The sequence below is a fragment of the Streptomyces sp. NPDC031225 genome (assembly GCF_055570355.1).
The window spans coordinates 55,827-166,268 of the sequence record NZ_JBVIHJ010000017.1 but is presented as its reverse complement, the minus strand read 5'-3'; the positions used below and the strand labels follow the sequence as shown (position 1 = coordinate 166,268).

Genomic DNA, 110,442 nt, shown 5'->3' with positions numbered 1-110,442 from the left:
TGGCCGTCGCCGGGCACGGGCTGCGCCACGTCATCGAGGCGCATCGCCTCGCTCGGCTCGCCGTTCTCGTGCACTTGCCATGCCTGCATGGGGGGCCTCCACAGGACTGCGTCGTCATGCCGGGGTCTGACCGGGATCCCCCGCATACTAAGCGGTCGCTTGCCGATCAGGGAACAGCTCCCGAGTGAACAGTCACCCTCGTCACGTGTTCCGCACGCCCGCGTCACGCCTTGCGAGGCCGCGCCCGTACATGCATCCGCTCGCCCTGCGGCCCGAAGAGGCTCAGGAACTCCGCCGGCCCCTCCCCCGTCGATCCGAACCAGTGCGGCACCCGGGTGTCGAACTCCGCCGCCTCCCCCGCCGCCATCACCACGTCGTGGTCCCCCAGTACCACCCGCAGCCGCCCCGCCAGCACGTACAGCCACTCGTAGCCCTCATGGGTGCGCAGCTCCGGCTCCTCCTCTCGCTGCGGCACCAGCACCTTGAATGCCTGGAGTCCACCGGGCTGCCGCGTCAGCGGCCAGAAGGTGCGCCCGTGGCGTTCGAGCGGGGCGGTCCGCACCCGGGGATCGCCCACCGGCGGGGCGCCGACCAGTTCGTCCAGCGGCACCTGATGGGCCTGCGCGATCGGCAGCAGCAGCTCCAGACTCGGTTTGCGCAGGCCGGACTCCAGACGGGACAGGGTGCTCACGGAGATCCCGGTCGTCTCGGACAGCGCCGCGAGCGTCACCTCCCGGTCCTTCCGCAGCCGCCTGAGCCTCGGTCCCACTTCGGCGAGAACGTCATCGGTAGTCATGAGAGATATTGCAGAATCGGCAAAGAAGTTTGTCAATCCCGCACCGGCGGAGCAACCGTGTCGGTATGACCGAGACATACGAACACGAAGTGATCGTCATCGGTGGCGGAGCCGCCGGACTGTCCGCCGCACTGGTCCTGGGCCGCGCCAGGCGCCGGACCCTGGTCGTCGACGCGGGCGAACCGCGCAACGCGCCCGCCGCGCACATGCAGGGCTTCCTCACCCGCGACGGCATGCCACCCGCCGAGTTCCTGGCGATCGGCCGCGAGGAGATCAAGGCGTACGGCGTCGAACTGGTCGAGGACCGGGTGGTCGAGGTCACCGAGGGCTTCACCGTGACCCTGGCGGGCGGACGGGTGCTGCGGGCCCGGCGCCTCGTCGTCGCGACCGGCCTCAAGGACGAGCTCCCCGACGTGCCCGGCGTCGCCGAGCGCTTCGGCAAGGACGTCCTGCACTGCCCGTACTGCCACGGCTGGGAGGTCCGCGACCAGGCCTTCGGGGTGCTCGCGACGACCCCGCTCAGCGTGCACCAGGCGCTGATGGTCTCCCAGTGGTCGAAGGACGTGACCCTCTTCCTGCACACCGTCCCCGAGTCCGACCTCTCGGACGACGACCTGCGGAGGCTGGCCGCGGCGGGCGTCGAGGTGGTGCCGGGTGCGGTGGCCGGACTGGCGATCGAGGGCGACCGACTGACCGGTGTACGCCTGGCCGACGGCACCGTGCACACACGCGAGGTGCTGTTCGTCGCGCCCCGCGCGGTACCGCAGACCGGGCTGCTGGAGAGGCTCGGCGCCGAGTTCACGGAGACCCCGTTCGGCTCCTACCCCGTGGTCGACCCGACCGGGCTCACCTCCGTGCCGGGCGTCTGGGCGGTGGGCAACGCGATGGGCTTCGGCGAGCAGGTGATCAACGCGGCGGCAGGCGGCTACCGGGCAGGAGCGACGATCAACGGGGAGCTCCTGATGACCGACCTGGACGCAACTCCCCAGGGGCGCGGGGCTGCATCGATGTGCGGCTCCGCCGCGCGGGCGCGACCAGCCACAACGCACCCGCAGCCAAAACGCGACCCTGTAGGCACCATGCAACGATGACTACATGCTGTTCGCGAGACTGGCACAGGTGTCCCGGGAAGTCGCCGCGACCTCGGCGCGCTCGAAGAAGACCGCCCTGCTCGCCGAGCTGTTCCGCGAGGCCGACCCGGACGACGTACCGATCGTCATCCCGTACCTCGCGGGACGGCTCCCGCAGGGCCGGCTCGGCGTCGGCTGGAAACTGCTGAGCCGCCCGGTCGCCCCCGCCGCCGAACCGACCCTGACCGTGCGCGAGGTGGACGCCCTGCTGAGCACGCTCGGCAAGGTCGCGGGCGCCGGCTCGCAGGCCGAACGGTCCCGGCTGGTCGGGGAGTTGATGGGCGCGGCCACGGAGGACGAGCAGCGGTTCCTGCTGGGGCTGATCAGCGGCGAGGTACGGCAGGGCGCGCTGGACGCGGTCGCCACCGAGGGGCTCGCCCAGGCCACCGGCGCGCCTCCCGCGGACGTACGCCGTGCCGTGATGCTCGCGGGCTCCCTCCAGACGGTGGCCGAGGCCCTGCTCACCGACGGCCCGCCCGCCCTGGACCGCTTCCGCCTCACCGTGGGCCGCCCGGTCCTGCCGATGCTGGCGCACAGTGCCTCTTCGGTGGCCGAGGCGGTCGAGAAGCTCGGCATGTGCGTGGTCGAGGAGAAGCTGGACGGTATCCGTGTCCAGGTCCACCGCGACGGCGACGTCGTACGGCTGTACACCCGCACGCTCGACGACATCACCGACCGGTTGCCGGAACTGACGGCGGCGGCAAGGCAGTTGCGAGGCGACCGGTTCATCCTGGACGGCGAGGTCATCGCCTTCGACGAGCAGGGACGACCCCGCTCCTTCCAGGAGACCGCGGGCCGGGTCGGCTCCCGTGTGGACGTGTCGACGGCCGCCGCGGCGGTGCCCGTCTCCCCCGTCTTCTTCGACGCCCTCTCCGTCGACGACCGCGATCTCCTCGACCTGCCCTTCACCGAACGGCACGCGGAGCTCGCCCGTCTGGTGCCCGAGCCGATGCGGGTGCGGCGGGCACTGGTGTCGGGTCCGCAGGACGTGCGGGACGCGGAGGACTTCCTGGCCGGGACCCTTGAGCGCGGCCACGAGGGCGTCGTGGTGAAGTCTCTCGACGCCCCCTACAGCGCGGGCCGGCGCGGCGCCTCCTGGCTGAAGGTCAAGCCCGTGCACACCCTCGACCTGGTGGTGCTGGCCGCCGAGTGGGGCCACGGACGGCGTACCGGCAAACTCTCCAACCTCCACCTCGGCGCCCGCACCGCCGACGGCGGTTTCGCCATGCTCGGCAAGACCTTCAAGGGCATGACCGACGCGATGCTCACCTGGCAGACCGAGCGGCTCCAGGAGCTGGCCGTCGACAGCGGCGGCTATGTGGTGACCGTACGTCCCGAACTCGTCGTCGAGATCGCCTACGACGGCCTCCAGAGGTCGACCCGCTATCCGGCCGGCGTCACGCTCCGCTTTGCGCGCGTGGTCCGCTACCGGGAGGACAAGCGGCCGGAGGAGGCCGACACGGTGGAGACGCTGCTGGCCGCACATCCCGAGGTGAAGCCGTGAAGACGAGCGCGGGACTGCTGTTGTTCCGGCACACCGACGACGGTCTGGAGGTGTTGCTGGGCCATATGGGAGGGCCGTTCTTCGCGCGTCGGGACGCCGGGGCGTGGAGCGTGCCGAAGGGCGAGTACGAGTCCGGCTCGGAGTCGGCCCGGGACGCGGCCCGCCGGGAGTTCCAGGAGGAGCTCGGGCTGGCGCCGCCCGACGGGGAGGCCGTACCCCTGGGCGAGGTGCGGCAGACGAACGGCAAGGTCGTCACGGTGTGGGCGATCGAGGCGGACCTCGACCCGGCGACGGTGGTACCGGGGACGTTTCGCATGGAGTGGCCGCCGAAGTCGGGACAGACACGGGAGTTCCCGGAGCTGGACCGCGTCGAGTGGTTCGGCCTCGACCGGGCCCGGACCGTGATCGTCACGGCGCAGGCCGCGTTTCTCGACCGGCTGGCTGAGCACTCGGCCTGACGTCCACGCGTTGCGGTCGCCCGCGGCGCGCGGGAAGGTCGAAGCACACTCAGCTCTTCAGGAGGTCGGTCATGCCCATCGCGACGGTGAACCCGGCGAACGGCGAGACGCTCAAGACGTACCAGGCCATGGACGAGGAGGAGATCGAGCGCAGGCTCCAGCTCGCCCAGGCCACGTTCCGCACCTACCGGGCGACGCCGTTCGCCGAGCGCGCCCGACTCCTGAACCGGGCCGCCGAACTCCTCGACGACGACGGGCAGGACATCGCCCGGGTCATGACCACCGAGATGGGCAAGCCGGTCAAGCAGGCCCGCGCCGAGGCCGCCAAGTGCGCCAAGGCGATGCGCTGGTACGCCGAGCACGCGGAGTCGCTGCTCGCCGACGAGGAGCCCTCGGAGACCGACGTCAAGGACTCCGGGGCGTCCCGCGCCCTGGTCCGCTACCGGCCACTGGGCCCCGTGCTCGCGGTGATGCCGTGGAACTTCCCGCTGTGGCAGGTGGTGCGGTTCGCCGCGCCCGCCCTGATGGCCGGAAACGTCGGCCTGCTCAAGCACGCCTCCAACGTGCCACAGACCGCCCTGTTCCTGGAGGACCTCTTCCACCGGGCCGGCTACTCCGAGGGCTGTTTCCAGACCCTGCTCGTCGGATCGGGCGCCATCGACGACATCCTGCGCGACGAACGCGTCAAGGCGGCCACGCTCACCGGCAGTGAGCCCGCGGGGCGGGCGGTCGCCTCCACCGCCGGGGACATGGTCAAGAAGACGGTCCTCGAACTGGGTGGCAGCGACCCGTACATCGTGATGCCGTCCGCGGACGTCGACCGGGCCGCGCGGATCGCGGTGACCGCGCGGGTGCAGAACAACGGGCAGTCCTGCATCGCCGCCAAGCGGTTCATCGTGCACACCGACGTCTACGACCGCTTCGCCGAACGGTTCGTCGAGGGCATGAAGGCCCTCAGGGTCGGCGACCCGCTGGAGGAGGACACCGAGGTCGGGCCGCTCGCCAGCGAGCAGGGGCGGGACGACCTGGAGGAACTGGTCGACGACGCCAGGCGCAGCGGGGCGAGCGTGCTGTGCGGGGGCGAGCGGCCCGACGGCCCCGGCTGGTTCTACCCGCCGACGGTCATCGCCGACGTCACCCGCGAGATGCGCGTCCACCGCGAGGAGACCTTCGGACCGGTGGCCACCCTGTACCGGGCGGCCGACCTCGACGAGGCCGTGCTGATCGCCAACGACTCGCCGTTCGGGCTGAGTTCCAACGTGTGGACGCGGGACGAGGCCGAGGTCGACCGGTTCGTACGGGATCTGGAGGCGGGCGGGGTGTTCGTCAACGGGATGACGGCCTCGCATCCGGCGTTCCCGTTCGGCGGGGTCAAGCGGTCCGGGTACGGGCGTGAGCTGTCCGGGCACGGAATCAGGGAGTTCTGCAACATCACGACGGTTTGGCACGGAGCGTGACGCCTGCGCGGCTACGATCCCCGGTGTGAACCGCGAAGTGACTCTCCCTCTGATCGTCGACGACCGCGGAACCCTGCAGGTGGCTGCCGCCGATGTGAGCAAGCTGCTGCGCAGTCTCGGCGGACGCTGGCTGCACCTGGTCGAGGCCGGGGCCGACGGGCTGGACGAGGACACGGTCGTCGCTCTGACGATCGAGCTGGCGAAGCTGGCCGACCGGATTGACGTGGCGTGCATTGCGCACAGTAGCGGTGGGGCGCCGTAGGGGTTGCTGATCGACGCCGGCTGCGGGCCGTCAGTGGCTGGTCGCGCCCACGCGGCGGAGCCGCACATCGATACTGCCCCGCGCCCCTTCGGGGTGCTTCCGTGATCGCACGTTCGGAGTAATCCCGCGCGAAGTCGCCGTTCCCTCGGGTGATTGTGGTCTGGACCAGTCTCTGAGGTGAAGGCAGGCGGTTCATGGCGACTTTGTGCAGACCCTCGGTGTCCGTCCCGGAGTACGTGATCACGATGGAGGACACGCTGGAGCTGGCGCGTTCCCTGCACGCCGATCACCCTCAACTGCCGCTGGCGCTGCGGTTGATCGAGAACACCGGGGTCCGCACCCGGCACATCGTGCAGCCCGTCGAGGAGACGCTGAGGCATCCCGGGTTCGAGGAGCGCAACAAGGTCTATGTGACGGAGGCGAAGGCGCGGGTGCCCGCGGTGGTGCAGCGGGCCCTGGACGACGCGGAGCTCCTGACCTCCGACATCGATGTGATCGTCTACGTGTCGTGCACGGGCTTCATGATGCCCTCGCTGACGGCGTGGCTGATCAACGAGATGGACTTCGAGAGCACCACCCGGCAGCTCCCCATAGCCCAGCTGGGCTGCGCGGCCGGCGGTGCCGCGATCAACCGGGCGCACGACTTCTGCACGGCCTACCCCGGGGCCAACGCCCTGGTCGTGGCCTGCGAGTTCTGCTCCCTGTGCTACCAGCCGGGCGACCTCGGCATCGGCAACCTGCTGTCCAACGGCCTGTTCGGCGACGGAATCGCCGCCGCCGTGGTGCGCGGCCGGGGCGGCGAGGGCATCGAGCTGGAGCGCAACGGCTCGTACCTGATCCCCAAGACCGAGGAGTGGATCATGTACGACGTCCGGGCTACCGGCTTCCACTTCCAACTGGACAAGCGGGTGCCGGCCACCATGGAGCCACTGGCCCCGGCGCTCCAGGACCTCGCGGGTCTGCACGGCTGGGACGCGGCCGACCTGGACTTCTACATAATCCACGCGGGCGGTCCCCGCATACTCGACGACCTCAGCAGGTTCCTCCAGGTCGACCCGCACGCCTTCCGGTTCAGCCGGGCCACGCTCACCGAGTACGGGAACATCGCCAGCGCCGTCGTACTGGACGCGCTGCGGCGGCTGTTCGAGGAGGGCGGGCCGCGCGACCGGGCGCGCGGACTGCTGGCCGGGTTCGGACCCGGCATCACCGCGGAAATGTCCCTGGGCCGCTGGCAGCGCCCCGACGAGACGGCGTGAAGATGACCGACGAGACGATCACCGAGTTCCTGCCCCCCGTCCGGCACTGGCCGGCGCTCGAACTGAACGGCGTCGACTTCGACCCGGTGCTGACCGAGCTGATGCGTGAGGGCCCCGTCACCCGCATCCAACTGCCCAACGGCGAGGGCTGGGCCTGGCTGGTCACCCGGTACGAGGACGTGCGGACGGTGACCAACGACCCGCGCTTCAGCCGTGAGGCCGTCATGGACCAGCCGGTCACCCGGCTCGCGCCGCACTTCATCCCGCAGCGCGGCGCGGTCGGTTTCCTCGACCCGCCGGACCACACCCGGCTGCGCCGCTCGGTGGCCGCCGCGTTCACCGCGAAGGGCGTGGAGCGGGTCCGGGAGAGGTCCCGGCGGATGCTGGACGAACTGGTCGACGAACTGGTGCAGGACGGCCCGCCGGCGGACCTCACGGCCACCGTCCTGAGCCCCTTCCCCATCGCGGTGATCTGCGAGCTGATGGGTGTCCCGGCCGCCGACCGGCGGGGTATGCACATCTGGACCCAGCTGATCCTGTCGTCCTCGCATGGCGCGAAGGCCAGCGAGAGGGCCAAGAGCGAGATGGGCGCCTACTTCGCCGACCTCATCGGGCTCAGGGAGGGCGGCTCCGGCGAGGACGTGGCCTCCCTGCTCGGCACCGCCGTGGGCCGCGGCGAGGTGACGCTCGACGAGGCCGTCGGACTCGCGGTGCTGCTGCAGATCGGCGGCGAGGCGGTGACGAACAACAGCGGCCAGATGTTCTACCTGCTGCTGACCCGCCCCGGCCTGGCCGAACAGCTGCGCGCCGAGCCGGAGATCCGCCCGCGGGCCATCGACGAGCTGCTGCGCTACATCCCGCACCGCAACGCGGTCGGCCTGTCCCGGATCGCCCTGGAGGACGTGGGGATCGCGGGCGTACGGATCCGTGCGGGCGACCCGGTCTACGTGTCGTATCTCTCCGCGAACCGGGACCCCGACGTGTTCCCGTACCCGGAGACGATCGACTTCGCCCGCAGCCCCAACCCGCATGTGTCCTTCGGCTTCGGACCGCACTTCTGCCCCGGCGCGATGCTGGCCCGGCTGGAGTCCGGACTGCTGGTCGACGCGCTGCTCGACCGGCTGCCGGGCCTGAGGCTGGCGGTGCCGCCCGAGCAGGTCCCGTTCAGGAAGGGCGCGTTGATCCGCGGACCCGAGGCCCTCCCGGTGACGTGGTGACGGCTCCCGACGGGCTCCTGGTCCCCCCGGGGCACGGCAGGGTCGTACAGACGCCTGCGCAGCACGTGACCTTCAAGGTGACCGGTTCGCACTCCCGCACGGCGTCCACGTTCGAGGTGATCGTCCCGCCCGGCTTCGACGTGGGAGCCCATGTGCACACCCGCAGCGAGGAGTTGTTCTACGTCCTCGAAGGCGAACTGGACGTCCTGGCCTTCGAGCCGCGGGTGCGCACCCCCGACAACTGGCAACGCTGGCAGTCGGGTTCGGGCAAGCGCGTGGTACGCGCCACGCCGGGAACGGTGATCGTCGTGCCCCCGGGCTGCCCGCACGCCTTCGCCAACCCGACGGACACCCCGGCGAAGATCTTCTTCCAGGCGAGCCCGCCGCCGGATCACGAGCGGTACTTCGAGGAGTTGCTGGAGATCCTGGGGGGCGGGGGCCCGCCGGACCATACGGCAATCGAGGCGCTTCGGAGCCGCTACGACATCGAGCAACTCACACCTCTGAAGCACAGGTGAGTTGACCCACCAGGGACGTGGGGCTGTATCGATGTGCGGCTCCGCCGCGTGGGCGCGACCAGCCCCCACCCGCCCGCAGCCGCGCCGGCTACCGAATGGACATCCCCGAAAGCGTCCGAGCAATCACCAGGCGCTGGATCTCGCTCGTGCCCTCGAAGATCGTGTAGATCGCCGCGTCCCGGTGCATGCGCTCCACCGGGTACTCCCGCGTGTAGCCGTTGCCGCCCAGGATCTGCACCGCCTGTGCGGTGACCGTCTTGGCGGTCTCGCTCGCGAACAGCTTCGACATCGAGCCCTCGGCCGCGGTGAACTGCTTGCCGTTGACCGCCATCCAGGAGGCACGCCAGACCAGGAGCCGGGCGGCGTCGATGGACGTCCGCATGTCGGCGAGCTGGAAGGCCACACCCTGGTTGTCGATGATCGGGCGCCCGAACTGCTCACGCGTCTTCGCGTAGTCCAGGGCCACCTCGTAGGCGGCACGAGCGGTACCCACGGCCATGGCGCCCACCGCAGGCCGCGACGCCTCGAACGTGGCCATCGCCGCGTTCTTCACGCGCTCGCCGTTGCCGGCCTTGGCGCGCTCCCGGGCCCGCGCCAGGCGCTGGTCCAGCTTCTCCTTGCCACCGAGCAGGCAGTGGCCGGGGACGCGCACGTCCTCCAGGACGACCTCGGCGGTGTGCGAGGCGCGGATGCCGTGCTTCTTGAACTTCTGCCCCTGGGACAGGCCCGGTGTGTTCGGCGGCACGATGAAGGACGCGTGACCCTTGGAGCCGATCTCCGGGTCGACGACCGCGACGACGACGTGGACGTTGGCGATGCCGCCGTTGGTCGCCCAGGTCTTGGTGCCGTTGAGCACCCACTCGTCCTTGGCCTCGTCGTACACCGCACGCGTGCGCATGGAGGCCACGTCGGAACCGGCGTCCGGCTCGGAGGAGCAGAAGGCGGCGACCTTGACATCGTTGGCGTCGCCGTACATCTGGGGGATCCAGGTGCCGATCTGCTCCTCGGTTCCGTTGGCGAGAACGCCGACAGCGGCGAGACCGGTGCCTACGATCGACAGGGCGATGCCCGCGTCGCCCCAGAACAGCTCCTCCATCGCCATCGGGATACCGAGCCCGGTGGGGTCGAAGTACTGCTGGGCGTAGAAGTCGAGGGAGTAGATGCCTACCTTCGCGGCCTCCTGGATGACCGGCCAGGGAGTCTCCTCGCGCTCGTCCCATTCGGCGGCCGCGGGGCGGATGACGTCGGCGGCGAAGCCGTGCAGCCAGTCCCGGACCTCCTTCTGTTCGTCGTTGAGCTCCATGGTGAACTCGGCCATGTCCCCTCCAGCGGCGGTACATATACATGTTACTAGCGGTAACGCGAGTCTGTTACCCGCGGGTAGGAAAAGTCAACTGCCGATGCCAGTCAGCAGCCTGTTCGATGCCAATCGCCTGTCAGGTGTTAGTTTGCGCAGGCGTTACCGATTCAGCACGGGTGGGGAGAGCTCATGGACACCACACAGCGGACCGATCAGCAGCGGTCCGCCGACCGCCGCCGGCGCGAACTGCTGGAGGCCGCGGACAGAGTGGTGCTGCGCGACGGGCCGCAGGCCTCTATGAACGCGATCGCCGCCGAAGCAGGCATCACCAAGCCGATCCTGTACCGGCACTTCGGTGACAAGGGGGGACTCTACGCCGCCCTCGCCATGCGGCACACCGACGCTCTCCTGGCTTCGCTCCGGGCGGCGTTGGACGCTCCCGCGGAGCGGCGTGAGCGGGTCGAGGCGACCCTGGACACGTACTTGGCCGCGATCGAGGCCCGCCCCCAGGTGTACCGGTTCCTGATGCACCCCTCCGAGGGGAGCCAGGTCGGGGACCAGGGGTTCGATGTCGGCCAGCATTCCGCGCCGTTGTTGCGCAGGATGGGTGAAGAGTTGGGGCAGGTCATCGAGGAGCGGCTGGACCTCGGACCCGGGAGCCAGCTGCTGGCCCGGGTGTGGGGCCACGGGATCGTCGGGATGATGTACGCGGCCGGTGACTGGTGGCTGGGGGAACGGCCGTGCCCCCGCGCCGAATTGGTACGGAACATGGCGGATCTGCTGTGGGGGCGGCTCGCTGCGGTGGGGGACAAGGTGGGGGGGCCGGGGTTCTGACGGTTGCATGTCGGATGCGGCCCGGTGGGGACTCGTCGCGCCCACGCGGCGGAGCCGCATATCGATACAGCCCCGCGCCCCTAGGGTGATCAGCTGTCCCGGCGCCAGGAAGATCTGGTCACTTCTCGCATGAGTTTGCGCTTGCGCCAACCTTTCAAGTGGTCCGCGTAGACCCTGCCCTCCAGGTGGTCCATCTCGTGCTGCAGGCACCTGGCGAAGAAGCCCGTGCCGTGGATCGTCACGGGCTCGCCCGTCGCCGTGAAGCCCTCCACCACCGCGTGGTCGTGGCGTTCCGTCCCCGCCTCCAGGCCCGGCAGGGACAGGCAGCCCTCCGGGCCCCGCAGGACGATGCCGTCCGTCTCCACCAGGCGGGGGTTGACCACATGGCCGACGTGGCGGACGTCCTCGTCGTCCGGGCAGTCGTAGACGAACACGCGCAGCGGCACGCCGATCTGGTTCGCCGCGAGGCCCACGCCCTCGGCCGCGTACATCGTCGCGAACAAGTCCTCCACGAGCGCCGCCAGTTCCGGTCCGAAGTCGGACACGGCCCCGCAGGGTTCGTGCAGGACGCTGCCGCCGAGCAGGGTGAGGGGCCGGACTCGGCCATGGGTGCCCGGAATGGAGCCGTTTCGCATGGCCGCAAGGGTACGGCGATTCGGGAGTGCCTACGGATCTCGATAGGCTGAGGTCCACACCACGTGGCCGGAGGCAGAGTCGCGGCGCGTACGCAAGGAGGATCGAGATCTGATGACAGCCAACTCGGACCCGCTCTCGCCGCGGGCCAAGCTCGCCGTGACGGCGGGCAAGGCCGTCGCTGCGGCATCCCGAGCCGCGGGTCGCGGCAGCGGTTCGGTCATCGGCGGCAAGGTGGCCCTCAAACTCGACCCCGACCTCCTCGCGCGGCTCGCCCAGCACCTGGACGTCGTCCTCGTCTCGGCGACCAACGGAAAGACCACCACCACCCGGCTCATCGCCGAGGCACTGGGCGCCGCCGGACCCGTCGTCTCCAACGCGCTCGGCGCCAACATGCCCGCCGGCATCACCTCCGCCCTCGCGGGCGGCTCGGACGCCCGGTACGGCGTGATCGAGGTCGACGAGAAGTACCTCGCGGGCGTGGCCCGCGACACCGACCCCAAGTGCATCGCCCTGCTGAACCTCTCCCGCGACCAGCTCGACCGCGCCGCCGAGACCCGCATGCTCGCGGAGAACTGGCGCGAGGGGCTGGCGGGCAGCAAGGCCGTCGTGGTAGCCAACGCCGACGACCCGCTCGTCGTGTGGGCCGCCTCCTCCTCCCCCAACGTCATCTGGGTCGCCGCCGGACAGATGTGGAAGGACGACGCCTGGTCCTGCCCGTCCTGCGGCGGCGTGATGCAGCGGCCCGGCGACGACTGGTTCTGCGGTGAATGCGGGTTCCGGCGCCCCACACCGAGCTGGGCGCTCTCCGGCGACCACGTCCTCGACCCGCACGGGTCCGCCTGGCCCATCCACCTCCAGCTGCCCGGCCGCGCCAACAAGGCCAACGCCGCCTCCTCCGCCGCCGTCGCCGCCGTCTTCGGCGTGCCGCCCCAGGTCGCCCTGGAACGCATGTACCAGGTACAGGCCGTCGCCGGGCGCTACGACGTCGTCCAGTTCCAGCAGCGCGACCTGCGCCTGCTGCTCGCGAAGAACCCGGCAGGCTGGCTCGAAACGTTCAGCCTGATCGACCCGCCGCCGACCCCGGTGATCCTCTCCGTCAACGCCCGCGGCGCCGACGGCACCGACACCTCCTGGCTGTGGGACGTCGACTACACCCGGCTGACCGGCCACCCGATCTGCGTGGTCGGCGACCGCAAGCTCGACCTCGCGGTCCGCCTGGAGGTCGCGAACCAGAACTTCCAGGTCTGCGACAACCTCGACCAGGCCGTGTCGATGAGCCCGCCCGGCCGCATCGAGGTCATCGCGAACTACACCGCCTTCCAGGACCTGCGCCGCCGCGTCGGCAACTGAGACACAGGGGACTTTTGTGAGCGACAACCAACTGCGGATCGTCTGGATCTACCCCGACCTGCTCAGCACCTACGGCGACCAGGGCAACGTCCTGGTCGTCGAGCGCCGGGCCCGTCAGCGCGGCCTCGACGTGGCCCGCCTGGACGTGCGCAGCGACCAGCCGATCCCGACCTCCGGCGACATCTACCTGATCGGCGGCGGCGAGGACCGGCCCCAGCGGCTCGCGGCCGAGCGGCTGCGCAGGGACGGCGGTCTGCACCGGGCCGTCGGCAACGGCGCGATCGTCTTCTCCGTCTGCGCCGGCTACCAGATCCTCGGCCACGAGTTCATCAACGACCTCGGCCAGCGCGAGCCCGGCCTCGGCCTGCTCGACGTGGTCTCCACGCGCGGCGAGGGCGCGCGGTGCGTCGGCGACGTGCTCGGCGACATCGACCCGCGCCTCGGCCTGCCGCCGCTGACCGGCTTCGAGAACCACCAGGGCATCACCCACCTCGGCCCCACCGCCCGCCCGCTCGCCAACGTCCGCCTGGGCAACGGCAACGGCACCGGGGACGGCACGGAGGGGGCGTACAACGACACGGTCTTCGGTACGTACATGCACGGACCGGTCCTCGCGCGCAATCCGCTCATCGCCGACCTGCTGCTGAAGCTGGCGCTCGACGTGAACGCCCTGCCGCCGACCGACGACCGCTGGTACGAGGCCCTGCGCAGCGAGCGCATCGCATCCGCGCAGCAGCCTGCCTGACCTGCGACGACACCAGCTGTTCAGCTCGGCGCAAACGGCCCGTCTGTCGACGGGTCCGCACAGGTGAGCGGACCCGTCCAGCAGGCGGACGCACGCTACGGCCCCGCCCCCTCGTGCCGCTACTCTGGCGGGGTTCGAGCCGGACGACGTGGTCCGGATCCGACCCACGTCGACTCGGTGAGAAGGTTGTTCGGGCTATGCGTATTGGTGTCCTCACGTCCGGCGGCGACTGCCCCGGCCTGAACGCCGTCATCCGGTCCGTCGTCCACCGGGCCGTCGCCGACCACGGCGACGAGGTCATCGGTTTCCGGGACGGCTGGAAAGGCCTCCTGGAGTGCGACTACCTCAAGCTCGACCTCGACGCCGTCGGCGGCATCCTCGCCCGCGGCGGCACGATCCTCGGTTCCTCCCGGGTGCAGCCCTCCCATCTGCGGGACGGCGTGGAGCGGGCGAAGGGGCATGTCGAGGAGCTCGGGCTCGACGCGATCATCCCGATCGGCGGTGAGGGCACGCTCAAGGCGGCCCGGCTGATGTCCGACGCCGGTCTGCCGATCGTGGGTGTGCCGAAGACCATCGACAACGACATCGCGGTCACCGATGTCACCTTCGGTTTCGACACCGCGGTCGGTGTCGCCACCGAGGCGCTCGACCGGCTCAAGACCACCGCCGAGTCCCACCAGCGGGTCCTCGTCGTCGAGGTCATGGGGCGGCACACCGGGTGGATAGCGCTGCACTCCGGCATGGCGGCCGGCGCGCACGCCATCGTCGTACCGGAACGCCCCTTCGACATCGAGGAGTTGGCGCGGCGGGTCGGGGAGCGGTTCGAGGCGGGCAAGCGGTTCGCCATCGTCGTGGTGGCCGAGGGTGCCAAGCCCGCGGCCGGGTCCATGGCGTTCGACGAGGGCGCCAAGGACATCTACGGGCACGAGCGGTTCGCCGGGATCGCCAACCTGCTGTCCATCGAGCTGGAGCAGCGGCTGGGGAAGGAAGCCCGGCCCGTCATCCTGGGGCATGTGCAGCGAGGGGGCACGCCGACCGCGTACGACCGCGTGCTCGCCACCCGGTTCGGCTGGCATGCGGTGGAGGCCGTGCACCGCGGGGAGTTCGGGCACATGACCGCGCTCCGGGGCACGGACATCGTGATGGTGCCGCTCGCGGAGGCGGTCGAGACGCTGAAGACGGTGCCGGAGGACCGGTACGCGGAAGCGGAGTGCGTGCTTTAGCCGTCCCGCGGGTGCGGGTCCGTTGTGGCTTGTCGCGCCCACGCGGCGGAGCCGCAGATCGACACAGCCCCGCGCCCCTATAAGAGGTGGGTCCACTTGCCCCCGGTGACAGCGGTCGCCGGGGGCGGTTCTAGTCTGGGACGGCAGGAAACGCACAACCCCCCACGAATCAGGAGCCGCCGGCATGGATCACAGCGGGCACGGCATGACCATGGATCTGCCGCCGTTCACGCTGGGGCGGGGCCTTCAGTGGTCCACTGACCCGTTCTTCCTGGTCGCCTGTCTGCTCGGACTCGGTCTGTACGTGTGGGGCGTGGTGCGGCTGCGGCGGCGCGGGGACACGTGGTCCGCGGGGCGGACCGTCTCCTACGTCGCCGGTGTGCTGTCCATCGGGCTGATGATGTGCACCGGGCTGAACGACTACGGCATGGTCATGTTCAGCGTGCACATGGTGCAGCACATGGTGATCAGCATGCTGTCGCCGATCCTCATCCTGCTCGGGGCCCCGGTCACCCTCGCCCTGCGGGCACTGCCCGTCGCGGGTAAGGGGCGCAGGGGGCTGCGTGAGCTGCTGCTCGCGCTGCTGCACAGCCGGTACATGCGGATCATCACGCATCCGGCGTTCACGATTCCGCTGTTCATCGCGAGCCTGTACGGGCTGTACTTCACGCCCGTGTTCGACTTCCTGATGGGGTCGAAGACCGGGCACGTCGCGATGATGGTGCACTTCCTCGCCGTCGGTGTCGTGTTCTTCTGGCCGATCATCGGCGTCGACCCCGGGCCGCAGCGGCCGGGCTATCTGATGCGGATGCTGGAGCTGTTCGCGGGGATGCCGTTCCACGCGTTCTTCGGCATCGCGCTGATGATGGCGTCCGAGCCCATGGTGGAGACCTTCAAGAACCCGCCGGCCTCGCTCGGTATCGACGCGCTCTCCGACCAGAACTACGCGGGCGGTATCGCCTGGGCGTTCAGCGAGGTTCCCTCCGTACTGGTACTGATCGCGCTGCTCTTCCAGTGGTATGGCTCCGAACAGCGGCAGGCCAAGCGCTCGGACCGGGCCGCCGACCGGGACGGTGACAAGGAACTCGAGGCCTACAACGCATATTTGGCCTCATTGAACGCACAGGGTCGTTAACGGCTTCGCCTTTCTGGAGCATTCAGTAGCATGAAGCGCGTTGGGGAAACCGCCGGGGGGAGCGGTGATGACACTTCGCGCATTTATGCACAGGATCGCCTTACTGGCGATATTCACGCTGCTGGTGAGCGGCTGCGACCATGCCGCTCCGATGACGGCGGTCAAGGCGGTCGCCGCCCATGTGCCGTCGCTCGCGCCGTTCTTCGACGAGAACAGCGGCCTGGGCCAGGACGCCGCCGTGCGGTCGCGGCCCGTGCAGGGAAGTCTCCAGCAGGGAGACACACCCGGGCTCTACGGTGGCAGCAAACAGCCGACCGTCTGTGACGTCGCAAAACTCGAACGATTTCTCACCGATCCCAGGAATCACACGAAGGCACAGGCGTGGGCCCGCGTGCTGAACATCGGCACCGACGGGATTCCGGACTATCTGGACCGACTCACACCGGTTCTGCTGCGTCACGACACTCTCGTCGAGAACCACGACTACAAGAAGGAAAAGGCCGTCCCGTACAACTCCCTGCTTCAGGCGGGAATCGCGATTCTCGTCGACGAACAGGGACTTCCGGCTGTGAAGTGTTCGTGCGGAAATCCACTGCGCCCCTTCGAGGGTGACACCAGCCGGATTTCCGTCCGGTTCGAGGACGGCAACAAGAAGTGGGCGGGATACGAGCGGGACGCGGTGGTCGCCGTGAAGCCCGCTCCACGGAAAGTGGAACGGATCGCTCTCGTCGACATAGGGGAACCCGCCCGCGGCATCATCCGGCCGGCCGGCACGACTGGTGAGAAGGACACCACCTTCGACACGAAGAAGCCGCGAGCGGTGCCGGACCTCGCCGGGACGACCTTCGCGCGTGCCCGTCGGGAGCTGATCGACGCCGGGCTGGCGGCCGGGTACGCCGGGCGGGCAGTGCCGCCCGACAGCGCGAAGGTCACGGCGACCGATCCGCCCGCGGGGGCGGAACTGCCGTTCGGGCGGTACGTGATGCTGACCATGACCGGGGGCGGCACGAACCCCTCCGGCAGGACGCACGGGCCGACGACCACTCCCCCGCCGCCGTCCTCCGGGACGAAGACACCGCCCACCGGCACCCCGCCGCCGTCAGGCTCATCCGGCTCGTCCGGGGCGCCGGGATCGTCGGGAGCCGGCGGCAAGCCCGGCAAGTCCTCCTCGGCGCCTCCGTCCTCGTCGAGCGGCAAGCCCGGGAAGCCGTCGTCGCCGCCCTCGTCGAGTACGGCTACGGCCTCGCCGTCCCCCGAGAAGTCCAGCGGCCCGCCGAGCCCGCCGCCCTCCACGAGGTCGTCTCCGGCCGGCAATCCGCACCCCAGCAGCGCACCACCGCCACCACCGCCGCCCTCGACGCCACCGCCGTCGACGACCAGCGCCCCCGTCACCAGCGCACCGGCGAGCGGCGATCCCACGACCACCCGGCCCGCCACCAGCGCGCCCGCCAACGACGGGCCGAGCAGCACCGTCGCCACGTAGCGCCCCGCAGAACCGGAGAGTCACCGGATGCCTTCAGGATCACCGACGTCGGGAGTGGGCCGGGTCATCGCCGGCCGGTATCTGCTGCTGAACCCGCTCGGCAGCGGCGGCATGGGCCATGTGTGGCTCGCCCACGACCAGAGACTCGCCTGTGAGGTCGCGCTCAAGGAGATCGTGTTCCGTGACCCGGTCGAGGCCGCCGACGAGCGGGAGGCCCGGGTGGCCCGGGCCCGCGCCGAGGCCCGGCACGCGGCCGGGCTGCGCGGCCACCCGCACGTGGTGACCGTGCACGACGTGCTGGAGCACGACGGACTGCCGTGGATCGTCATGGAGTACGTGGCCGAGGCCATGGACCTGCGCGACCTGGTCGACGCGCACGGCCCGCTCGCCCCGGCCGAGTGCGCCCGCATCGGCCTGGCCGTGCTGGACGCGCTGACCGCCGGGCACCAGCGGGGCGTGATGCACCGGGACGTGAAGCCGGCGAACATCCTGCTCGCACCGGACCGCTCGGGATCGCCGTACGGGCGCGTCCTGCTCGCCGACTACGGCATCTCCGTGCAGCCGGATGCCGGGGAGACCCGGTACACCCTGGCGTCGGTGCTGGTGGGCACCTCGGGCTTTCTGGCGCCGGAGCGTGCCACGGGCGGGGCACCCACCCCGGCCGCGGACCTGTTCTCGCTGGGCTGCACGCTCTACCACGCGGTGGAGGGCGTGGGCCCCTTCGAGCGCGAGTCGCACCTCGCCGAGGTCACCGCGGTCGTCATGGACGAGCCGCGTCCGGCCGTGCGCGCCGGTGCGCTGGGTCCCGTGCTCGGGGCGCTGCTCGCGAAGGACCCGGACCGGCGGCTGTCGGCGGCGGAGACGGAGGCCGCGCTGTCGGAGATCGTGATACCGCAGGCCGAGCCGTACGCCCGGACGCAGACCGACCTCGGTTCCCAGCCGCCCTGGGCGGCGGTGCGGGTGCCGCCGCCCGCACCGCCGGTGAACGGGCACCGGCCCCCCACCGGGGCCACGCCCTTCGTACCCCCGCCCCAGCAGGGCGGACGTCGGCGGCGGGAGCGCTCACACGCCCTGCGGGCCCTGCTCGCCTGCGGACTCGGGCTCCTGCTGGCCCTGGGCGGTGTGTGGTACGCCATGGCCGACCGGTCGCCGGACAGCGGCGGCCCGGGCGGGACCGTGAGCGCCCGGCAGCCGTACGGCGAGGACGTCGGGCTGTCGAAGCCGTTGCGGGACGGCGACTGTGTCATCGCCGACTGGCCGGGTTCGGAGCGTTTCCGGGGGACGCCTCGGCTGAAGCCGGACCCCACCTGCGCCACGGCCCCGGACGGCCAGGTCACGGGGTTCGCGGCGGCGGCCTCGGCAGCGGAGGCGCGGCGGACGGGGGCGGTGAAGTGCGAGGAGCGGACGCGGGAGATCCGGGAGCGGCTCGCGGACGTCCGTAGCCAGGCCGTCGTGCCGACCGACGGGGGCTTCGAGGCCGCGGGCCGGCGCACCGCCTGTCTGGTGCTGGGCGCGAGCGGGCCGCTGTACGGGCCGATCGGCTCGCATCGCGCACTGGGCTCGGCGTTCGCGGACACGGCGACCATGCAGCGGCGCGACTGCCTGGACGTGCGCACCAACCGGGACGCACGGCTGGTGTCCTGCGCGGGCTCCTACGACGAGCAGGTGCTCGGATTCACCCGACTGGCCCCGGACGTCACGCTGCCCGAGGCACGGACCGAATCGGACACGGCGTGCGCGCGGGACGTGCCGCCGGGCGACTACGGCTTCGATCCGTCCGTCTACACGGCGGGCTCCTGGACCAGTGAGGGTCCCTGGAAGAACGGCACTCATTTTGTCGTGTGCACCGTCCGCAGGCAGAACGGGGGCACCATGGAGGGAGACGAATCCTGAGGAGGGTGTCGCGATGCCCGGTACCGGTTCGACGGACGGCTCGACCAGAACGATGGGGGTGCTCACCGTCGGCGGACTCGTCGCGGTGACGGCCTACACGGTGGCACTCGGCAGCAACGGCTGGCTGTGGTTCGGCTGGGTCGTGCTGGGCCTGATCACCCTCGGGATGGTCGCCACGCGCAGCACCTGAACCAACAGCACCGAACCCGCAGCACCTGACCCTGCAGCACCTCGGACTCAGCCGTCGCCGAGACGGCCCGCCGAGTGCACGCCCGGCTGGTACTTGGGCACCCGGGCGGTGATTTTCATGCCCGCGCCCATGGCGGTCTCGATGACGAGGCCGTAGGAGTCCCCGTACACCTGGCGGAGCCGGTCGTCGACGTTGGACAGTCCGATGCCCCCCGAGGGGCTGACCTCGCCGGCGAGGATACGGCGGAGCAGGACCGGGTCCATTCCGGCGCCGTCGTCCTCGATGACGACGAGGGCTTCGGCGCCGGCGTCCTGGGCGGTGATCTGGAGGTGGCACTTGTCGGCCTTGCCCTCCAGGCCGTGCTTGATGGCGTTCTCCACCAGGGGCTGCAGACACAGGAACGGCAGCGCCACCGGCAGCACCTCGGGGGCGATCTGCAGGGTGACGGAGAGGCGGTCGCCGAAGCGTGCCCGCACCAGCGCCAAGTAGTGGTCGATGGCGTGGAGTTCGTCGGCGAGGGTGGTGAAGTCGCCGTGCCTGCGGAACGAGTAGCGGGTGAAGTCGGCGAACTCCAGGAGCAGTTCGCGGGCGCGCTCGGGGTCGGTGCGGACGAAACTGGCGATCACCGCGAGCGAGTTGAAGATGAAGTGCGGGGAGATCTGGGCCCGAAGTGCCTTGATCTCGGCCTCGATCAGCCGGGTGCGGGACTGGTCCAGATCGGCCAACTCCAGTTGGACGCTGACCCAGCGGGCGACCTCTCCGGCGGCGCGGACCAGGACGGCCGACTCACGGGGCGCGCAGGCGACCAGGGCGCCGTGGACGCGGTCGTCGACGGTGAGCGGGGCCACGACGGCCCAGCGGACCGGGCAGTCCGGGGTGTCGCAGGTCAGCGGGAAGGCCTCGCCGCGGCCGGTCTCCAGCGGTGCGGCGAGGCGTTCCATGATCTCGGTGCGGTGGTGGCCGCCCACGCCGTCCCAGACCAGGACCTGTTTCTGGTCGCTGAGGCAGAGCGCGTCGGTGCCGAGCAGGGAGCGCAGCCGGCGGGCCGACTTGCGGGCGGTCTCCTCCGTCAGCCCGGCCCGCAGCGGGGGTGCGGCCAGGGAGGCGGTGTGCAGGGTCTCGAAGGTGGCGTGTTCGACGGGGGTGCCGAGGCCGCCCAGGTTCTGCGGGCGGGCCGTGCGACGGCCGAGCCAGAAGCCGGTGGCCAGCAGCGGGAGGATCGCCACGCACAGGCCCGCGAGGAATCCGCTCACGCCTTCACCTCCGTCCGCAGTTCCTCCGGCAGATGGAAGCGGGCCAGGATCGCGGCCGTGCCCGCCGGTACCCGGCTCGTGGTGGCCAGGGACACCAGCACCATGGTGAGGAAGCCGAGCGGTACCGACCAGAGGGCGGGCCAGGCGAGCAGGGCGTGCAGGGGGCCGGTGGCCGGGAACCCGGCCATGGTCGCGGCCACGGCGACGAACGCGGAGCCGCCGCCGACGAGCATGCCCGCGGCGGCGCCGGGCGGGGTCAGCCGCCACCACCAGATGCCGAGCACGAGCAGCGGGCAGAAGGAGGAGGCGGAGACCGCGAAGGCCAGGCCCACGGCGTCGGCGACCGGGAGACCGCCGACCAGGACGCTCGCGGCGAGCGGCACGCACATCGCGAGCGCGGTGCCGAGTCTGAAGTGCCGTACCCCGCGCGTCGGCAGGACGTCCTGGGTGAGCACGCCCGCCACGGCCAGCGTCAGTCCGGAGGCCGTGGACAGGAACGCGGCGAAGGCGCCGCCCGCCACCAGCGCGCCCAGCAGGTCGCCGCCGAGGCCGCCGATCATCCGCTCGGGGAGCAGCAGGACGGCAGCGTCGGCGTCACCGGTGAGGGTGAGTTCGGGGGTGTAGAGGCGGCCGAGGGCGCCGTAGACGGGTGGCAGGAGGTAGAAGCAGCCGATCAGGCCGAGGACGGCGACGGTGGTGCGGCGGGCGGCGACACCGTGCGGGCTGGTGTAGAAGCGGACGACGACGTGCGGCAGGCCCATGGTGCCGAGGAAGGTGGCGAGGATCAGTCCGTACGTGGCGTACAGGGGCCGTTCCTCGCGGCCCGCGGCGAGGGAGGTCGACATGCCGTCGCTGGTGCCGCGGTCGGCGGCGGGGACGGTGGTGCCCTCGGCGAAGGTGAGGCGGGTGTCCTTGGCGATGTGGTGGGTCCCGGCGGGGAGTCGGAGCTCTTGGTCCTCGTGCGGGAGGCCGTCGACGGTGCCGCTGACCGTGACGGTCAGGGGGCTCTCCAGCTTGAGGTCGAGGCCGGAGTCGACGCGCACGACGCGCTGTTCGCGGAAGGTGGCCGGTTCGTCGAAGGCGTGGCTGGGGGCGCCGTCGCCCTGCCACGCCAGGATCAGGAAGAGGGCGGGGACCAGGAGGGCGGTGAGTTTGAGCCAGTACTGGAAGGCCTGCACGAAGGTGATGCTGCGCATGCCGCCCGCGGCGACGGTGGCGACCACGACCACCGCGACGATCACTCCGCCGAGCCACTGGGGCGCCCCGGTCAGCACGGTCAACGTCAGTCCGGCGCCCTGGAGTTGGGGCAGCAGATAGAGCCAGCCGACGCCGACGACGAAGGCGCCCGCGAGCCGGCGCACGGCCTGGGAGGCGAGCCGGGCCTCGGCGAAGTCGGGGAGGGTGTAGGCGCCGGAGCGGCGCAGCGGGGCGGCGACGAACAGGAGCAGGACGAGGTAGCCCGCCGTGTAGCCGACCGGGTACCAGAGCATGTCCGGGCCCTGGACGAGGACCAGGCCCGCGATGCCCAGGAAGGAGGCGGCGGAGAGGTATTCGCCGCTGATGGCGGCCGCGTTGAGGCGGGGGCCGACGGTGCGGGAGGCGACGTAGAAGTCGGAGGTGGTGCGGGAGATGCGCAGGCCGAAGGCGCCGACGAGGACCGTGGCCACGACCACCAGGGCGACGGCGGGCACCGAGTAGCTGGGGTTCATCGGTCCTCGACCAGGCGCACGAAGTCCCGTTCGTTGCGTTCGGCGCGGCGCACGTACCAGCGGGCCAGCAGGACGAGTGGGGCGTAGAGGCAGAAGCCGAGGACGGCCCATTCGAGGCGGTGGGCGTCCGGCATCGCCGCGAAGAGCAGCGGCAGCGGGCCGACGAGCAGTCCCAGGAAGGCGAACGCCGCGAGGCCGGCGCGCAGTTGGGTGCGCATCAGGGTGCGGACGTAGGTGTGGCCGAGGGTGGTCTGTTCGTCGATCTCGGTGCGCGGCCGGTAGTAGCCGGAGGCGGGGCGGCTGCGGCGGGGCGGGCCGGTGACGACGACGCGCCGCTCCACGGGGTCCTGGTGCGGCACGGTCAGGGCCTCCTCATCAGCAGGTCCCGCAGCTCGCGCGTGTGGCGGCGGCTGACCTGGAGTTCCTCGCCGCCGACGAGGACGCTCACCGTGCCCGCGTCCAGGCGGAGTTCGCCGATGTGGCGCAGGGCGACCAGGTGGCGGCGGTGGATGCGGACGAAGCCGCGGGAGCGCCAGCGCTCCTCCAGGGTGGACAGCGGGATGCGTACGAGGTGGCTGCCCCGGTCGGTGTGCAGCCTGGCGTAGTCGCCCTGGGCCTCGACGTGAGTGATGTCGTCGACGGCGACGAACCGGGTCACCCCGCCGAGTTCCACGGGTATGTGGTCGGGGTCGGGTTCGTGCACGGGGATGCGGGGCGCGCTGCCGAGGCGTTCGGCAGCGCGGCGGACGGCCTCCGCCAGACGTTCCTTGCGGACCGGTTTGAGGACGTAGTCGACGGCCTTGAGGTCGAAGGCCTGGACGGCGAAGTCCTCGTGGGCGGTGACGAACACGACGAGCGGCGGCTTGGCGAAGCCGGTCAGCAGCCGGGCGAGGTCGAGGCCGTCGAGGCCGGGCATGTTGATGTCGAGGAAGACCACGTCGATCGCCTCGGGCCCGTGCGGTCCCGACTCCAGGGCGCGGTTGATGCGGCGCAGCGCCTCGGTGGCGTCCCCGGCGCCCTCCACGCTGCCGATCCGGGGGTCGGCGCTCAGGAGGTAGAGCAGTTCCTCCAGCGAGGGGCGTTCGTCGTCGACAGCCAGGGCGCGCAGCATGAACCCGGAGTGTAGGAGTAATTCGTACGACTGGACATGTGCAAAGGCGCGGACGTCCCCGCTGGATACAGTGCCGACATGAACAGCAGGCCCACGCCGTTCGACGAGCTCGACCGGAAGATCGTCACCGCGCTGATGGCGAACGCCAGGACCAGTTTCGCCGAGATCGGCGCCGCGGTCGGGCTGTCCGCCACGGCGGTGAAGCGGCGGGTGGACCGGATGCGGGACACGGGGGTGATCACCGGGTTCACGGCCACGGTGGAGCCGTGGGCGCTGGGCTGGCGCACCGAGGCGTACGTCGAGGTGTACTGCGAGGGCGCGGCCCCGCCGCGGCGGCTCGCGGAGGTGGTGCGCAACCATCCGGAGATCACCGCGGCGATGACGGTGACCGGGGGCGCGGACGCGCTGCTGCATGTGCGGGCGCGGGACGTGGAGCACTTCGAGGAGGTGCTGGAACGCATCCGGGTCGAGCCCTTCATCCGGAAGACGATCAGTGTGATGGTGCTGTCCCATCTGCTCCCGGAAAGCCCCGAGGCGGGCGCGAGTCAGCCCGCGCCTGACGCGTAGTCGGCAAACGCAGCAGACCTGCGTTTTCCCGGCCGAACACGCAGCGTTCCTGCGCAGACACGCAAGCCATGTTGCTTGTCGGGCATGCCGGTCACTTCCTACCGTGGTGTCAACCCTCAGTAGACACCGCAGGAAGCGGAGGAACCCCTCTGTGTCCGACTCCCGTGTGCAGCGCCAACGGCGTTTCCTGGTCTGCGAACCCAGACACTTCGCCGTGCAGTACGCGATCAACCCGTGGATGCATCCCGACACCCATGTCGACGTGGATCTCGCTCACGAGCAGTGGCGGACGCTGATCCGTGCCTACGAGAACCACGGTCACACCATCGATGCCGTGGAGCCGGTCCCCGGTCTCCCGGACATGGTCTTCGCCGCGAACTCGGCGGTCGTCGTCGGCGGCCGCGTCTTCGGCTCCCTCTTCCACGCGCCCGAGCGGCGCCCCGAGTCCACGCACTACGACCTGTGGTTCAAGACTGCGGGCTACGACGTCCACCGTCCCGTGGCGGTCTGCGAGGGCGAGGGCGACCTCGTCTGGACGGGCCGGTACGTCCTGGCCGGAACCGGGTTCCGGACGACTCGCGAGGCTCACCGCGAGGTGCAGGAGTTCTTCGGCCACCCGGTGATCAGCCTGACGCTGGTGGACCCGCACTTCTACCACCTGGACACCGCGCTGTTCGTCATCGACGACTCCGCCGAGGGCAACAACATCGTGTACTACCCGGAGGCCTTTTCGCCGGGCAGTCGCGAGGTACTCGCACGGCTGTACCCGGACGCGGTGCTCGCGACCCGTGACGACGCCATGGCGTTCGGCCTGAACTCCGTGTCCGACGGCCGGCACGTCTTCATCGCCCCGCAGGCCGAGGCCCTCGCCGTGCGCCTCGACGACCACGGCTACGTCCCCGTCCCCGTCGACCTGTCCGAGCTCCACAAGGCCGGCGGCGGCATCAAGTGCTGCACCCAGGAGATCCGCTCATGACCGCACCCGTAAGCACGCGTTCCTCCGCCGATCTCATCAGCGCCGAGGAGCCGGTCCTCGCGCACAACTACCACCCGCTGCCCGTGGTCGTCGCCCGTGCCGAGGGCACCTGGGTCGAGGACGTGGAGGGCCGCCGGTACCTGGACATGCTGGCTGGGTACTCCGCCCTCAACTTCGGCCACCGCCACCCGGCCCTGATCGAGGCGGCCCACCGGCAGCTGGACCGCCTGACACTCACCTCACGGGCCTTCCACAACGACCGGCTCGCCGAGTTCGCGGAGCGCCTGGCCCAGCTGACGGGGCTGGACATGGTGCTGCCGATGAACACCGGCGCGGAGGCGGTGGAGAGCGGCATCAAGGTGGCCCGCAAGTGGGCGTACGAGGTGAAGGGCGTCCCCGCCGACCAGGCCACGATCGTGGTCGCTGCGGAGAACTTCCACGGCCGTACGACGACCATCGTGTCGTTCTCCACGGACGAGACGGCGAGGGCGGGCTTCGGCCCCTTCACGCCGGGCTTCCGGGTGGTCCCGTACAACGACCTCGCGGCGCTGGAGGCGGCGGTCGACGAGACGACGGCCGCGGTGCTCCTTGAGCCGATCCAGGGCGAGGCGGGCGTGGTCATCCCCGACGACGGCTACCTGGCCGGGGTGCGGGAGCTGACCCGCCGCAAGGGCTGCCTCTTCGTCGCGGACGAGATCCAGTCGGGCCTCGGCCGCACGGGCCGCACGCTGGCCGTCGAGCACGAAGGGGTCGTCCCCGACGTCCTGCTCCTGGGCAAGGCGCTGGGCGGCGGCATCGTCCCGGTCTCAGCGGTGGTCGCCCGCCGTGACGTCCTCGCCGTACTGCGCCCGGGCGAACACGGCTCGACCTTCGGCGGCAACCCGCTGGCGGCGGCGGTGGGCACGGCGGTGGTCGAGCTGCTGGAGACGGGCGAGTTCCAGCGCAGGGCGGCCGAGCTGGGGTCGGTCCTGCGGGACGGCCTGGCCGGCCTGGTCGGCAAGGGCGTCGTCGGCTTCCGCGCCCGGGGTCTGTGGGCGGGCATCGACGTCGACCCGGCGATCGGCACGGGCCGCGAGATCAGCGAGCTGTTGATGCGCGAGGGAATCCTCGTCAAGGACACCCACGGTTCGACGATCAGGCTGGCGCCTCCGCTGACGATCACGGCGGAGGAACTCGGTTCGGCACTGGGAGTGCTGGCAGAGGTACTGCGCCGGTAACCACCCGGGGGCGCGGGGAACTGCGCGGTCAACCCACCACGCGCCTGCGCCCGCCACCCCACCGTTCCGCTCCTCCCCGTAGGCGCACTCCCGACGTACCGGGTGAAGATGATGCGAAGAGGTGATAGACCACTCTCAGCGACAGAGAGGTCGTCCGTGGGCGCACAGGAGGAGCACGACACCGCGCGGCACCGGTTCGACGTGGCCGATGCCGCTCCCCTGCTGCTCGACGCCCACGGGACGGTGACGGGGTGGACCAGGGACGCCGAGCGGCTGCTGGACTACCCCGCCCCCGAGGCCGTGGGACAGAACGTCGCGGACCTGCTCACCCCCGAGGACGCCCGCCGGCTGCCGGAGATCACCGCGCGGTGCCGGGCCGACGGGAGTTGGGCGGGGCTGCTGACCGCCCTGGACAGACGGGGCGGGCCGGTCCGGGTCATGGTGCGGATCACGGTGGCCGACGACTGCGACGGCTCCACCCGCTGGCTGGTGCTGCTCTCCGAGATGGCGCAGGCTCCCGGCTGGGACATGAGCCGCCCGGTGCTGGAACAGATGGTCAGCCGCTCACCGATCGGTATCGCGATCGTGGACACGGACCTGCGCTGTGTGTGGTCCAACCCGGCCCTGGAGCAGTTCGGCAGCGCCCCGGCCCCGCAGCGGCTGGGACTGCGGTTCGCGGAGATCCAGCCGGGTCTGGACGCCGAGGCGATCGAGGCGCAGATGCGGCGGGTGCTGGAGACCGGTGAGCCGATCGTGGAGTACGAGCACGTCGGCCGGGTCCGTTCCGCCCCGCACCGGGAGACCGCGCACACGATGTCGTTCACCCGGATCGACGACGACCGGGGCCACCCGATGGGCGTGTACTACACGGTCGTCGACATCACCGAGCGGCACCGGGCCCGGCAGCGCCTCGCCCTGCTCGACCGGGCCGGCGAGTACATCGGCCGCAGCCTGGACATCCGGAGCACCGCGCAGGAGCTGGCCGACGTGGCCGTACCGGCGCTGGCCGACTACATCACCGTGGACCTGCTGGAGTCGGTGCTGCGGGGAGCTGAACCCACCGCGCAGGTGCCGCTGCTGCGGGCCGGGCAGCAGTCGGTGAACGAGGGTGTCCCGGAGGCCGTCGTCGAGGTCGGCGAGGTCGCCGCCTACCGGCCCGGCTCACCCCCGCTGCGCTGTCTGGCCTCGGGCACCCCCTGGCGGGAGGGGCGCCTGGATCCGCTGGCCGCGGAGTGGGCCACCGACATTCCCGGCGGACGGCAGGCCACCTTCCTGGAGCTGGGCCTGCACAGCGTGATGATCGTGCCGCTGCGCGCCCGGGGGGTCACACTCGGCGTCACGACGTTCTTCCGGCGGCACCGGCAGGAACCCTTCGACGAGGACGACCTGAACCTCGCCGAGGACCTGGTCTCGCGGGCGGCCGTCTGTGTGGACAACGCCCGGCGCTACACCCGCGAGCGGGAGGCCGCGCTCGTCCTGCAGCGCAGCCTGCTGCCCCACCGGCTGCCCGAGCAGGACGCCGTGGAGGTGACCGCCTGCTACCGGCCCGCCGACGAGCTGACCGGCCTCGGCGGTGACTGGTACGACCTGATCCCGCTCTCCGGGGCGCGGGTCGCCCTGGTGGTGGGCGAGGTGCCCGGGCACGGCATCGGTGCCGCCGCCGCCATGGGCCGGCTGCGGACCGCTGTGCGGACGCTGGCGGCCCTGGAGCTGCCTCCGGAGGAGGTGCTGGGGCATCTCGACGACCTGGTCGCCCGTGCGGCGCGCGAGGAGGGCCCGGACGCGGCCTCGGCGGGGTCCGGGGAGGACACCGACAGCGCGCAGGCGGTGGGCTCCGGCTGTGTGTACGTCGTCTACGACCCGGTCGACGGACAGTGCGCGATGGCCTCCGCCGGGCATCCCGCGCCCGCCGTGATCCTGCCCGACGGCACGGTCGCCTTCGTGGACCTCCCGCAGGGCCCGGCGCTCGGTGTCGGAGGCCCGCCCTTCGAGTCGGTCGAGCTCGTCCTGGCGCCGGGCAGCACGCTCGCCCTGCACACCGACGGTCTCCTCGCCCGCGGCGAGGAGTGGGCCGCGGACACGGGCCGGGACCGGCTGCGCGAGGCACTGGAGCGCCCGGCGCCCTCGCTCGACCTGCGCTGCCGGGCCGTCGTCGACGCGCTGTCCCCGGACCGGCCGCACGACGACGTGGCCCTGCTGATGGCCCGCACCCGGCTGCTGGGACCCGGGCAGGTCGCGGACTGGGACGTACCCGTCGACCCGTCCCTGGTCGCCGAGGCCCGCAAGACGGCGTCACGGCAGCTGGCGGAGTGGGGCCTGGAGGAGTTCGCGTTCACGACGGAGCTGATCGTCAGCGAACTGGTCACCAACGCCATCCGGCACGCCGTCGGCCCGGTCAGGCTCCGGCTGATCCGGGAGCGGTCGCTGCTCTGCGAGGTGTTCGACAGCGGCGCCACGGCTCCCCATCTGCGGCACCCGCGCACCACCGACGAGGGCGGCCGGGGTCTGCTGCTGGTCTCGCAGTTCGCGCAGCGCTGGGGCACCCGGTTCGTACCCGAGGGAAAGGTCATCTGGGCCGAGCAGTCGCTCCAGGAGCCGGCCGACTGACGGCCGGGCCCGCAGGCGTACGCGCGAATCACCCCTGCAATCCCCTCATACCGTGGGAAAATGGTGTGATCCCGGCGGTGAGGCGGCAGTCATGTCCGACAGACCCAGCGACACCGACTATGCGGCCGTGTTCCAGGCACTGCCCGGCATGGTCGCGCTGCTCACTCCCGACCTGGTGTACGCGGACGCCAACGAGGAGTTCCTGCGCACGGCCGGGCGCCGCCGCGAGGAGGTCGTGGGCCACTATCTCTTCGACGTCTTCCCGGACAACCCGAACGACCCCGCCGCGTCCGGCGTGCGCAATCTGGCCGCCTCCCTGCGCCGGGTCCTGGAGACCGGTGAGCGCGACTCCATGGCCCTGCAGCGGTACGACGTTGAGGTGCCCGGCCGGCCGGGGGCGTGGGAGGAGCGCTACTGGAGCCCGTGCAACGCGCCCGTGTTCGGCCCGGACGGCACGGTCGAGCTGCTGGTGCTCCGGGTCGAGGAGGTGACCGAGCTGATCCGGGCGCGGGGCGGGCAGGACGGCGACCGGTCGCGGGTCCTGGAGGCCGAGCTGTACACCCGCGCCCGCGAACTCCAGGAGGTCAACGAGCGGCTGCGCCGGGCCCACGCCCGCGACCGCGAGGTCGCGCTCGCTCTCCAGGAGGCCATGCTGCCCGCGAGCCGGCAGGCGGTGCACCGGGCCGCCGTCCGCTACCGGCCCGCGGTCGGCGCGCTGAACGTGTGCGGGGACTGGTACGACCTGGTCGACCTGGTCGGCGGCCATCGCGTCGGCGTCTCCGTCGGCGACGTGGTGGGCCACGGGCTCGCCGCCGCCGGGGTGATGGGCCAGCTGCGCAGCGCCCTGAGCGCCGCCTCCCGGGTGGCCGAGGGCCCGGCGCAGGCTCTGGACGTGCTGGGCCGGTACGCCCATGTGGTCGACGGAGCCGAGTCGGCGACCGCGGTGACCACCTTCATCGACCTCGACCACCGCACCATCACCTACAGCAGTGCCGGGCATCCGCCGCCGATGCTGGTGCACGCCGACGGCCGGGTGGAGTGCCTGGACAAGGCGACCGACCCGCCGCTCGACGCCCGCCCCGACCCGGTTCCCCGGCCGCAGGCCTCGACCACGTTCAGCAGCGGCGCCACCCTCGCCCTGTACACCGACGGCCTGGTGGAGCGGCGCCACGAGGACATCGACACGGGCCTCGCCCGGCTCGCCGACTCCCTCGCCCGGCATCGCGAGGACGACCCCGAGACCCTCGCCGACGCGGTCCTGCTGGAGCTCCTGCCGCCCGGCGGCGCCACCGACGACACGGCGCTGGTCATCGTGCGGCTGTGAACGCGAGGGAATGCCATCGTGGAGCTGAGGCGGCCGGCGCGAACCGGACCGGGCCGGCGGTCGGCGCTGTTCCGGCCCCTGCCGGCTGCGCCTACACTGACAACCCCACCTCACGCCGGTTGACCAGCCAGAACGCGGAGTTGAGCCGTCCGCCCGACCGAGGAGCGCCCCCTCTTGTTCTACTACCTGCTCAAATACGTGCTGCTGGGGCCGTTGCTGAGACTGGTCTTCCGGCCCCGAATAGAGGGCTTGGAGCACATCCCGGACTCGGGTGCGGCCATCGTGGCGGGCAACCACCTGTCCTTCTCCGACCACTTCCTGATGCCCGCGGTGCTGAAGCGGCGCATCACCTTCCTGGCGAAGGCCGAGTACTTCACCGGCCCCGGCGTCAAGGGCCGGCTGACCGCCTTCTTCTTCCGCAGCGCCGGGCAGATCCCGGTCGACCGCTCCGGCAAGGAGGCGGGTCAGGCCGCCATCCGCGAGGGCCTCGGCGTACTGAGCAAGGACGAACTGCTCGGCATCTACCCGGAGGGCACCCGCTCCCACGACGGCCGCCTCTACAAGGGCAAGGTCGGCGTCGCGGTGATGGCGCTCAGGTCCAAGGTCCCGGTCATCCCCTGCGCGATGATCGGCACCTTCGAGGCGCAGCCCCCGGGCAAGGTCATCCCGAACGTCCACCCCGTGGTGATCCGCTTCGGCAAGCCCCTCGACTTCTCCCGCTACGAGGGCATGGAGAACGAGAAGGCGATCCTGCGGGCCATCACCGACGAGATCATGTACGCCATCCTGAAGCTGTCCGGCCAGGAGTACGTCGACCAGTACGCGGCCGTGGCGAAGGCCGAGGAGGCCGCCGCGCGCTCGGCGAAGGAGAAGGAGCGCAAGTTCCCTCGGCTGCCGCTGGGTTGACGTCTGCTGTCGGCAGAGCGGGCTGTTCCGGGGGCCTTCCCGGCCGTAGCGTCGCCGCATGAGACATGCAGTGGTGATCGGAGCGACCGGGCAGATCGGACGGGTGGCCGTGGCGGCGCTGGCCCGGGACGGCTGGGAGGTGACGGCCGTCTCCCGGAGCGGCGGACGGGACGAGAGCTGGCCCGCACACGTGCGTACCGCGCGGGCCGACCGGGCGGACGACGCCGCCCTGGCCGCCGCGGTGGGCGACGGCTGCGAGGTTTTGGTGGACTTGGTCGCCTACGGGCCCGAGCACGCACGGCAGTTGGTGTCGCTGGCCGACCGTGTGGGCTCGGCCGTGGTGATCTCCAGCATCTCGGTGTACGAGGACGACAAGGGCCGCAGCTTCGACACCCAGGGCGAGCCGGACGGCTTCCCGGAGTACCCGGTGCCGCTGAGCGAGGCACAGCGGACCGTCCCGCCGGGCGAGTCGTCGTACAGCACCCGCAAGGTGGGACTGGAGCGTGAACTCCTCGCCGCGGGCGACCGGTTGCCCAGCACACTCCTGCGGGCGGGCGCGATCCACGGGCCGCACTGCCGGACACCGCGCGAGCTCTACTTCGTCAAGCGCAACCTCGACGGCCGCCCTCGGCGGCTGCTCCCGTTCGGCGGGGAGAGCCGCTTCCACCCCGCGAGCGTCCACAACATCGCGGAGCTGATCCGGCTGGCGGCGGCACGGCCCGGCACCCGGGCCCTCAACGCCGTGGACCCGGACGCCCCGACGGTCGCGGAGATCGCCGGGGCGATCGACGCCGTCATGGGGGCCCGGCCCGAGACGGTCCTGCTGGACGGCCCGCCGCCGTCACCGGTCGTGGGCGACACCCCGTGGTCGACACCCGCGCCGGTCGTCTGCGACATGTCCGCCGCGGAACGGGAGTTGGACTACCACCCGGTGGTCCGGTACGCGGACCGGCTGCCGGAGACCGTCGCCTGGATCGAGCGGCAACTGGACGGACGGGACTGGCGGGAGGCGTACCCGAAGATGTTCCAGACGTACGGCGACCTCTTCGACTACGCGGCGGAGGACGCGTATCTCGACTCGCTCGGCGCATGAGGAGGGGGCGGCCCGTGGCTCGGGCCGCCCCCTCCTTCTGGTCGTACGGCGTACCGGTTACGGCTTGGGCGTGGCGTGCGGGGCGCACGTCACGTCGGCCTTGTCCAGCGTGCCGCTGAGCAGGTAGGCGTCCACCCGCGGGTTGATGCACGGGTTGACCAGACCGGTCACGCCGTGCGAGCCCGCGTCCTTCTCGGTGATCAGGCGGGAGCCCTTGAAGCGCTTGTGCAGTTCGACGCCGCCCTGGTACGGGGTGGCCGCGTCACGCTCGGACTGCACGATCAGCACACCGGGCAGACCCTTGCCGGTGCGGACCTCGACCGGGGTCTGCTGCTTGACCGGCCAGGTGGCACAGGGCAGGTTCAGCCAGGCGTTGGCCCAGGTCATGAACGGGTACTTCTTGTTGAGCGCGGTGTTGTCCTTGTCCCACTTCTTCCAGCTGGTGGGCCACTTGGCGTCGGTGCACTCGACGGCCGTGTAGACGGCGTTGCCGTTCTCCGAGGCGATGTTGCCCGCGGTGTCCGACAGGTCCGGGGCGGCCGCGTCGACCAGTGCCTGGGTGTCACCGGCGACGTACTTGCTGAACACCGTCGCGACCGGCACCCACGAGGAGTCGTAGTACGGGGCGCTCTGGAAGAAGCCGATCAGCTCGGCCGGGCCGACGACCCCGCCGATGGGGTTCTTCTTCGCGGTGGCGCGCAGTTCGAGCCACTTCGCCTGGACCGCGGCCCGGGTGGTGCCGAGGTGGAAGGCGGCGTCGTTGGCGGCGACCCAGTCCTCCCAGTCCTTCCAGCGGCCCTCGAAGGCGATGTCCTGGTCGAGGTTGGCCTCGTACCAGATGTTCTCCCGGGACGGGTTGACGACGCTGTCGACGACCATGCGGCGCACGTGGCTCGGGTACATCGTGCCGTAGACGGCGCCGATGTAGGTGCCGTAGGAGACGCCCAGGTAGTTGAGCTTCTTCTCACCGAGCGCGGCGCGGATCACGTCCAGGTCACGCACGGTGTTGGGCGTGGTCATCTGCTGGAGCATCGCCTTGCCGGTGCGCTCGGCGCAGCCCTCGGCGTACTCACGGGCCAGCTTGCGCTGGGCGCGCTTGTCGGCCTCGGAGTCCGGCACGGGGTCGGCCTTGGGCGCCTTCACGAACTCCTGCGGGTCGATGCAGGAGATGGGCGCGGAGTGGCCGACGCCGCGCGGGTCGAAGCCCACGAAGTCGTAGGCCTTGGCCACGTTCGCCCAGATCGCGTTCTTGTTGACGACGCGGAGCGGGAAGCGCATGCCGGAGCCACCGGGTCCGCCCGGGTTGTAGACGAGGGCGCCCTGGCGCTCCGCCGCGGTGCCGGTGTTGCCGATGTGGTCGACGGCGAGCTTGATCTGCTTGCCGTTCGGCTTGGCGTAGTCCAGCGGCACGCTGACCCAGCCGCACTGGACCGGCTTCGCGATCCCCCAGTCGGCCGGGCAGTCCGCCCAGTCGATACCGGCCTTCGCGGCCCGGGCGGCGGCGATCGCGGCGCCGACCGTCTCGCGGTCCTGCCCGTGCCGGGTCGCATCGGCGTGGGTGTTGGCGCCGGCCGCGGGTATCGCGACGGCACCGGATATGAGCGTGGCCGTGATGAGTACCCCGGCAGAACCGAGTGCGGTCGTCCGCCACTTCGGTCTGGTCTCCCTCAAGAGGGACCTCCCCGTACGTCGATTCGATTCGTACGGGGATCCTCGTGGCTGTGGAGACGTTGTGAACAGGGGGTGCGTCGCTTCTTTGCCAATCCGATAAACGGAAGGGGTCGTTCGCTGGGCGGACTAGGCGCTAAGGGCCGTCAGTGCCTCGTCCAGCACCCGGCGCAGCAGCAGGGCGTCCGGGGCGACGGCGGTGACCAGCGCGGCGGGGCCCGCCAACGGTACGAGGACGGCACCCTCGCCGAGCATCTGTGCGGTCACCGGCTTTTCGGCGAACTCCGGTCGCACGACCAGGAGTTGGCCGACGGCTCGATGTCCCGCGAGCACCGCAGGGCCGTCCCAGCCGCCCGGCGCACCGGGTCCACAGGCCAGTTCCTGGTCGAGCACGGTCCGCCCCGCGACCCGCAGGACGAGCCGGCTGCTCAACCGTCCGGGCTCCTCCCCCACCCGCCCGAGCACCTGCTCCTCACGCAGCACGAGGCGGCCGGTTCGGGCGAGATCGACCCGGGTGGTGACGTACAGGTCACTGCCGCCGGCGGAGATCAACTGCTCGGGGAGCCAGTGCAGTTCGGCCTCGTCGGCGACCGTGAGGCGTACGTCGTAGTGGGCCTCGCCCTTGGTCTGTCCCGGCAGGGCGATGGTGGCGGCGGCCGATCCGACCCGCAGCCGGGCGCCTGCCCCGACGCCGGCCTCCACGGTGAAGTGGTCGCCGCCGAGCGGTCCGCTCATCGCCCCGACGAGCACGACCCGTGCCTCGGCCGCGCTCCCCCGGGTCCGCCGCAGTGCCAGCGGCCCGTCGCTCTCCAGCACGGGCAGGGCCGTACCGCCACGTCCGTCGTCCCGCGCGAGCATCCTCGCGGTGGCCCGCACGCCGGCCGCGGCCGTGGTCACGCCGTCCACGCGGTGAGCTGCGCCCGCACCCAGGCGGCGACGTCCGCGACACCGGTCTCGCCCCTGAGCGACTGGAAGACGACCGGCAGTTCGGCACGCTGGGCCTTGGCGTCGGCGGCCATCCGCGCGAGGTCGGACCCGACGTACGGCGCGAGGTCGGTCTTGTTGACGATGAGCAGGTCTGCGGTGGTGACTCCGGGCCCGCCCTTGCGCGGGATGTCGTCGCCCCCGGCGACGTCGATCACGAAGATCTGGGCGTCGACCAGCCCCTTGGAGAACGTGGCGGTGAGATTGTCGCCCCCGCTCTCGACGAGGATGAGATCCAGGGGCCCCACCTCGTCCTCCAGGTCCTCGACGGCTTCGAGGTTGGCGGAGATGTCGTCCCGGATCGCGGTGTGCGGACAGGCACCCGTCTCCACGGCGGTGATCCGCTCGGGTGGCAGCACAGCCTCCCGGAGCAGGAACTCGGCGTCCTCACGGGTGTAGATGTCGTTGGTGACGACGGCGAGGGACAGCTCGTCGCGCAGGGCGCGGCAGAGGGCGGCGACGGTGGCGGTCTTGCCGGAGCCGACGGGTCCGCCGAGACCGATGCGCAGGGCACGGTGGGTACCGTCGGCACGATGAGCGTCGGCGCTCACCGCGGTGGGGCCGTCGTGATGGTGGTCCAGATGCATGTACGGCTCCTCGGCCGAGGGGGGGTTGGTGGTCGGGTGCGGGTGCGTGGGGGCTGGTCGCGCAGTTCCCCGCGCCCCTGGGTGGGTGCACCGGGCCGGGGCGTGGACGGCTCCTCGGCCGAGCGGGGGTTGGTGGTCGGGTGCGGGTGCGTGGGGGCTGGTCGCGCAGTTCCCCGCGCCCCTGGGTGGGGGCGCTGGGCGTCGGTCCGAGATGCGCGGGGTCCACGCCCGCCTCGCACGGGCCGACCCGCCTGGCTGGTTCAGTTGCTTCGTGTTGTTCAGCCCCTCCGGCGTTTGAGGAGCGGGGGCCGGGGCGGAGCCCCGGGATGGGACGGGTAGGGGCGGCGGGGGCGAAAGGAACTCATGACGCGAACAGCCGTACCGGCCAGGACGCATGCGCCTCCGCCCCGATCTCCAGCAAGGGCGCGGAAGCCGAGGGCAGCGCATCCACCCCCGCGCCGCCGACGACCCGCCGGGCCGCCTCCACCGCCCGGTCCGCGACGAGGTCCAGCTCCGGTGTCAGGCGTGCCAACACCCCCGTCGCGTCGAAAGGGTCGAGGCTCAGCAACCGCACCGTCGCCGACGCGGGCCCGCTCACGCTCTCGTACGCCGCGCAGTGCGCCGCGTCCAGTGCCTCCAGGCCCGCCGCCCGCGCGGCGAGCCCCAACACCACCGGCTGATGCGCCCCCTTGGGGAACTCCCGGGCCACCGCGTCGAGTTCGTCGGAGGGCCAGGTCGCCCGAGCGGCCCTCATGAGCTGCCGGCCCAGCTTGCGCGCGGCGACCCGCAAGGCGGGCGAAGGCGTGCGGGCATCCGCGGCCGCGTCCAACTCCGCGGGAGGAAACCCCAGCACGGCCGCTGCGGCGAACGCGGCCGACACCAGCCCCGCTGTGTGCAGCCGCCCCCGGCAGAAGCTCTCCAGACTCTCCGCCCCGGTGATCCGCCCCGCCTTGACGGCCGCCTCGGCCCCGCCGGAGTGCGCGTGCCCTCCGGCGGGAAAGCGGCCGTCGGCCAGGACGAGAAGTGCGGCCCGTGACATCACAACCACGCCATCAGAAGAGGAAGTAACGCTGGGCCAGGGGCAGTTCGGCCGCCGGGGTGGCCTCGACCAGTTCACCGTCGATGTGCACGGCGAAGCTGTCGGGGTCGACCCGTACGTCGGGCCGGGCATCGTTCTCCCGCATGTCGGCCTTGGTGACCCCGCGCGTCGACTCGATCGCGACGAACCGCTTGCCCAGCTGCAGCCGCTCGGGCAGCCCGTCGTCGATGGCGAGGGGTGCCACGAAGTTGAAGGAGTTCGAGGCGGGGGCCCGTCCGATCGCCCCGTACATCGGCCGGGGAAGGATCGGCTGCGGAGTCGGGATGGACGCGTTGGCGTCGCCCATCTGCGCGTACGCGATCTGCCCGCCCTTGATGACGAGATGCGGCTTGGCCCCGAAGAACGCGGGCTGCCACAGCACGAGGTCCGCGAGCTTGCCGGTCTCGACGGAACCGACCTCGTGGGAGAGGCCCTGGGCGACGGCGGGGTTGATCGTGTACTTGGCGACATAGCGCCGTACGCGATGGTTGTCCGCCCGCCCGTCACCCGGCAGCGCACCCCGGCGCCGCTTCATGACGTGGGCGGTCTGCCAGGTCCGCATGATGACCTCGCCGACGCGTCCCATGGCCTGGGCGTCGGAGGAGATGATCGAGATGGCTCCGAGGTCGTGCAGGATGTCCTCGGCGCCGATCGTCGTGGGCCGGATCCGGGACTCGGCGAAGGCCAGGTCCTCCGGCACCGCGGAGTTGAGGTGGTGGCACACCATCAGCATGTCGAGGTGTTCCTCGGCGGTGTTGACGGTGAAGGGGCGGGTCGGGTTGGTCGAGCTGGGCAGCACGTGGGGCTGGGAGACCACGGTCATGATGTCCGGCGCGTGCCCGCCGCCCGCACCCTCGGTGTGGTAGGCGTGGATGCCCCGCCCCGCGATCGCGGCGAGGGTGTCGCCGACGAATCCGGCCTCGTTGAGGGTGTCCGTGTGGATGGCGACCTGGATGCCGGTCCGCTCGGCGACCGTCAGGGAGGCGTCGATGACGGCGGGCGTGGAGCCCCAGTCCTCGTGCAGTTTCAGGCCGAGCGCGCCGCCGCGGATCTGCGAGAGCATCGCCTCGTGGGAGACGGTGTTGCCCTTGCCGAGGAAGCCGATGTTGAGCGGGTACTGCTCCATCGCCTCCAGCATCCGGGCGAGGTGCCAGGGGCCGGGCGTGACGGTGGTGGCCTTGGAGCCCTCCGCGGGCCCGGTGCCGCCGCCGACCAGCGTGGTCACCCCGGACGCCAGTGCCTCGTCGGCGATCTGCGGGCAGATGAAGTGGACGTGCGCGTCGACGGCACCGGCGGTCAGGATCCGGCCGTTGCCCGCGATGATCTCGGTCTCGGGGCCGATCACCAGGTCCGGGTGGACCCCGTCCATGGTGTCGGGGTTGCCCGCCTTGCCGATGCCGGTGATCCGGCCGTCGCGGATGCCGACGTCGGCCTTGATGATGCCCCAGTGGTCGACGATGACCGCGCCGGTGATGACGGTGTCCGGGGTGCCTTCCGCGCGTGTGGCGCGCGACTGGCCCATCGACTCGCGGATGACCTTGCCGCCGCCGAAGACGGCCTCGTCACCGGCGAGTCCGGGACCGCCGGAACGGTCCTCCTCGACCTCGACGATCAGGTCCGTGTCGGCGAGCCGGATGCGGTCGCCGGTGGTGGGGCCGAACAGGTCGGCGTAGGCGGCGCGGGAGATCTCAGGCATCGAGGGCACCTCCGGTCTCCCCGCGCAGACCGGGCACCACACGGGCGCCGGTGAGCGGGACGAGTTCCACCTCGACCGGGATGCCGGGCTCGAAGCGCACGGCGGTGCCGGCGGCGACGTTCAGCCGCTTGCCGTGCGCCGCGGCGCGGTCGAACTCCAGGCCGGGGTTGGTCTCGGCGAAGTGGTAGTGGGAGCCGACCTGGACGGGCCGGTCGGCGGCGTTGAGGACGGTCAGCCGGGTGACCTCGCGGCCCTCGTTGTACGTGATCGGCCCGTCGGCGAAGAGGATCTCTCCGGGAATCATCGACGGCCCCCTCAGACGATCGGGTCGTGGACGGTGACGAGCTTGGTGCCGTCCGGGAAGGTCGCCTCGACCTGGACGTCGTGGATCATCTCGGGAATACCCTCCATGACGTCGTCCCGGGCGAGCAGTTCCCGCCCGGAGACCATGAGTTCGGCGACGGTACGGCCGTCACGCGCGCCTTCGAGGATGTGCGACGTGATGAGGGCGACCGCCTCGGGGTGGTTGAGCCTGAGCCCGCGGGCCCTGCGCTTCTCGGCCACGTCGGCCGCCACATGGATGAGCAGCCTCTCTTGCTCGTGCGGGGTCAGTTGCACGTCCCACCTCACAGTCCTCGCTACGGACCGTGCGGGGTCCGGTTGCCGCAGCCCCGGGGCAAACTCCCTGGTGGCGTGGATCCGCAGGCTAGTTGGATCCGGTTTCAGGCAAGTTAACCAAGCCGTGATCCCGCACGCTCATCAACGCCCGTAGACCGTCGCCCAGGGCCTCGGCGGGCGTCGGCCCGAACAGGGCCTGCTGCGCGAGGAAGCCCATCGCGGTCGCCATCATCGTGCGGGCCACGTGTTCCGGGGGTACGTCCGCCCGCATCACCCCGGCGTCCTGGTACGCCCGGGCGATCCGCGTCCAGATCTCGCGCACGGCGCCGTAGCCCTCGCGCAGGACGGTCGCGAGTCCGTCGTTGCGGAGGGTCTCGCTCCATACCTGGAGGATCAGCCGCGGGAACGCCGGCCGGCCGTCCACGGTCAGGGACTCCTTCGCGGCGAGGACGCGGGTGAGCACCGACACCACCAGGAGGTCCGGCGGCGGGGGCGGGCTGCTGCCGGCCACCTCCTCGAAGCTGTCGCGGACCTGGCCGAGGACCTCCCCGACGATCGCGCCGATCAGCTCCTCCTTGCCGCTGAAGTAGCGGTACACCGCCCCGGCCGACAGGTCGACCTCCTTCAGCACGTCCTGCATCGACGTGGCGTGGAAGCCGTTGCGGGCGAAGCAGATCGCGGCGCCGTCGAGGATCTGACGGCGGCGGGCGTCGAGGTGTGCCTGGGATACGCGAGCCATGCTCCCCAACGTAAAACGAACATTCCTTCTTGACAAGCGAAGCCAGCAGCGGGACGGTGATGACGAACCTAAAACGAACGATCCTTCTTTTTGGAGACTCGCATGACCACCCGCAGTCGCCTGATCGCGGTTGTCGTCCTCGTGCCGCTGCTCGCCGCCCTGGCGCTGTGGGCCTTCGCCTGGCCCGCCGCCCGCACCGCCCCTCGCGACCTGCCGCTCGGCGTGGCCGGGCCGCCCGCCGCGACCGCGCAGCTGGACAAGCAACTCCTGCAGCACGAGGGTGCCTTCGAGGTCCACCGTTATGCCGACGAGGCCGCCGCCCGGGCCGCGATCGAGGACCGGACCGTATACGGAGCGGTCGTCGTCACCGCGCGGGGCCCCGAACTGCTCACCGCGTCGGCCGCGAGCCCCCTCGTCGCCCAGCTGCTCCAGCAGGCCGTCGCCGGGCAGGCCGCTGCCGGGGGCACCCACATGAGGGTGGTCGACGTCGTACCGGCCGCCGGGAACGACCCGCGCGGCGCGGCGCTCGGCTCCAGCGTGCTGCCGCTGGCCCTGGCCGGCATCGTGGCGGGCGCGATCGTGACCATGCTCGGGCTGCGCGGCTTCCGGGCCGTGGCCGGGCTGGTCAGCGCGGCGGCCCTGGTGGGTGCCGTCGCGGCCGCACTGGCGCACAGCTGGCTCGGCGTTCTGACGGGCAACTGGTGGGCCGAGGCAGGGACGCTCGCGCTGGCGACACTGGCGGTGAGTGCGGCCGTCGCGGGGCTCGCCGCACTCATCGGACACGCGGGGATCGCCGTCGTGGCGTTCCTGGTGATGTTCCTCGGCAACCCGTTCTCGGGCGCGTCCTCGGCCCCGCAGCTGCTGCCGGAGCCGGTCGGCACGATCGGTCAGTGGCTGCCGCCGGGTGCGAGCGCGACGCTGCTGCGCTCGGTGGCGTTCTTCGACGGCGCGGCGTCGATCGGCCCCGCCCTGACGCTCGTCTGGTGGGCCGCGCTGGGCCTGGGTGCCGTCATGCTCGGCAACGCGCTGAAGACGCGGGCGAAGAGCACCACACCCACCGCCCCGGAGCCCGAACTCACCCCTGCCGGCTGACCGGACCACTCTCGCGTGCGCCCCGTCCGCCATGGCCGGGGCGCAGCCGTTTCTACGGCGCTCCGGTCCCCCGGTGATGCGCCGCGATGCCGAAGCGCTGCTGTTCGCGGGGAGCGGACGCGACCTCTCGCACGGTCGAGACCGAGGTGACCACCTGGTCCTCGACGTACTCCTGCAGCTTCTCCAGCCGTTCGAGGTCGGCGGCGGAGACCAGGGCGACCAGCGGCTTTCCGTGTCGCGTCACGACGACGCGCTCGCCGCCGTACACCACCCGGTTGATCAGGTCGGCGAGTTCAGCCCTGGCTTGCGTCACCGGAATCTCGTAGGCCATACCCCCATCATAACGTCACGTACGTCCTGTACATTTTTGACAGGCAACTCTGCCATGAGCGAGGGGTACGCCATGACCCGACCGACCGCGCGTTACGTCCTGCCCGAGTTCCATGAGCGCACCAGTTCCGGGCACAAGACGACGGATCCGTACTCGAAGCTCCTGGAGGAGCGGATCGTCTTCCTCGGGACGCGGATCGACGACACCTCGGCGAACGATCTGATGGCGCAGTTCATGTACCTCGAGTACCAGGACCCGGACCGGGACATCGCGCTGTACATCAACTCCCCCGGCGGCTCGTTCAGCGCGATGTCGGCGATCTACGACACGATGCAGTACGTCAGCTGCGACGTGGAGACGACGTGCCTCGGACAGGCCGGCTCCTTCGCGGCGGTGCTGCTGGCGGCGGGCACCCCGGGCAAGCGTTCCGTGCTGCCGGGCGCGCGGGTGGTCATCCACCAGCCGGCGCTGAACGAACCGGTGCACGGACAGGCCAGTGACCTTGCCATCCAGGCCGACGAACTGCTCCGTGTGCGGGACCGCCTGGAGGAGATGCTGGTCCGGCACACCGGGCGCAGCGCCGAGCAGGTGAGCGCGGACATCGAGCGGGACAAGATCCTGGACGCGCAGGGCGCGCTGGACCACGGCCTCGCGGACGCGATCGTCCCGAGCCGCAAGGCGTCCCGCACCACGCCGGGCGCGAGGTGAGCCGCGGATGCTGCCGGATCTTCCACCGCTGCCCGCCCTCACGCGCGCCGAGGGCGAGCTGATCGACCGTTATCTCGACGTGGTCGACCTGCTGGGCCGGATCAATCCCGCACGGCACGAGGACACCTACGGCGGACTGCGCGCGGCGCAGGCGCTGGTGAGCAGGGCGACGGAGTTGCGCGACGCGCTCGCGCTGATGCACCGCCGGGGCGAGCACGAGATGCACGCCGCGACGCTGGCGCGGGCCCTGCGAGTCCTGGACGGCGAGCGGCGATCGGCGCGGGTCACCGTCCCGCCCGGCCCCGACAGCTGACGCGTCCGCAGCGGCCCGGGCGCCCCGGGGTTCTGACGGGACGTCCGGAGCGCGGTTGAAACGGACCAGACGGCGTACCCCCTATTGGAGGAGGAGCGGCTCCTTTTTCACGACCGGAAAGGTCGCGCAACATGTGTAGCCCCTGAGCGGAATGAGGACTTCCTGTGCTGGTCCGGGGGTCCTTGGGCCCCTCGACATCCTTCGATCGCTCACATGTCCACCAGAACGAGTGAGTGGTGAGTAACGCCACAAACCCCCGGTTCTGTTGGGTTTTTCGCACTTCTTTGCGCCAAGATCCCTGTCTGACGACAAGCCCCCGCCGCAGCGGCGGGGCGATCCGGGCGGACGCCGAGTCCTGCCGCCGCCCGGATGACCGGTCGACAGAGGTGCATCGGCAGGAGTGGAGGACCCAAGCACGACGGGTCGCCGGAACGGTCACGCCATGACCGGGCCGAGCAGCCCTTGGGGTGAAGCCGCGTCAGCGGCCGGGCAACTTTGTCAGCCCGAATCCGACAGGTCATCCTTCACAGGCGGCTGACGAAGGGTTGCGCATGTCTGCGCTCAATCGTGTTCCGTCGCTGATGGTCCGAGCCGGTACGGCTTCGGCACTGACACTCGCCGCTGTGGGCGGCTCTGTCGTGATCCCGGGCGTCGCCGCCGACGCCGCGGCCGCCACGCCGGCGACGAAGGCACTCAAGGTCGCGGCCTCCAAGAAGGGCTCGCCGTACAGGTACGGCGCCACGGGGCCGTCCCGCTTCGACTGCTCAGGGCTCACGCTGTACTCGTTCAAGAAGGCGGGCAAGAAGCTCCCGCGCACGGCGGCCCAGCAGTACAACAAGACCCGGCACATCTCCGCGGGCAGCCGCAAAGCCGGTGACCTGGTGTTCTTCCACTCGGGTTCGAACGTCTACCACGTCGGTCTCTACGCCGGGAAGGGGAAGATCTGGCACGCCCCCAAGACCGGGGACGTGGTGAGGCTGCAGAAGATCTGGACGAAGAGCGTCTGGTACGGCCGGGTCAAGTAGCACCCCCGAGGGGGTGACGGCGCCCTGACCGGACGTCATCCCCTCGGGTCTCCCGGGACGCGTGGCACAGGCCCAGGTGGACACCCGCACTGCCATGGCCGGCCACCGCCCGTGCACCGCCCGCAACGAGACCCCGCTGGAGCGCGCCGACCGCAACTTCGGCGAGCTGCTCCAGGAACTGCGCGTCACCCAGACCGGGGTGCAGATCCTCTTCGCCTTCCTGCTGACCCTGGCCCTCACCCAGCGCTTCCCGTCGCTGGACGCCTTCCAGCGCGCCACCTACGTCGTCACCCTGCTGCTCGCGGTGCTCGCCGCGGCCCTCTTCACCGCGCCGGCCGCCCTGCACCGCTCGCTCTTCCAACGGGGCGCCAGGGCCCGCATCGTGCAGGTCTCCTCCCGGCTCGCCACGGTCGGCATGGGCGTTCTGGTGCCGGCGTTCACCGGGTCGGTGCTGCTCGTCGTGGACGTGACGACCGGCCGGGCCGGCGGTGTGGCCGCGGGTACGGCGACCCTGCTGGTGTGTCCGGGCCTGTGGTGGCTGCTCCCCCGACTGGTGTGGCGGGCGGGGCGCGCCGCGGATCACGGGACGGACACCCCGCACGCGGTTCCTCGGCCGCCGGACCGCGTGCGGCTCAGGCCGCGAGCCACGGCCCGGCCGGGAGCGGCACCCCGGGAACCGTCGGCGCGCCTGCGGTGACCCTCTGCTCAGCAGGGTGCCGGACCGCCCGACTCGGGCAGGGGACATACCGTCGGTGCGGATGGCACCCCGGGACACACGCCGGTGCCGGCAACGGTGGCGCTGACGGCGGCCGCCGCGGGGAGGACGCAGTCGCCGGAGGGTACGCGCCGCGCCGTACGCCCTCGGTCGCCCACCGGGCCTACGGGGCAGAGACGTGGCCGTGGCTTACGGCTCCTGCTGCCCGGCCGCCGTGACCGGCTGCGCCGGCACCGTCCACGGGAGTTCGATCGAGACGGTTTTTCCGCCCTCCCGGGTGGGCCTGACTCTGAGCTTGCCGCCGTACTCTGCGGCGAGCCAGCGGATGATCACCATCCCCCGTCCGTTATCCTGCTGGACCGCTGCCGGAAGACGCTTGGGGAAGCGGGGGTGGCTGTCGGTGACCCCGATACGCAGGTGTTCGTCACGGTCCAGCTCGATGTCCACCGTGAAGGTGGGTGACTGACCGAAGGTGTGCTGTACGGCGTTGGTGGCGAGTTCGGAGACGATGAGCCGGACGGTCTCGGCGACGTCGGTGACCGGTGGCAGCCCCCACTCCGCGAGTGTGCTCAGGACATAGGTGCGGGCCGCGGAGACCGAAGCGGGTTCGCTCGGCAGAGTGACGGATGCTTCCAGGTGGTCTGCCATGGCGACGTCGTCCCTTTCCCACAGGACCGGAGTCCGACACAGTGCGGATGGTTCGAGTACGGTCCCGGACTGGTGGTTCATCGTCAGAGTGCCATTACCGAGGCGCCGACGGGTGCTGATCCACCAAGATATGCATATATCTGTCGCTCGAAGCGGTGAACTCTGCGACGCGAGACCGTATTTGGGCGGCTCGTAGGGAGTAAGGAGCAGCGCCATGCAGCACGGTCCTGCGGTGCGCCGCCGGAAACTGGGTGCCGAACTGCGTGCGTTACGCACGAACGCGGCGCTCACCAGCGGTGAGGCGGCCCGGCTCGTGGGCTGGCACCAGTCGAAGGTGAGCCGGATCGAGACCGGCGCCAGCGGGGTGAAACCGGCCGATGTGCGGTTACTCCTGGATGCCTACGGCGTGCTGGACACGGATCTGCGGGAGCTGCTCCTGGTGCTGGCGGGCTCCGACGAGGGCGGCGGCCGGCACCACTGGTGGCATGCGTACCGAGGTGTCCTGCCGCCGACCTACCGGGACTTCATCAGTCTGGAGTCCCAGGCGAGCGCGATGCGCACCCTGGAGACCTCGGTCGTGCCCGGACTGCTCCAGACGCCCGAGTACGCCCGCGCGGTGACCTGGGCCTCGGTCGGCGGCCTCGACGACGAGCGTCTCGACGCGCTGGTCGAGGTCCGGCTGGCCCGGCAGGACGTGCTGCGCGGTGAGCCACCCCTGGAGCTCAGTGCCGTCCTGGACGAGGCCGTGCTGCGGCGGGAGGTGGGCGGCCCCGAGGTGATGGCCCGGCAGCTGAAGAGACTTGTGGAGGCGGCCCAGCTGCCTCAAGTGCGACTACAGGTACTGCCGTTCACGGCCGGGGCGCATGTGGGTATCACCGGGCCTTTCGTAATCTTCTCATTTTCGCGCACATCTGATCTGGATGTGGTTGTTCTCGACCACTTGACGAGTAGCCTCTACCTCGAGCGGAAAGAAGACCTCCAGGCCTACACCGAGGCCTTCAACACCCTTCAGTTCCACGCCCTTTCGCCCGAGGACTCGTTGGATTACATCGCCGGGATAGGTGACGGCGCGTAAGGAGGCACCAATGTCAGCACTGCCTCGGTACGTATCTGCCAGTACGGAACTGCCCGAAGTGCGGTGGCTGCGCAGCAGCTACAGCACCGGAGCGAACAACTGTGTCGAGACCGCGAAGCCGTCGTCCGGGCCATGGGCCGGGCTGCTCGCCGTGCGGGACTCCAAGAACCCGGACGGACCCGCGCTGCTCTTCTCCCCCGAGAGCTGGGCGGGTTTCACGGCCGCGTTCTGACCGTTTCAGTCCGTCCGGCGCACGGCCGTGTCACGCCGACTCATGGTCGTGTTCCGCCGATCACACGCACAGCGCGTTCGATCTGCGCCTCGGAGAGGTCCGCGCGGGCGGTCAGCCTGAGCCGTGAGATGCCGTCGGGCACGGAAGGGGGCCGGAAGCAGCCCACGAAGAGCCCGGCGGCACGGCAGTCGGCCGCCCACTGAACGGCCTCCTCCGGAGAAGGCGCGCGCACCGAGACCACCGCGGCGTCCGGACGTACCGCTTCCAGACCCGCGGCGGTCAGGCGTGCGTGCAGTGCGGTGGCCACCTCACGCGCGCGTGCGGCCCGCTCGGGCTCACGGCCGAGCAGCCGCAGGGCCGCGAGGGCGGCTCCCGCCGCCGCGGGCGCCAGTCCGGTGTCGAAGATGAACGTCCGTGCCGCGTTGACCAGATGTTCGATGACCCGTGCGGGGCCGAGCACGGCACCGCCCTGGCTGCCGAGCGACTTGGACAGCGTGACCGTGACGACCACGTCGTCGGCGCCCGCGAGACCCGCCGCGTGCGGGGCACCGCGGCCGCCGTCGCCGAGCACACCCAGGCCGTGCGCGTCGTCGACGACCAGGCCAGCTCCGTGCTCCCGGCATGCCTCGGCGAGGCCGGCCAGGGGCGCCGCGTCCCCGTCGACCGAGAAGACCGTGTCCGACACGGCGACGGCAGGCCCGTCGTGGGTGCCGAGCGCCTTGCGGACGGCCTCCGGATCGGCGTGCGCGACCACCTGGGTCGTACCGCGGGCCAGCCGGCAGCCGTCGATGAGCGAGGCGTGGTTGCCCGCGTCGGAGACGATCAGCGAACCGTGCGGCGCGAGCGCGGTCACGGCGGCCAGGTTGGCCGCGTATCCGGAGGAGAAGACCAGCGCCGCCTCGAAGCCGCAGAAACCGGCCAGCTCGCGTTCGAGTTCGGTGTGCAGCTCGGTGGTTCCGGTGACGAGCCGGGAGCCGGTCGCGCCGCCGCCCCAGGCCCGCGCGGCCGCCTCGGCCCCCGCCACGACCTCGGGGTGGTGGGCCAGGCCCAGGTAGTCGTTGCTCGCGAGATCGAGGAGCGGCGAGTCGGCCGGACGCGGTCGCAGGGTCCGTACGAGGCCGGCCCGGCGGCGCGCCTCGGCCTGCTCGTCGATCCAGCCGAACGCCATGGGTCCTCCGGGGCTTTTGTAGGTAACGGACAGACCCTAGCGGCAGCAATCGCCACCCACGGTGTGGCAATACCCACACGTCGATCCGGGTCTGTTGTGTGATCCCTACCTTGGCCCGGAGCGGGTCCGTAGGACAGGATCGGCTCTCATGGACCTGCTGAACACGCTGGTGGACAAGGGGCTTCGGCGCGAGCTGCCGACCCGCGAGGAGGCGCTGGCCGTACTGGCCACGTCCGACGACGACCTGCTCGATGTCGTGGCCGCGGCCGGAAAGGTGCGCCGTCACTGGTTCGGGCGACGGGTGAAACTCAACTATCTCGTCAACCTGAAGTCCGGGCTGTGCCCCGAGGACTGCTCGTACTGCTCGCAGCGGCTCGGCGCCGACACCGGCATCCTGAAGTACACCTGGCTCAAGCCGGACGAGGCCTCCAAGGCCGCGGCGGCCGGCCTCGCGGGCGGCGCCAAGCGGGTCTGCCTGGTGGCCTCCGGGCGTGGCCCGACCGACCGTGACGTGGACCGGGTCGCGGGCACCATCAAGGCGATCAAGGACCGACACGAGGGCGTCGAGGTGTGCGCCTGTCTCGGTCTGCTCTCCGACGGCCAGGCGGAGCGGCTGCGCGAGGCGGGCGCGGACGCCTACAACCACAACCTGAACACGTCCGAGTCGACCTACGGCGACATCACGACCACGCACACCTACGCCGACCGGGTCGACACCGTGACCAAGGCGCACGCGGCCGGCCTGTCCGCCTGCTCGGGTCTGATCGCCGGCATGGGCGAGAGCGACGAGGACCTGGTCGACGTCGTCTACTCGCTGCGCGAGCTGGACCCCGACTCGGTTCCGGTGAACTTCCTGATCCCGGTCGAGGGCACCCCGCTGGCCAAGGAGTGGAACCTCACCCCGCAGCGCTGCCTGCGCATTCTGGCGATGGTCCGTTTCGTCTGCCCGGACGTCGAGGTCCGCATCGCCGGCGGCCGCGAGGTCCATCTGCGAACCATGCAGCCCCTCGCCCTCAACCTCGCCAACTCGATCTTCCTCGGCGACTACCTCACCACCGAGGGCCAGGCCGGCCAGGCCGACCTGGAGATGATCGCCGACGCCGGCTTCGAGGTGGAGGGCGCGGGCGAGGTGACCCTGCCGGAACACCGGGCGACGGCCGGGGGCGGGTGCGGCTCGCACGAGTCCGCGGGCTGCGGGTCGCACGGAAGTGGCGGGTGCGGGTCGCACGAGGGCGGCGGTGTCTGCGGTACGGCCGCCCCCGCCGCGCCCGCGGTGAGCGAGCCCCGCACGGACCTGGTCGCCGTCCGCCGTCGAGGTGCCGGAACGGATCTCGCGCCCAATGCCTGATCTGTCCGTCCCGGACCTGCTGGAGCTCGACCGGCGGCACGTGTGGCATCCGTACGGTCCGATGCCCGGCCGGGTCGACCCGCTCGTCGTGGAGTCGGCGAGCGGGGTGCGGCTGCGGATGGCGGACGGGTCCGGGGAACTGGTCGACGGGATGTCGTCCTGGTGGTCGGCGATCCACGGCTACAACCACCCGGTGCTGAACGAGGCCGCGCGCGAGCAGCTCGGGCGGATGAGCCATGTGATGTTCGGCGGGCTCACCCACGAGCCCGCCGTCCGGCTCGCGAAGCTCCTTGTCGACATGTCTCCCGACGGCCTGGAGCATGTCTTCCTCGCCGACTCGGGGTCGGTGTCGGTCGAGGTCGCGGTGAAGATGTGTCTCCAGTACTGGCGCTCGCTGGGCCGCACGGGCAAGCAGCGGCTGCTGACCTGGCGCGGCGGCTACCACGGCGACACCTGGCAGCCGATGTCGGTGTGCGATCCCGAGGGCGGGATGCACGAGCTGTGGAGCGGAATCCTGCCCCGCCAGGTCTTCGTGGACGCTCCTCCGGCCGAGTACGAGGAGTCCTACGCCGATCAGCTGCGCGCGGCGATCGAGCGGCACGCGGACGAGCTGGCCGCGGTGATCGTGGAGCCGGTGGTGCAGGGTGCGGGCGGGATGCGGTTCCACTCCCCCGCGTATCTGCGGGTGCTGCGCGAGGCGTGCGACGCGCACGACGTGCTGCTGGTGTTCGACGAGATCGCGACCGGGTTCGGGCGCACGGGCACGCTGTTCGCGGCTGAGCACGCAGGCGTGACGCCGGACGTGATGTGTGTGGGCAAGGCGCTGACCGGCGGCTGTCTGACGATGGCGGCGACCCTGTGCACGTCTCGGGTGGCCGACGGCATCTCGCGGGGCGAGGTCCCGGTGCTCGCGCACGGCCCCACCTTCATGGGCAACCCGCTCGCCGCGTCCATCGCCTGCGCCTCGATCGGGCTGCTGCTCGGGCAGGACTGGCAGGCGGAGGTGCTGCGGATCGGGACGGGGCTGCGGGAGGGGCTCGCGGAGGCCGCTTCGCTGCCGGGGGTGAAGGACGTACGGGTTCTCGGCGCCATCGGGGTCGTACAGCTGGACCACGAGGTCGACATGAAGGCGGCCACGGACGCGGCCGTACGCGAGGGCGTGTGGCTGCGGCCGTTCCGCGACCTCGTCTACACGATGCCGCCCTACGTCACGGGCGACGAGGACGTGGCACGGATCGCGCGTGCGGTGTGTGCTGCCGCCGGGGAGGGATGACATGCCGGTACTGGTGATCACGGGGACGGGCACGGAGGTCGGCAAGACCGTCGCCACGGCCGCCGTCGCCGCCGCCGCGCTCGCCGCGGGACGGACGGTCGCCGTCCTGAAGGCCGCGCAGACCGGCGTACGGCCGGACGAGCCGGGGGACGCCGACGAGGTGGCCCGGCTCGCGGGCCCGGTGACGAAGGCCGAAGTCGCCCGCTATCCCGAGCCGTTGGCTCCGGCGACGGCCGCCCGGCGGGCTCTGCTCGCACCGGTGCGCCCTCCCGAGGTGGCCAAGGCCGCCGCCGAACTGGCCGCCGAGCACGATCTGGTGCTGGTCGAGGGCGCGGGCGGGCTCCTCGTCCGCTTCGACGACATGGGCGGGACACTGGCCGACGCGGCGGAGCTGCTGCGGGCGCCGGTCCTGGTCGTGGCGTCGGCGGGCCTGGGGACCCTGAACACCACGGAACTGACGGCACGGGAACTCCGGCGCCGCGGCCTGGACCTGGCGGGTGTGGTGATCGGCAGCTGGCCCGACTCCCCCGATCTCGCTTCGCGTTGCAACCTCGCTGATCTGCCGGACGTGTCCGGGGCTCCGCTGCTCGGCGCCCTTCCGGCCGGAGCCGGCGGGCTCGCTCCGGCCGACTTCCGTACGGCGGCGCCCGGTTGGCTGGCACCGCGGCTCGACGGGACGTGGGACGCGGAGGCGTTCGGGGTGCGCGAGGCACCCTGAGACACCCCTGCGCCCCCTCTACGAGGCCTCGCTCTCCGCGAGGAGCCGTACCAGTTCGACGCGTGAGCGGATGCCCAGGCGGGTGAAGACGCCGCGCAGGTGGTGGTCGATCGTGCGGGGGCTGAGGGCCAGCCGGGCCCCGATCTCACGGTTGGTTGCGCCCTCGGCGACCATGCGGGCGACCAGCAACTGCTGGGCGGTCAGGCGTGCGGCGGGGTCCGCTGTGTGCGTCGGGGCGGCCGGGGCGCCGAGGGCGCGGAGCTCGGCCCGGACCTGGGCCGCGCAGTGCGGTGCTCCGAAGTGGTCGAAGGCCTCAAGGGCGCTGTGGAGACGGTCGCGGGCCTCCGTGCGGTGGCGCAGACGGCGCAGGGCGCTGCCGAACAGGAACTCCGTGCGGGCGCGTTCGAAGTCGCGGGTGCCGCGGGCGTGCAGGTCGAGGGCCGTGCGGTAGTGCTCGACCGCTTCCTCACCGGGGGCCAGCAGGGCGCGGCAGCGGGCGCTGAGGGCGAGGTCGTCGGGGCTGCGGACGACCGTGGCCCAGCGGTGGTAGTCGGCGTGGGCACCGCGGGCGATCCTCGTGTCGTCGGTGTGGACGGCCGCCTCGACGTAGTGCGGGGTGGCCAGGTGCCGGATGGCGCGGTGGCCGTGGCCGGGACCGAACCCGGCGAGCGCGCGCAGCCGGGCCGCCGCACCGGCGAAGCGGCCACCGGTGAGGTCGAGGAAGGCGAGCGCCCACTGGGCGAGGGCGGCGGGCAGGCCGAGGCCCCGGGCGAGGGCGTAGGACCGTGCGGCGGCGGCGCGTTCGCGGCAGACGTCGGCGTCGCCCGTGATCGCCGCGAACATGGCGAGGGCGGCCTGGAGATGACAGGCGCCGTTGTCCTGGCCGGTGGCGTACGCCTGGTGCAGTGCCTCGGTCGCGGCGGCCTGTCCGGCCTGCGGGCGGCCGGTCCAGAAGTCGGCGTAGGCGCGGAACTCCATGGCCTGCGCCATGGCGCCCGTCGCGCCCTGGGCGCGGGCGGAGGCGGAGGCCCGGAGGGTCGCCGTGGCGGCGCGGGTGTGGTCGCCGAGCATCAGGGCGGCGATGCCGGCGTGGACGAGGAGGGTGGGGTCGCCGCCGGGGCCGCAGCGCCCGGCCGCCGCCTGGAGGAGGTCGCGCGCGTCCTCGTAACGTCCCTCGAAGGCGGCCGCGAGCCCTCCGAGCGTGCCGGGCGCGGTGATGCCCAGCCGTCCGGCGAACCGGGCTGCCTCCCGGCAGCGGCGCAGGTCACCGGTGTAGACGGCGGCCTCGGTGGCGTGGGCGAGGAGCAGTTCGGCCGGGTCGGAGGACGCCTCGTCGTGGGGTACCGCACGGTCATCCGGCGTTCCACCCCGTTCCGGGGAATCGTTCCCTCTCGTGGGCTCTCCCGTGGGTCTCGCGCGCTGCGCCGCTGCCCCGAGAAGCGCGTCGAACGCCTCCGTGGCGTTGCCCGCGCGCAGCGCGAACAGGCCCGTCAGGGCGTCGTCCGCCGCGCCGTCGGCCGCGAGACGGCGGGCCCGGTCGCCGTCACCTGCCTGCCATGCGTCGGTGGCGGCACGTGTCACCAGGCGGGAGCGTTCCGGGGAATCCGGGCAGAGCGCGGCGGCGCGCTCCACCAGGGCCCGCGCCAGGGCGGGTCGGCCGGTACGGCGGGCCGCGTCCGCGGCGCCCCGGAGCTCCGCCGCGAGCCGTCCACTGGGGCCGAGGGCGGCCGCGCCGCGGTGCCAGGAGCGCCGCGGGACCTCGTCGTCGCCGTGCAGCACGCGGGCCAGCAGCCGGTGGACGTCACGGCGGTCGGCCGGGGAACCGGCCTCGTAGGCGGCGATCCGCGTCCAGGCGTCGCGGAAGACGACACCGCCGGTCCCCGAGTGCGCCACGCCGACCGCCTCGGCCTTCTCCAGCGGCCGGGTGTCGAGGCGGGCGGCGGTGACGGCGCGGAGGAACGCGTGGGTGGCGACCGGGTACTGGTCGGCCGCCGCGAGGAGCAGCAGGAGACGGGTGTCGTCGGACAGGGACCGGATCTCCGCGCGCAGTGCGCGCAGCAGCGCGGGGGCGAGGTCGGCGGGTTCGGTGGGAAGCGGGTCCAGGCCCGCCGACTGACGGACCGTCAGCAGCGTCACCAGTTCGGCTGCGGCGCGCGGGTCGCCGTACACGGAATGCAGCAGCCGCACCCTGACGCCCTCGGGAAGCGCCGGGAGCACGCGCCGCGGTGGCGAAGTACGGGTCTGAGGCGGGGGGTTCACCGGAGTCACCACGCCATTCACGTTACTGGCGAGTTAATTGACCCGTAAAGACCGGCGATTTCGCCGATGCGGCGCGCGTAGACCCGCCGGACACTCCTGACAACCCCACCCGTTCAGGAGGCATCATGAGGCGCTTCACGCGTCGCATCGCCACGGTCGTCCCGGCCGTCACGGCACCGCTCCTTCTGTCCCTCTCCCTCTCCGCGGCCCCCGCCCACGCGGCGACCCACAACCCGATCGTCTTCGTGCACGGCATCAGCAGTGACGCGAGCAGCTGGGACGACTGGATCGCCGACTTCAAGGCCGACGGCTACAGCGCGTCCCAGCTGGACGCCTGGACCTACAGCTGGTCGCAGTCGAACGTCACCACCGCCCAGCAGCTGGCCACCGAGATCCAGCGGGTGCTCAAGGCGACCGGCGCCTCGAAGGTCGACCTGGTCACCCACTCGATGGGCGCGCTGAGCGCCCGTTACTACCTGAAGAACCTCGGCGGCACGGCGTACGTGGACGACTTCGTCTCGGCCGCCGGCGTCAACCACGGGACGACCACGGCCGCCTGGTGCGCGTGGATCTACACCTCGTGCGCGCAGATGAACACCGGCAGCTCCTTCCTCACCGCCCTCAACTCGGGTGACGAGACGCCGGGCAGCGTCGCGTACGCCAGTTACTGGTCGAACTGCGACGACGCACTCACCCCGGACACCACGGCGATCCTGAGCGGCGCGACGAACGTCGAGGTCGGCTGCATCTCGCACACCGACATGAACAACGACCACGGCGTCTACGGACAGGTGCGCGACTTCGTGGAGTGAGCCGCCGGCGGGGGTGCGACGGGGTCCCGCGGGGGACACTCACAGCAGGACCAGTCCTGCGAGGGAGGCTGCCATGCCACTACGGTCCGCCCACTCCGGCAAGGCGTCCCGGGATCCCGTCCACCATCCGCTGTTCGCCCGGTACTACGCCCGGGTCAGTGTCGCCGCCGAGACCAGAATGGGCATGGCGGGTGTCCGTGAGCGGCTGCTCGCCGGACTGTCCGGGCGGGTGATCGAGATCGGCGCGGGCAACGGCCTGAACTTCGCGCACTACCCGGGCACGGTCTCCGAGGTGGTGGCGATCGAACCGGAGCGCCGCCTGCGGCAGTTGGCGGTGGAGTCCGCCCTGCGCTCGGAGGTGCCGGTCGACGTGGCGCCCGGGGCCGCGGAGGCGCTGCCGGTCAAGAGCGAGGCCTTCGACGCCGTGGTGATCTCGCTCGTGCTGTGCAGTGTGCGCGATGTGCCGCGTGCGCTCGGCGAGGTGCGGCGGGTGCTGCGTCCCGGCGGGATCGTGCGGTTCTTCGAGCACGGCAGGGGCGGCGGCCCGGCGATGCGCCTCACCCAGCGCGCCCTGGACCGCACGCTGTGGCCCCCGCTGAACGGCGGCTGCCACCTGGGCCGCGACCCGGTCGGCGCGCTGCGGGCCGCCGGTTTCGAACTGGGCCCCTACCGGCGGGTGCTGATGCCGGAGAAGGGACCGAAGCTGCCCACGTCCTTCTGTGTGCTCGGCACCGCGTGGCGGCCGCCGTCGGCGGAGCGCTGATCACAGGGTCACAAGGTCCACTTCCTCAGCTCGCGCGCGATGTCGAGCACCGAGGCGTCGCCCTTCTTGGCCACCTTGGCGAGGTCACGGACGAGTTCGGGCGAGGTGACGACCCTCAGCCCGCTCGCGACGAGATAGGCGTACCCGACGGCGCACGCGAAGAGCGCGTTGGTGCGCTCCAACGCCGGGACGTGGATGAGGAGTTGCAGCATGGCGGCGGCGCGCATGTGCGGGCTGTCGTAGACCGGGATGTCGAAGATCTCCGCCTGGTGCCGTGCCACGGCGGCGACCAGGGCACCCCAGTCGGTGACCTGGGGGTCGCCCGGGGTCTTCTGCTCGGCGAGCATCAGGAGCCAGGCGAGATCGATGTGCAGATCGCTCAACGAGCCTCGTGTTCCTTGCCGAATTCCTCCACGAAGACGGATTCGTACTGCTTCATGAAGTCGGCCGCGGCCTCCACGAAGGCCTGGCCCGCCTCGCCGGTGTCCTTCATGACCAGCTCCTCGATGTAGCGGTTGACGCTCACGCCACGGGCGAGGGCACGTTCACGGGCGGCTCGGGCGGCGCCCTCGTCCACCCGCACGTTCAACTGAGTTTTCGCCATACCTCGAAGCTAGCGCCGAACCGCTAGCATCCGCAAGGGGCCCCTCCCCCGGATGGAATGTGCCCCTTACACCGGCATCAGGGGCCCGACCTGGGGTGGAGAACGTCTCGGTCGCACGGGGGATACCGAGTGTGGGGTGGATCACATTAGGCTCGGCCGGATGGGTAAGCCACGTCGTCCACGAACGAGGAGAGAGCCTTGTCCACAGCTGCTGCCGAGCACGCCCCCGGCGCCGTTCCGGCCGACGGGACCGCGGCCCGCGCCCGCGCTCTGACCAAGGCGTACGGCTCGGGCGAGACGGCCGTCCTCGCCCTGGACTCGGTGGACGTCGACATCGCGCGGGGCCGGTTCACCGCGATCATGGGCCCCTCGGGCTCGGGGAAGTCCACGATGATGCACTGCCTCGCGGGGCTCGACACCGTGTCGTCCGGCCAGGTGTGGCTCGGCGACACCGAGATCACGGGGCTGAAGGACCGCGAGCTGACCCGGCTGCGCCGGGACCGGATCGGGTTCATGTTCCAGTCGTTCAACCTGATCCCGACGCTGAACGCGGCCGAGAACATCACCCTGCCCATGGACATCGCGGGCAAGAAGCCCGACGAGAAGTGGCTGGACCAGGTCATCGACACACTGGGCCTGCGGGACCGGCTGGGGCACCGGCCCTCGCAGCTCTCGGGTGGTCAGCAGCAGCGGGTGGCGTGCGCGCGGGCGCTCGCCTCCCGGCCCGAGCTGATCTTCGCGGACGAGCCGACCGGCAACCTCGACTCGCGGGCGGGCCTTGAGGTCCTCGGCTTTCTGCGCCGGGCCGTCGACCAGCTCGGGCAGACCGTCGTCATGGTCACCCACGACCCGGGCGCGGCGACCCACGCCGACCTGGTGCTCTTCCTCGGGGACGGACGGATCGTGGACAGCATGGAGCGGCCGACGGCGGAGGCGGTGCTGGAGCGCATGAAGCGTTTCGACGTGATCCGCGGCCAGTTCGAGGGTTCACCGGATTCTTCGGGTTCACCGGATTCTTCAAGCTCACCGGACTCACCGGGCTCCCCGGGCTCCCCGGCTGACGGCGGCTCCGGTGACGTGACCCTCGACAAGGACTGAGCCCGTGCTGAAGGCAACACTGCGGAGCTTTCTCGCGCACAAGGGGCGGCTGCTGCTGTCCGCGCTGGCCGTCGTCCTGTCGGTGGCCTTCGTGTCGGGAAGCCTGATCTTCTCCGACACGCTGAGCCGCACCTTCGACCGGCTCTTCGCCTCGACCGCCCCCGACCTCACGGTCAGCCCCAAGGAGGGCCTGAAGGAGGCCATCCCGTCCGGGACGACGGCCACCCTGCCGGCCGCGCTCGCGGACCGGCTGGCCAAGGTCGACGGGGTCGCCGCCGCACGCTTCGACGCCGAGGACGACGGCATCACCGTCGCCGACTCCCACAACAAGTCGATCGGCTCGACCACCGGCGCCCCCACCATCGGCACCGACTGGAACCCCACCGAGCGCAGCCCCCTCAAGCTCACCTCCGGGCACGCCCCGCACGGCCCGTCGCAGGCGCTGCTCGACTCGGAGACCGCCGACCGCAAGGACCTGCGCATCGGTGACCCGCTCACCGTGATCGCGGGACCGGGTTCGTTCAAGGTCCGGATCGTCGGCATCGCCACCTTCACCACCACCAACCCCGGTGCCTCGCTGCTGTTCCTCGACCCGCCGACCGCGCAGACCAAGCTGCTCGGGTCCTCGACGGCCGCCACCAGCATCTCCGTGGACGCCGCCGAGGGCGTGAGCAACGACCAGCTCAAGCAGCGGGTGGCCGCCGCACTCGGCACGGGCACCTACGAGTACCGGACGGCGGAGGAGCAGGCGAAGTCGGACGTCGACCAACTGGGCGGATTCCTCGACGTCGTCAAGTACGTCATGCTCGGCTTCGCGGGCATCGCCGTCCTGGTCGGCGTCTTCCTCATCGTCAACACCTTCTCGATGCTGATCGCCCAACGCACCCGTGAGCTGGGCCTGTTGCGCGCACTCGGCGCCGACCGGCGTCAGGTCCGCCGCTCGGTGCTCACCGAGGCACTCCTGCTCGGCCTGGTCGGCTCCACGGTCGGGCTCGGCACGGGCATCGGGCTGGCCGCCGGGCTCATCGCGCTGATGAACGCCTTCGGCATGAACATCCGCACCGGCGAGATGGTCATCGGCTGGGGAACGCCGGTCGCGGCCTATGTGGTCGGCGTGGGCGTCACCTTCGTGGCGGCCTATCTCCCGGCCCGGCGGGCTGCGGGCGTCTCACCCATGGCGGCCCTCGCGGACGCCGAGATCGCCGACATCGGACGGCCGTTGAAGGTCCGCGCGATCGTGGGCGGCCTGGTGGGGGCGGCGGGCGCGGCCGCGCTCGTCGGGTGCGCGCTCGCGTCGAAGACCGCGTCGGCGGCCTCCTTCCTGGGCCTCGGCGTCGTCCTGACCCTCCTGGCGACCGTGATCGCCGGCCCCCTGCTGGTGCGCCCGGTGATCCGGGTGCTGGGCGGGGCCTTCCCGGCCCTCTTCGGTCCGGTCGGGCGGATGAGCCAGCGCAACGCCCTGCGCAATCCCCGCCGCACCGGTGCCACCGCGGCCGCCCTGATGGTCGGCCTCGCCCTGGTCGGCGGGATGTCCGTGGCCAGCGCGTCCATGTCCAAGTCCTTCGACGAGCAGATCGACAAGACGCTGGGCGCCGACTTCGTCGTGCAGAACGGCAACTTCCTGCCGTTCCCGCAGGAGGTCACGACCGCGGTGCGCGGCACCGCCGGCGCCGGGCTCGTCGTACGGTCGCGGTTCGCACCGATCGCCGTACGGCTGCCGGACGGCAAGCGGGTCGAGACGACCGCCGCGGGCTACGACCCGCGGCTCGACGACGTCGCCCACATCACCTACGCGCAGGGCGGCACCGCGGCCGCGCTCGCCTCCGGGCACCTGGCCATGGACCTGGGCTTCGCCCGCGACCACGACGTGAAGGTCGGCAGCCGGATCCCGGTCGAGTTCCAGGGCGGACGCAGGACAGAACTGACGGTGGGCGCCCTCACCGACCAGGGCTCCTCGGGCGGGTTCGGGACGCAGGGCGGCATCTACTTCGGCCTGGGCACGCTGGAGCGGTTCGCGCCGGGCGGCCAGGACTCCGCGCTGTACGTGAACGCCGCCTCCGGGACCGGCGCGGACCGGCTGCGCGCGGGACTGGAGAAGACGCTCGACCCGTATCCGCAGGTCCAGGTGCGTGACCTCGCCGACTACAAGGACCTCGTCCACGACCAGATCGCGGTCCTGCTCTATCTCGTGTACGCGCTGCTCGGACTCGCGATCGTCATCGCGGTGCTCGGCGTGGTCAACACCCTTGCCCTGTCGGTCGTGGAACGCACCCGGGAGATCGGGCTGCTGCGCGCCATCGGGCTCGCCCGGCGCCAGCTGCGCCGGATGATCCGTCTGGAGTCGGTGGTGATCGCGGTGTTCGGCGCGGTCCTCGGACTCGCGCTGGGGCTGGTGTGGGGCGTGTGCACCCAGCAGGTGCTGGCGTTGCAGGGCCTGAACGCGCTGGCGATCCCCTGGGGCACGATCGTCGCGGTCGTCGTCGGATCGGCGGTGGTGGGCATCGTGGCGGCACTGCTGCCGGCGTTGCGTGCATCGCGCATGAATGTGCTGGCCGCGATCGCGCACGAGTGAGGCAGGGGCGGGCATACAACTCAAGTCGCTTACCGCTGAGGAGAGTTCATGCCGCGCCCCTTCCGCTTTGCCGTCAACCTGACCGCCGCCGCCACCGACGAGGACTGGCGCACCAAGTGCCGCCGGGCCGAGGAGCTCGGGTACGACGTGATCCTGGTCCCGGACCATCTCGGCAAGGTCGCGCCGTTCCCGGCGCTGGTCGCGGCGGCGCAGGTCACCGAGCGGCCGCGGCTCGGCACGTTCGTGCTCAACGCGGGCTTCTGGAACCCGGCGCTGCTCGCCCGCGAGGTGGCCACGGTGGACGCTCTCACCGGCGGCCGTCTCGAACTCGGCCTGGGTACCGGATACGTGCGCTCCGAGCACGACCTGGCCGGGCTGCCCTTCGGTTCGCCGGGTGAGCGGGTGGACCATCTGCGGCGCACGGTCGAGGAGTTGGAGCGGCTGCTGTCGTCGGCGGACCATGTGCCGCGTCCGGTGCAGCGGCCCCGGGTGCCCCTGCTGATCGGCGGTATCGGCAACCGGGTGCTGAAGCTGTCCGCCGAGCACGCGGACATCGCGGCCTTCACGGGGGCGACCCTGGTGCCGGGGAACACGACCGGCAAGCTGATTCCGACCACCGCCGAGGAACTCGACGAGCGTGTCGCGCGGTATCGGCAGTTCGCCGAGGGCCGCGAGGAACCGGCCGAGCTGAACCTGCTCGCCCAGACGGTCGTCGTCACCGACGACCGCGAGGCCGAGGCCACACCGTTCCTGCACCGGTTACCGGACCTGACCCTCCAGCAGGCGCTGGACCTGCCCATCATGCTGATCGGCACGGTCGAGGAGATCGTCACGCAGGTGCTGGCGCAGCGCGACCGGTACGGATTCACGTATCTGACGGTGCTGGAGGCGTCCATGGAGGCCTTCGCACCGGTCATGGCGGAGCTGCGCGGGCGATAACGGTCCGGGGTCCGGAACGGCAGCGGTTTCGGCGGTATGGAGGGAGCACCGCCGGCGCCGACGCTGAGGGTGGTCCCCCCCGGCGTCGAACGGCGGCCATCCGTGTGCACCGCGAGCGCGCACGGGACGTCGTCGGGGCTGGGCGGGCCCGTGATGGTGCCGGTGCGTGCGGCGGGGTATGCGCCTGAGGAAAAGTTGCGGCGCCGGGTGCAGGCCCTCGCCGACCGGGGTGGCGGACGCCGCTCAGGACAGGCGATCCTCGGAGCCCTGTCCGATCATGGGACGGAGGTGACCCGATGACCGAAGTGCTCCTCCTGCTGGTGGCGATCCTGCTGTCGCTGGCCTGCGGTGCTTTCGTGGCCGCGGAGTTCTCGCTGACCACGGTGGAGCGCGGGCAGCTGGAACGTGCGGTGGAGCGCGGTGAGCGGGGCGCCTCCGGTGCCCTGAAGGCCGTACGGAATCTGACGTTCCAGCTGTCCGGGGCGCAGCTCGGGATCACCGTGACCAACCTGGTCGTCGGCATGCTCGCCGAGCCGTCGGTCGCGGCGCTGATCGCGGGACCGCTGGAGTCGCTGGGGGCCTCGCGGTCCACAGCGCGTTCGGTGGCGCTGGTGCTCGGCACCGCGTTGTCGACCGTCTTCCTGATGGTGGTCGGCGAGCTGGTGCCCAAGAACTGGGCGATCTCCTCGCCGCTGGCGGTGGCCAAGCGGGTGGGCACCGCGCAGAGCTGGTTCAGCGCGGCCTTCCGCCCCTTCATCACCCACCTCAACAACACCGCCAACCGGGTGGTACGACGCTTCGGCCTGGAGCCTGCCGAGGAACTGGCCTCCGCGCGCGGACCCCAGGAGCTGGCCGCGCTGGCCCGGCACTCCGCGCGCGAGGGCGCGCTGGAGGCGGACACCGCCGAACTGTTCGTGCGGACGCTCAATCTGGCCGACCTGACCGCGGAGAACGTGATGACCCCGCGGGTGCAGGTGATGGCCCTGGACGTGCAGGCGACCTGCGAGGACGTGGCGAACGCGACGCGCGCGACCGGGCTGTCCCGGTTCCCCGTCTACCGCGGCAGCCTCGACTCGGTGGTGGGCATCGCACACATCAAGGACGTCCTGGCCGTCCCGGCCGAGCGGCGGCCCCGGGCCTCGGTCGCCGAGCTGCTGCGCGAGCCCCTCCTGGTGCCCGAGTCGCTCACCGTGGACCGCCTCCTGGACCGGCTGTCCGGCAAGCGGACGATGGCCGTCGTCATCGACGAGTACGGCGGTACGGCGGGCGTGGCGACCCTGGAGGACATCGTCGAGGAGGTCGTCGGCGAGGTACGGGACGAGCACGATCCGCACGAGATGTCCGACCTGGCGCCCGTCGGCACCGACGACGAGGGCAGGGGGCTCTTCCGGGCCGACGGTGCGGCGCGGATGGACCAGCTCGCGCGCCTGGGACTGCGGGCGCCCGAGGGGCCGTACGAGACGCTGGCCGGTCTGGTCGCGACGGAGCTCGGCCGGATTCCGGCCGTCGGCGACTCGGTGGACGTCGTCGGCTGGCGGCTCGACGTGGAGGACGCGCAGGGGCGCAGGGCGGCGCGGGTGCTGCTGCACGCGCCACTGGACGTCGGTTCGGGGCAGGAGGCCGGGGCATGACCGCGGTGCAGTTGCTGATCGGTCTGGCGACCCTCGTCGTCAACGCCTTCTTCGTGGGCGCGGAGTTCGCTCTGATCTCCGTGCGCCGCAGCCAGGTCGAGCCGTACGCCGAGCAGGACGACCGGCGTGCGAAGAGCGTGCTGTGGGGGCTGGAGCACGTCTCCGCTCTGATGGCGGCAGCGCAGCTCGGGATCACGCTGTGCACGCTGGTCCTGGGTGTGGTCGCGGAGCCGGCGATCGCGCATCTGCTGGAGCCGGTGTTCCACGCCGTGGGCGTGCCGAAGGGCGCCGGGCACGCCGTGTCCTTCGTGATCGCGCTGACGCTGGCGACCTATCTGCACATGCTGCTCGGCGAGATGGTGCCCAAGAACATCGCGCTCGCCGAGCCGGTGCGCACCGCGCTGCTCCTTGGGCCGCCGCTGGTCACCCTCGCCCGGGGGCTGCGCCCGGTGATCTTCGCGGTCAACGCCTTCGCCAACGCGCTGCTGAAGCTGCTGCGCGTGGAGACCAAGGACGAGATCACGGCGACCTTCTCGGACGCCGAGCTGGCCCGGATCGTGCGGGACTCCGGCGAGGCGGGCCTCATCGACGAGCGGGCGCGGGAGCGGCTGCACGACGCGCTGGAGCTGGGGCGGCGGCCCGTGCGGGACGTCGTACTGCCCCTGGAGCGCGTCGTCTACGCGCGCGTGGGCGTCACGCCGGAGCAGCTGGAGGCGTTGTCGGCCGAGTCCGGGTTCTCGCGTTTCCCGGTGGTGGACGAGGGGCGGCGGATCGTGGGCTATCTGCACGTCAAGGACGCGCTGGACGCCTCGCCGCGGGATCTGCCGTTCCCGGTGCGGGACATGCGGCCGATCGCGCGGATCCGGGCGGCCACGCCGCTGGACGACGTACTCACGGCGATGCGGCGCAGCCGGACGCACCTGGCGGCGGCACTGGGCGAGGACGGGCGGCTGGCGGGTCTGGTGACGATGGAGGACGTCCTGCGGGAGCTGTTCGGGCGGCGGACGTGAGGAGAGGCTTCCGCCGCCGAGGGTGACCGACCGATGGGTATGTGCACCGGTTACCATTTCTTCCGCCATGCAGACGAATCCCACACACACCAGCCTGGTCGCGGTCGGCGACTCCTTCACCGAGGGAATGTCGGACCTCCTGCCGGACGGCACGTACCGGGGCTGGGCCGACCTCCTCGCGGGCCGGATGGCCGCCGTGACGCCCGGTTTCCGGTACGCCAACCTCGCGGTGCGAGGCAAGCTGATCCGGCAGATCGTCGACGAGCAGGTCGACGTGGCGGCGGCGATGCAGCCGGACGTGATCACCCTGGTCGGCGGCCTGAACGACACACTGCGGCCCAAGTGCGACATGGGGCAGGTCCGCGCCCTGCTGACCGAGGCGGTGGAGCGGCTCGCCCCGTCCTGCAAGCAGCTGGTCCTGATGCGCAGCCCCGGCCGCCAGGGCCCCGTCCTGGAGCGTTTCCGGCCCCGCATGGAGGAGCTGTTCGAGGTCGTCGACGAGCTGGCCGCACGGCACGGCGCCCTGGTGGTCGACCTGTACGGCGCCCCCTCGCTCTCCGACCCGCGCCTGTGGGACGTGGACCGGCTGCATCTGACGGGCGAGGGCCACCGCCGTGTCGCCGAGGCCGTCTGGCAGGGGCTCGGCTACGACCCCGAGGACACGGAGTGGCGCACACCGGTGCCGGCGACGGTCCCCCCGAGGTGGGTCGCGCGGCGGATCGCGGACGCCCGCTTCGCCCGGCAGTACCTGCTGCCGTGGATCGGACGGCGGCTGACGGGGCGCTCCTCGGGCGACGGCCGGCCCCCGAAGCGGCCGGACCTGCAGCCCTACGAGTAGGTCCGGGTCGGCACGCGCGTGGCCGACGGCAGGGGCCGGTCGCACACCGTGCGAGGCACCCGCCGCCGCGCCGGCCCGCACCGGTCGCGGAGCTCCGCGCGAGGGCCCTGGCCTGCCGGTGTGCTCCGGAGTCGTCCAGGCCCGGGATCCTGACGGAGCGCGCGGAGCCGCTCTCGTAGCTTCCGACAAACGGGACCGGGTCGCTGGCCTGCACGAACCGCCAGTAGAATCCGTCCACGTGACTTCCGCTCCCGCCAAGCCCCGCATCCCGAACGTCCTCGCCGGACGCTACGCCTCCGCCGAGCTCGCCACGCTCTGGTCGCCCAAGCAGAAGGTGAAACTGGAGCGTCAGCTCTGGCTCGCCGTGCTGCGGGCTCAGAAGGACCTCGGGATCGAGGTGCCCGAGGAGGCGCTCGCCGATTACGAGCGGGTCCTGGACACCGTCGACCTGGCCTCCATCGCCGAGCGCGAGAAGGTCACGCGGCACGACGTGAAGGCGCGGATCGAGGAGTTCAACGACCTCGCGGGCCACGAGCAGGTCCACAAGGGCATGACGTCCCGTGACCTCACGGAGAACGTCGAGCAGCTCCAGATCCGGCTCTCCCTGGAACTGGTCCGCGACCGCAGCGTGGCCGTCCTGGCACGTCTGGGCAAGCTCGCGGGCGAGTACGGCGAGCTGGTCATGGCCGGCCGTTCGCACAACGTGGCCGCGCAGGCCACCACCCTCGGCAAGCGCTTCGCGACGGCCGCCGACGAGCTGCTCGTCGCGTACGGCCGGGTCGAGGAACTCCTCGCCCGCTACCCGCTGCGCGGCATCAAGGGCCCGGTCGGCACCGCGCAGGACATGCTGGACCTGCTGGGCGGGGACGCGGCGAAGCTGGCCGACCTGGAGCACCGGATCGCCGGACACCTGGGCTTCTCGCAGGCGTTCACCTCGGTCGGCCAGGTCTATCCGCGCTCCCTGGACTACGAGGTCGTCACCGCGCTGGTGCAGCTGGCGGCGGCCCCGTCCTCGCTGGCGAAGACGATCCGTCTGATGGCCGGGCACGAGCTGGTGACGGAGGGTTTCAAGCCGGGCCAGGTCGGTTCCTCCGCGATGCCGCACAAGATGAACACGCGCTCCTGCGAGCGGGTCAACGGCCTCATGGTCATCCTGCGCGGCTACGCGTCGATGACCGGCGAGCTGGCGGGCGACCAGTGGAACGAGGGCGACGTGTCCTGCTCGGTGGTGCGCCGGGTCGCGCTGCCGGACGCGTTCTTCGCGCTCGACGGTCTGCTGGAGACCTTCCTCACCGTGCTCGACGAGTTCGGTGCCTTCCCGGCGGTCGTGGCCCGCGAGCTGGACCGCTACCTGCCGTTCCTCGCCACCACCAAGGTGCTGATGGGCGCGGTGCGCGCGGGCGTGGGCCGCGAGGTCGCCCACGAGGCGATCAAGGAGAACGCCGTCGCCTCCGCGCTCTCGATGCGCGAGCAGGGCGCCGAGCGCAACGAACTCCTCGACAAGCTGGCCGCCGACGAACGCATCCCGCTCGACCGCGGCCAGTTGGACGAGCTGATGGCCGACAAGCTGTCCTTCACGGGCGCCGCAGCCGACCAGGTCGCCGCCGTCGTCGGCCGGATCGAGGAGATCGTCAAGCAGCACCCGGCGGCCGCGGGCTATACGCCCGGGGCGATCCTCTGACACCCCTGCCGCGATGACGCGCTTCACCCTCGAGGAGTTGGAGGCCGCCCGCGACCGTCTGGTTCCGGACGTGGTCGCGGACGGTCTCCATGTGCTGTTCTGCGGTATCAACCCCGGCCTGATGACGGCGGCGACGGGCCATCACTTCGCCCGGCCCGGCAACCGGTTCTGGCCGGTGCTGCATCTGTCCGGCTTCACGCCGAGGCTCATGAAGCCGTCGGAGCAGCGGGAGTTGCTGTCGTACGGGCTCGGGATCACCAATGTCGTGGCCCGGGCGACCGCGCGGGCGGACGAGCTGAGCGCCGAGGAGTACCGCGAGGGCGGGCGGTTGCTGGCGGCGAAGGTGAGCCGGTTCGGGCCGCGATGGCTGGCCGTGGTGGGGGTGACCGCCTATCGAGCGGCCTTCGACGACCGCAAGGCCCAAGTGGGGCCGCAGGAGCGGACGATCGGGGAGTCGCGCGTGTGGGTGCTGCCCAACCCGAGCGGCCTGAACGCGCACTGGACGGCGGCGACGATGGCGGAGGAGTTCGCCCGGCTGCGGGTGGCCGCGGAGGCCGCCTAGCCGGTCACACGGGGTCGATGTCCGAGGCCACGGCGAGGACATGGACCTCGTCGGCGTCGTCCCGGTAGCCCACGCCCAGGGCGATCCAGCGGTGTGAGCCGGGGGGCTGCCACAGGTCGAGGTCGTCCGTCACCATGCTCGTCGTGAGCCAGGGCTCGGGTATGTCCTCGCCCCGGTCCAGGCGCAGCCTGAGCGTGCCCATCCCCCAGGGCAACTGATGTCTGCCCCAGCGGTCGTCCAGCACCTGGGCCATGTGGCTCCGGAGGGCGTGGAAGTCCTCGATGGCCGCCGTGCGCCGCGCCGCGTCACCGGTCCGCGTCCCATGGCTCACCTCTAACGACTCGATGCGGTACCCGGGCCCCGAGCTGTAGGCGTCCGGCTCGCCGTCCGCCGCGCTCAGGTCGTGGGCGCACAGCAAGTCGATCGCGTCGAGGTACTTCGCACTGTCCATGTGATCCAGTAAACCGGGCGGCACTGACATCTGGCGGGGTGTCAGCCGGCGTGCGGGCTCAGGCGTCCCGCCGACGCATGCTCCAGGCCCCCGCGGCCACGGCCGCCGCCGTCCACAGCGCGGTGACCCCGAGTCCCGCCCACGGCCCGAGGGCTCGGTCGGGGTTCTCGTACAGGACGGTCTGTCCGGCCCTGTCGGGCAGGAAGTCGGCGACGCCGCCCCCGGCCGCGTCGCCGATCACGAACGACACGACGAGGATGAACGGGATGATGAGGGAGAGCGCGCCCACACCGCTGCGCAGCAGTGCTGCGACTCCCGCCGCGAACAACGCCATCAGCGTGAGGTAGACCGCGCAGCCGACGACACCGCGTGCCTGCTCGCCCGTGGACAGTCCGCCGGCCGCGGTGCCGAGTCCGGCCCGTGCCACGACGAGCGCGGCAAACGCGGTGACCAGCCCGACGGCCAGGGTCGGTACGGCGATCGCCAGGAGCTTCGCCGCGAACCACCGCCCGCGTCTGGGCACCGCGGCCAGTGTCAGCCGCAGTCCACCGCCGTGGAACTCCGAGGACACCGCCATGGCGCCGAAGGAGATGGCCGCGATCTGTCCGAGTGTGACCCCGGACAACGCCATGAACAGCGGGTCGAATTCGGGGTCGGAGGTCTCGGAGACTCCCGCGAGGGCGGAGAACGCGGTGGTCGCGGCGAACAGGGCGAGCAGGGTGCCGAGCAGTGAGCGCAGGGTGCGGATCTTCAGCCACTCGGAGCGCAGGACCGGGGCGAAGGAGTGTGAAGCGGATGCGGACGACATGTCAGGCCTCCTGCGGCTGTGCGGTGAACTCGGTTTCGGCGGCGGTGAGATCCAGATAGGCCTGTTCCAAGGTGCCCTCCTGCGCGGCCAGTTCCAGGATCGGTACGCCCGCGGCGGAGGCGAGGACGCCGATCTCGTCCACTCGCGCGTGGGGCACCGTCCAGTGCCCGTCCTCGTGCTGCACGCCGTGGTGACCGTGCCGGGTGAGAACGTCCTTCAGCGCGGCGGGGTCCGACGTACGGATGCGGACGCTGGACTGCACGCGCGCGTGGATGAACCCCCGCAGCGGGGTGTCGGCGAGGAGCCGGCCCCTGCCCAGGACGACGAGGTGGTCGGCGAAGGACGCGGTCTCGTTCATGAGGTGGCTGGAGACCAGGACCGTGCGGCCCTCTCCGGCAAGTCGGCGCAGCAACTCGCGGATCCAGATGATGCCTTCGGGGTCGAGGCCGTTCGAGGGTTCGTCGAGCATGACCACCCCGGGGTCGCCGAGCAGGGCGCCCGCGATGCCGAGCCGCTGCCGCATGCCCAGGGAGTACGTCTTCACTCGCCGTCGGGCGGCCGAGGCCAGCCCCGTCTCCTCCAGCACCTCGTCGACCCGGCTGTCGGGGATGCGGTTGCTCGCGGCCAGCGCGCGCAGGTGATCGCGGCCGGTGCGGGAGCCGTGCGCGGCCTGGGCGTCGAGGAGGGCGCCCACATGGCGCAGGGGTTCGTCGAGTGCGGTGTAGGCGCGGCCGCCGATCGTGGCCGTGCCGGAGGTCGGGCGGTCCAGGCCGAGGACGAGCCGCATGGTGGTGGACTTTCCGGCGCCGTTGGGGCCGAGGAAGCCGGTGACGCGGCCGGGCAGGACCCGGAAGGTGACGTCGTCGACGGCGCGTCGGGTGCCGAACTCCTTGGTGAGGGCTTGGACTTCGATGCTGGTCATGGCAGCAGCCTGGCCGCTCGTGCGAGGCCGGGGCCTCCCCCGCGCGTGGAGATCGTCTCCCCCGCGCGGGGGAACTCTTTGTCGGTGACGGCTGGCACCATGACGGCATGGTCCGCTTGCTGCGCCCGTTCGGCCGGGCGGTGACGTACACACGATGGCTGCATCTGTTCATCGCCACCGTGTGGCCGGCCATGTGGCTGTTCGTCGAGGAGGCGTGGTGGACCTGGCCGGTCGCGGCCGTGACGCTCGCCCCCGCCGCACTGGTGCCCGCGATGCGTACCGTGGAGGGCTTGCAGGCCAGGCTGCTGCTGACGGGGCATCGGCACGACAGCGAGAGCATCGACATCGTCGTCGCACCGTCCGTCTCCTGGAGTGAGCGGGGACGGCTCGTCGTGTGGCTGGAGGCGCGGCTGCTGCTCGGGTTCACGACGGCGATGCTCACCGTGCAGCTGCTCATCACGTCGGTGGATCTGGTCGCCTCGGCGTTCGGCCGGGACGTCGACGAGGGTGCTCTGGTCCTCCTCGACGGCCACCGGTGGTGGCACATCGTGCTCGCGCCCGTTTCCCTGGCGGTCGTCGTGGTCGGTTCCGGACGGCTCATCACCGCGCTCGCGCTCCGGCTGCTCGGTCCCTCCCCCGCCGAGCGCCTCGCCGCCCTGGAGGAACGCACCGAGCAGCTCCTCGAACGCACTCGTATCGCGCGGGAACTGCACGACTCCATAGGGCACGCGCTGACGGTCGCCGTGGTCCAGGCGGGCGCCGCCCGCGCGGCGGGCGACCCCGCCTTCACCGACCGTGCCCTGGACGCCATCGAGGAGACCGGCCGGGCCGCGCTGGAGGACCTGGAGCGGGTCCTCGGTGTGCTGCGGGAGTCGGAGCGTCCGGTGAGCGGCCGTCCGACGCTGACGGACGCCGACCGGCTGCTGGAGTCCGCCCGCGCGTCCGGCGCGAAGGTGGACGCCGAGTTCACGGGGCCGGTGGACACCGTGCCCGGACCGGTGTCGCGCGAGGGCTACCGCATCCTGCAGGAGTCGTTGACCAATGTGCTGCGGCACGCGGGAGCCGTCCCGGTCCGGGTCCGTATCGAGGTCGCCGCCGACGCACTCGCCCTGGAGGTCCGCAATCCGCTGACGGCCGACGTCCCCGGGCCCGGACGGGGCAGCGGTCTGCGGGGCATACGGGAGCGCGCGGCCCTGCTGGGTGGCCGTGCGTCCACCGGCCCGGACCGAGGTGACTGGCAGGTGCAGGTAGAGCTGCCGCTGCGCTGACATACGCTGACCGGATGCCGGTCACCGTTCTTCTCGTCGACGACGAACCTCTTGTGCGTGCCGGTCTGCGGGCGGTGCTGGAGGCGCAGCCCGACATCGAGGTCGTGGGCGAGGCGGCCGACGGGGCGGCGGTGATCCCCCTCGTGCGGCAGCTGCGGCCCGACGTGGTCGCCATGGACGTACGGATGCCTCTGCTGGACGGCATCGAGGCCACGCGCGCGGTGCTGCGGACCGTCGAGGAACCGCCGAAGATCGTCGTCGTGACGACGTTCGAGAACGACGAGTACGTGTACGAGGCCCTGCGGGCGGGTGCCGACGGGTTCCTGTTGAAACGGGCACGGCCGGCCGAGATCGTGCACGCGGTGCGGCTGGTCGCCGAGGGCGAGTCGCTGCTGTTCCCCGCTTCGGTGCGCCGGCTCGCCGCCCGGTACGGCGACGACGGCGGCAACCGGGCGGCCCGAGCGGCGATGGAGCGGGCCCAGCTGACCGAGCGGGAGACCGAGGTGCTGCGGCTGATGGCCCGCGGCCTGTCGAACGCGGAGATCGCCGGGCGGCTGGTGGTCGGCACGGAGACCGTCAAGTCGCATGTGAGCGCGGTCCTGGCGAAGCTGGGGGCGCGCGACCGCACCCAGGCCGTGATCGCGGCGTACGAGTCGGGCTTCGTCGCGCCGGGCTGACCGGGCCCACCGGCGACATGACCGGGTGGGCGTTCTGCTCAGGTCGCCGACCTGCCGACGTCGCCGCCCCGACCATGTTCGGTCGGCCGGACCGCGACCGATGGGACGGATCCGGCCCGGTGACCGGATCCGGTCGGTGGGCGAGGAGGACGATCTCGCGGCTCCCGGCACTCGCCGGGGGCCGCCGTGCCGAGTACGATCCGCCCAAACACGCGCACGAGCTGGGAGGACGGACGTTGGGGCGGCTGACCGGCGGGGATCCCTCGCTGCTGCGAAGGATCAATTCCGCGGTGGTGCTGCATGCGCTGCGCGCCACGGACTGCGCGACGCTGACCGAGATCACCCGGGTGACGGGCCTGTCCCGGCCGACGGTCGAGGGGGTCGTCGAGGGGCTCATCGAGGGCGGCCTGGTGGTCGAGAAGGCGGCGGACGAGAGCGTCGCCCGGCGCCAGGGGCGGCCCGCGCGACGGTTCCGGTTCCGGGCCGAGGCCGGGCATCTGCTGGGTCTGGACATCGGACCGCACCGGGTCGCCGCACTGCTCTCCGACCTCGACGGCCGCGTCCTCGGCGCGGTCGCCAAGGACGTCGACGAGACGGCGTCCGCCGACGAACGGCTGGAGCGGCTGCGCACCACGGTGGCCGACCTGCTGCGCCGGGCGGGAGTCGCACGCGACTCCTTGTGGGCCGTGGGTGCCGCCTCGCCGGGCATCGTGGAGACGGACGGCACGATACGGCTGTGCGCGGCGCTGCCCGAGTGGACGGGCCTGCGCCTGGGCGAGCGGCTCAGCCGTTCCTTCAAGTGCCCGGTCCTGGTCGAGAACGACGCCAACGCGGCCGCGGTCGCCGAGCACTGGAAGGGTGCCGCCACCGAGTCCGACGACATGGTGTTCGTGCTGGCCGGACTGAGCCCGGGGGCCGGCTCGCTGATCGGCGGGCGGCTGCACCGGGGGTACGGCGGCGCCGCCGGAGAGATCGGCGCGCTGCACCTGCTGGGCCGCGGGGTCACTCCCGAGACGCTGCTGTCCACCACGGACGAGCCCCTGCACCCCCTCGACGAGCAGGCGGTGGCCGAGGTCTTCGCGCAGGCCCGTGACGGCGACCTGCGGGCCCGGGCGGCGGTGGACCGTTTCATCCAGCGGCTCGTCCACGACGTGGCGGCGCTCGTCCTGGCCGTCGACCCGGAGCTCGTGGTGATCGGTGGCTGGGCGGCCGGCCTGGACGGCGTACTGGAGCCGCTGCGGCGCGAGTTGGCCCGCTACTGTCTGCGCCCGCCGAAGGTCACCCTGTCCCTCCTCGGCGAGGCGGCTGTGGCGACGGGAGCCCTGCGGCTCGCCCTCGACCATGTGGAGGAGCAGCTGTTCGCCGTGGAGAGCACGGTGACGGCGCGACGTTGAGGTGCGGTGCCCCGGAAGCCGGTCCGGGGCACCGCCGTGGCGCTCAGGAGGCCTGGCGCTGCGGCCCCGCGTCGATCTCCACCGCGCCGGAGTCCCCGAAGGTCAGCCGGCAGGTGTCCGCGCGGTAGGTGGCCACCGAGATCGCGGCGGTGCGGCCCCCCGCCAGGTAGCGGGTGGTGACGACGAGCACCGGGGCCCCGGGAAGGCGGTCCAGTTCCTTGGCGTCGTCCGCGCGGGCCGAGCCGAGCTCGACGGCGTTCTCCCGGCTCTCCAGCTCCAGGCGATGCAGCTCGCGCAGCACGGTACGCACGCGTGCCGCGCCCGACGGCGCGTCTATGGCGGAGAGTTCCGGCACGGACTGCTCGGGAATGTAGAGCAGTTCGGCGGCGACCGGCTGGCCGTGGGTCGTACGGGAGCGGCGCACGACGTGCACGGGCCGGTCGCGGTCGACCTCGAGGGCGTCGGCGACGGATGCGGGCGGCACCGCCGCGGCGCAGTCGACGGGCTGCCAGTCGTCGCCGGCCGCTCCGGGCCACGCGTGCTGCTCGGTGCCGACGGCGACGCCCACGCGGGGCGGTGCGACGGTCGTCCCGACGCCACGGCGGCGCTGGAGCCTGCCCTCCAGCTCCAGCTGCTCCAGGGCCTGACGGAGCGTCGCGCGGGCGACGCCGAAGCGGGCCGCGAGGTCACGCTCGTTGGGCAGGATCTCCCCCACGGAGAATTCGGAGTCCAGTGCCTCACTGAGCACGGTCCTGAGATGCCAGTACTTCGGTTCCGGTACCGATTCCAGCTGCGTGGTCCCCACCCTGTCCTCCGCAATCGCCGTGGTCCGGCGGCGTTTAGCGCCCTTGTTTATTAAAGGTTGTTTCACTTATCTGCGACCATAGGGCGGCCCCCACCCTTGGTCAATACCAATCCTCGATCCCCTGAGCGGCATGCGGGCGGGACGCCGGGCAGCGTTCACGAGGCGTTCGTACTGCGCCTCGTCCGCCCGGAGGTCACGCGGACGGCAGCGACCGCAGCTTGTCGGGGTTGCGGATGATGTAAACGGCCTGGATGCGCCCGTCCACGACGTCCAGCTGGAAGACCGAGTCGGGCTTTCCCGCGGACAGGACGAGCAGTGCCGGGCCCCCGTTGAGTTCCAGGAAGCGCCACGAGACGTCCTCGACGCCCTTCTCGGAGACGGCGACCAGGAAGCGGGCCACCTTGTCGGCCGACTCCAGCACCCGCAGCGGCGCCTTGGACTTGCCGCCGCTGTCGCCCACCAGGCGGACGTCCGGGGCCAGCATCGACATCAGGGCCGCCAGGTCGCCCCCGCCCGCGGCGGCGAGGAAACGCTCGGTCAGATCGCGGCGCCGGACCGGGTCGACCTCGTAGCGCGGCCGCCGTTCGTCGACGTGTCTGCGGGCCCGCCCGGCGAGTTGCCGTACGGCCGGTTCGGCGCGGTCGAGCATGGCGGCGATGTCGGCGAAGGGGTAGCCGAAGGCCTCCCTGAGGACGAACACCGCCCGTTCCAGCGGTGACAGCGACTCCAGGACGACCAGGACGGCGAGGGAGACCGAGTCGGCGAGAACGGCTCGCTCGGCGGTGTCGGGGACGGTGTCCCCGAAGTCGGTGACATACGGCTCGGGCAGCCACGGGCCGACGTACGTCTCACCGCGCGCCTTGACCTGGCGCAGCCGGTCGATCGCCACGCGCGTGGTGATACGGACCAGGTAGGCGCGCGGTTCGCGCACCTCGCCGCGGTCGGCGGCCGACCAGCGCAGCCAGGCCTCCTGCACGACGTCCTCGGCGTCGGTGACGCGCCCGAGCATGCGGTAGGCGACGCCCATGAGGACGGGACGGTGCGCTTCGAAGACGTCGGTCTCGGTATCGGTGGCCACGGGTTCATCCCAGCCCAGACGCCGGTTCGTGTCCAGGCGATATCCGTGCGGCGCAACACGGGTCTACCCGCGAGTAGCAATTGCTGACAAGCTGTCTACAGCGTGTCCGCCGTGCGTTCCCGTCTGAGCCCGTGAGCCGCCGTCAAGGAGCCCTCATGTCCGCCACCGTCTCCTTCGAAGTCCCCACCGCACAGGGGCCGAAGCCCGTGACCGTCTCCTACACGCGTGTGGGCCGCGGTGAGCCGCTGCTCCTGCTGCACGGCATAGGTCACCACCGGCAGGCCTGGGACCCGGTGGTGGACATCCTCGCGACCGAGCGCGACGTGATCGCCGTGGACCTGCCCGGGTTCGGCTCGTCCCCCGGCCTGCCGGAGGGCCTCGCCTACGACCTGGCCACGACGACGGCGGTGTTCGGGGCCTTCTGCGAGGCGCTGGAGCTGGACCGCCCTCATGTGGCGGGCAACTCCCTCGGCGGTCTGCTGGCCCTGGAACTCGGCCGCGAGAAGCTCGTACGGTCCGTCACCACCCTGTCCCCGGCGGGGTTCTGGTCGCAGGCCGAGCGCCGCTACGCGTTCGGCGTGCTGCTCGCGATGCGGCACATCTCCCGGCGGCTGCCGCTGCCGCTGGTCGAGCGGTTGTCGCGCAGCGCGGCGGGCCGCACGATGCTGACGAGCACGATCTACGCCCGCCCGGGTCTGCGGGCACCCGAGGCCGTGGTCGCCGAGACGCTCGCCCTCGCCCGGGCCACGGGGTTCGACGAGACCCTGCGGGCCGGCACCGCGGTCCGGTTCACCGACGACATCCCGGGACTCCCGGTCACGGTGGCCTGGGGCACCAGGGACATGCTGCTCGTACGCCGGCAGGGCGTGCGCGCCAAGCAGATCATTCCCCGCGCCCGGCTGGTACGGCTGCCCGGCTGCGGCCACTGCCCGATGAACGACGACCCCGCCCTGGTCGCCCGCGTCATCCTCGACGGCAGCCGCTGAGCCCTCGCGCCACCCGCCCCGCCGGGATCCCGGGTGCCGCACGCCCGGTGACCTCGGCCGGGCACTCTCCTTCGCACACGGGTTCCCTTGTTCCCGCGGCCAGTTGTTCACCCGCGGTTTCCGTATGCGCTGCGGGGCCCCAGTAGGTGTGGCATCGCACACTGGCCGGATCCCGTCCCTGGAGGCGCACTCATGTCCCACCGTCCGTTCCCCGGTCGTCGCAGCGTTCTGCGCGGATCCCTTGCCGCGTCGGCGGCCCTCACCCTGCCCGCGGTCTCCGGAGCCGCGCCGGCCTTCGCCCTGTCCGGGCGCCCCAGGGCGGGCTGGGGCGTGCAGGCGGGAGACGTGACCTCCGACTCCGGTCTGGTGTGGGTGCGTTCGGACCGCCCGGCCCGGATGATCGTGGAGACGTCCGCGACCGAGTCGTTCCGCAACCCGTGCCGGTGGCACGGCCCGCTGCTCGGCGCCGGCACCGACTTCACCGGTACGACCCGGCTGCACGGTCTGCCCTCGGGCGAGCAGATCCACTACCGCGTGCTGCTGGCCGACCCGGACGACCCTCGCCGCACCGGTGAGCCGGTCACGGGCACCTTCCGCACGGTGTCCGGCAAACGCCGTGACGGGGTGCGCTTCCTGTGGTCCGGCGACCTCGCCGGACAGGGCTGGGGGATCAACCCCGGCTTCGGCGGCTACACGATCTACCGGGCGATGGCCGAGCTCGACCCGGACTTCTTCCTGTGCAGCGGTGACAACATCTACGCCGACGGCCCGATCGCGGAGACCGCCGCCCTGCCCGACGGCAGCACCTGGCGGAACATCGTCACCGAGGAGAAGTCCAAGGTCGCCGAGACGCTGGCCGAGTTCCGCGGCAACTTCCGCTACAACCTGCTCGACCACAACCTCAGGGCCTTCAACGCCCGGGTCCCGTCCGTCATCCAGTGGGACGACCACGAGGTCCGCAACAACTGGTACCCGGGCCAGACGATCCTCGACTCCGACGCCCGCTACACCGAGAAGAGCGTCGACGTCCTGGCCGGGCGGGCCAGGCGCGCGTTCAGCGAGTACTTCCCGGTCTCCACGCTGCGGCCGGGTGCGCGGGACGGCCGGGTGTACCGGGTGCTGCGGCAGGGCCCGCTGCTCGACGTGTTCGTGCTGGACATGCGCACGTACCGCAACGCCAATTCGCCCGACGACCAGACCGTGGACCCGCAGGGCATCCTCGGCCGGGAGCAACTGGACTGGCTCAAGCGGGAACTGTCGCGCTCGCGCGCGGTGTGGAAGGTGATCGCCTCCGACATGCCGCTCGGCCTCGTCGTGCCCGACGCCACGGAGGGCAGGGCCAACATCGAGGCGGTGGCGCAGGGCGACCCGGGCGCCCCGCTCGGACGTGAGCTGCAGATCGCCGAGCTGCTGCGGTACGTCAAGCACCGGAAGATCACCGGCACGGTGTGGCTGACCGCGGACGTCCACCACACCTCGGCCCAGCACTACCAGCCCTCGCGGGCCGCGTTCACCGACTTCGAACCGTTCTGGGAGTTCGTCTCGGGCCCGCTGAACGCGGGGGCCTTCCCGGCCAGTGCGCTCGACGGCACCTTCGGTCCGGAGCGGGTGTTCGTGAAGGCACCGACCGCATCGAACGTCTCCCCCGCCGGCGGCTACCAGTTCTTCGGCGAGGTCGACATCGACGGCCACAACGGGGAGTTGACGGTCCGGCTGCGCGAGGCTGACGGCACGGTGCTCTTCACACAGGTGCTCCAGCCGGGGCGGGTGGGCCAGTGACTCCCGGCCCGCCCACGACCGAACAGTTGAAAAAGGCACAAAAGCACAGAAGATGGCTTTACCGATCAGTCACAATGCGTTCGTGATCACGCAACACCGTTCCTCCACAGTGGCTGCATGACTCGAGACATGTCTGATGTGACGCGTGCGAAACACGGTCGCCCCGTGCACCACTGGCGCCGCGACGTCATAGAACTCGCGGCCCTGTTCACGGCCGTCGCGGTGGCGGACACCGTGGCGAACCTGGTCGGCCACGGCCCCGACGGCACGGCGCTGCTGGTGATCTCGGCGGTGGCCCTGGCCGCCACCGCGGGGTTCCACACATGGTGGGCACGCCGCCACGGTCATGCGCCCCCGACGGGCGATACCGGTGCCCGGCCGCTGCCCCAGGGGGAGCAGGCCGGGCCGTCCGAGGAGCCGTCGGGGACAGCGGACCCCGTGGTCGCGGAGAACACGCTGTGGCGGATGCGGACCACGGTGAAGGACGCGCCGGGTTCCCTGGCCGCCCTGTGCACGGCCCTCGCCGGGCAGCGGGTCGACATCCTCAGCCTCCAGACCCACCCCCTGGCCGAGGGCACGGTCGACGAGTTCCTGCTGCGCGCGCCCGGCACGCTGGAGGGCTCCGAGATCACCCGGTCCGTCGCGCGGGCCGGCGGAGCCGACACCTGGATCGAGCGGGCCGACGCCCACGACCTGGTGGACGCCCCCACCCGGGTGCTGGGCCTCGCCACCCGGACCGCGCTGGACGCGGCCGAACTGCCTCTGGCTCTGCGGCAGTTGCTGGGCCGCTGCACCATCCGGTCGCTGCCGGCGGTTCCGGTGGGAGGCGGACGCGGACCGGAGGGCGTACCCGTGGAAGGAGTGCTCGAAGACGCCGTGATGCGGTTGCGGGGACCGGAAGGCGGAGTGATCACCGTGGAGCGGCCGTATCTGCCGTTCACGCCGACGGAGTTCGCCAGGGCCCGTGCCCTGGTCGAGCTGGACGCCCGGCTCGGTCCGCGGATTCCGCGCAGTCACGACGTGCTGACGCTGCCGGAGGGCAACGACATCACCGTGCGGCGGGCCGACACGGGTGACGTGGAGGCCGCGCGGGCGATGCACGAGCGGTGCTCGCCGCGGACCCTGAGCCTGCGCTACCACGGGCCGCTCGGGGACGCCGACCGCTATCTGAACCACCTGCTCAGTCCCCGCTTCGGCCGCACGCTCGCGGTGCAGACCGCCTCGGGACGGATCGTCGGGCTCGGTCATCTGCTCTGGGACGGGGACGAGACCGAGGTGGCGCTCCTCGTCGAGGACGCGTGGCAGCGGCGCGGGATCGGTGCGGAGCTGCTGGAGCGGCTGGTGGCCATGGCGGCCGAGGCCGGGTGCGAGAGCGTGTACGCCGTGACGCAGTCGTCCAACACGGGGATGGTCGCGGCGATGCGGGGGCTCGGGCTCCCCCTCGACTACCAGATCGAGGAGGGGACCCTGGTGATCACGGCGCGGCTCGCTCCGCAGGGAGAGCAGGAGCCTGCCGTGGGGATCACGAGGACCGAGACGCCGTAGAGACCGAGGCCGGGACGGTGGGCGCGGGTGCGCTGCGACGTGTCGCACGGCCTCTGGAGAGGCTTTTCAGCGCCGAGTCCAGATCGGTCCACAGGTCCTCGACGTCCTCCAGGCCCACCGAGAGGCGCAGCAGGCGGTCGCTCACGCCCGCGCCCCTGCGATCGTCCGCGTCGACGATGCGGTGGCTGATGGACGCCGGGTGCTGGATCAGGGTGTCGACGCTGCCGAGGCTCACCGCCGGGGTGATCAGGCGGACGCCGGCGATCACCTCGTGCGGGTCGCCGTCGACCTCGAAGGCGATCATCGCGCCGCCGATGCGCGGATAGTGGACCCGCGTGACGCGGGGGTCGGCGGCGAGACGCCGGGCGAGTTCGGCGGCGGTCGCGGAGGCGGCCCGGACCCGGACGGGCAGGGTCGACAGGCCCCGCAGGAGGAGGTAGCCGGCGAGGGGGTGCAGGACGCCGCCCGTGGCGAAGCGGATCTGCCTGAGCTGCCCCGCGAACTCCTCGTCGCAGGCCACCACCCCTGCCATCACGTCTCCGTGGCCCCCGAGGTACTTGGTGGCACTGTGCAGGATCAGGCGGGCGCCTTGTTCCACGGGGCGCTGGAGGACGGGGGTGGCGAAGGTGTTGTCCGCGAGGAGGGGCACGGAGCCGCAGGAGTGGGCCAGGGCCCGCAGGTCGACTTCGGCGAGGGTGGGATTGGCCGGGGACTCCACCAGGACCAGGCCGGTGTCCGCGCGCAGGGCGTCGGCGACCCCCGCCGGGTCGGTCCAGGTGACCTGCGAGCCGAGGAGCCCGGCGGTCAGCAGGTGGTCGCTGCAGCCGTACAGGGGGCGTACGGCGACCACGTGACGCAGGCCCAGGGTGGCCCGTACGAGCAGGACGGCGGTGAGCGCGGCCATGCCGCTGGCGAAGGCGACCGCGGCCTCGGTGCCCTCCAGCCGGGCCAGCGCGGTCTCGAAGCGGGCGACGGTCGGGTTGCCGAGGCGGCCGTAGACGGGCGGCCCGTCGGGCTCGGCGCCGGTGGCGGCGAAGGCGTCGATACGGGCGGCCTCGTCACGGCTGTCGTAGGACGGGTAGGTCGTCGACAGGTCGATGGGCGGGGCGTGCAGTCCCTGCCGGGCGAGGTCGTCGCGACCGGCGTGGACGGCCTCGGTGGCCAGTGCTCTGAGCGGCGTACGCGGGGTGGTGGGTGTGCGCGCTGAGTCCATGCCTGCAAGGGTGAACACCTACCGGGTATCCAGGGCAAAACCCCGTGCTACGTTCGGCTGATGACCGCATCTGTCGAACTGGATCCGGTGGACCTGCATCTGTTGCGGCTGCTGCAGAACGACGCACGGACCACCTACCGCGATCTCGCCGAGCAGATCGGCGTCGCCCCGTCGACCTGTCTGGACCGGGTGACCCGGCTGCGCCGCTCGGGTGTCATCCTCGGACACCAGTTGCGGCTGGATCCGGCGAAGCTCGGGCGGGGGCTTGAGGCGCTGCTGTCGGTGCAGGTCAGGCCGCATCGGCGGGAGCTGGTGGGGCCGTTCGTGGAACGGATCCGGGCGTTGCCGGAGTCGCGGACGGTGTTCCATCTGACCGGTCCCGACGACTACCTCGTGCACGTGGCGGTGGCGGACATGGCGGATCTCCAGCGGCTGGTGCTGGACGGGTTCACGTCCCGGCGTGAAGTGGCCCGCGTGGAGACCCGGTTGATCTTCCAGCAGTGGGACTGCGGGCCCCTGCTTCCACCGGCCACGCCCACAGCGGAATCCACGTGACTCCCGCGAGGTCTCCGTATGAGGATGGACCGCATGTCTGACACCCAGATCCCGCTCCCCCGTCAGGTCGCCGACGCGTACGTCGACGAGCTCATCGCCCTCGATCCGGTCACCGGTACCTATCTCGGCGTGAAGGAGAGTTCGAGCAGGCTGCCCGACACCTCACCGGCGGGCCAGGAGGCGCTCGCCGAGCTTCAGCGGGCCACGCTCGCCAAGCTCGACGAGGCCGAGCGGCAGGCCGGCGCGGACAGTGACATCGAGCGCCGGTGCGGCCGGCTGCTGCGTGAACGGCTGACGGCCGAACTCGCCGTGCACGAGGCCGACGAGGGCCTGCGCTCGGTCGGCAACATGGCCACGCCGGCGCACTCGGTCCGCGAGGTCTTCACCGTCACCCCGAACCAGACCGAGGAGGACTGGGCGGCGATCGTCGAGCGGCTGCGCGCCGTGCCGGCCGCGTTCGCGGGGTACCGCGAGTCCCTCGCGCTCGGTCTGGAGCGCAAGCTGTACGCTCCGCCGCGCCCGACCGCCACCTTCGTCGGACAGCTCACCGAATGGGCGGACACCGACGGTGCGGGCCGGGGCTGGTTCGAGGACTTCGCCTCGGCCGGCCCGGAGTCCCTGCGCACGGAGCTGGACGAGGCCGCCCGCACCGCGACCGCCGCCGTGGTGGAGCTGCGGGACTGGATGCGGGACGTGTACACACCGACGATCGAGGGCGCCCCGAACACCGTCGGCCGGGAGCGGTACGCCCGCTGGGCGCGCTACTTCAACGGCACGGACCTCGACCTGGACGAGGCGTACGCGTACGGCTGGTCCGAGTACCACCGGCTGCTCGGCGAGATGAAGCAGGAGGCCGAGAGGATCCTCCCGGGCGCCGGGACGCCGTGGGTGGCCCTCGCCCACCTCGACGAGCACGGCAAGCACATCGACGGCGTCGACGAGGTCCGGGACTATCTGCAGGGCCTGATGGACCAGGCGATCGACTCGCTCGACGGCACGCACTTCGAACTCGCCGAGCGGGTGCGGAAGGTGGAGTCCTGCATCGCCCCGCCCGGCAGCGCGGCGGCCCCGTACTACACGCCCCCGTCGGAGGACTTCTCGCGTCCCGGCCGCACCTGGCTGCCGACGATGGGCCAGACCCGTTTCCCGGTCTACGACCTCGTCTCGACCTGGTACCACGAGGGCGTCCCCGGCCACCATCTCCAGCTCGCGCAGTGGGCACATGTCGCCGGGGACCTCTCCCGCTACCAGGCCGCGGTGGGCGGCGTGAGCGCCAACGCCGAGGGCTGGGCGCTGTACGCGGAGCGGCTGATGGACGAGCTCGGCTTCCTCACGGACGCCGAGCAGCGGCTCGGCTATCTCGACGCGCAGATGATGCGGGCCGCGCGGGTCATCGTCGACATCGGCATGCACCTGGAGCTGGAGATCCCGGCGGACTCGCCCTTCCACCCGGGCGAGCGCTGGACGCCCGAGCTGGCGCAGGAGTTCTTCGGCGCGCACAGCAGCCGTCCGGCGGACTTCGTGGAGAGCGAACTGACCCGCTACCTCACGATCCCCGGGCAGGCGATCGGCTACAAGCTCGGTGAGCGTGCCTGGCTGCTCGGCCGGGAGAAGGCCCGCGAGCGGCACGGCGACGCGTTCGACCTCAAGGCCTGGCACATGGCGGCCCTGTCGCAGGGTTCGCTGGGGCTTGACGACCTGGTGGACGAGCTGTCACAGCTCTGACGGTCGCCGCGGGGCGCCCTTCGATCCGGCGCCTCGCGGTTCGGCCTCCGTCCGGCGACCGGCCCGGTCCGCCTCGTCCGTCGTCGGTCGAGCGGCGAGGCGGGCCGGTCGTCGTCCGGCCGCGCGTATGCCTCAGTCCGGGAGCCGTCGCAGGTGCACCAACCCCAGCCAGGTCTCCGGCCCGGGCCGCACGGTGGCCGCGCGTACCGCGTACCGGCCCGGGGCCAGCGAGACCTTCAGGTGGTCGGTGTTCACGGAGTCGTTGCCGGGCCAGGCCGCGTCGAAGAGGACGACCGGGCCGGGCACCGCCCAGTTCACCTCGGCCTCCCAGGCGGCGCCGGCGAGAGCGGCCGGGACTTCGGCGAGGAGTTCGTCCTCGGAGTCGGCGGCGCACCACCGTACGAAGGTGTCGTGGTCGGGGAGGTAGGAGGTCGAGGCGGGCTCGTCCCCGAGGACCAGGGCGGTGGCGTCGCCGACCGGCAACAGGCCCACACAGCCGTCGACTTCACAGGCCCGGTCGTAGTCGGAGGCCGTCTCGTCGCCGTCGGCGCCCGCCCAGAACGGGAGCACCGTCTCCGGTACCGCTATGAGCGGACCGCCGCCCGACTCCACCCACTCCACCGCACCCGGCTCCGCGTATCGCACCATGCGGCAGAACCTACACGCACAGGAACCCCGGAGTTGCACCTGCACAGCGATCCCGCCGCGGTCCCCGGGCCTCAACAGCCGCAGTTCGCCGCCTCGTTCGGTGCGGTCAACGGGTCGGTGCCGCGCCGCTCGCGGCTCTCCCGGGTCTCGAACTCGAAGCCCTCGCGCACCCAGTACTCGAAGCCGCCGAGCATCTCCTTGACCTGGTAACCGAGTTCGGCGAGGGCGAGCGCGGCACGGGTGGCGCCGTTGCAGCCGGGTCCCCAGCAGTACGTCACCACCGGCACGGACCTGTCGAGGAGCGGTCCGGCCCGCTCGGCGATGAGCGCGGTGGGCAGGTGGACCGCGCCCGGGATGTGCCCCTGGTCCCAGGCGGCGGCGGAGCGGGAGTCGAGGACGACGAAGCCGGGGTCCCCGTCGGCGGCGAGTGCGGCGGCGACGTCGGAGACGTCCGCGTGGAAGGCGAGGTCGGCACGGAAGTGGGCGGCGGCCTCGGCCGGGGCGGCGGGGGCGACACGCAGAACGGGGTTCACGGTGAGCGGATCGGTTGTCGTCATGGCCAGAAATCTACGACCCATGATCAGGAACCTGAAGACGGATTCCCCGGCATGGAACTTGATCGGCCGGGGATTCCCCTGCTATTCCTCACGGATGACCGCGTATTCCCCGGACGCCACCGACTGGCGCATCCTCGACGTCCTCCAGCGGGAGGGCCGGGCCAGTTTCGCCGAGCTGGCCCGGGCCGTCTCCATGTCGCCCAGCGCGGTCACCGAGCGCGTGCGGCGCCTGGAGGAGGCGGGCGTCATCCAGGGGTACGCCGCCGTCGTGGACCCCGACCGGCTCGGCCTGCCCATCCTGGCGTTCGTCCGCCTCCGCTACCCCACCGGCAACTACAAGCCGTTCCACGACCTGGTCGCCGTGACGCCCGAGATCCTGGAGGCCCACCACGTGACCGGTGACGACTGCTTCGTCATCAAGGTCGCCGCCCGCTCGATGCGCCACCTGGAGGAGGTGTCGGGCAGGATCAGCACGCTGGGCTCGGTGACCACGAGCGTCGTGTACTCGTCACCGCTCCCCCGGCGGCCGCTGGGCCTCTGAATCCGACGGCCCGCCAGGGTTCTGCGAGGTCGGCACGGGCCGGGCAGCCACGGAGGTTCAGCCCGCTCCCCGCTGTCTCAGCACCGACCCCGAACGCCCCTTCACGACCTCCAGTTGCGCATGGATACGCCTCCGCAGGTCAGCCACGTGACTCACGATGCCGACGCTCCGGTCGCGCTCCCGCAGCGAGTCCAGTACATCGAGGACCTCGTCCAGGGTCTGGTCGTCGAGACTGCCGAAGCCCTCGTCGATGAAGAGCGTGTCCAGCCGCACCCCGCCCGCCTCGTCCGTCACGACGTCCGCCAGGCCGAGGGCCAGGGCCAGCGAGGCGAAGAACGTCTCGCCGCCCGACAACGTGGCCGTGTCCCGTTCACGTCCCGTCCAGGCATCCACGACGTGCAGTCCCAGCCCGCTGCGGCCGCGGCCCGCGCGGTCGTCGGAGTGGACGAGGGTGTAGCGGCCCGAGGACATCAGCTGCAGCCGTGCGGTCGCTGCGGCCGCCACCTGCTCCAGCCGGGCCGCGAGCACATAGGACTCCAGGCGCATCTTGCGTTCGTTGTCCGCCGAGGTGCCCGCGGCGAGCGCGGACAGCCGGGCCACCCGGTCGTACTCCTCGCGCAGCGGCGCCAGTTGACGCAGGGCGGTGACCGAGCGGGTGGAGAGCCGGTCCAGCTCGGCGCAGCGCCGGGCGGCGGCGTCACGCGCGGAGGCAGCCTCGCGGACCCGGCGGCCCGCGTCGGAGGCGGCCCGTTCCGCCCGTGTCACGTCGGCGGGCGGCCGCCGGGCCGCCTCGGCGGTGTCGGTCTCGGCGAGGACGGCCCGCACGGCGGCCTCCTCGGCCTGCCAGGCGTCCAGCCGGTGCTGGAGCTCGCGGTGGGCCGCCGCGTCGAGGAGGGCGGCGGCCGCGGCCTGAGGGGTGTCGAAGCCGGCCCGGAAGGCGGCGTCGGCGAGCCTGGCGTCGGCGTCCTTGAGCCGCTGGGCGGTGTCCTCGGCCACCCGGGCGGCGTCGGCGGCGTCGGTGAGCAGCGCGGCCTGCCGCTCCAGCTGGGCGGCACGGGCGGCCACGCTGTCGGCGGCGCCCCGCGCTTCGGTCAACTCGGCTTCCAGGACGGTTCGTTCCCGGTCCAGCGCGTCACGGCGGGCGCCTCGGGAGGCGGTGCGCACGGCGGCCTCCTGCTGGGCGGTGAGCCGCCGCTCGCGTTCCCGTTCGGCCTGCCGCAGCTGCTCCGTCGCGGTGTGCAGGGCCGAGGCGAGGCCCCGCACCTGGGTGTACTCACGCTCCAACTCGTCCACCTGGGCCGCGAGTTCCTCGGTGGACGCGTCCCCGGCCTCACCCTGGGCCGCGGCCAGCGCCCGCTGTACGAAGCCCAGGCGGCGCTCGGTCTCGGCCCGCTGTTCGTCGGCGCGCTGCGAGGCGGCGAGCGCCCGCTCCTCGGTCTCCCGGCCGACATGTCCGGCGTCCTTGCGGGCGGGCGCGGGGTGCTCGGGGGCTCCGCAGACCGCGCACGGCTCACCGTCGGTGAGCTGTGCGGCCAGTTCGGCGGCGATGCCGTTCAGCCGCTGTTCCTTGACGTCCAGCCAGTCGGTGCGGGCCTTCAGGGCGCGCTCCGTCGCCTGGATCACCTGTTGCTGGGCGTCGTCGGTGTCCCGGGCGAACTGGTCGCGCTGCCGTGCGGCGGCAAGGCGCTTGCGGGCCGGTTCCCGCTGCACGTCCAGCTGTTCGGCGCGGGTGGCGGCCTCCTGGGCGGTCTCGACACCGCTGAACAGACCCGCACGGACCTCCTCCCATCCGGCCAGCCACGCCTCGGCCTCCTGGAGTACGTCCTCGTCGGACCGTTCCTGACGGGCCAGGTCGGCACGTTCCGTGAGGAGTTCGGCCAGCCGCTGCTCGGCACGCCGGGCCGCGTCCAGGCCGCCCAGTTCCTCGGCCGCCCGGCGTGCGGCGGCCGCGAGGCCGGCGGCCCCGGCTCCCGCGAAGGCCTCCGGCAGCAGCTCACGCGCGCGTGTCTCGGCCACGGCGGCCCGCCGGTGCTCGGCCTCGGCGGCGTCGCGCAGCTCCAGCGCGGGCGCCACCGCCTCCGCCTTGCGGGCCCGCTCCATGCGGGCCTGTGCCTGGTGGTAACCGTCGGCGCGCTCCTCCAGCAGCGCGGCACGCTCGCGTGCCTGAGTGAACCGCCGTTGCAGCCGGTCGACTTCGCGTACGTCGGCCAGGGCGCGCTCGGCGGCGGCCTGACCGGACTCGGCGGCGCTCAGCGCGCAGTGGGCGATGGTCAGCTGCTCACGGGCGGTGCTGCGGGCGACGGCGGCCGCGCTCAGGACGGCCTCGGCAAGGCCCGGCTCGCCGGGGGCCAGCCCGGGCAGCTCCATGGCGTCGCCGGCCGCCTGCTGCATGCGGTGCGCGTCGGCCAGCAGCGCGGCATCCCCCTCGCGCACCTGCGCCTCGGCGGCACGGCGGCGTTCGGCCAGCCGCTTCTCGACCTCGGCGAAGCGGTGGGTGTCGAAGAGGCGGCCAAGCAACCTGCCGCGCGCCTCGGCGTCGGCTCGCAGGAAGCGAGCGAAGTCGCCCTGGGGCAACAGCACGACCTGGCAGAACTGTTCGCGGCTCATGCCGAGCAGCTGGGTGATCTCCTCACCGATCTCCTGATGGGACCGGCTCAGGTCCTTCCAGGTCCCGGCGGCTGTGTCGTACTCGCGCAGCCAGCTCTGGGCCTTGTCCAGCGTCGTACCGGAACCGCGCTTCTTGGGGCGTTCCCACGGCGGTTGCCGGGTGATCTCCAACCGGCGGCCGGTGACGGTGAGTTCGAGCCGGATCTCGGTGCGGGTGGTGGCCCCGGCGTGGTCGCTGCGCAGTGTCAGGCCCTGGCCGCTCTGCCGGGCCCCCGGCACGGAGCCGTACAGCGCGTAGCAGACTGCATCGAGCACGGAGGTCTTACCGGCTCCCGTCGGTCCGTGCAGCAGAAACAGCCCGGCGGCCGACAGCTCGTCGAAGTCGACCGTCTGGGAGCCGCCGAACGGGCCGAAGGCGGTGATGTCCAGCCGGTGCAGCCTCACCGGGCCACCTCCCGGACGACCTCGTCCGCGCGCACGGCGTCGAACGCGTCCCGCAGCACGACCTGTTCACGCGCGTCGGGCCCGGCCCCCCGCACATGTGCCACGAAGTCGTCGGCGATCTCCTGGTCACTGCGTCCGGCCAGCCGCCGGGCGTAGGACACGTCGGGGTCGTCCGGTGACCGCTCGGGATCGAAGACGAGGCTGAGTGTGTGCGGGAACCGCTCGCAGAGCCGGGCCATCGGTTCCGCCGGGCGGACCGGGTCGGTGAGGGTGGCCTCGACCCATGCCTCCTCGTGGGGCGCGAGTCCGGGATCGGCGAGGAGTTCCTCCAGCTTCCCCCGGATCCGGGCCAGCGCACGCGGCACCGGGCAGTCGAGGCGCTCGGCGGTGAGCGCGCCCCCGGCGTCCAGGTCGACGAGCCACATGCTCTTGCGGTGGTCGGCCTCCGAGAAGGAGTACGGCAGCGGGGAGCCGGAGTACCGGACGCGCTCGGTGATGGTCTGACTGCCGTGCAGGTGCCCGAGAGCGGTGTAGTCGACCCCGTCGAAGATCCCGGCGGGCACCGCGGCCACCCCGCCGACGGTGATGTCCCGCTCGCTGTCGCTGGCCTCGCCGCCGGTGACGAAGGCGTGCGCGAGGACGACGGAGCGGGTGCCCTCCGCGCGGGTGGCGAGGTCGGCGCGGACCCGGTCCATGGCGGCGGCGAGCACGGCCTCGTGGCCCGCCTTCACCACCCCGAACTCGTCCTTCACCAGGGCCGGTTCGAGATAGGGCAGTCCGTAGAAGGCCACATCGCCGTGCGCGTCGGTGAGCACGACGGGCGTCCCGCACGCCGCCGGTTCCGTCCGCAGGTGGACTCCGGCGCGGCCGATCAGTCCCGCCCCCACTCCGAGCCGCCGGGCCGAGTCGTGGTTCCCGGAGATCATCACCGTCGGTACACCCAGGTCGGCGAGCCGGTGCAGCGCGTCGTCGAACAGCTCGACCGCGGCGAGCGGCGGCACCGCACGGTCGTACACGTCTCCCGACACGACCACCGCGTCCACCCCGCGCTCCCGCACGGTCGTGACGAGGTGACCGATGAACTCGGCCTGCGCCCCCAGCATGGCGACCCGGTGGAACGCCCGGCCGAGATGCCAGTCCGACGTGTGCAGAATTCTCATGAAACCGCCCCGAACTGCACGTTTACCCCTACTGCGCCTCTAAGACCAGCACGAACCAGCACGGGGCTCGCCGTCAACACCCGCCACGCTAACGCATTGCGTCCCCTGATCACGCGCCGCGAGCCGGGTATGAGGAGAGCGCGAATGCGGCGGAAAAAGGGCTGCCATTCGCAGTACTGCCGTCGGACCCTCAACGCGGCTGATTCGAGAAACCGAGGAACTCCATTACGGCTCCGTGAGGTTGCCGTCGGCCGGCGGTGCGCCTCAAGGCACGTGGCCGTGTCGGGTACGCGCAGGCCGCGCTGACGAGAGCGTCCGCTCAGAGCTGATGACACATCAGCGGCACTTGTGCAGGGGCTCTGAGTTCCGAGGTGCGGCGTGCTCGGCTTTCCGGCGAAGAACGCAGGCTTTTCGGCTGCGTCGGGCGGCATCAGAATTTGGTGTTCGTATTCCATGCCGGCGGTGGGAACGGCATCCGGGTGCGCGGCGGCACAGGACCGCCGAACGGGACACCGTCGAGCAATGCCATGGGGGCGCCCTACCCCACCGGCGTCAGGTGCGCGCGGGCTGACACCGGCGGGGCGCGGCACGCGATCCCGGGGTCGCCGACCGCCACGGCGGGCTCCGGGGACCGTTTCGTTCAGCCGGGCGACAGTCCGCTCGGCACCGGCCCGACGGACGGCCGACGCCCTGTCGGTCGCCTCAGCGGCGGAGCCGGGGCGCGAGCACCGAGCGCACCGCCCTGGCCACCTTGCTCGCGGCGGAGCCGTCCTCTCCTTCGGGGTCCGCCGGTTCCAGCACGTGCTGGATCTGCAGCAGCAGGTGGCTGGTCGACCTCCAGAGCGGGACGAACATGCCGGCGACGGGACCGGCGCCACGAACCGGGCCGCCGGACAGCTCGGTGACCCTCCTGGCGAGGGTGACGGTGGCCGGGTCCCGCAGGATCAGGTGCACCTCGTCGTCGACCAGCCGGATCTCCATCCTGCGCGCGGCGGCTTCCTCCGGGTTCGCGTCCGTGGTCGTCTCCGGATCCAGTGCGTCGATCTTCGCGGCGACCTCGTCCGGGTCGACCCCGAGTTCGCGCAGCACCCTGGCCGCCATGCTGTTCTCCGCCCGCAGCATCGCCTCCAGCAGGTGATGGCTGCCGACCGGTGCGCCGCCGGCCAGCGCACTGGCGGTGGACACGGTGGCCTCGGCGGCAGGTGTCCCGGCCGGCCATGGCCCGCCCGCGACGTCCTGCGGTCCCTCCACGGATGCCAGCACCGCGGCGCGGATCCTGCTGACCGGACCGATCCGCTCGGCCAGCACCTTCACGCCGAGGCCTTCGCCCTCGTCTCCGTCCTCGCCCTCCCTGACCAGGGCGAGCAGGATGTGTTCGGTGCCGATGGAGGTGTGGTGCAGCTGCTGCGCCTCGCGCAGTGCGAGGTCCAGCGTCTTCTTCGCGCTCGGCGCGAACGGGATATGACCGTTCAACTGCTTCGGGCCCGGCTCGACCGCCGCGGCGACATCGGCCCGCGCCGTCTCCTTGTCGTACCCGAGCCGGTGCAGAACCCTCGCCGCGACGCCGTCCGGGGCGTCGAGCAGTCCCAACAGGATGTGCTCCGTGCCGATGTAGTCGTGCCTGAGCAGCCTCGCCTCCTCCTGAGCCATGACAACCACCTTGCGGGCTTCCTTCGTGAACCGTTCGAATGGCATGTCCCCATGGTCCCAACCCTGTCAATACACTGGTAATGACAGGGTCACCGTGCTGAAGGGAGGGTCTGATGGAGACACCGTCGGACTGGGAGGGCCGGCTCGCGCGCTGGCAGAACGAACTGGAGCTGTTCGAGCAGCTGGAGGAGACCCCCTGGGTCACGCTGGCCAGGGCGGAGGCCGAGACCGGTGTTTCCCGTTCGGCCCTGCGGTCCTGGTACCGCAACGGCGAGATCCGGTCACGGCTGGTGGACGGCCCGAACGGTCCGCAGCGCCTGGTCCAGCTGGACGCGGTGATCGAGCGTGCCGCCACATCACCGCGCATTCAGCGCCGGGCGGAGCGCGAAGTCAGCCTGGAGGCACAGGTCACCCTGCTACGGCACCGGGTCGACCAGCTTGAGCTGCGGCTGGCCGCGCTGGAGCGGAGGTGACCGCCGCGGCCGGAGAATGCTGACACCCGGCCCCGTCCTCCCGGCTCACCCGGCCCCGTCCTCCCGGCTCACGCGTCCCCGTACGCCTCCCCGCCGAGCTCGAACCCGGCCGTCCCCGCGGTCACGTCCGCGAGCCATCCCCGGAACGCCGCCACGTCCGCGTCCGGCAGCCCGATCTCGATCGTGACCGCTTCGCCGTAGTGGACGTCCCGGACCTCGCGTCCGGTCGTGTGCAGGTCGTTCTGCACCTTGCCCGCGCGCTGGTGGTCGACGGTGACCGTGGCGAGGCGGAAGCGGCGGCGGGTGAGGGTGCCGAGCGTGTCCAGGGCTTCGCCGACCGAGCCGCCGTAGGCCCTGATGAGGCCGCCCGCGCCGAGCTTGACGCCACCGTAGTAGCGGGTGACGACTGCGACGACGTAGCGCATGTCGCGGCGCAGCAGCATCTGGAGCATGGGGACGCCCGCGGTGCCGCCGGGTTCGCCGTCGTCGCTCGCCTTCTGGATCCCGGCGTCGGCGCCGATGACGTAGGCGTAGCAGTTGTGGGTGGCGTCGGCGTGCTCCTTGCGGACGGACGCGACGAAGTCCTGGGCCTCCTGCTCAGTGGCGGCCGGGGCGAGGGCGCAGAGGAAGCGCGAGCGGTTGACCTCGGTCTCGTGCACGCCCGCGTGGGCCACCGTGCGGTACTCGTCCTGCATCCGGCCAGCCTAATCCGTGGGCGCCGAGGCCCCGACGGGCTGCCCCGGCGTCACGTCCTGCGGCCCCGCGGCACCGACATGGACGTGAGGAGCGCCGCTCCCGGGGCCAGGTCCCGCCAGGACGCACCGCGCCATTCCAGCACCGCGACCGCGGAGGTCGGGAACTTCACCCGGACCTCGTCCAGCGCGTCGTCGAGGCCGTCCCCGGCCAGCGTGAGGACCAGTTCCTCCAGTCCCGGGTTGTGCCCGACGAGCAGCAGCGTCACGACCTCGGGCGGCGTCGCGTGCACGGTCGCCAGCAACTCCGGTACGTCGGCCCCGTACAGCTCGGGATCGAGGCGGGCCGGCGACGGGGTGTCCCATCGAGCGGACGCCAACTCCCAGGTGTGCCGGGCGCGTACGGCCGTGGAGCACAGGACGAGGTCGGGGAGCAGGCCGGACTCGGCGAGGTGGCGGCCCGCCTCCGGCGCGTCCCGCAGGCCGCGGGGCCCGAGCGGGCGTTCGTGGTCGGCGACGCCCTCGGGCCAGGCGGACTTGGCGTGCCTGAGGACGACGAGGCGACGCGACGGGCCCGCTCCGGTCGCCGCGGTCATGCCGGGGATCCGACGTCGCGAGCCAGGTCGAGACCGAGCAGCCGGTCCGCGTAGACATACGTTTCGAAGCGGGCGCCCTCCGGCAGTTCCGACTCCTCGACCCGGCGCAGCACGCGCAGGACCTCGGGTACGTCCAAGTCGTCCTCCCAGGCGGTACGGAGCCGTCCGCGCACCTCGTCCGGGACGGGCCTGGACGGCTGCCGTGCCCAGACGGCGACGGCCCGACGCCAGCGTACGAGGGTCTCGTGGGCCTCCGTCAGGGCGGCCTCGTCGAGCCGGGCGGGTGTGCCCCGTCGCGCGGTGAGCAGGGCGAGGCGGACGACGGCGGGGTCGGCGCCCTCGGGGATGTCCGCGGTCTCGACGGGCGCGACGACGACCCGTACCCCGTCCGGGGTCGCGCCGCCCTCCCCCACCACGTGGACGACCTGGTCCTCGCCCCAGCCGGGGCCGACGTCCCGGCGGTCCTCGAAGGGCTTGGCGCCGAGGGCGGCGGCGCCCGCGTGCAGTTCCGCCTGTTCCCGGCCGGCGGAGAGCAGCGCCCACACGGGGGTGCGGCCGAGTTCCAGGGCCCGGACCAGGATGTCGGCGACCAGCAGGACGCGCAGGGCGGAGGCGTCGTAGCCCGGCACATGGGCCTCGACCCGGGTCAGGCCTCTGCGGGCGGGGGCGGCGTCGACGGGCTCGCCGGTTCGGGCGTCGGTGATGCACAGCACGGGGCGAGCGTAGGCGGACGGAGGGCCCGGTGGGGGGAAGTGGCGCGGATTCCGGACAAGGGGGTGGGGTGCGTCCGGGGCCTTTGCCGACGGACGGGCTTCCCGCTCCTGTCCGTGGGCCGGGAAGGTCCGGGCAGCGGCCGGTGTTGCACGCAGAGCCCGGGCAACGGCCCGCGGCCCATTCCGAGGAGGCCCCACGTGTACGGCGACCCTGCAACGATCCGCAGAATCCTCACCGAACTCGGCGACACCTGGGCGATCGTGGGACTGTCGGCGAACCAGCGGCGCGCGGCCTACGGCGTCGCGGAGGTGCTGCAGCGGTACGGGAAGCGGATCGTGCCCGTGCACCCGAAGGCCGAGACGGTCCACGGCGAGCAGGGTTATCCGTCCCTGGACGCGATCCCCTTCCCCGTCGATGTCGTCGACGTGTTCGTCAACAGCGACCTGGCCGGTCCGGTCGCCGACGAGGCCGCCGCGATCGGCGCCAAGGCCGTCTGGTACCAGCTCGGTGTCATCGACGAGGCCGCGTACGACCGCACCCGCGCCGCCGGCCTCGACATGGTGATGGACAGGTGCCCGGCGATCGAGTTCCCCCGGCTGGGCTGACGCCCCGCAGGCCATCGGTCACCCTTTCACCACTGGGCCGGCGCCACCGCGTCACCGACGCGCCCGCGCCCCGAGACCGGCGGACCGGGTGCCTCCGCGTGTGGGTCACCCGGCGCCGTTCCCCCTCCCCCTCCCCCTCCCCCTCCCTCTCCCGCCCTCGCCCGGGCGCCGCGGCGTCGACATAATGACCGGGTGACCTCCCACCCCAACTCCGGTGCCCCACAACGCTTTCCGGTCGTCATCGTCGGTGCCGGGCCCGCCGGGCTGACGGTCGGCAACATCCTGCGGGCGGCGGGCGTGGGCTGTCTCGTTCTGGAGGTGGAGACCCGCGAGTTCATCGAGCAGCGGCCGCGGGCGGGCGTCATCGAGGAGTGGGCCGTACGCGGTCTCCAGCAGCGTGGTCTCGCGGACACCCTCCTGGAACGGGCCCAGTTGCACACCGAGTGCGAGTTCCGCTTCGCAGGCGAGCGCTTCCGCTTCGGCTACGGCGAACTGACGGGGCAGCACCACTTCGTGTATCCGCAGCCGCTGTTGGTGACGGATCTGGTGCGCGAGTACGCCGACGTCCGGGGCGGCGAGATCCGCTTCGGCGTCCGGGACGTCCGCCTGCACGACCTGGAGACGGCCCGGCCCTCCGTGTCGTACACCGATGCCGGGACGGGTGAACGGCATTCGGTGGAGTGCGAGTTCGTGGCGGGCTGCGACGGGGCGCGCGGGGTGAGCCGCAGCGTCCTCCCGGAGACCGCGGACATCGCCCGGCACGACTACGGCATCGGGTGGCTTGCGCTGCTCGCGGAGGCACCGCCGTCCTCCGACTGCGTCCTGTTCGGCATCCATCCCAACGGTTTCGCCGGGCACATGGCCCGCAGCCCCGAGGTCACCCGCTACTACCTGGAGTGCCCGCCGGGCGACGACCCCGAGAACTGGTCCCACGACCGCGTCTGGACCGAACTCCAGCAGCGCCTCGGCGCGGACGGCAGCCCGCCGCTCACCGAGGGCCGACTGATCGAGAAGCGCGTCCTCGACATGCACAACTACGTCGTGGAGCCCATGACGTTCGGCCGTCTCTTCCTCGCCGGCGACGCCGCCCACCTCACCGCGCCGATCGCGGCGAAGGGCATGAACCTCGCCCTGCACGACGCCTTCCTGCTCGGCGACGCTCTCGTCGCCTACCTCGGCAAGGGCGACGGCAGCGGCCTCGACGGCTACTCGGAGGCCTGTCTGCGGCGCGTGTGGGACTACCAGGAGTTCTCCCAGTGGCTCTCCGAGGTCTACCACGGCACCTCTTCGGGCGACGAGTACCGGGCGGGCACCACCTTCGCCCGCCTCCGCCGCCTGTTCACCTCGCCGACCGCGGCCGCCGCCTTCGCCGAGCAGTACCTGGGTACGGCGTCCGCGTACTGATCCCTCAGTCGTGCACCGGACGGTCGCTGAGCCGGTGGTCCGCCACCTTGAGGGCCTCGTCGACGAGTCGGCGCAGGTGGCCGTCGCGCAGCGCGTAGATCACCCTGCGACCTTCCTTGCGCGTGCTCACCAATCCGGCCAGCCGGAGCCGGGCCAGGTGCTGGCTGACGGCGGGACGGGCCGCTCCGCACGCCTCCGTGAGGGTCGTGACGTCGGCCTCCCCGGCGGTCAGGGCGTGCAGCAGGGTGAGGCGGGTGCGGTCGCCGAGAAGAGCGAGGATCTCGGCCGCGAGGGCGAACTGTTCCTCGCCCGGGGTGCGCGGGTGCGTATCGTGCGCAGGTGATAGGTGCATGCGTGCGCTCATACGCACATAATGGCTCCGTGAGTGCGGTACGTCCACTCCCGCGCGCACCGGAAGGAGCACCACGTGAGCGACCACGACCACGGGCATCACCAGGCACACGAGCACGGCCACGACCATCCGCACGCACACGCGCACGAGCACGAACACCCGCATGAGCACCGGCGTCGCGGCGTGCGCCACCGTCTCGCCCATGTCTTCACCCCCCACTCCCACGAGACCGCCGACAAGCTCGACTCCGCCCTGGAGTCCTCCGCCCGCGGCATGCGCGCCCTGTGGGTCTCGCTGGCGGTGCTCGGTGCGACGGCGCTGGCGCAGGCGGTCGTCGTGGCCGTGTCCGGGTCCGTCGCACTGCTCGGGGACACGGCGCACAACGCGGCGGACGCGCTGACCGCCGTACCGCTGGGCATCGCCTTCGTGCTGGGCCGGCGCGCGGCCACCCGCCGTTTCACGTACGGCTACGGGCGGGCCGAGGATCTCGCGGGCATCGTGATCGTGCTGACGATCGCCGCGAGCGCGGCCTTCGCCGGGTGGGCGGCGATCGACCGGCTGCTCGATCCGCGTCCCGTCTCGCACCTGCCGGTGGTGGCCGCGGCCGCGCTGGTGGGCTTCGCGGGGAACGAATGGGTGGCCCGCTACCGCATCCGCGTGGGCCGGGACATCGGCTCGGCGGCACTGGTCGCGGACGGACTGCACGCCCGCACCGACGGGTTCACCTCGCTGGCCGTGCTCCTGGGTGCCGGCGGCTCGGCCGTCGGCTGGCAACTCGCCGACCCGATCGTGGGGTTGGCGATCACCGCCGCGATCGCACTGGTACTGCGGGACGCGGCCCGCGAGGTGTTCCGGCGGGTGCTGGACGCCGTCGATCCCGACCTGGTGGACCGGGCCGAGGACGCGCTGCGGGAGGTGGAAGGGGTGCGCGGGGTAGGAGAGTTGAGGCTGCGCTGGATCGGACACCGGCTCCGCGCGGAGGTGGCCGTCGTGGTGGACGGCGAGATGACGGTGCGTCAGTCGCATGCCGTGGCCGTCGACGCCGAGCACGCTCTGCTGCATGCCGTACCGCGCCTCACTGCCGCGCTCGTCCACGCCGACCCGGCACCGGTACCGGGCGAAACCGATCCCCACCTGACGCTCGCCCATCACGCCGACGCCTGAGGAAACCGACCGCCCCGAGGGCGTCGGGAGCAGGGGCCGCGTGGTCGAAGGGCCCCGATGGGTGCGGCCGCTGACGGCTTCGAGGACAGCGAGGCGGCGCAGGCCGTGGGAGCGAAAGGACGCGGGCAGCGGGAGTTCCGCGTCGGCCGGGCCGTCGACCGCCGCGACCGCGCTCGTCCTTCAGGCCGACGGCAAGGGCCTCGTCATGCACCCTGAGGCCCGCCTTCGCCGTTCCGGGAGTTCGCCGGTTCCCCGCCCGGCGCGGGCCCATCGCGGCACGCCAACAGCCGCTCAGGACGCGGCCGGTACCGAGACCGCCAGCATCCAGCGGGCGGGGGCGTCGCCCCGGTTGGCGTACTCGTGCTCGATGCCCGCCTCGAAGGTGACGCTCGACCCGGCGGGGACCCGGTGCTCGATCCCGTCGACGGTCAGGGTCAATTCACCCTCCGTGACATGCAGGATCTCGACCGTGCCGGCCGGGTGCGGATCCGACCGGCTGGCCTCGCCCGGCATCATCAGCGACTCCCACATCTCCAGGGGTCCCGGGGCCTCCGCGCCCGCGAGCAGCCGGCTCCAGCTGCCCGCCTCCGTACTCCACAGCCGCACCACCTGCTCGGGCGGAACGATCCGGACCCTCGGGCCCTGTTCGTAGTCGAGCAGCGTGGTGATGCTGATCCCGAGCGCGTCGCCGATCTTCACGACCGTGCCGAGGCTCGGGTTGGTCCGGGCCTGTTCGATCTGGATCAGCATGCCGCGACTGACCCCGGCACGGGCGGCGAGCGCGTCCAGGGTGAAGCCGCGCTCGGTCCGCCAGCGTTTGACGTTGCGCGCCAGGGACTGGGTCAGCAGGTCGAGGTCCGCCACGTCACGTCCAATATTTTGTATGACTCGGTCCAACTTGATGAACTACGATGGGGTGCACCCGATCGTTCACCGAACTGTACTGCGAGGTCAGCCGTGACAGCGTTCTTCGCCCTGGCCACGAGCCTCCTGTGGGGCCTGGCCGACTTCGGCGGCGGAGTGCTGACCCGACGGCTTCCGGCGCTCACGGTGGTGGTCGTCTCGCAGGCGATCGCCGCGGCGGTGCTCGGCGCGATCGTGCTGACGACCGGCGGCTGGAGCGAGGCCGGGCCCCGGTTGTGGTTCGCGTTCGGCGCCGGTCTGGCCGGGCCGGTCGCCCTGATCTGCTTCTACAAGGCACTCGCGCTGGGCCCGATGGGAGTCGTCTCCCCGCTCGGCACGCTGAGCGTGGCGGTCCCGGTCGGCATCGGCCTCCTCCTCGGCGAACGCCCCGGGCTGGTGCAGGCCGCGGGCATCGCGGTGGCCGTGACCGGAGTGGTCCTGGCCGGCGGCCCCCAACTGCGGGGCGCTCCCGTACAACGCCGGGCGATCGTCCTGACCCTGATCGCGGCTCTCGGCTTCGGCACCGTCTTCGCCCTGATCGCGGAGGCGTCCACGACCGTCTCCGGCCTCTTCCTGGCCCTGTTCGTACAGCGTGTCGTCAGCGTGACGGTGGGCGGTGCCGCTCTGTACGTCTCCGTGCGGCGGGGCGCCCCGGCCCTCCCCGACACCGGACTCCCCCGGTCGTCGCTTCCGGCGCTCGCCTTCGTCGGCCTCGCGGACGTCGCGGCGAACGGCACGTACGCGGTGGCCGCCCAGCACGGCCCGATCACCGTGGCCGCCGTCCTCGCCTCGCTCTACCCGGTGGTCACCGCCCTGGCCGCCCGCGGCTTCCTCAGCGAGCGGCTGCGGGCACTCCAGGCGGCCGGCGCGGGTCTGGCCCTGCTCGGCACAGTGCTCCTGGCGACGGGCTGAGACCGCCCCCACCCCTTGGGGGCGCGGGGCTGTATCGATGTGCGGCTCCGCCGCGTGGGCGCGACCAGCCCCCACCGGCCCGCAGCCGCTGGACAACCCGACCCGGCACCCCCTTGGGCACCCTCAGTCCAGCTCAGCCAACCTCGCCGCAGCCTCCTCATCCAACCCCGCCAAGGCGCTCAACTGCTCCGCCGTAGCCCCCGGAGGTATCGGCACCGGCGCCGGCGTCCGGAGCGGCGGCTGCCAGCCGTCCTCGGCGGTCCATCGCCGTACGACCCTGGCGGGCGCCCCCGCCACCACCGCGTGGTCCGGCACCACACCCCGGACGACGGCCCCGGCGGCCACGACGACGTTCCGTCCGATCCGCGCACCGGGCAGGATCACCGCCCCGGTACCGATCCAGCAGCCCGGCCCGATCTCCACCGACTCCATCCGCGGCCACTGCTTGCCGATGGGCTCGTGGGGATCGTCGTAGGAGTGGTTGGTGGAGGTGACGTAGACGTACGGCCCGAAGTAGCAGTCGCTGCCGATCGTGACCGTGGTGTCGGCGATGACGTGGCTGCCGCGTCCCAGTACGACCCCGTCGCCGATGCGCAGGATCGGCTCAGGACCCAGGTCCAGGTCGGGCATGAGGCCGGCGGTCAGGGTGACCTGCTCGCCGACGATGCAGTGGGACCCGACATGGATCCACGGCTCACCGAAGACCGTGCCGAGCGGAAAGGCCAGCCGGCTGTGCGCACCCAGCGCGCCGAAACGGAAGCGTCCCGGGTGCTCCGCGGTCACGGAACCCGTGCGCTGCACCCAGGCCCAGCCCGCGTGGACGGCACGCTGGACGAGACGGCCCCGCCAGGATGAGAACGTGTTCTTGCTCTTCGGCACGAGCACACCGTACTGAGCGCACGCCGCCGGTATGAGTGCGAGGGCTTGTGATCTTCGCCCCACCGGGTGACGTACGGTTCGGGATATCCGGAACCAGGAGGCGAAATGGCGCACAAGGCCTTGATCACGGGCATCGGCGGAAGAGAACCGAAGATCGACGGGACGGCCTTCGTGGCGCCGACCGCGTCGGTGATCGGCGACGTGACCCTGGAGGCGGGGGCGAGCCTCTGGTACGGCGCGGTGGCCCGAGGAGACGTAGAACGCATCTCAGTCGGCGCCCGGAGCAACTGCCAGGACAACTCCACCCTGCACGCCGACCCCGGCTTCCCGGTGACGATCGGCGAGCGGGTCTCGGTGGGCCACAACGCGGTCGTGCACGGCGCCACGGTCGAGGACGACTGTCTGATCGGCATGGGCGCGACGGTGCTGAACGGCGCGGTGATCGGAGCGGGTTCCCTGGTGGCGGCGCAGGCACTGGTGCCGCAGGGCATGCGGGTCCCGCCGGGTTCACTGGTGGCGGGCGTACCCGCGAAGGTCAGGCGGGAGCTGACGGACGAGGAGCGGCAGGGAGTGACCCTGAACGGGACGCTCTACGCGGACCTGGCCAAGGCCCACGGCGAGGTGCACGACACGCCGTGACGGTCAGTCGGCGGCCGGGACGGTCTCCGGTTCGGCCGCCTTCGTCTCGGCCGTCACCTTCGCCGCCCTGCGCTTGAGCACGAGCATCGAAGTGAGCCCGATCAACACGGCGAGCACCAACCCGAGCCACGAGAACCGCTTCAGCCACGACTCGGCGACGATGCCCACGTAGTAGATGACCGCGGTCGTCCCGCCGGCCCAGACGATCCCGCCCAGCACGTTGGCGATCAGGAACTTCCAGTACGGCATCCGCAGCACACCGGCGAGCGGCCCCGCGAAGATCCGCAGCAGTGCGACGAAGCGGCCGAAGAACACGGCCCACATGCCCCACTTCTCGAAGGACCGCTCCGCCGTGGCGACATGGCCCTCACTGAAGTGTCTGGGGAACTTGTTGCCGAGCCAGGTGAGCAACGGCCGCCCGCCCTTGCGCCCGATCGCGTAGCCGATGGAGTCACCGACGATCGCCCCGACGCTGGCACACGCACCGAGCACCACGGGATTGATCCCCGCGTGCTGCGAGGACAGCAGCGCCGCCGAGACCAGGATGATCTCGCCGGGCAGCGGAATGCCCAGGCTCTCCAGGCCGATGACCAGGCCCACCAGGGCGTAGACGGCGGCCGGGGGCACGGTGTCGAGCCATTCCTGGACGTGCAACGCCGGTTCCTCCTGAGTCGCGTTCCCGGCGCGCGCCAAGTACCGGCGCACCCCGTGGCAGCCTACCGGGTCGCGTGAACCGACGTCCGAGGCAACAACTCACCCGCCCCGGCCCGCTCGCCCGACCGGGCCGGGGTGCACCGGCGACGGGACCACCGGCCCCGTCATCGTCCGTCCACGGTCTACGGCAGCACGGCCCGAAGGGGCGCCGTGACGGGCGCCGCGAGCGAAGTCACGGTGTCCACGACGGCGGTCACCGCCGACCCGGCCACCTCGACCGGTGCAGCCGGGGCGGAGTCGTCGTGGTCGACCTGGGCGACCCTCGTCCGGTACTGCCCGGACGGGCTTCCTTGCGGGTCCGAGGGCCCGCCGGGGCTCTGGCCGGCACCGGGAGGCGGGGCCGGGGCGAGGTGGGGGGCGAGGGGAGCGCCGTCCGTCCCGCCGGAGGGGCTGCCCGTCTCCGTGTTCTCCGGGTGCTCTGTGTTCTCCGTCCTCGGCGACTGCGTGCCCTGCTGTGTCGGCGCGCTCTCGTCGGCGGACTCCAGATACCAGCGCTGCTCCTTCGTGCCGTCCCGCCCGGTGACGGTCACGATCTCGCCCTTGCCGGGCGCGACCAGCAGCCCCTTGCCCCGGCGCAGCAGCAGTTCGCCGCGCACGGTGAGGTCGTAGTGGGCACCGTCCGCGTGCGCAAGGCAGTCGGCGACCACCACCGTCCGCCTCTCGGCGTCCGAGTCGAGGCAGAGCCCGGGATCCACGGTGCTGCGCAGCAGTCCGTCGTCCTCGTACGCCCACTGCTGGGACCCGGCGGTGGAGCACCTCGCCAGGACGACCTGAACGCCGTCCCCGAGGCGGCCGTCGTGGGTGTCGAGACACAGTCCGATGTCGGCGTTGCGGAGTCTGCCGTGACCGACCTGGACAGGGTTGCCCACGGAGGCGGCCGACGGGGATCCGGCCTCCTGGGACACGTCCGACGGGCTCGGCCGGACGGTGTTGTTGCTGACCGCTCCCCAGGTGGCGCCGGTCGTGGGCACACCACCGTCGTCGGTCCAGCCCTTGGCTACGAGCACCGTGCCGAGCAGGGCGAGGGAGGTCAGTCCGGCGCCCACCAGTACGGCACGGGCGTGCCTGCGGGGCTGGGCGAGGAGGCCGGCGGTGGCGGGCCGGTGGCGTCCGCCGGGCCGGGGACGGGCCGGGCCGTGGAGGTCCGCCTCCGGCTGGCCCGCGGCACGCGCGGGACGCGATTCCAGATAGCGGTGGGCACCCCAGCCGAGCACCGTCTCGGCGAGCAGTACCTCAAGACCGCCCTCGAAATGACTGAGCTGTTCGGCCGCGTGACGGCAGTACCGGCATTCCGTCAGATGTTCCCGCACATCGGGCAAGAGATCTCCGCCCCGGCGAATCGGGACATCCAGGAGACGGTTGTAGAAACGGCATTCACTGGTCGGTGCGAGTTCCCGGTGGGCACGCACGCATCCGGTACGGAATTGCTCGCGGGCCTGATCCAGCGCGGCGGTGGCACGGGCGGCGTCGACACCCAACAGACCGGCCGGCACCGAAATATTTTCGGCCTCGACCTCGACATGCCACAGCAGGCATTGAGAGGCCCCCGGAAGGGCCCGGAATGCGCGCTCGGCGAGCAGTCGCCTTTCGGGGGTGACGGACCTCGCCGCACGCAGACCACGACCGCCGATCGTCTTGCGGAGTTCCGGAAGTACGGCTGACACCTCGTCATCGGCGGCCCACTCCTTGACGAACTCCCTTACCGCCGTCAGCAGTTGTGGGCGCAAAGCCCCGTCACCCGCCCGGCCGAGCACCCGATGGAAAGCCGCGGCAGCCGCCATTGACGCCGAACCCGACCAAGAGGCGAGGCAGATGACCGCGTATTCGTACGTCGGCCGCCAGTGCCGCGCCATCAACAGGGCGACGGCATGACCGTCCACACTGTTCTCCCCGAGCCTGGCCAGGAGATTACGGTCGGACTCCCCCGGGCTCGCTCCGGGACGTGGGGGGTAGGGGGGTCGTGGAGGGTAAGCGGATTGCACTGGACCAATTCCTTCCAGGCCGCAGGACGCCATGGGTAATGCGCGTCCTCGGAAAGCAGGTGCCTGATTGGTGCATACCTATGCCGCGTCAGTTCCGACGCCGCTATCGGGGGCGCTCACCTTCGCACAATTGCTGCACAGCTAACAAGAAGTACGAGTGACCCATGTTCAAAAAGATGCCACTTCAGAAAAGTTACCGGGGGTAGCAGCACCCGTATTCGAAATAAGCGGGGGTGTCACCTTCGGGTTGTGCACGTCCGGCGAATGGTTGGCACACGAAATCTTCAAATTCCGGGCCCGTCCGGCGCATCCGACCCATCCGTCCACAGGAAGCTCCCAGGCGTCTCCCGGTGCGCTCTCATCCCGGTGACGCAGCATGATCCACATGATCGTCCCCCACACGACAGACACCCCCGCCCCCGTCCGCACGGTCCGCAAGGCGGTCGTCCCGGCCGCCGGGCTCGGCACCCGGTTCCTGCCGGCGACCAAGGCGACGCCGAAGGAGATGCTGCCGGTCGTCGACAAGCCGGCCATCCAGTACGTCGTCGAAGAGGCCGCCGCGGCCGGACTCGACGACGTCCTGATGGTCACCGGCCGCCACAAGCGGGCCATCGAGGACCACTTCGACAACGCCTTCGAACTGGAGCAGGCCCTCGCGGCCAAGGGCGACGCGGTGCGCCTGGACGCCGTACGTGACCCTGCGCGCCTGGCCAACATCCACCACATCCGCCAGGGCGAGCCCCTCGGCCTCGGCCACGCGGTGCTCTGCGCCCGTCGCCACGTCGGCGACCAGCCCTTCGCCGTCCTCCTCGGCGACGACCTGATCGACCCGCGCGAGACCCTGCTCAGCACGATGCTCGACGTCCGCGACCGGTACTCCGGAAGCGTGGTCGCCCTCATGGAGGTACCGCGTGAGCAGATCCACCTCTACGGCTGCGCGGCGGTGGAGCAGACCGAGGACAAGGGCGTGGTGCGCGTGACCGGACTCGTGGAGAAGCCCTCCCCCGAATCGGCTCCCAGCGCCTACGCGGTCATCGGCCGCTATGTCCTCGACCCCGTGGTCTTCGACGTCCTGGACCGCACGCCGCCGGGCCGCGGCGGCGAGATCCAGCTCACCGACGCACTCCAGGACCTCGCGGCCGACGGCACGGTCCACGGCGTCGTCTTCGACGGCCTGCGCTACGACACCGGCGACAAGGCGGACTACCTGCGCACCGTGGTCCGTCTGGCCTGCGAGCGCGACGACCTCGGCCCCGAGTTCATCGGCTGGCTGAAGGAGTTCGTGGCGGGGCTGGAGAGCGGCCAGGGTGCGGAGTGGCAACGGCCGGCGGCCTGAGCCCCGGACACGGGCTGGTGGGTAGGGATGGCCCCGCCGCGACGGGAACGCGGGTGCCCGGACGGGTATCCGCACCGCCCGGGCATCCGCCCCGAAGGTTTGCCGGGCACCCGGGCCTCATCCACGCGACCAGTCAGCCACACAGTCACTCGACCGGTCAGCCACTGATCCGCGCCCGCGTCAGGCTCAGCCGTTCGGCCGCAGGGTCCACACCACGGTCATCTCGCCCGTGACCGCCCCGTCCTCGCGGCGGATCTCGATCGTGACCGGGAACTCGGGGCGCTCCCCGGCGTCCAGCTGGGCCACGACCTCGGTGGCCGGGCGGCCCAGGGTCGCCGTGGCGGTGACCGGACCCATCGCGAGCTTGCGGTAGGCGATCTCCGCCTTGACGGCGAGCGGGACCGCGCGCGAGAGCTGGTCGCCGAACGCGGCCAGGACGATCGCGCCACTGGCCGACTCGCCGAGCGTGAACATCGCCCCGGCGTGCGGTCCGCCCACGTGGTTGTGGAACTCACCCTGGTCGGGCAGGGCGACCACGGCCTTCTCCGGACTCGTCTCCACGAACTCGAGGTTCAGGGTCCGGGCCATGGGCACGGTGGCGGCGAGCATCTCGCCGATGGACATCTGGTCTGCGCTCATGAACGCGACGTTACCCACGAGTAGCACGCGCTGACCAGGCCCTGCGCAGGTGATCACCGTCTCGTCACCGCAGAGCTCACCGGCACTCGGCAGCCATCGATCGCCCGGCGCCCCCAGCGACCGTCGACCGCCTCGTCGTCGACCCGGCAGTCAGGGACCGCCGAGAGACCGGCGGTTTCCCAGGCGCGATGCCCGGCGACATCGCCGACGCGCGATCTGGCCTGCAATCGGTTTGGCAGGGCAGGCGTCCGGCGGCGATAGTCGGCCGGTGACCCCCTCCGCCGACTCCTCCCGCCGCGCCCGCGGGCCCGCCTGGGCGAACCGCAACTACAGCCTGCTGACCACCGCAGCGTTCGTGACGAACCTCGGCAGCAACGGTGCCCTGATCGCCGCCGCCTTCGCGGTGCTGGAGGCGGGCGGCGACAGCGGCGACGTGGGCCTGGTGGCGGCCGCGCGCACGCTCCCGCTGGTGGTGTTCCTGCTGATCGGCGGTGCGGTGGCGGACCGGCTGCCCCGACACCGGGTGATGGTCGCGGCCAACACCCTCAACTGCCTGTCCCAGGGCGCGTTCGCCCTCCTGGTCCTGGCCGGCGAACCCCGGCTGTGGCAGATGATGATGCTGACCGCGCTCGGCGGCACGGGCCACGCGTTCTTCAGCCCGGCGGCCGAGGGCATGCTGCTGTCCTCGGTGAGCGGTGAACAGGCCGGCCGGGCCTTTGCGGTGTTCCGGATGGCGATGCAGGGCGCCGCGCTGGGCGGTGCGGCACTCGGCGGTGCGCTGGTCGCCGCGGCCGGTCCGGGCTGGGTGCTCGCGGCGGACGCGGTGGCGTTCGCGGTCGCCGGTTCGCTGCGCGCCTTCCTCGACGTCGGCCACATCCCGGCCCGGGAACCGGGCGTCGGCATACTCGCCGACCTGCGCGAAGGCTGGCGGGAGGTCGCGGGCCGGCCCTGGCTGTGGGGCATCGTGGTCCAGTTCTCCATGGCCAACGCGGTCCTGGGTGCCGCCGACGCGGTGTACGGCCCGCTCGTCGCCCGCGACAATCTGGGCGGGGCGGGCCCCTGGGGCGTGGCCCTCGGTTTCTTCGGCGCGGGCACGGTCGTCGGTGCCCTGCTCATGACCCGCTGGAAACCGCACCGGCTGCTGTTCGTGGGCATCCTGTGCGTGTTCCCGATGGCCCTGCCGTCCGCCGCGCTCGCCGTACCGGTGTCGGTGCCCCTCCTGTGCACGGCGATGTTCCTGGCCGGCGCGACCGTCGAGGTGTTCGGGGTCTCCTGGATGACCGCCCTGCACCAGGAGATACCGGAGGACAAGCTCTCCCGCGTCTCGGCCTACGACTGGTTCGGCTCGGTCGCTCTCATGCCGCTCGCGGCGGCGCTGGCGGGCCCCGCGGAGTCGGCGTTCGGGCGTGCCGCGGCCCTGTGGGGCTGCTCGGGCCTGATCGTCGTGGTCACGGCGGCCGTCCTGTGCGTACCGGACGTCCGCCACCTGCACCGCGGGACCAAGCAGGTCACCCGGGGCGTGGCGAACGGCTCAGCCGATACCGAACGCCCCGTCGGGGGGCTCGGGTGACGCCACGGCGTCCTCGTCCCGCACCGGGCGGGCCCCGCCGATGAACTGCCGCAGCCCGGCCCCGTGTTCCACCCGCGCGGGAAAGGCGTCCGCTGCCGTACGCCGGGTCAGGGCGGCCGTGTCGAGGGGCAGGTGCGCGGCGACGAGGACCGCGTTCCCGAACCGCCGTCCCCGCAGCACACCGGGTTCGGCGATCAGCACGAGCTCCTCGAACACCTCGGCGAAATTGGCGAGTTGGGACCGGAGAAACGCGAAGGGCGCGGAGTCGGCGAGGTTGGCGAGATAGACGCCGTCGCCCCGGAGCACCCGTGCGGCTTCCCGGGCGTACTCCAGGGAGGTCAAATGCGCCGGCACCCTGGATCCCCCGAAGACATCGGCGACGAGCGCGTCGGCCGAGTCCGCCGGGGACTTTTCCAGCCACTCCCGGGCATCGGCCGCGTGCACCGCGATCGCCGCCCCCTCCGGAAGTGGCAGCTGCTCGACGACCAGCTCCAGCAGGCCCCGGTCGAACTCGACGACGTCCTGTCGCGACCCCGGCCGGGTGGCGGCCAGATACCGCGGCAGCGTCAGCCCGCCCCCACCGAGGTGTACGACGTCCAGCGCCCGCCCCGCCTCCGCGACGAGGTCCAGCGCATGCCCGAGCCGCCGGGCGTACTCGAACTCAAGATGCGTCGGCTCGTCGAGATCGACGTAGGACTGCGGAGCCCCGTCCACGGTCAGCAACCAGGCCCGCTCCCGGTCGACGTCGGGCATGAGCTTGGCGAAGCCGAAGTCGGTGGCTTTGGCGACGGGTATCGAGTGGTTCACATGTCCAGTGTGCCGACTCGGGGGCGCGGGGCCGTATTGATTTGCGGCTCCGCCGCGCGGGCGCGACCAGCCACAACAACCCCGCAGCCCCCTCAGGCCGCGACCGCCCTCAGACGACGGCGGTCACCGTGCCCGCCCCCACGGTCCGTCCACCCTCACGGATGGCGAACCCGAGCCCGGCCTCGAGCGGCACGTCCCGGCCCAACTCCACGGTCATGACGACCCGCTCCCCGGGCCGCGCGACAGCGAGCTCACCGAGGTCGACATCGCCCACCACATCCGCCGTACGGATGTAGAACTGCGGCCGGTACCCGGTCGAGACAGGCGTCGTACGCCCGCCCTCCCGCGCCGACAGCACATACACCTGCGCGGTGAACCGACGACTCGGCACCACACTGCCCGGCGCGGCCACGACATGCCCACGCCGTACGGCATCCCGCGGAACACCCCGCAGCAGCAACGCCACGTTGTCCCCGGCCTGCGCCTCCGTCATGGGCTTGCCGAAGGTCTCCAGGCCGGTGACGACGCTCTCCAGCCCGGCCCCGAGCACCTCGACCCGGTCCCCCACCCGCACGGTGCCCCGCTCGATCGCACCGGTCACCACGGTGCCCCGGCCGGTGATGGTCAGCACGTTCTCGACGGGCAGCAGGAAGGGCGCGTCCACGTACCGCTCCGGCATCGGGACATACGTGTCCACCGCGTCGAGCAGCGCCTCGATCGACGCCGTCCACCGCGGGTCCCCCTCCAGCGCCTTCAGCCCCGAGACCCGTACGACTGGCACGGCGTCGCCGCCGTAGCCGTGTGCGGTGAGCAGCTCGCGGACCTCCAGTTCGACGAGCTCGACCAGCTCCTCGTCGGCCGCGTCCGCCTTGTTGAGGGCGACCACGATGTGGTCCACGCCCACCTGCCGGGCGAGGAGTACGTGCTCCGCGGTCTGCGGCATGATCCCGTCGAGCGCGGAGACGACGAGGATCGCCCCGTCGAGCTGCGCGGCTCCGGTGACCATGTTCTTGACGTAGTCGGCGTGGCCCGGCATGTCCACGTGCGCGTAGTGCCGGGTGTCGGTCTCGTACTCGACGTGCGCGATGTTGATGGTGATCCCGCGCGCGGCCTCCTCCGGGGCGCGGTCGATGCGGTCGAACGGCACGAACGTGCCGCTGCCGCGCTCGGCGAGGACCTTGGTGATGGCGGCGGTCAGGGTGGTCTTTCCGTGGTCGACGTGTCCCATCGTGCCGATGTTCAGATGCGGCTTGGTGCGGACGTATGCGGTTTTGGACATGGCTGTACCTCGAAGCCTCTTCGTGTTCGCGGAAGAACGGGGACCCCGAGGAACCTGCCGACCCTCCCCCTGCGGGGTCCGCCGGTCGATCCGGGGAGGGTCAGCTTCGGGCGCCGTCTGCGGCGGCCAGGAGAACGGGAACGGCAGCCTTCGGCGCATCCGCGACTGCGGATGCTGCGAGAGCGAAGGCGTACCGGAACATGACGCAGATCATGTCCGACGCGTCGTCCCACGTCGAACGGTTTTTGTCGCCGCATGTCCGCACAACCGGCCGCATCCATACGGCGATCACACATCCGAGTCGGTTACCGTCACTGGATGCTCGATGCCACCACCCGCTCTGGGGGCACCGCCACGGCCACTCCCCCGGCCATCGCCACGGAGCTCGCTCTCCCCGTCCCCGCTCCGGTGGGCCTCACCGCTCGCTGCACCAGAGTTCTGCTGTCACCGTGGTCCCGGCTGTCCCTGCTCGTCGTGCTGCTCGCGGGCGCCGCGTCCACGGTCCTGCTCTTCGAGCCCCAGCGGCTGCTCTCGGACGGCTGGCCGCCCCAGCTCGGCGGGGTCGCGGCGGCCGTCGTGTTCGGGGTCGCGTACGGCCTGTGCACGGTGGCGTTCGTCCCGCGGCCGCTGCTCAATCTCGCGGCGGGCGCGCTCTTCGGCTCCCAGCTGGGGCTCGCCTCGGCGATCGCCGGCACGGTGCTCGGGGCCGGGCTCGCCTTCGGTCTGGGCCGGGTGCTCGGGCAGGACGCGCTGCGGCCGCTGCTGCGGGGACGGTGGCTGAAGGCCGCGGACGGACAGCTGAGCCGGCACGGGTTCCGGTCGATGCTGGCGGCCCGGCTGTTTCCCGGGGTGCCGTTCTGGGCTGCCAACTACTGTGCGGCCGTGTCCCGTATGAAGGTCGTGCCGTTCCTCGTCGCGACGGCGCTCGGGTCGATTCCGAACACCGCCGCGTACGTGGTCGCAGGGGCGCGGGCTTCCGCTCCGACGTCGCCCGCTTTCCTGATCGCCATGGCTGCGATCGCCCTGCCGGGGCTGGCGGGGATCGTGGTGGCCTGGCGCAAGCGGCACCATCTGCGCCGCCCCTGACACGACGCCGGGTCAGACCCTTTCCAGGATCATCGCGTTGGCCAGCCCGCCCGCCTCGCACATCGTCTGCAGTGCGTAACGCGCCCCTCGCTCCCGCATCGCGTGGACCAGGGTCGTGGTCAGCCGGGTGCCGCTCGCGCCCAGGGGGTGGCCCAGCGCTATCGCGCCGCCGTGGACGTTGACCTTGGCGGGATCGGCGCCGGTTTCCTGCTGCCAGGCCAGGACCACGCTGGAGAAGGCCTCGTTGACCTCGAACAGGTCGATGTCGTCCAGGGTCAGCTGAGCCCGCCGCAGGACCTTCTCGGTGGCCGGGATCACGCCCGTGAGCATGAGGATCGGGTCGGAGCCGGTGACGGCGAAGCTGTGGAGTCGCGCCAGGGGGCGCAGGCCCAGGCGTTCGGCGGTCTCGCCCGACATGATGAGGACGGCGGAGGCACCGTCGTTGACCGGGCTGGCGTTGCCTGCGGTGACGTTCCACCCGATCTGCGGGAAGCGCTCGGCGAAGTCCGGGTCGTAGTAGGCGGACTTGAGGCCGCCGAGGATCTCGGGGGTGCTCCCCGGGCGTACGCACTCGTCGCGCGAGACGCCGTCCAGGGGCGCGACCTCGGCGTCGAACAGGCCCCTCTCCCAGGCCGTGGCGGCCTTCTGGTGGGATGAGACGGCGAAGGCGTCCATCCGCTCGCGTGTGATCGACCACTTGGCGGCGATGAGTTCGGCGCTGATGCCCTGCGGGACCAGGCCTTCCTTGTAGCGCTCGGCGACGCCGGGGCCGAAGGGGTCCTTGCCTTCGGGGACGTTCGACCACATCGGGACCCGGCTCATCGACTCGACACCGCAGGCGACGACGATGTCGTACGCGCCCGCGATCACACCCTGCGCGGCGAAGTGCACGGCCTGCTGGGAGGAGCCGCACTGGCGGTCCACGGTGGTCGCCGGGACCGTCTCCGGGAAGCCTGCGGACAGGGCCGCGTACCGGGTGGTGTTCATGGCCTGCTCGCCGACCTGGTCGACGGTGCCGCCGATGACGTCGTCGATGAGTGCCGGATCGACGCCCGAGCGCTCGACGAGGGTGCGCAGGGTGTGCGCGAGGAGTTCGACCGGGTGCACATGTGCGAGGGCGCCGTTCGGCTTGCCCTTGCCCATGGGAGTGCGTACGGCTTCGACGATGACTGCGTCACGCATGGTTCGGGCCTCCACGGCTACCAGTGAGTAGGGAATCCAAACTCACCATAACTCCGTGAGTTGGAAAAACAAACCCTCCCCTACACTGGGCGTATGGCCGTCACCAAGGACCCCCGCCCCTGCTCCATCGCCGATGCCCTGGCCCTGGTCGGCGAGAAGTACTCCCTGCTCGTCCTGCGCGAGGTCTGCCTCGGCAACGGCCGCTTCGACCAGCTCGTACGCAACATCGGCGCCCCGCGCGACGTCCTGGCCACCAGGCTGCGCCGCCTCGTCGACGCCGGGATCCTGACCAAGCGGGTCTACAGCGAGCGGCCCCAGCGCTTCGAGTACCGGCCCACCCAGGCCGGCCTCGAACTGGAACCGGTGCTGCTGACGCTCATGGCGTGGGGCGACCGGCACGTGCGCACGGACGACGACCGGCCCATGGTCCTGGAACACAGCTGCGGTCACGAAATGGCGCCCGTCGTCGTCTGCTCCGCCTGCGGCGGCACGGTGCTCCACGAGGACCTGACGTCCCATCCGCAGACCGCCGGCTGGACGGTGACGGGGCCGACGGGGGCGTAGCGGCCGGGGAACGCTAGGCTGCCCTCGCACCCCGATCACCGCGCCCGGTGATGTGGCACGCCCGACGCCCCTCACACCACCAGCATTTGGACGCCGTAACTTCATGTCTTGGTTTGAATCACTCATCCTCGGACTCGTCCAGGGGCTGACCGAGTTCCTTCCTGTCTCCTCCAGCGCGCATCTGCGCCTGACCGCGGCCTTCTCGGGCTGGAAGGACCCAGGGGCGGCGTTCACCGCAATCACCCAGATCGGCACGGAGGCCGCCGTGCTGATCTACTTCCGCAAGGACATCGGGCGGATCATCTCGACCTGGAGCCGGTCCCTCGTCAAGAAGGAACTGCGGCGCGACCACGACGCCCAGATGGGCTGGCTGGTGATCGTCGGCTCCATCCCCATCGGCGTACTGGGCCTGTTGTTCAAGGACCAGATCGAGGGGCCGTTCCGCGATCTGCGCATCACCGCCACCATGCTGATCGTCGTCGGCATCGTCATCGGCGTCGCCGACCGTCTGGCGGCACGCGACGAGACCGGCGGCAAGCACCGCGCCCCCAAGCAGCGCAAGGAACTCGAGGACCTCGGCATCAAGGACGGCCTGATCTTCGGCCTCTGCCAGTCCATGGCCCTCGTCCCCGGCGTCTCCCGCTCCGGCGCCACCATCAGCGGCGGCCTCTTCATGGGCTACCGGCGTGAGTCCGCGGCCCGTTACTCCTTCCTCCTCGCCATCCCGGCCGTACTCGCCTCGGGACTCTTCGAGTTGAAGGACGCGATGGAGAGCGACCACGTCTCCTGGGGCCCCACGATCTTCGCCACGGTGATCGCCTTCGTGACCGGATACGCCGTGATCGCGTGGTTCATGAAGTTCATCTCGACCAAGAGCTTCATGCCCTTCGTCTGGTACCGCATCGCCCTCGGGATCGTCATCATCGCCCTGGTCGGCATGGGCGCCCTGAGCCCCCACGCGGCGGAGTCGGCGGGCTGAGGCGCGCGTGGCCCTCACCCAGCAGCTCGCGCGGGTCGACCCGGAATACCTGGTCCGCTGCCGCGCCTCGGCCCTGGGCTCGCCGGACGCGTCCCCGAACTGGGATCCGCCGGCCGAGAACCGCCTGGACACGGGCTGGGCGACATGGGGACTCCTCCGTCACTGCCACGGGTCAGGAGCCGACCCGGGCACGGTGACCCTGCTCGACCGCGCGACCTCCGGGGACCCGGGCGGCGACGTCGGGTTCCTCGACCACGACGAGGTGTACGACGGTTTCGCGGACCCGCCGCGACTGCTCGCACCCATCGCCGTCGCCGACATCGCGCACGGCCTCGACGCCATCGACCTCGACACCCTGCCGGCGGACCTGCCGCGCTCCCCCGACGCGGCGGCGGCGGTCTGCGGTTTCGGCCCGGACTTCGACGGCGACGTACGCGCACACCTGGTGCAGCACTTCGACGCGCTGCGGGAGTTCTACCGCGCAGCGGCACGCCGAGGTCAGTGCGTCGTCGTCTGGATCGACTGATCGCCGCACACCATCACGGGGCGCCCGCCCCGAAATCCGTGACCAATCACATACGTTGTGCGTAGCCGTCCGGTAGCGGACCGTCAGTTCTTGCGCCTAGGCTTGTCCGCATGTCCCCCGATTCCGTGACCTCTGGTTCCGTGCGGTCCGCTGCCGAGGTGAACGAGCAGATCCGGGCGCTCTGGATGCGCGCCGGCGGCACCCTCTCGTCCCAGGAACGCGCGGAGTACGAGCTGTTGGTCGTCGAGTGGGCGGCCGCGATCCGCGGTGCCGTCGTCGAAGCCGCCTGAGACGCAACGACAACCGGCGCAGCGACCCTCGCAGTTGTCCGCCTGGCCGGCCCTCTTGGCGCCCACGTAGGCCGAAACGCCTTGTACGGCCCCGCAGTTCTCTCCGATAGCCTGCTCGGACCCACAGTCGAGTCCCTCGATCTCGAAGTGAGGTCCTGCCATGAGAGCGATCGTCGTGGGTGCGGGCATCGGAGGACTCACCGCGACGCTGAGTCTGCGGCAGGCCGGTCATGAGGTGATGCTCGTCGAGCAGTCGCGGCGGCTCACCGAGATCGGCGCCGGGATCCAGCTCGCCCCCAACGCCACCCGCGTGCTGCGCCGGCTGGGGCTGCTCGACGCCGTCGCGGAACAGGCCACCCGCCCGGCCCACGTCAGCTTCCGCACCTGGTCCGACGGTTCCGAGATCT

At 71.7% G+C, this 110,442-nt stretch carries 111 protein-coding genes, 1 pseudogene and 1 riboswitch (2 of these 113 running past the window's edge); of the genes and pseudogenes, 66 read left to right on the top strand and 46 right to left on the bottom strand.

What is annotated here, in order from left to right:
* Positions 1 to 89 carry the 5' end (the start) of an NADPH:quinone oxidoreductase family protein gene (locus ACZ48Z_RS27790; RefSeq protein WP_468738613.1) on the bottom strand. Its footprint begins 889 nt before the window's first position, so only the first 89 of its 978 coding nucleotides appear in the window; its start codon is at positions 87 to 89; the stop codon falls past the left edge of the window.
* Between the two features lie 134 nt (positions 90 to 223).
* Positions 224 to 796 carry a helix-turn-helix domain-containing protein gene (locus ACZ48Z_RS27785; RefSeq protein ID WP_468738612.1) on the bottom strand — a complete coding sequence of 191 codons (573 nt, stop codon included), beginning with the start codon at positions 794 to 796 and terminating at the stop codon, positions 224 to 226.
* A gap of 65 nt (positions 797 to 861) precedes the next feature.
* On the opposite strand from ACZ48Z_RS27785, the gene ACZ48Z_RS27780 reads away from it, so the two are divergent.
* The 8 genes from ACZ48Z_RS27780 to ACZ48Z_RS27745 all read left to right on the top strand — a co-directional run bounded on the left by ACZ48Z_RS27780 (position 862) and on the right by ACZ48Z_RS27745 (position 8,598).
* Positions 862 to 1,887, top strand: coding sequence for an NAD(P)/FAD-dependent oxidoreductase (locus ACZ48Z_RS27780; RefSeq protein ID WP_468738611.1), 1,026 nt, complete (start codon positions 862 to 864; stop codon positions 1,885 to 1,887).
* Between the two features lie 4 nt (positions 1,888 to 1,891).
* Positions 1,892 to 3,430 carry an ATP-dependent DNA ligase gene (locus ACZ48Z_RS27775; protein ID WP_468738610.1) on the top strand — a complete coding sequence of 513 codons (1,539 nt, stop codon included), beginning with the start codon at positions 1,892 to 1,894 and terminating at the stop codon, positions 3,428 to 3,430.
* Positions 3,427 to 3,888, top strand: a complete 462-nt coding sequence (locus tag ACZ48Z_RS27770) for an NUDIX hydrolase (protein ID WP_468738609.1) — start codon at positions 3,427 to 3,429, stop codon at positions 3,886 to 3,888. The genes ACZ48Z_RS27775 and ACZ48Z_RS27770 overlap by 4 nt, the downstream gene beginning before the upstream one ends.
* A gap of 71 nt (positions 3,889 to 3,959) precedes the next feature.
* A complete protein-coding gene (locus tag ACZ48Z_RS27765; protein ID WP_468738608.1) occupies positions 3,960 to 5,345 on the top strand; it encodes an NADP-dependent succinic semialdehyde dehydrogenase in 1,386 nt (461 codons plus the stop codon).
* Positions 5,346 to 5,370: 25 nt separating this feature from the next.
* Positions 5,371 to 5,607 (top strand): DUF6213 family protein, encoded by a 237-nt coding sequence (locus ACZ48Z_RS27760; protein ID WP_468738607.1) that lies wholly within the window; start codon positions 5,371 to 5,373, stop codon positions 5,605 to 5,607.
* Positions 5,608 to 5,801: 194 nt separating this feature from the next.
* Positions 5,802 to 6,863 carry a type III polyketide synthase gene (locus tag ACZ48Z_RS27755; RefSeq protein ID WP_468738606.1) on the top strand — a complete coding sequence of 354 codons (1,062 nt, stop codon included), beginning with the start codon at positions 5,802 to 5,804 and terminating at the stop codon, positions 6,861 to 6,863.
* A gap of 2 nt (positions 6,864 to 6,865) precedes the next feature.
* Entirely contained in the window at positions 6,866 to 8,080 is a 1,215-nt protein-coding gene (locus ACZ48Z_RS27750; RefSeq protein ID WP_468738605.1) for a cytochrome P450, read from the top strand.
* The gene (locus ACZ48Z_RS27745; protein WP_468738604.1) at positions 8,077 to 8,598 is read left to right on the top strand and encodes a cupin domain-containing protein; all 522 of its coding nucleotides are present in this window, start codon (positions 8,077 to 8,079) and stop codon (positions 8,596 to 8,598) included. The genes ACZ48Z_RS27750 and ACZ48Z_RS27745 overlap by 4 nt, the downstream gene beginning before the upstream one ends.
* Before the next feature lie 88 nt (positions 8,599 to 8,686).
* Here the strand turns inward: ACZ48Z_RS27745 and ACZ48Z_RS27740 are convergent, their stop codons facing one another.
* Positions 8,687 to 9,916: an acyl-CoA dehydrogenase family protein gene (locus ACZ48Z_RS27740; RefSeq protein ID WP_468738603.1), complete on the bottom strand. Its 1,230-nt coding sequence runs from the start codon at positions 9,914 to 9,916 to the stop codon at positions 8,687 to 8,689.
* 171 nt (positions 9,917 to 10,087) lie between these two features.
* On the opposite strand from ACZ48Z_RS27740, the gene ACZ48Z_RS27735 reads away from it, so the two are divergent.
* On the top strand, positions 10,088 to 10,732 hold the full coding sequence (locus ACZ48Z_RS27735) for a TetR/AcrR family transcriptional regulator (protein WP_468738602.1): 645 nt from the start codon (positions 10,088 to 10,090) through the stop codon (positions 10,730 to 10,732).
* 89 nt (positions 10,733 to 10,821) lie between these two features.
* Here the strand turns inward: ACZ48Z_RS27735 and def are convergent, their stop codons facing one another.
* Entirely contained in the window at positions 10,822 to 11,367 is a 546-nt protein-coding gene (def, locus tag ACZ48Z_RS27730; RefSeq protein WP_468738601.1) for a peptide deformylase, read from the bottom strand.
* Positions 11,368 to 11,479: 112 nt separating this feature from the next.
* Between def and ACZ48Z_RS27725 the strand changes: the two genes are divergently transcribed.
* The 7 genes from ACZ48Z_RS27725 to ACZ48Z_RS27695 all read left to right on the top strand — a co-directional run bounded on the left by ACZ48Z_RS27725 (position 11,480) and on the right by ACZ48Z_RS27695 (position 19,387).
* Positions 11,480 to 12,718 carry a DUF1727 domain-containing protein gene (locus ACZ48Z_RS27725; protein WP_468738600.1) on the top strand — a complete coding sequence of 413 codons (1,239 nt, stop codon included), beginning with the start codon at positions 11,480 to 11,482 and terminating at the stop codon, positions 12,716 to 12,718.
* Positions 12,719 to 12,734: 16 nt separating this feature from the next.
* Positions 12,735 to 13,463, top strand: coding sequence for a type 1 glutamine amidotransferase (locus ACZ48Z_RS27720; protein WP_468738599.1), 729 nt, complete (start codon positions 12,735 to 12,737; stop codon positions 13,461 to 13,463).
* A gap of 197 nt (positions 13,464 to 13,660) precedes the next feature.
* Positions 13,661 to 14,686 (top strand): 6-phosphofructokinase, encoded by a 1,026-nt coding sequence (locus ACZ48Z_RS27715; RefSeq protein ID WP_468738598.1) that lies wholly within the window; start codon positions 13,661 to 13,663, stop codon positions 14,684 to 14,686.
* Between the two features lie 184 nt (positions 14,687 to 14,870).
* A complete protein-coding gene (locus ACZ48Z_RS27710; protein ID WP_468738597.1) occupies positions 14,871 to 15,821 on the top strand; it encodes a cytochrome c oxidase assembly protein in 951 nt (316 codons plus the stop codon).
* Positions 15,822 to 15,888: 67 nt separating this feature from the next.
* On the top strand, positions 15,889 to 17,304 hold the full coding sequence (locus ACZ48Z_RS27705; RefSeq protein ID WP_468738596.1) for a DUF6777 domain-containing protein: 1,416 nt from the start codon (positions 15,889 to 15,891) through the stop codon (positions 17,302 to 17,304).
* A gap of 27 nt (positions 17,305 to 17,331) precedes the next feature.
* Entirely contained in the window at positions 17,332 to 19,197 is a 1,866-nt protein-coding gene (locus ACZ48Z_RS27700; RefSeq protein WP_468738595.1) for a serine/threonine-protein kinase, read from the top strand.
* Between the two features lie 13 nt (positions 19,198 to 19,210).
* Positions 19,211 to 19,387 (top strand): hypothetical protein, encoded by a 177-nt coding sequence (locus ACZ48Z_RS27695; protein ID WP_031053721.1) that lies wholly within the window; start codon positions 19,211 to 19,213, stop codon positions 19,385 to 19,387.
* 47 nt (positions 19,388 to 19,434) lie between these two features.
* Here the strand turns inward: ACZ48Z_RS27695 and ACZ48Z_RS27690 are convergent, their stop codons facing one another.
* The 4 genes from ACZ48Z_RS27690 to ACZ48Z_RS27675 are packed head-to-tail and all read right to left on the bottom strand — an operon-like array spanning position 19,435 to position 23,460.
* Positions 19,435 to 20,640, bottom strand: coding sequence for a sensor histidine kinase (locus ACZ48Z_RS27690; RefSeq protein WP_468738594.1), 1,206 nt, complete (start codon positions 20,638 to 20,640; stop codon positions 19,435 to 19,437).
* Complete coding sequence (locus ACZ48Z_RS27685; RefSeq protein ID WP_468738593.1) at positions 20,637 to 22,349, bottom strand: sodium/solute symporter; 1,713 nt, start codon at positions 22,347 to 22,349, stop codon at positions 20,637 to 20,639. The genes ACZ48Z_RS27690 and ACZ48Z_RS27685 overlap by 4 nt, the downstream gene beginning before the upstream one ends.
* Complete coding sequence (locus ACZ48Z_RS27680) at positions 22,346 to 22,714, bottom strand: hypothetical protein (RefSeq protein WP_468738662.1); 369 nt, start codon at positions 22,712 to 22,714, stop codon at positions 22,346 to 22,348. Before ACZ48Z_RS27680 ends, ACZ48Z_RS27685 begins: the two co-directional genes overlap by 4 nt.
* On the bottom strand, positions 22,711 to 23,460 hold the full coding sequence (locus tag ACZ48Z_RS27675) for a LytR/AlgR family response regulator transcription factor (protein WP_468738592.1): 750 nt from the start codon (positions 23,458 to 23,460) through the stop codon (positions 22,711 to 22,713). The genes ACZ48Z_RS27680 and ACZ48Z_RS27675 overlap by 4 nt, the downstream gene beginning before the upstream one ends.
* A gap of 78 nt (positions 23,461 to 23,538) precedes the next feature.
* Here ACZ48Z_RS27675 and ACZ48Z_RS27670 point away from each other — a divergent pair, with 78 nt between their 5' ends.
* From ACZ48Z_RS27670 to ACZ48Z_RS27640, 7 genes are all read left to right on the top strand, one after another.
* Positions 23,539 to 24,027, top strand: a complete 489-nt coding sequence (locus ACZ48Z_RS27670) for an Lrp/AsnC family transcriptional regulator (RefSeq protein ID WP_468738591.1) — start codon at positions 23,539 to 23,541, stop codon at positions 24,025 to 24,027.
* 151 nt (positions 24,028 to 24,178) lie between these two features.
* Complete coding sequence (gene ddaH, locus ACZ48Z_RS27665) at positions 24,179 to 25,003, top strand: dimethylargininase (RefSeq protein ID WP_468738590.1); 825 nt, start codon at positions 24,179 to 24,181, stop codon at positions 25,001 to 25,003.
* The gene (gene rocD / locus ACZ48Z_RS27660) at positions 25,000 to 26,220 is read left to right on the top strand and encodes an ornithine--oxo-acid transaminase (RefSeq protein WP_468738589.1); all 1,221 of its coding nucleotides are present in this window, start codon (positions 25,000 to 25,002) and stop codon (positions 26,218 to 26,220) included. The genes ddaH and rocD overlap by 4 nt, the downstream gene beginning before the upstream one ends.
* 156 nt (positions 26,221 to 26,376) lie before the next feature.
* Complete coding sequence (locus ACZ48Z_RS27655) at positions 26,377 to 28,827, top strand: SpoIIE family protein phosphatase (protein ID WP_468738588.1); 2,451 nt, start codon at positions 26,377 to 26,379, stop codon at positions 28,825 to 28,827.
* Between the two features lie 91 nt (positions 28,828 to 28,918).
* Positions 28,919 to 30,151, top strand: coding sequence for a PP2C family protein-serine/threonine phosphatase (locus ACZ48Z_RS27650; protein ID WP_468738587.1), 1,233 nt, complete (start codon positions 28,919 to 28,921; stop codon positions 30,149 to 30,151).
* A 174-nt stretch (positions 30,152 to 30,325) separates the two neighbouring features.
* Complete coding sequence (locus tag ACZ48Z_RS27645; RefSeq protein WP_468738586.1) at positions 30,326 to 31,057, top strand: lysophospholipid acyltransferase family protein; 732 nt, start codon at positions 30,326 to 30,328, stop codon at positions 31,055 to 31,057.
* A gap of 70 nt (positions 31,058 to 31,127) precedes the next feature.
* Complete coding sequence (locus ACZ48Z_RS27640) at positions 31,128 to 32,150, top strand: NAD-dependent epimerase/dehydratase family protein (protein ID WP_468738661.1); 1,023 nt, start codon at positions 31,128 to 31,130, stop codon at positions 32,148 to 32,150.
* A gap of 57 nt (positions 32,151 to 32,207) precedes the next feature.
* Here the strand turns inward: ACZ48Z_RS27640 and ACZ48Z_RS27635 are convergent, their stop codons facing one another.
* From ACZ48Z_RS27635 to ACZ48Z_RS27600, 8 genes are all read right to left on the bottom strand, one after another.
* The gene (locus ACZ48Z_RS27635; protein ID WP_468738585.1) at positions 32,208 to 33,821 is read right to left on the bottom strand and encodes an alpha/beta hydrolase; all 1,614 of its coding nucleotides are present in this window, start codon (positions 33,819 to 33,821) and stop codon (positions 32,208 to 32,210) included.
* A 126-nt stretch (positions 33,822 to 33,947) separates the two neighbouring features.
* Positions 33,948 to 34,676 (bottom strand): urease accessory protein UreD, encoded by a 729-nt coding sequence (locus ACZ48Z_RS27630; protein ID WP_468738660.1) that lies wholly within the window; start codon positions 34,674 to 34,676, stop codon positions 33,948 to 33,950.
* Positions 34,677 to 34,711: 35 nt separating this feature from the next.
* Positions 34,712 to 35,389: an urease accessory protein UreG gene (gene ureG / locus ACZ48Z_RS27625; RefSeq protein ID WP_468738584.1), complete on the bottom strand. Its 678-nt coding sequence runs from the start codon at positions 35,387 to 35,389 to the stop codon at positions 34,712 to 34,714.
* A 361-nt stretch (positions 35,390 to 35,750) separates the two neighbouring features.
* On the bottom strand, positions 35,751 to 36,428 hold the full coding sequence (locus ACZ48Z_RS27620) for an urease accessory protein UreF (protein ID WP_468738583.1): 678 nt from the start codon (positions 36,426 to 36,428) through the stop codon (positions 35,751 to 35,753).
* Positions 36,429 to 36,441: 13 nt separating this feature from the next.
* Positions 36,442 to 38,163, bottom strand: a complete 1,722-nt coding sequence (locus ACZ48Z_RS27615) for an urease subunit alpha (protein WP_468738582.1) — start codon at positions 38,161 to 38,163, stop codon at positions 36,442 to 36,444.
* Positions 38,156 to 38,467 carry an urease subunit beta gene (locus tag ACZ48Z_RS27610; protein ID WP_468738581.1) on the bottom strand — a complete coding sequence of 104 codons (312 nt, stop codon included), beginning with the start codon at positions 38,465 to 38,467 and terminating at the stop codon, positions 38,156 to 38,158. The genes ACZ48Z_RS27615 and ACZ48Z_RS27610 overlap by 8 nt, the downstream gene beginning before the upstream one ends.
* Before the next feature lie 11 nt (positions 38,468 to 38,478).
* Positions 38,479 to 38,781 (bottom strand): urease subunit gamma, encoded by a 303-nt coding sequence (locus tag ACZ48Z_RS27605; protein WP_468738580.1) that lies wholly within the window; start codon positions 38,779 to 38,781, stop codon positions 38,479 to 38,481.
* An 88-nt stretch (positions 38,782 to 38,869) separates the two neighbouring features.
* Positions 38,870 to 39,520: a TetR/AcrR family transcriptional regulator gene (locus ACZ48Z_RS27600; protein WP_468738579.1), complete on the bottom strand. Its 651-nt coding sequence runs from the start codon at positions 39,518 to 39,520 to the stop codon at positions 38,870 to 38,872.
* A 102-nt stretch (positions 39,521 to 39,622) separates the two neighbouring features.
* Here ACZ48Z_RS27600 and ACZ48Z_RS27595 point away from each other — a divergent pair, with 102 nt between their 5' ends.
* A complete protein-coding gene (locus ACZ48Z_RS27595) occupies positions 39,623 to 40,612 on the top strand; it encodes an ABC transporter permease (protein ID WP_468738578.1) in 990 nt (329 codons plus the stop codon).
* A gap of 52 nt (positions 40,613 to 40,664) precedes the next feature.
* Here the strand turns inward: ACZ48Z_RS27595 and ACZ48Z_RS27590 are convergent, their stop codons facing one another.
* Positions 40,665 to 40,943, bottom strand: coding sequence for a type II toxin-antitoxin system Phd/YefM family antitoxin (locus ACZ48Z_RS27590; RefSeq protein ID WP_468738577.1), 279 nt, complete (start codon positions 40,941 to 40,943; stop codon positions 40,665 to 40,667).
* 72 nt (positions 40,944 to 41,015) lie between these two features.
* Between ACZ48Z_RS27590 and ACZ48Z_RS27585 the strand changes: the two genes are divergently transcribed.
* The 4 genes from ACZ48Z_RS27585 to ACZ48Z_RS27570 all read left to right on the top strand — a co-directional run bounded on the left by ACZ48Z_RS27585 (position 41,016) and on the right by ACZ48Z_RS27570 (position 43,686).
* Entirely contained in the window at positions 41,016 to 41,651 is a 636-nt protein-coding gene (locus tag ACZ48Z_RS27585) for an ATP-dependent Clp protease proteolytic subunit (RefSeq protein ID WP_468738576.1), read from the top strand.
* Positions 41,652 to 41,658: 7 nt separating this feature from the next.
* Positions 41,659 to 41,964: a hypothetical protein gene (locus tag ACZ48Z_RS27580; protein ID WP_468738575.1), complete on the top strand. Its 306-nt coding sequence runs from the start codon at positions 41,659 to 41,661 to the stop codon at positions 41,962 to 41,964.
* Positions 41,965 to 42,341: 377 nt separating this feature from the next.
* Positions 42,342 to 42,512: riboswitch (cyclic di-AMP (ydaO/yuaA leader) on the top strand.
* 3 nt (positions 42,513 to 42,515) lie between these two features.
* Positions 42,516 to 42,989, top strand: a complete 474-nt coding sequence (locus tag ACZ48Z_RS27575; protein ID WP_389104056.1) for a C40 family peptidase — start codon at positions 42,516 to 42,518, stop codon at positions 42,987 to 42,989.
* 94 nt (positions 42,990 to 43,083) lie between these two features.
* On the top strand, positions 43,084 to 43,686 hold the full coding sequence (locus ACZ48Z_RS27570) for a DUF6328 family protein (protein WP_468738659.1): 603 nt from the start codon (positions 43,084 to 43,086) through the stop codon (positions 43,684 to 43,686).
* Between the two features lie 207 nt (positions 43,687 to 43,893).
* Here ACZ48Z_RS27570 and ACZ48Z_RS27565 read toward each other — a convergent pair whose 3' ends face one another.
* Positions 43,894 to 44,352, bottom strand: a complete 459-nt coding sequence (locus ACZ48Z_RS27565) for an ATP-binding protein (RefSeq protein ID WP_468738574.1) — start codon at positions 44,350 to 44,352, stop codon at positions 43,894 to 43,896.
* A gap of 214 nt (positions 44,353 to 44,566) precedes the next feature.
* On the opposite strand from ACZ48Z_RS27565, the gene ACZ48Z_RS27560 reads away from it, so the two are divergent.
* Positions 44,567 to 45,427 (top strand): helix-turn-helix domain-containing protein, encoded by an 861-nt coding sequence (locus ACZ48Z_RS27560; RefSeq protein ID WP_468738573.1) that lies wholly within the window; start codon positions 44,567 to 44,569, stop codon positions 45,425 to 45,427.
* 10 nt (positions 45,428 to 45,437) lie between these two features.
* Positions 45,438 to 45,659 (top strand): DUF397 domain-containing protein, encoded by a 222-nt coding sequence (locus ACZ48Z_RS27555; RefSeq protein ID WP_468738572.1) that lies wholly within the window; start codon positions 45,438 to 45,440, stop codon positions 45,657 to 45,659.
* Positions 45,660 to 45,699: 40 nt separating this feature from the next.
* Here the strand turns inward: ACZ48Z_RS27555 and ACZ48Z_RS27550 are convergent, their stop codons facing one another.
* Positions 45,700 to 46,827: an 8-amino-7-oxononanoate synthase gene (locus ACZ48Z_RS27550; protein ID WP_468738571.1), complete on the bottom strand. Its 1,128-nt coding sequence runs from the start codon at positions 46,825 to 46,827 to the stop codon at positions 45,700 to 45,702.
* Between the two features lie 148 nt (positions 46,828 to 46,975).
* Between ACZ48Z_RS27550 and bioB the strand changes: the two genes are divergently transcribed.
* Genes bioB through bioD form a run of 3 tightly spaced genes read left to right on the top strand, consistent with a single transcriptional unit; the run spans position 46,976 to position 50,166 of the window.
* A complete protein-coding gene (gene bioB / locus ACZ48Z_RS27545; protein ID WP_468738570.1) occupies positions 46,976 to 48,175 on the top strand; it encodes a biotin synthase BioB in 1,200 nt (399 codons plus the stop codon).
* Positions 48,168 to 49,448: an adenosylmethionine--8-amino-7-oxononanoate transaminase gene (locus ACZ48Z_RS27540; protein ID WP_468738569.1), complete on the top strand. Its 1,281-nt coding sequence runs from the start codon at positions 48,168 to 48,170 to the stop codon at positions 49,446 to 49,448. The genes bioB and ACZ48Z_RS27540 overlap by 8 nt, the downstream gene beginning before the upstream one ends.
* 1 nt (position 49,449) lies before the next feature.
* The gene (gene bioD, locus ACZ48Z_RS27535; protein ID WP_468738568.1) at positions 49,450 to 50,166 is read left to right on the top strand and encodes a dethiobiotin synthase; all 717 of its coding nucleotides are present in this window, start codon (positions 49,450 to 49,452) and stop codon (positions 50,164 to 50,166) included.
* Positions 50,167 to 50,184: 18 nt separating this feature from the next.
* Here bioD and ACZ48Z_RS27530 read toward each other — a convergent pair whose 3' ends face one another.
* Positions 50,185 to 52,383 carry a LuxR C-terminal-related transcriptional regulator gene (locus ACZ48Z_RS27530; RefSeq protein WP_468738658.1) on the bottom strand — a complete coding sequence of 733 codons (2,199 nt, stop codon included), beginning with the start codon at positions 52,381 to 52,383 and terminating at the stop codon, positions 50,185 to 50,187.
* Between the two features lie 167 nt (positions 52,384 to 52,550).
* Between ACZ48Z_RS27530 and ACZ48Z_RS27525 the strand changes: the two genes are divergently transcribed.
* Both ACZ48Z_RS27525 and ACZ48Z_RS27520 read left to right on the top strand, forming a co-directional pair.
* Positions 52,551 to 53,237 carry an esterase/lipase family protein gene (locus ACZ48Z_RS27525; RefSeq protein WP_468738567.1) on the top strand — a complete coding sequence of 229 codons (687 nt, stop codon included), beginning with the start codon at positions 52,551 to 52,553 and terminating at the stop codon, positions 53,235 to 53,237.
* Positions 53,238 to 53,310: 73 nt separating this feature from the next.
* The gene (locus tag ACZ48Z_RS27520) at positions 53,311 to 54,000 is read left to right on the top strand and encodes a class I SAM-dependent methyltransferase (protein WP_468738566.1); all 690 of its coding nucleotides are present in this window, start codon (positions 53,311 to 53,313) and stop codon (positions 53,998 to 54,000) included.
* An 8-nt stretch (positions 54,001 to 54,008) separates the two neighbouring features.
* Here ACZ48Z_RS27520 and ACZ48Z_RS27515 read toward each other — a convergent pair whose 3' ends face one another.
* The gene (locus tag ACZ48Z_RS27515; protein ID WP_468738565.1) at positions 54,009 to 54,383 is read right to left on the bottom strand and encodes a fic family toxin-antitoxin system, toxin component; all 375 of its coding nucleotides are present in this window, start codon (positions 54,381 to 54,383) and stop codon (positions 54,009 to 54,011) included.
* On the bottom strand, positions 54,380 to 54,604 hold the full coding sequence (locus ACZ48Z_RS27510) for an antitoxin (protein WP_468738564.1): 225 nt from the start codon (positions 54,602 to 54,604) through the stop codon (positions 54,380 to 54,382). The genes ACZ48Z_RS27515 and ACZ48Z_RS27510 overlap by 4 nt, the downstream gene beginning before the upstream one ends.
* A gap of 198 nt (positions 54,605 to 54,802) precedes the next feature.
* On the opposite strand from ACZ48Z_RS27510, the gene ACZ48Z_RS27505 reads away from it, so the two are divergent.
* The 8 genes from ACZ48Z_RS27505 (at position 54,803) to mug (ending at position 64,935) form a co-directional block, all read left to right on the top strand.
* Complete coding sequence (locus ACZ48Z_RS27505; protein ID WP_468738563.1) at positions 54,803 to 55,702, top strand: ABC transporter ATP-binding protein; 900 nt, start codon at positions 54,803 to 54,805, stop codon at positions 55,700 to 55,702.
* Between the two features lie 4 nt (positions 55,703 to 55,706).
* Complete coding sequence (locus tag ACZ48Z_RS27500) at positions 55,707 to 58,274, top strand: FtsX-like permease family protein (RefSeq protein WP_468738562.1); 2,568 nt, start codon at positions 55,707 to 55,709, stop codon at positions 58,272 to 58,274.
* Positions 58,275 to 58,322: 48 nt separating this feature from the next.
* Positions 58,323 to 59,213, top strand: a complete 891-nt coding sequence (locus ACZ48Z_RS27495; protein ID WP_468738561.1) for an LLM class F420-dependent oxidoreductase — start codon at positions 58,323 to 58,325, stop codon at positions 59,211 to 59,213.
* A 296-nt stretch (positions 59,214 to 59,509) separates the two neighbouring features.
* Positions 59,510 to 60,844, top strand: coding sequence for a hemolysin family protein (locus ACZ48Z_RS27490; protein ID WP_468738560.1), 1,335 nt, complete (start codon positions 59,510 to 59,512; stop codon positions 60,842 to 60,844).
* Positions 60,841 to 61,854 carry a hemolysin family protein gene (locus ACZ48Z_RS27485; RefSeq protein ID WP_468738559.1) on the top strand — a complete coding sequence of 338 codons (1,014 nt, stop codon included), beginning with the start codon at positions 60,841 to 60,843 and terminating at the stop codon, positions 61,852 to 61,854. Before ACZ48Z_RS27490 ends, ACZ48Z_RS27485 begins: the two co-directional genes overlap by 4 nt.
* Before the next feature lie 67 nt (positions 61,855 to 61,921).
* Entirely contained in the window at positions 61,922 to 62,692 is a 771-nt protein-coding gene (locus ACZ48Z_RS27480; RefSeq protein ID WP_468738558.1) for an SGNH/GDSL hydrolase family protein, read from the top strand.
* Positions 62,693 to 62,930: 238 nt separating this feature from the next.
* Positions 62,931 to 64,373 (top strand): adenylosuccinate lyase, encoded by a 1,443-nt coding sequence (purB, locus tag ACZ48Z_RS27475; protein WP_468738557.1) that lies wholly within the window; start codon positions 62,931 to 62,933, stop codon positions 64,371 to 64,373.
* A 13-nt stretch (positions 64,374 to 64,386) separates the two neighbouring features.
* Positions 64,387 to 64,935: a G/U mismatch-specific DNA glycosylase gene (gene mug / locus ACZ48Z_RS27470; RefSeq protein ID WP_468738556.1), complete on the top strand. Its 549-nt coding sequence runs from the start codon at positions 64,387 to 64,389 to the stop codon at positions 64,933 to 64,935.
* Positions 64,936 to 64,939: 4 nt separating this feature from the next.
* Here the strand turns inward: mug and ACZ48Z_RS27465 are convergent, their stop codons facing one another.
* The 3 genes from ACZ48Z_RS27465 to ACZ48Z_RS27455 are packed head-to-tail and all read right to left on the bottom strand — an operon-like array spanning position 64,940 to position 67,116.
* On the bottom strand, positions 64,940 to 65,386 hold the full coding sequence (locus ACZ48Z_RS27465; protein ID WP_468738555.1) for a hypothetical protein: 447 nt from the start codon (positions 65,384 to 65,386) through the stop codon (positions 64,940 to 64,942).
* A 58-nt stretch (positions 65,387 to 65,444) separates the two neighbouring features.
* On the bottom strand, positions 65,445 to 66,194 hold the full coding sequence (locus ACZ48Z_RS27460; RefSeq protein WP_468738554.1) for an ABC transporter permease: 750 nt from the start codon (positions 66,192 to 66,194) through the stop codon (positions 65,445 to 65,447).
* Between the two features lies 1 nt (position 66,195).
* Positions 66,196 to 67,116, bottom strand: coding sequence for an ABC transporter ATP-binding protein (locus ACZ48Z_RS27455; protein WP_468738553.1), 921 nt, complete (start codon positions 67,114 to 67,116; stop codon positions 66,196 to 66,198).
* A 107-nt stretch (positions 67,117 to 67,223) separates the two neighbouring features.
* On the opposite strand from ACZ48Z_RS27455, the gene ACZ48Z_RS27450 reads away from it, so the two are divergent.
* The 3 genes from ACZ48Z_RS27450 (at position 67,224) to ACZ48Z_RS27440 (ending at position 70,455) form a co-directional block, all read left to right on the top strand.
* The gene (locus tag ACZ48Z_RS27450) at positions 67,224 to 68,384 is read left to right on the top strand and encodes a sensor histidine kinase (RefSeq protein ID WP_468738552.1); all 1,161 of its coding nucleotides are present in this window, start codon (positions 67,224 to 67,226) and stop codon (positions 68,382 to 68,384) included.
* 14 nt (positions 68,385 to 68,398) lie between these two features.
* A complete protein-coding gene (locus ACZ48Z_RS27445; protein WP_468738551.1) occupies positions 68,399 to 69,061 on the top strand; it encodes a response regulator transcription factor in 663 nt (220 codons plus the stop codon).
* Between the two features lie 236 nt (positions 69,062 to 69,297).
* Positions 69,298 to 70,455, top strand: a complete 1,158-nt coding sequence (locus ACZ48Z_RS27440) for an ROK family transcriptional regulator (protein ID WP_468738657.1) — start codon at positions 69,298 to 69,300, stop codon at positions 70,453 to 70,455.
* 43 nt (positions 70,456 to 70,498) lie between these two features.
* Here ACZ48Z_RS27440 and ACZ48Z_RS27435 read toward each other — a convergent pair whose 3' ends face one another.
* A complete protein-coding gene (locus ACZ48Z_RS27435; RefSeq protein ID WP_468738550.1) occupies positions 70,499 to 71,260 on the bottom strand; it encodes a GntR family transcriptional regulator in 762 nt (253 codons plus the stop codon).
* A 193-nt stretch (positions 71,261 to 71,453) separates the two neighbouring features.
* Entirely contained in the window at positions 71,454 to 72,338 is an 885-nt protein-coding gene (locus ACZ48Z_RS27430; RefSeq protein WP_468738549.1) for an RNA polymerase sigma-70 factor, read from the bottom strand.
* Between the two features lie 155 nt (positions 72,339 to 72,493).
* Here ACZ48Z_RS27430 and ACZ48Z_RS27425 point away from each other — a divergent pair, with 155 nt between their 5' ends.
* The 3 genes from ACZ48Z_RS27425 to ACZ48Z_RS27415 all read left to right on the top strand — a co-directional run bounded on the left by ACZ48Z_RS27425 (position 72,494) and on the right by ACZ48Z_RS27415 (position 76,648).
* On the top strand, positions 72,494 to 73,324 hold the full coding sequence (locus tag ACZ48Z_RS27425) for an alpha/beta fold hydrolase (RefSeq protein ID WP_468738548.1): 831 nt from the start codon (positions 72,494 to 72,496) through the stop codon (positions 73,322 to 73,324).
* A gap of 192 nt (positions 73,325 to 73,516) precedes the next feature.
* Complete coding sequence (locus ACZ48Z_RS27420; RefSeq protein WP_468738547.1) at positions 73,517 to 75,103, top strand: alkaline phosphatase D family protein; 1,587 nt, start codon at positions 73,517 to 73,519, stop codon at positions 75,101 to 75,103.
* Positions 75,104 to 75,268: 165 nt separating this feature from the next.
* On the top strand, positions 75,269 to 76,648 hold the full coding sequence (locus ACZ48Z_RS27415) for a GNAT family N-acetyltransferase (RefSeq protein WP_468738546.1): 1,380 nt from the start codon (positions 75,269 to 75,271) through the stop codon (positions 76,646 to 76,648).
* Here the strand turns inward: ACZ48Z_RS27415 and ACZ48Z_RS27410 are convergent.
* Positions 76,626 to 77,861 (bottom strand): trans-sulfuration enzyme family protein, encoded by a 1,236-nt coding sequence (locus ACZ48Z_RS27410; protein WP_468738545.1) that lies wholly within the window; start codon positions 77,859 to 77,861, stop codon positions 76,626 to 76,628. The two genes, ACZ48Z_RS27415 and ACZ48Z_RS27410, sit on opposite strands and share 23 nt — an antisense overlap.
* 60 nt (positions 77,862 to 77,921) lie before the next feature.
* On the opposite strand from ACZ48Z_RS27410, the gene ACZ48Z_RS27405 reads away from it, so the two are divergent.
* Both ACZ48Z_RS27405 and ACZ48Z_RS27400 read left to right on the top strand, forming a co-directional pair.
* The gene (locus ACZ48Z_RS27405) at positions 77,922 to 78,416 is read left to right on the top strand and encodes an Lrp/AsnC family transcriptional regulator (protein ID WP_468738544.1); all 495 of its coding nucleotides are present in this window, start codon (positions 77,922 to 77,924) and stop codon (positions 78,414 to 78,416) included.
* Between the two features lie 33 nt (positions 78,417 to 78,449).
* The gene (locus ACZ48Z_RS27400) at positions 78,450 to 80,141 is read left to right on the top strand and encodes a DUF885 domain-containing protein (protein ID WP_468738543.1); all 1,692 of its coding nucleotides are present in this window, start codon (positions 78,450 to 78,452) and stop codon (positions 80,139 to 80,141) included.
* Positions 80,142 to 80,273: 132 nt separating this feature from the next.
* Here ACZ48Z_RS27400 and ACZ48Z_RS27395 read toward each other — a convergent pair whose 3' ends face one another.
* Both ACZ48Z_RS27395 and ACZ48Z_RS27390 read right to left on the bottom strand, forming a co-directional pair.
* Complete coding sequence (locus ACZ48Z_RS27395; RefSeq protein ID WP_468738542.1) at positions 80,274 to 80,789, bottom strand: immunity 21 family protein; 516 nt, start codon at positions 80,787 to 80,789, stop codon at positions 80,274 to 80,276.
* A 71-nt stretch (positions 80,790 to 80,860) separates the two neighbouring features.
* Positions 80,861 to 81,346 (bottom strand): rhodanese-like domain-containing protein, encoded by a 486-nt coding sequence (locus ACZ48Z_RS27390; RefSeq protein WP_468738541.1) that lies wholly within the window; start codon positions 81,344 to 81,346, stop codon positions 80,861 to 80,863.
* Between the two features lie 94 nt (positions 81,347 to 81,440).
* On the opposite strand from ACZ48Z_RS27390, the gene ACZ48Z_RS27385 reads away from it, so the two are divergent.
* Positions 81,441 to 81,887 (top strand): Lrp/AsnC family transcriptional regulator, encoded by a 447-nt coding sequence (locus tag ACZ48Z_RS27385; protein ID WP_468738540.1) that lies wholly within the window; start codon positions 81,441 to 81,443, stop codon positions 81,885 to 81,887.
* A 57-nt stretch (positions 81,888 to 81,944) separates the two neighbouring features.
* On the opposite strand, the gene ACZ48Z_RS27380 is transcribed toward ACZ48Z_RS27385, so the two are convergent.
* The 4 genes and pseudogenes from ACZ48Z_RS27380 to ACZ48Z_RS27365 all read right to left on the bottom strand — a co-directional run.
* On the bottom strand, positions 81,945 to 84,938 hold the full coding sequence (locus ACZ48Z_RS27380; protein ID WP_468738539.1) for an AAA family ATPase: 2,994 nt from the start codon (positions 84,936 to 84,938) through the stop codon (positions 81,945 to 81,947).
* The gene (locus tag ACZ48Z_RS27375; protein ID WP_468738538.1) at positions 84,935 to 86,098 is read right to left on the bottom strand and encodes an exonuclease SbcCD subunit D; all 1,164 of its coding nucleotides are present in this window, start codon (positions 86,096 to 86,098) and stop codon (positions 84,935 to 84,937) included. Before ACZ48Z_RS27375 ends, ACZ48Z_RS27380 begins: the two co-directional genes overlap by 4 nt.
* A 702-nt stretch (positions 86,099 to 86,800) precedes the next feature.
* Positions 86,801 to 87,283, bottom strand: coding sequence for a Clp protease N-terminal domain-containing protein (locus ACZ48Z_RS27370; RefSeq protein WP_468738656.1), 483 nt, complete (start codon positions 87,281 to 87,283; stop codon positions 86,801 to 86,803).
* A 156-nt stretch (positions 87,284 to 87,439) separates the two neighbouring features.
* Positions 87,440 to 87,793 (bottom strand): annotated as a pseudogene (locus ACZ48Z_RS27365) (Clp protease N-terminal domain-containing protein); the annotation flags it as partial.
* A gap of 68 nt (positions 87,794 to 87,861) precedes the next feature.
* Here ACZ48Z_RS27365 and ACZ48Z_RS27360 point away from each other — a divergent pair.
* Positions 87,862 to 88,221: an excisionase gene (locus ACZ48Z_RS27360; protein ID WP_468738537.1), complete on the top strand. Its 360-nt coding sequence runs from the start codon at positions 87,862 to 87,864 to the stop codon at positions 88,219 to 88,221.
* 68 nt (positions 88,222 to 88,289) lie between these two features.
* Here the strand turns inward: ACZ48Z_RS27360 and ACZ48Z_RS27355 are convergent, their stop codons facing one another.
* Genes ACZ48Z_RS27355 through ACZ48Z_RS27345 form a run of 3 tightly spaced genes read right to left on the bottom strand, consistent with a single transcriptional unit; the run spans position 88,290 to position 90,222 of the window.
* The gene (locus ACZ48Z_RS27355) at positions 88,290 to 88,916 is read right to left on the bottom strand and encodes a YigZ family protein (RefSeq protein ID WP_468738536.1); all 627 of its coding nucleotides are present in this window, start codon (positions 88,914 to 88,916) and stop codon (positions 88,290 to 88,292) included.
* A 50-nt stretch (positions 88,917 to 88,966) separates the two neighbouring features.
* On the bottom strand, positions 88,967 to 89,509 hold the full coding sequence (locus ACZ48Z_RS27350; protein ID WP_468738535.1) for a SixA phosphatase family protein: 543 nt from the start codon (positions 89,507 to 89,509) through the stop codon (positions 88,967 to 88,969).
* The gene (locus tag ACZ48Z_RS27345; RefSeq protein WP_468738534.1) at positions 89,506 to 90,222 is read right to left on the bottom strand and encodes a hypothetical protein; all 717 of its coding nucleotides are present in this window, start codon (positions 90,220 to 90,222) and stop codon (positions 89,506 to 89,508) included. Before ACZ48Z_RS27345 ends, ACZ48Z_RS27350 begins: the two co-directional genes overlap by 4 nt.
* 198 nt (positions 90,223 to 90,420) lie before the next feature.
* On the opposite strand from ACZ48Z_RS27345, the gene ACZ48Z_RS27340 reads away from it, so the two are divergent.
* Positions 90,421 to 90,828 carry a CoA-binding protein gene (locus ACZ48Z_RS27340; protein WP_468738533.1) on the top strand — a complete coding sequence of 136 codons (408 nt, stop codon included), beginning with the start codon at positions 90,421 to 90,423 and terminating at the stop codon, positions 90,826 to 90,828.
* A gap of 192 nt (positions 90,829 to 91,020) precedes the next feature.
* Complete coding sequence (locus ACZ48Z_RS27335; RefSeq protein ID WP_468738532.1) at positions 91,021 to 92,232, top strand: 4-hydroxybenzoate 3-monooxygenase; 1,212 nt, start codon at positions 91,021 to 91,023, stop codon at positions 92,230 to 92,232.
* A 4-nt stretch (positions 92,233 to 92,236) separates the two neighbouring features.
* On the opposite strand, the gene ACZ48Z_RS27330 is transcribed toward ACZ48Z_RS27335, so the two are convergent.
* Positions 92,237 to 92,596, bottom strand: coding sequence for an ArsR/SmtB family transcription factor (locus tag ACZ48Z_RS27330; RefSeq protein WP_468738531.1), 360 nt, complete (start codon positions 92,594 to 92,596; stop codon positions 92,237 to 92,239).
* 63 nt (positions 92,597 to 92,659) lie between these two features.
* Between ACZ48Z_RS27330 and ACZ48Z_RS27325 the strand changes: the two genes are divergently transcribed.
* A complete protein-coding gene (locus ACZ48Z_RS27325; protein WP_468738530.1) occupies positions 92,660 to 93,748 on the top strand; it encodes a cation diffusion facilitator family transporter in 1,089 nt (362 codons plus the stop codon).
* Positions 93,749 to 94,039: 291 nt separating this feature from the next.
* Here the strand turns inward: ACZ48Z_RS27325 and ACZ48Z_RS27320 are convergent, their stop codons facing one another.
* Positions 94,040 to 94,612, bottom strand: a complete 573-nt coding sequence (locus ACZ48Z_RS27320; protein ID WP_468738529.1) for a helix-turn-helix domain-containing protein — start codon at positions 94,610 to 94,612, stop codon at positions 94,040 to 94,042.
* 93 nt (positions 94,613 to 94,705) lie between these two features.
* Here ACZ48Z_RS27320 and ACZ48Z_RS27315 point away from each other — a divergent pair, with 93 nt between their 5' ends.
* Positions 94,706 to 95,563 carry an EamA family transporter gene (locus ACZ48Z_RS27315; RefSeq protein ID WP_468738528.1) on the top strand — a complete coding sequence of 286 codons (858 nt, stop codon included), beginning with the start codon at positions 94,706 to 94,708 and terminating at the stop codon, positions 95,561 to 95,563.
* Between the two features lie 123 nt (positions 95,564 to 95,686).
* On the opposite strand, the gene ACZ48Z_RS27310 is transcribed toward ACZ48Z_RS27315, so the two are convergent.
* Positions 95,687 to 96,442: an acyltransferase gene (locus tag ACZ48Z_RS27310; RefSeq protein WP_468738527.1), complete on the bottom strand. Its 756-nt coding sequence runs from the start codon at positions 96,440 to 96,442 to the stop codon at positions 95,687 to 95,689.
* Positions 96,443 to 96,547: 105 nt separating this feature from the next.
* Here ACZ48Z_RS27310 and ACZ48Z_RS27305 point away from each other — a divergent pair, with 105 nt between their 5' ends.
* Positions 96,548 to 97,081, top strand: a complete 534-nt coding sequence (locus ACZ48Z_RS27305; RefSeq protein ID WP_468738526.1) for a gamma carbonic anhydrase family protein — start codon at positions 96,548 to 96,550, stop codon at positions 97,079 to 97,081.
* A 3-nt stretch (positions 97,082 to 97,084) separates the two neighbouring features.
* Here the strand turns inward: ACZ48Z_RS27305 and ACZ48Z_RS27300 are convergent, their stop codons facing one another.
* Together ACZ48Z_RS27300 and ACZ48Z_RS27295 are read right to left on the bottom strand one after the other, a co-directional pair.
* Positions 97,085 to 97,735, bottom strand: coding sequence for a DedA family protein (locus ACZ48Z_RS27300; protein WP_468738525.1), 651 nt, complete (start codon positions 97,733 to 97,735; stop codon positions 97,085 to 97,087).
* A gap of 182 nt (positions 97,736 to 97,917) precedes the next feature.
* On the bottom strand, positions 97,918 to 99,675 hold the full coding sequence (locus tag ACZ48Z_RS27295) for an RICIN domain-containing protein (RefSeq protein ID WP_468738524.1): 1,758 nt from the start codon (positions 99,673 to 99,675) through the stop codon (positions 97,918 to 97,920).
* Positions 99,676 to 100,162: 487 nt separating this feature from the next.
* On the opposite strand from ACZ48Z_RS27295, the gene galU reads away from it, so the two are divergent.
* Entirely contained in the window at positions 100,163 to 101,113 is a 951-nt protein-coding gene (galU, locus tag ACZ48Z_RS27290; protein ID WP_468738523.1) for a UTP--glucose-1-phosphate uridylyltransferase GalU, read from the top strand.
* Positions 101,114 to 101,299: 186 nt separating this feature from the next.
* Here galU and ACZ48Z_RS27285 read toward each other — a convergent pair whose 3' ends face one another.
* The gene (locus ACZ48Z_RS27285; RefSeq protein ID WP_468738655.1) at positions 101,300 to 101,737 is read right to left on the bottom strand and encodes a DUF4442 domain-containing protein; all 438 of its coding nucleotides are present in this window, start codon (positions 101,735 to 101,737) and stop codon (positions 101,300 to 101,302) included.
* Between the two features lie 283 nt (positions 101,738 to 102,020).
* Here ACZ48Z_RS27285 and ACZ48Z_RS27280 point away from each other — a divergent pair, with 283 nt between their 5' ends.
* Positions 102,021 to 103,322: an MFS transporter gene (locus ACZ48Z_RS27280; protein WP_468738522.1), complete on the top strand. Its 1,302-nt coding sequence runs from the start codon at positions 102,021 to 102,023 to the stop codon at positions 103,320 to 103,322.
* Here ACZ48Z_RS27280 and ACZ48Z_RS27275 read toward each other — a convergent pair.
* Complete coding sequence (locus ACZ48Z_RS27275; RefSeq protein ID WP_468738521.1) at positions 103,284 to 104,129, bottom strand: spermidine synthase; 846 nt, start codon at positions 104,127 to 104,129, stop codon at positions 103,284 to 103,286. The two genes, ACZ48Z_RS27280 and ACZ48Z_RS27275, sit on opposite strands and share 39 nt — an antisense overlap.
* 109 nt (positions 104,130 to 104,238) lie before the next feature.
* Positions 104,239 to 105,408, bottom strand: a complete 1,170-nt coding sequence (tuf, locus tag ACZ48Z_RS27270; RefSeq protein ID WP_468738520.1) for an elongation factor Tu — start codon at positions 105,406 to 105,408, stop codon at positions 104,239 to 104,241.
* A gap of 318 nt (positions 105,409 to 105,726) precedes the next feature.
* On the opposite strand from tuf, the gene ACZ48Z_RS27265 reads away from it, so the two are divergent.
* Positions 105,727 to 106,494: a TVP38/TMEM64 family protein gene (locus tag ACZ48Z_RS27265; RefSeq protein ID WP_468738519.1), complete on the top strand. Its 768-nt coding sequence runs from the start codon at positions 105,727 to 105,729 to the stop codon at positions 106,492 to 106,494.
* 12 nt (positions 106,495 to 106,506) lie between these two features.
* Here ACZ48Z_RS27265 and ACZ48Z_RS27260 read toward each other — a convergent pair whose 3' ends face one another.
* Positions 106,507 to 107,676 (bottom strand): thiolase family protein, encoded by a 1,170-nt coding sequence (locus ACZ48Z_RS27260; RefSeq protein WP_468738518.1) that lies wholly within the window; start codon positions 107,674 to 107,676, stop codon positions 106,507 to 106,509.
* 93 nt (positions 107,677 to 107,769) lie between these two features.
* On the opposite strand from ACZ48Z_RS27260, the gene ACZ48Z_RS27255 reads away from it, so the two are divergent.
* The 5 genes from ACZ48Z_RS27255 to ACZ48Z_RS27235 all read left to right on the top strand — a co-directional run.
* The gene (locus tag ACZ48Z_RS27255; protein WP_468738517.1) at positions 107,770 to 108,240 is read left to right on the top strand and encodes a winged helix-turn-helix transcriptional regulator; all 471 of its coding nucleotides are present in this window, start codon (positions 107,770 to 107,772) and stop codon (positions 108,238 to 108,240) included.
* A 103-nt stretch (positions 108,241 to 108,343) separates the two neighbouring features.
* A complete protein-coding gene (locus ACZ48Z_RS27250) occupies positions 108,344 to 109,219 on the top strand; it encodes an undecaprenyl-diphosphate phosphatase (RefSeq protein ID WP_468738516.1) in 876 nt (291 codons plus the stop codon).
* A gap of 7 nt (positions 109,220 to 109,226) precedes the next feature.
* Positions 109,227 to 109,745 (top strand): DUF1877 family protein, encoded by a 519-nt coding sequence (locus ACZ48Z_RS27245; RefSeq protein WP_468738515.1) that lies wholly within the window; start codon positions 109,227 to 109,229, stop codon positions 109,743 to 109,745.
* Positions 109,746 to 109,855: 110 nt separating this feature from the next.
* Complete coding sequence (locus ACZ48Z_RS27240) at positions 109,856 to 110,035, top strand: hypothetical protein (protein WP_468738514.1); 180 nt, start codon at positions 109,856 to 109,858, stop codon at positions 110,033 to 110,035.
* A 160-nt stretch (positions 110,036 to 110,195) separates the two neighbouring features.
* Positions 110,196 to 110,442: the start of an FAD-dependent monooxygenase gene (locus tag ACZ48Z_RS27235; protein WP_468738513.1), read on the top strand. Its footprint extends 926 nt past the window's final position; 247 of the gene's 1,173 nt are visible here — the first part of the coding sequence; its start codon is at positions 110,196 to 110,198; the stop codon falls past the right edge of the window.

Bases quoted from the DNA above. Each gene is read 5' to 3' on its own strand.
- ACZ48Z_RS27785 (WP_468738612.1), bottom strand. From the start codon at position 796: ATGACTACCGATGACGTTCTCGCCGAAGTGGGACCGAGGCTCAGGCGG.
- ACZ48Z_RS27780 (WP_468738611.1), top strand. From the start codon at position 862: ATGACCGAGACATACGAACACGAAGTGATCGTCATCGGTGGCGGAGCC.
- ACZ48Z_RS27775 (WP_468738610.1), top strand. From the start codon at position 1,892: ATGCTGTTCGCGAGACTGGCACAGGTGTCCCGGGAAGTCGCCGCGACC.
- ACZ48Z_RS27765 (WP_468738608.1), top strand. From the start codon at position 3,960: ATGCCCATCGCGACGGTGAACCCGGCGAACGGCGAGACGCTCAAGACG.
- ACZ48Z_RS27755 (WP_468738606.1), top strand. From the start codon at position 5,802: ATGGCGACTTTGTGCAGACCCTCGGTGTCCGTCCCGGAGTACGTGATC.
- ACZ48Z_RS27750 (WP_468738605.1), top strand. From the start codon at position 6,866: ATGACCGACGAGACGATCACCGAGTTCCTGCCCCCCGTCCGGCACTGG.
- ACZ48Z_RS27740 (WP_468738603.1), bottom strand. From the start codon at position 9,916: ATGGCCGAGTTCACCATGGAGCTCAACGACGAACAGAAGGAGGTCCGG.
- ACZ48Z_RS27735 (WP_468738602.1), top strand. From the start codon at position 10,088: ATGGACACCACACAGCGGACCGATCAGCAGCGGTCCGCCGACCGCCGC.
- def (WP_468738601.1), bottom strand. From the start codon at position 11,367: ATGCGAAACGGCTCCATTCCGGGCACCCATGGCCGAGTCCGGCCCCTC.
- ACZ48Z_RS27725 (WP_468738600.1), top strand. From the start codon at position 11,480: ATGACAGCCAACTCGGACCCGCTCTCGCCGCGGGCCAAGCTCGCCGTG.
- ACZ48Z_RS27715 (WP_468738598.1), top strand. From the start codon at position 13,661: ATGCGTATTGGTGTCCTCACGTCCGGCGGCGACTGCCCCGGCCTGAAC.
- ACZ48Z_RS27710 (WP_468738597.1), top strand. From the start codon at position 14,871: ATGGATCACAGCGGGCACGGCATGACCATGGATCTGCCGCCGTTCACG.
- ACZ48Z_RS27705 (WP_468738596.1), top strand. From the start codon at position 15,889: ATGACACTTCGCGCATTTATGCACAGGATCGCCTTACTGGCGATATTC.
- ACZ48Z_RS27700 (WP_468738595.1), top strand. From the start codon at position 17,332: ATGCCTTCAGGATCACCGACGTCGGGAGTGGGCCGGGTCATCGCCGGC.
- ACZ48Z_RS27695 (WP_031053721.1), top strand. From the start codon at position 19,211: ATGCCCGGTACCGGTTCGACGGACGGCTCGACCAGAACGATGGGGGTG.
- ACZ48Z_RS27685 (WP_468738593.1), bottom strand. From the start codon at position 22,349: ATGAACCCCAGCTACTCGGTGCCCGCCGTCGCCCTGGTGGTCGTGGCC.
- ACZ48Z_RS27675 (WP_468738592.1), bottom strand. From the start codon at position 23,460: ATGCTGCGCGCCCTGGCTGTCGACGACGAACGCCCCTCGCTGGAGGAA.
- ACZ48Z_RS27670 (WP_468738591.1), top strand. From the start codon at position 23,539: ATGAACAGCAGGCCCACGCCGTTCGACGAGCTCGACCGGAAGATCGTC.
- rocD (WP_468738589.1), top strand. From the start codon at position 25,000: ATGACCGCACCCGTAAGCACGCGTTCCTCCGCCGATCTCATCAGCGCC.
- ACZ48Z_RS27650 (WP_468738587.1), top strand. From the start codon at position 28,919: ATGTCCGACAGACCCAGCGACACCGACTATGCGGCCGTGTTCCAGGCA.
- ACZ48Z_RS27630 (WP_468738660.1), bottom strand. From the start codon at position 34,676: ATGCTCGCGCGGGACGACGGACGTGGCGGTACGGCCCTGCCCGTGCTG.
- ureG (WP_468738584.1), bottom strand. From the start codon at position 35,389: ATGCATCTGGACCACCATCACGACGGCCCCACCGCGGTGAGCGCCGAC.
- ACZ48Z_RS27620 (WP_468738583.1), bottom strand. From the start codon at position 36,428: ATGTCACGGGCCGCACTTCTCGTCCTGGCCGACGGCCGCTTTCCCGCC.
- ACZ48Z_RS27615 (WP_468738582.1), bottom strand. From the start codon at position 38,163: ATGCCTGAGATCTCCCGCGCCGCCTACGCCGACCTGTTCGGCCCCACC.
- ACZ48Z_RS27610 (WP_468738581.1), bottom strand. From the start codon at position 38,467: ATGATTCCCGGAGAGATCCTCTTCGCCGACGGGCCGATCACGTACAAC.
- ACZ48Z_RS27600 (WP_468738579.1), bottom strand. From the start codon at position 39,520: ATGGCTCGCGTATCCCAGGCACACCTCGACGCCCGCCGCCGTCAGATC.
- ACZ48Z_RS27595 (WP_468738578.1), top strand. From the start codon at position 39,623: ATGACCACCCGCAGTCGCCTGATCGCGGTTGTCGTCCTCGTGCCGCTG.
- ACZ48Z_RS27590 (WP_468738577.1), bottom strand. From the start codon at position 40,943: ATGGCCTACGAGATTCCGGTGACGCAAGCCAGGGCTGAACTCGCCGAC.
- ACZ48Z_RS27585 (WP_468738576.1), top strand. From the start codon at position 41,016: ATGACCCGACCGACCGCGCGTTACGTCCTGCCCGAGTTCCATGAGCGC.
- ACZ48Z_RS27580 (WP_468738575.1), top strand. From the start codon at position 41,659: ATGCTGCCGGATCTTCCACCGCTGCCCGCCCTCACGCGCGCCGAGGGC.
- ACZ48Z_RS27575 (WP_389104056.1), top strand. From the start codon at position 42,516: ATGTCTGCGCTCAATCGTGTTCCGTCGCTGATGGTCCGAGCCGGTACG.
- ACZ48Z_RS27570 (WP_468738659.1), top strand. From the start codon at position 43,084: ATGGCCGGCCACCGCCCGTGCACCGCCCGCAACGAGACCCCGCTGGAG.
- ACZ48Z_RS27565 (WP_468738574.1), bottom strand. From the start codon at position 44,352: ATGGCAGACCACCTGGAAGCATCCGTCACTCTGCCGAGCGAACCCGCT.
- ACZ48Z_RS27560 (WP_468738573.1), top strand. From the start codon at position 44,567: ATGCAGCACGGTCCTGCGGTGCGCCGCCGGAAACTGGGTGCCGAACTG.
- ACZ48Z_RS27555 (WP_468738572.1), top strand. From the start codon at position 45,438: ATGTCAGCACTGCCTCGGTACGTATCTGCCAGTACGGAACTGCCCGAA.
- ACZ48Z_RS27550 (WP_468738571.1), bottom strand. From the start codon at position 46,827: ATGGCGTTCGGCTGGATCGACGAGCAGGCCGAGGCGCGCCGCCGGGCC.
- bioB (WP_468738570.1), top strand. From the start codon at position 46,976: ATGGACCTGCTGAACACGCTGGTGGACAAGGGGCTTCGGCGCGAGCTG.
- ACZ48Z_RS27540 (WP_468738569.1), top strand. From the start codon at position 48,168: ATGCCTGATCTGTCCGTCCCGGACCTGCTGGAGCTCGACCGGCGGCAC.
- bioD (WP_468738568.1), top strand. From the start codon at position 49,450: ATGCCGGTACTGGTGATCACGGGGACGGGCACGGAGGTCGGCAAGACC.
- ACZ48Z_RS27525 (WP_468738567.1), top strand. From the start codon at position 52,551: ATGAGGCGCTTCACGCGTCGCATCGCCACGGTCGTCCCGGCCGTCACG.
- ACZ48Z_RS27520 (WP_468738566.1), top strand. From the start codon at position 53,311: ATGCCACTACGGTCCGCCCACTCCGGCAAGGCGTCCCGGGATCCCGTC.
- ACZ48Z_RS27510 (WP_468738564.1), bottom strand. From the start codon at position 54,604: ATGGCGAAAACTCAGTTGAACGTGCGGGTGGACGAGGGCGCCGCCCGA.
- ACZ48Z_RS27495 (WP_468738561.1), top strand. From the start codon at position 58,323: ATGCCGCGCCCCTTCCGCTTTGCCGTCAACCTGACCGCCGCCGCCACC.
- ACZ48Z_RS27490 (WP_468738560.1), top strand. From the start codon at position 59,510: ATGACCGAAGTGCTCCTCCTGCTGGTGGCGATCCTGCTGTCGCTGGCC.
- ACZ48Z_RS27485 (WP_468738559.1), top strand. From the start codon at position 60,841: ATGACCGCGGTGCAGTTGCTGATCGGTCTGGCGACCCTCGTCGTCAAC.
- ACZ48Z_RS27480 (WP_468738558.1), top strand. From the start codon at position 61,922: ATGCAGACGAATCCCACACACACCAGCCTGGTCGCGGTCGGCGACTCC.
- mug (WP_468738556.1), top strand. From the start codon at position 64,387: ATGACGCGCTTCACCCTCGAGGAGTTGGAGGCCGCCCGCGACCGTCTG.
- ACZ48Z_RS27465 (WP_468738555.1), bottom strand. From the start codon at position 65,386: ATGGACAGTGCGAAGTACCTCGACGCGATCGACTTGCTGTGCGCCCAC.
- ACZ48Z_RS27460 (WP_468738554.1), bottom strand. From the start codon at position 66,194: ATGTCGTCCGCATCCGCTTCACACTCCTTCGCCCCGGTCCTGCGCTCC.
- ACZ48Z_RS27455 (WP_468738553.1), bottom strand. From the start codon at position 67,116: ATGACCAGCATCGAAGTCCAAGCCCTCACCAAGGAGTTCGGCACCCGA.
- ACZ48Z_RS27450 (WP_468738552.1), top strand. From the start codon at position 67,224: ATGGTCCGCTTGCTGCGCCCGTTCGGCCGGGCGGTGACGTACACACGA.
- ACZ48Z_RS27445 (WP_468738551.1), top strand. From the start codon at position 68,399: ATGCCGGTCACCGTTCTTCTCGTCGACGACGAACCTCTTGTGCGTGCC.
- ACZ48Z_RS27425 (WP_468738548.1), top strand. From the start codon at position 72,494: ATGTCCGCCACCGTCTCCTTCGAAGTCCCCACCGCACAGGGGCCGAAG.
- ACZ48Z_RS27420 (WP_468738547.1), top strand. From the start codon at position 73,517: ATGTCCCACCGTCCGTTCCCCGGTCGTCGCAGCGTTCTGCGCGGATCC.
- ACZ48Z_RS27410 (WP_468738545.1), bottom strand. From the start codon at position 77,861: ATGGACTCAGCGCGCACACCCACCACCCCGCGTACGCCGCTCAGAGCA.
- ACZ48Z_RS27405 (WP_468738544.1), top strand. From the start codon at position 77,922: ATGACCGCATCTGTCGAACTGGATCCGGTGGACCTGCATCTGTTGCGG.
- ACZ48Z_RS27400 (WP_468738543.1), top strand. From the start codon at position 78,450: ATGTCTGACACCCAGATCCCGCTCCCCCGTCAGGTCGCCGACGCGTAC.
- ACZ48Z_RS27395 (WP_468738542.1), bottom strand. From the start codon at position 80,789: ATGGTGCGATACGCGGAGCCGGGTGCGGTGGAGTGGGTGGAGTCGGGC.
- ACZ48Z_RS27390 (WP_468738541.1), bottom strand. From the start codon at position 81,346: ATGACGACAACCGATCCGCTCACCGTGAACCCCGTTCTGCGTGTCGCC.
- ACZ48Z_RS27385 (WP_468738540.1), top strand. From the start codon at position 81,441: ATGACCGCGTATTCCCCGGACGCCACCGACTGGCGCATCCTCGACGTC.
- ACZ48Z_RS27375 (WP_468738538.1), bottom strand. From the start codon at position 86,098: ATGAGAATTCTGCACACGTCGGACTGGCATCTCGGCCGGGCGTTCCAC.
- ACZ48Z_RS27360 (WP_468738537.1), top strand. From the start codon at position 87,862: ATGGAGACACCGTCGGACTGGGAGGGCCGGCTCGCGCGCTGGCAGAAC.
- ACZ48Z_RS27355 (WP_468738536.1), bottom strand. From the start codon at position 88,916: ATGCAGGACGAGTACCGCACGGTGGCCCACGCGGGCGTGCACGAGACC.
- ACZ48Z_RS27350 (WP_468738535.1), bottom strand. From the start codon at position 89,509: ATGACCGCGGCGACCGGAGCGGGCCCGTCGCGTCGCCTCGTCGTCCTC.
- ACZ48Z_RS27330 (WP_468738531.1), bottom strand. From the start codon at position 92,596: ATGAGCGCACGCATGCACCTATCACCTGCGCACGATACGCACCCGCGC.
- ACZ48Z_RS27305 (WP_468738526.1), top strand. From the start codon at position 96,548: ATGGCGCACAAGGCCTTGATCACGGGCATCGGCGGAAGAGAACCGAAG.
- galU (WP_468738523.1), top strand. From the start codon at position 100,163: ATGATCGTCCCCCACACGACAGACACCCCCGCCCCCGTCCGCACGGTC.
- ACZ48Z_RS27285 (WP_468738655.1), bottom strand. From the start codon at position 101,737: ATGTCCATCGGCGAGATGCTCGCCGCCACCGTGCCCATGGCCCGGACC.
- tuf (WP_468738520.1), bottom strand. From the start codon at position 105,408: ATGTCCAAAACCGCATACGTCCGCACCAAGCCGCATCTGAACATCGGC.
- ACZ48Z_RS27265 (WP_468738519.1), top strand. From the start codon at position 105,727: ATGCTCGATGCCACCACCCGCTCTGGGGGCACCGCCACGGCCACTCCC.
- ACZ48Z_RS27260 (WP_468738518.1), bottom strand. From the start codon at position 107,676: ATGCGTGACGCAGTCATCGTCGAAGCCGTACGCACTCCCATGGGCAAG.
- ACZ48Z_RS27255 (WP_468738517.1), top strand. From the start codon at position 107,770: ATGGCCGTCACCAAGGACCCCCGCCCCTGCTCCATCGCCGATGCCCTG.
- ACZ48Z_RS27250 (WP_468738516.1), top strand. From the start codon at position 108,344: ATGTCTTGGTTTGAATCACTCATCCTCGGACTCGTCCAGGGGCTGACC.
- ACZ48Z_RS27240 (WP_468738514.1), top strand. From the start codon at position 109,856: ATGTCCCCCGATTCCGTGACCTCTGGTTCCGTGCGGTCCGCTGCCGAG.